This window comes from Bradyrhizobium sp. LA6.8 (assembly GCF_040547935.1).
Classification (GTDB): Bacteria; Pseudomonadota; Alphaproteobacteria; order Rhizobiales; family Xanthobacteraceae; genus Bradyrhizobium; species Bradyrhizobium barranii.
Map to the genome: position 1 here is coordinate 222,732 of NZ_JBEPQQ010000008.1, position 109,021 is coordinate 331,752.

General features: G+C 64.9%; 116 protein-coding genes (2 of these 116 only partly in view). 57 read left to right on the forward strand and 59 right to left on the reverse strand.

All coding sequences use genetic code 11. The annotated features are described in order from the left end of the window. Positions 1 to 203, forward strand: partial view of a pyrroline-5-carboxylate reductase gene (proC, locus tag ABIA90_RS32770; protein WP_354120886.1) — the 3' end only. Its footprint begins 634 nt before the window's first position; the window shows 203 of its 837 coding nt (coding positions 635-837); its start codon lies off the left edge, out of view; its stop codon occupies positions 201 to 203. 150 nt (positions 204 to 353) lie between these two features. Here the strand turns inward: proC and ABIA90_RS32775 are convergent, their stop codons facing one another. From ABIA90_RS32775 to ABIA90_RS32795, 5 genes are all read right to left on the reverse strand, one after another. Then, positions 354 to 746: a thioesterase family protein gene (locus ABIA90_RS32775; RefSeq protein WP_354120885.1), complete on the reverse strand. Its 393-nt coding sequence runs from the start codon at positions 744 to 746 to the stop codon at positions 354 to 356. Positions 747 to 922: 176 nt separating this feature from the next. Beyond that, positions 923 to 1,171, reverse strand: coding sequence for a tautomerase family protein (locus tag ABIA90_RS32780; RefSeq protein WP_071909549.1), 249 nt, complete (start codon positions 1,169 to 1,171; stop codon positions 923 to 925). 55 nt (positions 1,172 to 1,226) lie between these two features. Then, complete coding sequence (gene hisS, locus ABIA90_RS32785) at positions 1,227 to 2,771, reverse strand: histidine--tRNA ligase (protein ID WP_354120884.1); 1,545 nt, start codon at positions 2,769 to 2,771, stop codon at positions 1,227 to 1,229. Positions 2,772 to 2,855: 84 nt separating this feature from the next. After that, positions 2,856 to 3,380, reverse strand: coding sequence for a YegJ family protein (locus ABIA90_RS32790; RefSeq protein WP_354120883.1), 525 nt, complete (start codon positions 3,378 to 3,380; stop codon positions 2,856 to 2,858). 138 nt (positions 3,381 to 3,518) lie between these two features. Beyond that, positions 3,519 to 4,601, reverse strand: coding sequence for a branched-chain amino acid aminotransferase (locus tag ABIA90_RS32795; RefSeq protein WP_166103559.1), 1,083 nt, complete (start codon positions 4,599 to 4,601; stop codon positions 3,519 to 3,521). Positions 4,602 to 4,937: 336 nt separating this feature from the next. On the opposite strand from ABIA90_RS32795, the gene ABIA90_RS32800 reads away from it, so the two are divergent. From ABIA90_RS32800 to ABIA90_RS32810, 3 genes are read left to right on the forward strand one after another with little or no spacing between them, the layout of a single operon-like run. Further along, positions 4,938 to 5,480, forward strand: a complete 543-nt coding sequence (locus ABIA90_RS32800) for a MarR family winged helix-turn-helix transcriptional regulator (protein ID WP_063985573.1) — start codon at positions 4,938 to 4,940, stop codon at positions 5,478 to 5,480. Continuing rightward, on the forward strand, positions 5,477 to 6,208 hold the full coding sequence (locus ABIA90_RS32805) for a response regulator (protein WP_028169830.1): 732 nt from the start codon (positions 5,477 to 5,479) through the stop codon (positions 6,206 to 6,208). Before ABIA90_RS32800 ends, ABIA90_RS32805 begins: the two co-directional genes overlap by 4 nt. An 18-nt stretch (positions 6,209 to 6,226) precedes the next feature. Next, positions 6,227 to 7,615: an ATP-binding protein gene (locus ABIA90_RS32810; protein ID WP_028151545.1), complete on the forward strand. Its 1,389-nt coding sequence runs from the start codon at positions 6,227 to 6,229 to the stop codon at positions 7,613 to 7,615. A gap of 58 nt (positions 7,616 to 7,673) precedes the next feature. Here the strand turns inward: ABIA90_RS32810 and ABIA90_RS32815 are convergent, their stop codons facing one another. Both ABIA90_RS32815 and ABIA90_RS32820 read right to left on the reverse strand, forming a co-directional pair. Further along, positions 7,674 to 8,204, reverse strand: a complete 531-nt coding sequence (locus ABIA90_RS32815) for a DUF3617 domain-containing protein (protein WP_354120882.1) — start codon at positions 8,202 to 8,204, stop codon at positions 7,674 to 7,676. Between the two features lie 30 nt (positions 8,205 to 8,234). Continuing rightward, positions 8,235 to 8,528 carry a hypothetical protein gene (locus ABIA90_RS32820; RefSeq protein WP_166103571.1) on the reverse strand — a complete coding sequence of 98 codons (294 nt, stop codon included), beginning with the start codon at positions 8,526 to 8,528 and terminating at the stop codon, positions 8,235 to 8,237. 183 nt (positions 8,529 to 8,711) lie between these two features. Between ABIA90_RS32820 and ABIA90_RS32825 the strand changes: the two genes are divergently transcribed. From ABIA90_RS32825 to ABIA90_RS32840, 4 genes are all read left to right on the forward strand, one after another. After that, positions 8,712 to 9,173, forward strand: a complete 462-nt coding sequence (locus tag ABIA90_RS32825; RefSeq protein ID WP_063985577.1) for a hypothetical protein — start codon at positions 8,712 to 8,714, stop codon at positions 9,171 to 9,173. A gap of 122 nt (positions 9,174 to 9,295) precedes the next feature. Next, positions 9,296 to 10,018 (forward strand): ribonuclease T2 family protein, encoded by a 723-nt coding sequence (locus tag ABIA90_RS32830; protein ID WP_354120881.1) that lies wholly within the window; start codon positions 9,296 to 9,298, stop codon positions 10,016 to 10,018. A 186-nt stretch (positions 10,019 to 10,204) separates the two neighbouring features. Further along, positions 10,205 to 11,065, forward strand: a complete 861-nt coding sequence (locus ABIA90_RS32835) for a 23S rRNA (adenine(2030)-N(6))-methyltransferase RlmJ (RefSeq protein WP_085403342.1) — start codon at positions 10,205 to 10,207, stop codon at positions 11,063 to 11,065. 254 nt (positions 11,066 to 11,319) lie between these two features. Further along, positions 11,320 to 11,535 (forward strand): cold-shock protein, encoded by a 216-nt coding sequence (locus tag ABIA90_RS32840; RefSeq protein ID WP_063986700.1) that lies wholly within the window; start codon positions 11,320 to 11,322, stop codon positions 11,533 to 11,535. Positions 11,536 to 11,620: 85 nt separating this feature from the next. Here the strand turns inward: ABIA90_RS32840 and ABIA90_RS32845 are convergent, their stop codons facing one another. Then, the gene (locus ABIA90_RS32845; protein WP_014491976.1) at positions 11,621 to 12,244 is read right to left on the reverse strand and encodes an outer membrane protein; all 624 of its coding nucleotides are present in this window, start codon (positions 12,242 to 12,244) and stop codon (positions 11,621 to 11,623) included. Positions 12,245 to 12,492: 248 nt separating this feature from the next. On the opposite strand from ABIA90_RS32845, the gene uvrC reads away from it, so the two are divergent. From uvrC to ABIA90_RS32880, 7 genes are all read left to right on the forward strand, one after another. Beyond that, complete coding sequence (uvrC, locus tag ABIA90_RS32850) at positions 12,493 to 14,556, forward strand: excinuclease ABC subunit UvrC (protein WP_354120880.1); 2,064 nt, start codon at positions 12,493 to 12,495, stop codon at positions 14,554 to 14,556. Between the two features lie 96 nt (positions 14,557 to 14,652). Further along, on the forward strand, positions 14,653 to 15,270 hold the full coding sequence (gene pgsA, locus ABIA90_RS32855; protein WP_014491974.1) for a CDP-diacylglycerol--glycerol-3-phosphate 3-phosphatidyltransferase: 618 nt from the start codon (positions 14,653 to 14,655) through the stop codon (positions 15,268 to 15,270). Next, the gene (moaD, locus tag ABIA90_RS32860) at positions 15,267 to 15,518 is read left to right on the forward strand and encodes a molybdopterin converting factor subunit 1 (RefSeq protein ID WP_354120879.1); all 252 of its coding nucleotides are present in this window, start codon (positions 15,267 to 15,269) and stop codon (positions 15,516 to 15,518) included. The genes pgsA and moaD overlap by 4 nt, the downstream gene beginning before the upstream one ends. A 3-nt stretch (positions 15,519 to 15,521) precedes the next feature. Further along, positions 15,522 to 16,019, forward strand: coding sequence for a molybdenum cofactor biosynthesis protein MoaE (locus tag ABIA90_RS32865; RefSeq protein ID WP_354120878.1), 498 nt, complete (start codon positions 15,522 to 15,524; stop codon positions 16,017 to 16,019). Continuing rightward, on the forward strand, positions 16,019 to 16,978 hold the full coding sequence (gene prmB, locus ABIA90_RS32870; RefSeq protein ID WP_354120877.1) for a 50S ribosomal protein L3 N(5)-glutamine methyltransferase: 960 nt from the start codon (positions 16,019 to 16,021) through the stop codon (positions 16,976 to 16,978). The genes ABIA90_RS32865 and prmB overlap by 1 nt, the downstream gene beginning before the upstream one ends. Positions 16,979 to 17,068: 90 nt before the next feature. Continuing rightward, entirely contained in the window at positions 17,069 to 17,656 is a 588-nt protein-coding gene (locus ABIA90_RS32875) for a phage holin family protein (RefSeq protein WP_354120876.1), read from the forward strand. A 1-nt stretch (position 17,657) separates the two neighbouring features. After that, positions 17,658 to 18,788 (forward strand): YihY/virulence factor BrkB family protein, encoded by a 1,131-nt coding sequence (locus tag ABIA90_RS32880; RefSeq protein WP_354120875.1) that lies wholly within the window; start codon positions 17,658 to 17,660, stop codon positions 18,786 to 18,788. Between the two features lie 49 nt (positions 18,789 to 18,837). Here ABIA90_RS32880 and ABIA90_RS32885 read toward each other — a convergent pair whose 3' ends face one another. Further along, positions 18,838 to 19,677, reverse strand: a complete 840-nt coding sequence (locus ABIA90_RS32885) for a class I SAM-dependent methyltransferase (RefSeq protein WP_063985583.1) — start codon at positions 19,675 to 19,677, stop codon at positions 18,838 to 18,840. 120 nt (positions 19,678 to 19,797) lie between these two features. Here ABIA90_RS32885 and ABIA90_RS32890 point away from each other — a divergent pair, with 120 nt between their 5' ends. From ABIA90_RS32890 to ABIA90_RS32900, 3 genes are all read left to right on the forward strand, one after another. Next, entirely contained in the window at positions 19,798 to 21,360 is a 1,563-nt protein-coding gene (locus tag ABIA90_RS32890) for a winged helix-turn-helix domain-containing tetratricopeptide repeat protein (RefSeq protein WP_354120874.1), read from the forward strand. A gap of 230 nt (positions 21,361 to 21,590) precedes the next feature. Continuing rightward, on the forward strand, positions 21,591 to 23,066 hold the full coding sequence (locus ABIA90_RS32895; protein WP_354120873.1) for an EAL domain-containing protein: 1,476 nt from the start codon (positions 21,591 to 21,593) through the stop codon (positions 23,064 to 23,066). 15 nt (positions 23,067 to 23,081) lie between these two features. Next, positions 23,082 to 23,936 carry a TIGR01459 family HAD-type hydrolase gene (locus ABIA90_RS32900; protein WP_014491965.1) on the forward strand — a complete coding sequence of 285 codons (855 nt, stop codon included), beginning with the start codon at positions 23,082 to 23,084 and terminating at the stop codon, positions 23,934 to 23,936. Between the two features lie 209 nt (positions 23,937 to 24,145). Here the strand turns inward: ABIA90_RS32900 and ABIA90_RS32905 are convergent, their stop codons facing one another. Further along, positions 24,146 to 24,541: a response regulator gene (locus ABIA90_RS32905; RefSeq protein WP_007596883.1), complete on the reverse strand. Its 396-nt coding sequence runs from the start codon at positions 24,539 to 24,541 to the stop codon at positions 24,146 to 24,148. A gap of 230 nt (positions 24,542 to 24,771) precedes the next feature. Here ABIA90_RS32905 and ABIA90_RS32910 point away from each other — a divergent pair, with 230 nt between their 5' ends. The 7 genes from ABIA90_RS32910 (at position 24,772) to arfB (ending at position 33,793) form a co-directional block, all read left to right on the forward strand. After that, on the forward strand, positions 24,772 to 25,743 hold the full coding sequence (locus ABIA90_RS32910) for a bifunctional riboflavin kinase/FAD synthetase (protein WP_354120872.1): 972 nt from the start codon (positions 24,772 to 24,774) through the stop codon (positions 25,741 to 25,743). A gap of 218 nt (positions 25,744 to 25,961) precedes the next feature. Then, on the forward strand, positions 25,962 to 28,961 hold the full coding sequence (gene ileS, locus ABIA90_RS32915; RefSeq protein ID WP_354120871.1) for an isoleucine--tRNA ligase: 3,000 nt from the start codon (positions 25,962 to 25,964) through the stop codon (positions 28,959 to 28,961). A 9-nt stretch (positions 28,962 to 28,970) separates the two neighbouring features. Next, positions 28,971 to 29,465 carry a signal peptidase II gene (lspA, locus tag ABIA90_RS32920; protein ID WP_166103609.1) on the forward strand — a complete coding sequence of 165 codons (495 nt, stop codon included), beginning with the start codon at positions 28,971 to 28,973 and terminating at the stop codon, positions 29,463 to 29,465. 106 nt (positions 29,466 to 29,571) lie between these two features. Continuing rightward, the gene (locus tag ABIA90_RS32925; protein ID WP_063985590.1) at positions 29,572 to 30,294 is read left to right on the forward strand and encodes a hypothetical protein; all 723 of its coding nucleotides are present in this window, start codon (positions 29,572 to 29,574) and stop codon (positions 30,292 to 30,294) included. 204 nt (positions 30,295 to 30,498) lie between these two features. After that, a complete protein-coding gene (locus ABIA90_RS32930; RefSeq protein ID WP_371496566.1) occupies positions 30,499 to 31,893 on the forward strand; it encodes a M16 family metallopeptidase in 1,395 nt (464 codons plus the stop codon). Then, positions 31,890 to 33,257, forward strand: a complete 1,368-nt coding sequence (locus tag ABIA90_RS32935) for a M16 family metallopeptidase (RefSeq protein ID WP_354120870.1) — start codon at positions 31,890 to 31,892, stop codon at positions 33,255 to 33,257. The genes ABIA90_RS32930 and ABIA90_RS32935 overlap by 4 nt, the downstream gene beginning before the upstream one ends. A gap of 116 nt (positions 33,258 to 33,373) precedes the next feature. Next, on the forward strand, positions 33,374 to 33,793 hold the full coding sequence (gene arfB / locus ABIA90_RS32940; protein WP_063985592.1) for an alternative ribosome rescue aminoacyl-tRNA hydrolase ArfB: 420 nt from the start codon (positions 33,374 to 33,376) through the stop codon (positions 33,791 to 33,793). Positions 33,794 to 33,862: 69 nt separating this feature from the next. On the opposite strand, the gene ABIA90_RS32945 is transcribed toward arfB, so the two are convergent. Beyond that, entirely contained in the window at positions 33,863 to 34,276 is a 414-nt protein-coding gene (locus tag ABIA90_RS32945; RefSeq protein ID WP_354122491.1) for a hypothetical protein, read from the reverse strand. A gap of 195 nt (positions 34,277 to 34,471) precedes the next feature. On the opposite strand from ABIA90_RS32945, the gene ABIA90_RS32950 reads away from it, so the two are divergent. From ABIA90_RS32950 to ABIA90_RS32965, 4 genes are read left to right on the forward strand one after another with little or no spacing between them, the layout of a single operon-like run. After that, a complete protein-coding gene (locus ABIA90_RS32950) occupies positions 34,472 to 34,858 on the forward strand; it encodes a c-type cytochrome (protein ID WP_354120868.1) in 387 nt (128 codons plus the stop codon). After that, positions 34,859 to 35,254, forward strand: coding sequence for a VOC family protein (locus ABIA90_RS32955; protein WP_354120867.1), 396 nt, complete (start codon positions 34,859 to 34,861; stop codon positions 35,252 to 35,254). Positions 35,255 to 35,299: 45 nt separating this feature from the next. Then, positions 35,300 to 35,848 (forward strand): hypothetical protein, encoded by a 549-nt coding sequence (locus tag ABIA90_RS32960; RefSeq protein ID WP_063985596.1) that lies wholly within the window; start codon positions 35,300 to 35,302, stop codon positions 35,846 to 35,848. A gap of 29 nt (positions 35,849 to 35,877) precedes the next feature. After that, complete coding sequence (locus ABIA90_RS32965; protein WP_354120866.1) at positions 35,878 to 37,446, forward strand: GMC family oxidoreductase; 1,569 nt, start codon at positions 35,878 to 35,880, stop codon at positions 37,444 to 37,446. A gap of 229 nt (positions 37,447 to 37,675) precedes the next feature. Here ABIA90_RS32965 and ABIA90_RS32970 read toward each other — a convergent pair whose 3' ends face one another. After that, the gene (locus ABIA90_RS32970; protein ID WP_354120865.1) at positions 37,676 to 37,993 is read right to left on the reverse strand and encodes a ribbon-helix-helix domain-containing protein; all 318 of its coding nucleotides are present in this window, start codon (positions 37,991 to 37,993) and stop codon (positions 37,676 to 37,678) included. Between the two features lie 242 nt (positions 37,994 to 38,235). On the opposite strand from ABIA90_RS32970, the gene mutL reads away from it, so the two are divergent. Next, complete coding sequence (gene mutL, locus ABIA90_RS32975) at positions 38,236 to 40,047, forward strand: DNA mismatch repair endonuclease MutL (protein WP_354120864.1); 1,812 nt, start codon at positions 38,236 to 38,238, stop codon at positions 40,045 to 40,047. A 103-nt stretch (positions 40,048 to 40,150) separates the two neighbouring features. On the opposite strand, the gene rsmD is transcribed toward mutL, so the two are convergent. Both rsmD and ABIA90_RS32985 read right to left on the reverse strand, forming a co-directional pair. Further along, positions 40,151 to 40,705, reverse strand: a complete 555-nt coding sequence (gene rsmD, locus ABIA90_RS32980) for a 16S rRNA (guanine(966)-N(2))-methyltransferase RsmD (RefSeq protein WP_354120863.1) — start codon at positions 40,703 to 40,705, stop codon at positions 40,151 to 40,153. Next, positions 40,706 to 42,835: a pseudouridine synthase gene (locus tag ABIA90_RS32985; RefSeq protein WP_354120862.1), complete on the reverse strand. Its 2,130-nt coding sequence runs from the start codon at positions 42,833 to 42,835 to the stop codon at positions 40,706 to 40,708. It lies immediately after the preceding gene. A 118-nt stretch (positions 42,836 to 42,953) separates the two neighbouring features. On the opposite strand from ABIA90_RS32985, the gene ABIA90_RS32990 reads away from it, so the two are divergent. Next, positions 42,954 to 43,412 (forward strand): nucleoside deaminase, encoded by a 459-nt coding sequence (locus ABIA90_RS32990; RefSeq protein WP_354120948.1) that lies wholly within the window; start codon positions 42,954 to 42,956, stop codon positions 43,410 to 43,412. On the opposite strand, the gene ABIA90_RS32995 is transcribed toward ABIA90_RS32990, so the two are convergent. The 5 genes from ABIA90_RS32995 to ABIA90_RS33015 form a co-directional block, all read right to left on the reverse strand. Further along, on the reverse strand, positions 43,409 to 44,314 hold the full coding sequence (locus tag ABIA90_RS32995; protein ID WP_354120861.1) for an alpha/beta fold hydrolase: 906 nt from the start codon (positions 44,312 to 44,314) through the stop codon (positions 43,409 to 43,411). The two genes, ABIA90_RS32990 and ABIA90_RS32995, sit on opposite strands and share 4 nt — an antisense overlap. Before the next feature lie 216 nt (positions 44,315 to 44,530). Further along, the gene (gene purD / locus ABIA90_RS33000; RefSeq protein WP_354120860.1) at positions 44,531 to 45,814 is read right to left on the reverse strand and encodes a phosphoribosylamine--glycine ligase; all 1,284 of its coding nucleotides are present in this window, start codon (positions 45,812 to 45,814) and stop codon (positions 44,531 to 44,533) included. A gap of 309 nt (positions 45,815 to 46,123) precedes the next feature. Then, positions 46,124 to 46,423, reverse strand: a complete 300-nt coding sequence (locus ABIA90_RS33005; RefSeq protein ID WP_354120859.1) for a winged helix-turn-helix domain-containing protein — start codon at positions 46,421 to 46,423, stop codon at positions 46,124 to 46,126. Positions 46,424 to 46,426: 3 nt separating this feature from the next. Continuing rightward, positions 46,427 to 46,981 (reverse strand): hypothetical protein, encoded by a 555-nt coding sequence (locus tag ABIA90_RS33010; protein WP_354120858.1) that lies wholly within the window; start codon positions 46,979 to 46,981, stop codon positions 46,427 to 46,429. Continuing rightward, positions 46,978 to 47,988, reverse strand: coding sequence for an alpha/beta hydrolase (locus tag ABIA90_RS33015; protein WP_354120857.1), 1,011 nt, complete (start codon positions 47,986 to 47,988; stop codon positions 46,978 to 46,980). The genes ABIA90_RS33010 and ABIA90_RS33015 overlap by 4 nt, the downstream gene beginning before the upstream one ends. A 136-nt stretch (positions 47,989 to 48,124) precedes the next feature. Here ABIA90_RS33015 and xseA point away from each other — a divergent pair, with 136 nt between their 5' ends. Further along, positions 48,125 to 49,747 carry an exodeoxyribonuclease VII large subunit gene (gene xseA, locus ABIA90_RS33020; RefSeq protein ID WP_354120947.1) on the forward strand — a complete coding sequence of 541 codons (1,623 nt, stop codon included), beginning with the start codon at positions 48,125 to 48,127 and terminating at the stop codon, positions 49,745 to 49,747. A gap of 160 nt (positions 49,748 to 49,907) precedes the next feature. Here the strand turns inward: xseA and ABIA90_RS33025 are convergent, their stop codons facing one another. After that, complete coding sequence (locus tag ABIA90_RS33025) at positions 49,908 to 50,057, reverse strand: hypothetical protein (RefSeq protein ID WP_008130160.1); 150 nt, start codon at positions 50,055 to 50,057, stop codon at positions 49,908 to 49,910. A gap of 272 nt (positions 50,058 to 50,329) precedes the next feature. Continuing rightward, positions 50,330 to 51,154, reverse strand: a complete 825-nt coding sequence (locus tag ABIA90_RS33030; RefSeq protein ID WP_354120856.1) for a dienelactone hydrolase family protein — start codon at positions 51,152 to 51,154, stop codon at positions 50,330 to 50,332. A 194-nt stretch (positions 51,155 to 51,348) separates the two neighbouring features. Between ABIA90_RS33030 and ABIA90_RS33035 the strand changes: the two genes are divergently transcribed. After that, positions 51,349 to 51,576 (forward strand): DUF2093 domain-containing protein, encoded by a 228-nt coding sequence (locus ABIA90_RS33035; protein ID WP_014491939.1) that lies wholly within the window; start codon positions 51,349 to 51,351, stop codon positions 51,574 to 51,576. Positions 51,577 to 51,592: 16 nt separating this feature from the next. Here the strand turns inward: ABIA90_RS33035 and ABIA90_RS33040 are convergent, their stop codons facing one another. The 9 genes from ABIA90_RS33040 to ABIA90_RS33080 form a co-directional block, all read right to left on the reverse strand. Continuing rightward, positions 51,593 to 51,907 carry a hypothetical protein gene (locus ABIA90_RS33040; protein ID WP_354120855.1) on the reverse strand — a complete coding sequence of 105 codons (315 nt, stop codon included), beginning with the start codon at positions 51,905 to 51,907 and terminating at the stop codon, positions 51,593 to 51,595. Between the two features lie 535 nt (positions 51,908 to 52,442). Next, a complete protein-coding gene (locus tag ABIA90_RS33045; protein ID WP_166083903.1) occupies positions 52,443 to 52,613 on the reverse strand; it encodes a hypothetical protein in 171 nt (56 codons plus the stop codon). Positions 52,614 to 53,000: 387 nt separating this feature from the next. Continuing rightward, entirely contained in the window at positions 53,001 to 53,336 is a 336-nt protein-coding gene (locus tag ABIA90_RS33050; protein WP_063985608.1) for a GYD domain-containing protein, read from the reverse strand. Positions 53,337 to 53,622: 286 nt separating this feature from the next. Next, positions 53,623 to 54,639 (reverse strand): tetraacyldisaccharide 4'-kinase, encoded by a 1,017-nt coding sequence (lpxK, locus tag ABIA90_RS33055; RefSeq protein WP_354120854.1) that lies wholly within the window; start codon positions 54,637 to 54,639, stop codon positions 53,623 to 53,625. After that, entirely contained in the window at positions 54,632 to 55,966 is a 1,335-nt protein-coding gene (locus tag ABIA90_RS33060; protein WP_354120853.1) for a 3-deoxy-D-manno-octulosonic acid transferase, read from the reverse strand. The genes lpxK and ABIA90_RS33060 overlap by 8 nt, the downstream gene beginning before the upstream one ends. Further along, positions 55,929 to 56,642 (reverse strand): lysophospholipid acyltransferase family protein, encoded by a 714-nt coding sequence (locus ABIA90_RS33065; RefSeq protein WP_354120852.1) that lies wholly within the window; start codon positions 56,640 to 56,642, stop codon positions 55,929 to 55,931. Before ABIA90_RS33065 ends, ABIA90_RS33060 begins: the two co-directional genes overlap by 38 nt. After that, positions 56,639 to 56,881, reverse strand: a complete 243-nt coding sequence (locus ABIA90_RS33070) for a DUF4170 domain-containing protein (protein ID WP_014491932.1) — start codon at positions 56,879 to 56,881, stop codon at positions 56,639 to 56,641. The genes ABIA90_RS33065 and ABIA90_RS33070 overlap by 4 nt, the downstream gene beginning before the upstream one ends. Positions 56,882 to 56,941: 60 nt before the next feature. Further along, positions 56,942 to 57,760: a 3'(2'),5'-bisphosphate nucleotidase CysQ gene (locus ABIA90_RS33075; RefSeq protein WP_354120851.1), complete on the reverse strand. Its 819-nt coding sequence runs from the start codon at positions 57,758 to 57,760 to the stop codon at positions 56,942 to 56,944. Beyond that, positions 57,747 to 59,150 (reverse strand): TldD/PmbA family protein, encoded by a 1,404-nt coding sequence (locus ABIA90_RS33080; RefSeq protein ID WP_354120850.1) that lies wholly within the window; start codon positions 59,148 to 59,150, stop codon positions 57,747 to 57,749. The genes ABIA90_RS33075 and ABIA90_RS33080 overlap by 14 nt, the downstream gene beginning before the upstream one ends. A 276-nt stretch (positions 59,151 to 59,426) precedes the next feature. Between ABIA90_RS33080 and ABIA90_RS33085 the strand changes: the two genes are divergently transcribed. After that, complete coding sequence (locus ABIA90_RS33085) at positions 59,427 to 59,945, forward strand: DUF6101 family protein (RefSeq protein WP_354120849.1); 519 nt, start codon at positions 59,427 to 59,429, stop codon at positions 59,943 to 59,945. A gap of 115 nt (positions 59,946 to 60,060) precedes the next feature. On the opposite strand, the gene ubiA is transcribed toward ABIA90_RS33085, so the two are convergent. Beyond that, positions 60,061 to 60,993, reverse strand: a complete 933-nt coding sequence (gene ubiA, locus ABIA90_RS33090; protein ID WP_166083823.1) for a 4-hydroxybenzoate octaprenyltransferase — start codon at positions 60,991 to 60,993, stop codon at positions 60,061 to 60,063. Then, entirely contained in the window at positions 60,990 to 61,649 is a 660-nt protein-coding gene (locus ABIA90_RS33095; protein WP_071909512.1) for a hypothetical protein, read from the reverse strand. Before ABIA90_RS33095 ends, ubiA begins: the two co-directional genes overlap by 4 nt. Positions 61,650 to 61,860: 211 nt before the next feature. On the opposite strand from ABIA90_RS33095, the gene ABIA90_RS33100 reads away from it, so the two are divergent. Beyond that, on the forward strand, positions 61,861 to 62,625 hold the full coding sequence (locus ABIA90_RS33100) for a 16S rRNA (uracil(1498)-N(3))-methyltransferase (RefSeq protein ID WP_166083810.1): 765 nt from the start codon (positions 61,861 to 61,863) through the stop codon (positions 62,623 to 62,625). 56 nt (positions 62,626 to 62,681) lie between these two features. Here ABIA90_RS33100 and ABIA90_RS33105 read toward each other — a convergent pair whose 3' ends face one another. Both ABIA90_RS33105 and ABIA90_RS33110 read right to left on the reverse strand, forming a co-directional pair. Further along, a complete protein-coding gene (locus ABIA90_RS33105) occupies positions 62,682 to 63,692 on the reverse strand; it encodes a helix-turn-helix domain-containing protein (RefSeq protein WP_354120848.1) in 1,011 nt (336 codons plus the stop codon). A 10-nt stretch (positions 63,693 to 63,702) separates the two neighbouring features. Beyond that, a complete protein-coding gene (locus ABIA90_RS33110) occupies positions 63,703 to 64,209 on the reverse strand; it encodes a hypothetical protein (protein WP_028153075.1) in 507 nt (168 codons plus the stop codon). A 611-nt stretch (positions 64,210 to 64,820) separates the two neighbouring features. On the opposite strand from ABIA90_RS33110, the gene ABIA90_RS33115 reads away from it, so the two are divergent. The 5 genes from ABIA90_RS33115 (at position 64,821) to ABIA90_RS33135 (ending at position 69,931) form a co-directional block, all read left to right on the forward strand. After that, on the forward strand, positions 64,821 to 65,972 hold the full coding sequence (locus ABIA90_RS33115; protein ID WP_354120847.1) for an ATP phosphoribosyltransferase regulatory subunit: 1,152 nt from the start codon (positions 64,821 to 64,823) through the stop codon (positions 65,970 to 65,972). Positions 65,973 to 65,975: 3 nt separating this feature from the next. After that, positions 65,976 to 66,953, forward strand: coding sequence for an ATP phosphoribosyltransferase (gene hisG / locus ABIA90_RS33120; protein ID WP_028153072.1), 978 nt, complete (start codon positions 65,976 to 65,978; stop codon positions 66,951 to 66,953). A gap of 85 nt (positions 66,954 to 67,038) precedes the next feature. Next, positions 67,039 to 68,085: a glycosyltransferase family 2 protein gene (locus ABIA90_RS33125; RefSeq protein ID WP_063985621.1), complete on the forward strand. Its 1,047-nt coding sequence runs from the start codon at positions 67,039 to 67,041 to the stop codon at positions 68,083 to 68,085. Further along, complete coding sequence (locus tag ABIA90_RS33130; RefSeq protein WP_354120846.1) at positions 68,082 to 68,927, forward strand: ChbG/HpnK family deacetylase; 846 nt, start codon at positions 68,082 to 68,084, stop codon at positions 68,925 to 68,927. The genes ABIA90_RS33125 and ABIA90_RS33130 overlap by 4 nt, the downstream gene beginning before the upstream one ends. Positions 68,928 to 69,052: 125 nt before the next feature. Further along, positions 69,053 to 69,931, forward strand: coding sequence for a DUF2076 domain-containing protein (locus ABIA90_RS33135; protein WP_354120845.1), 879 nt, complete (start codon positions 69,053 to 69,055; stop codon positions 69,929 to 69,931). Between the two features lie 73 nt (positions 69,932 to 70,004). Here the strand turns inward: ABIA90_RS33135 and ABIA90_RS33140 are convergent, their stop codons facing one another. Further along, positions 70,005 to 70,820: a L,D-transpeptidase gene (locus ABIA90_RS33140; protein ID WP_354120844.1), complete on the reverse strand. Its 816-nt coding sequence runs from the start codon at positions 70,818 to 70,820 to the stop codon at positions 70,005 to 70,007. A 314-nt stretch (positions 70,821 to 71,134) separates the two neighbouring features. Between ABIA90_RS33140 and ABIA90_RS33145 the strand changes: the two genes are divergently transcribed. Next, complete coding sequence (locus ABIA90_RS33145; RefSeq protein ID WP_354120843.1) at positions 71,135 to 71,914, forward strand: protein phosphatase CheZ; 780 nt, start codon at positions 71,135 to 71,137, stop codon at positions 71,912 to 71,914. 189 nt (positions 71,915 to 72,103) lie between these two features. Here ABIA90_RS33145 and ABIA90_RS33150 read toward each other — a convergent pair whose 3' ends face one another. Beyond that, positions 72,104 to 72,625 carry a hypothetical protein gene (locus ABIA90_RS33150; protein WP_063985626.1) on the reverse strand — a complete coding sequence of 174 codons (522 nt, stop codon included), beginning with the start codon at positions 72,623 to 72,625 and terminating at the stop codon, positions 72,104 to 72,106. 329 nt (positions 72,626 to 72,954) lie between these two features. On the opposite strand from ABIA90_RS33150, the gene ABIA90_RS33155 reads away from it, so the two are divergent. The 3 genes from ABIA90_RS33155 to ABIA90_RS33165 all read left to right on the forward strand — a co-directional run bounded on the left by ABIA90_RS33155 (position 72,955) and on the right by ABIA90_RS33165 (position 76,346). Next, the gene (locus tag ABIA90_RS33155) at positions 72,955 to 73,251 is read left to right on the forward strand and encodes a co-chaperone GroES (protein ID WP_014491914.1); all 297 of its coding nucleotides are present in this window, start codon (positions 72,955 to 72,957) and stop codon (positions 73,249 to 73,251) included. A gap of 108 nt (positions 73,252 to 73,359) precedes the next feature. Then, positions 73,360 to 74,991 (forward strand): chaperonin GroEL, encoded by a 1,632-nt coding sequence (gene groL, locus ABIA90_RS33160; RefSeq protein ID WP_354120842.1) that lies wholly within the window; start codon positions 73,360 to 73,362, stop codon positions 74,989 to 74,991. A 143-nt stretch (positions 74,992 to 75,134) separates the two neighbouring features. Continuing rightward, on the forward strand, positions 75,135 to 76,346 hold the full coding sequence (locus ABIA90_RS33165; RefSeq protein WP_354120841.1) for a hypothetical protein: 1,212 nt from the start codon (positions 75,135 to 75,137) through the stop codon (positions 76,344 to 76,346). 135 nt (positions 76,347 to 76,481) lie between these two features. Here ABIA90_RS33165 and ABIA90_RS33170 read toward each other — a convergent pair whose 3' ends face one another. Both ABIA90_RS33170 and ABIA90_RS33175 read right to left on the reverse strand, forming a co-directional pair. After that, positions 76,482 to 76,880 carry an META domain-containing protein gene (locus ABIA90_RS33170; RefSeq protein WP_063985629.1) on the reverse strand — a complete coding sequence of 133 codons (399 nt, stop codon included), beginning with the start codon at positions 76,878 to 76,880 and terminating at the stop codon, positions 76,482 to 76,484. A 242-nt stretch (positions 76,881 to 77,122) separates the two neighbouring features. Then, entirely contained in the window at positions 77,123 to 78,787 is a 1,665-nt protein-coding gene (locus ABIA90_RS33175) for an L-lactate permease (protein WP_135214805.1), read from the reverse strand. Positions 78,788 to 79,094: 307 nt separating this feature from the next. On the opposite strand from ABIA90_RS33175, the gene ABIA90_RS33180 reads away from it, so the two are divergent. Further along, entirely contained in the window at positions 79,095 to 80,858 is a 1,764-nt protein-coding gene (locus ABIA90_RS33180; RefSeq protein WP_354120840.1) for an ABC transporter ATP-binding protein/permease, read from the forward strand. Between the two features lie 256 nt (positions 80,859 to 81,114). On the opposite strand, the gene ABIA90_RS33185 is transcribed toward ABIA90_RS33180, so the two are convergent. The 4 genes from ABIA90_RS33185 to ABIA90_RS33200 all read right to left on the reverse strand — a co-directional run bounded on the left by ABIA90_RS33185 (position 81,115) and on the right by ABIA90_RS33200 (position 85,595). After that, on the reverse strand, positions 81,115 to 82,146 hold the full coding sequence (locus ABIA90_RS33185) for a TorF family putative porin (protein WP_071909500.1): 1,032 nt from the start codon (positions 82,144 to 82,146) through the stop codon (positions 81,115 to 81,117). Between the two features lie 448 nt (positions 82,147 to 82,594). Continuing rightward, positions 82,595 to 82,969 (reverse strand): histone, encoded by a 375-nt coding sequence (locus tag ABIA90_RS33190; RefSeq protein WP_071909499.1) that lies wholly within the window; start codon positions 82,967 to 82,969, stop codon positions 82,595 to 82,597. Positions 82,970 to 83,037: 68 nt separating this feature from the next. Beyond that, positions 83,038 to 84,360: a glycolate oxidase subunit GlcF gene (gene glcF / locus ABIA90_RS33195; RefSeq protein ID WP_354120839.1), complete on the reverse strand. Its 1,323-nt coding sequence runs from the start codon at positions 84,358 to 84,360 to the stop codon at positions 83,038 to 83,040. Beyond that, positions 84,357 to 85,595 (reverse strand): FAD-binding protein, encoded by a 1,239-nt coding sequence (locus ABIA90_RS33200; RefSeq protein WP_354120838.1) that lies wholly within the window; start codon positions 85,593 to 85,595, stop codon positions 84,357 to 84,359. The genes glcF and ABIA90_RS33200 overlap by 4 nt, the downstream gene beginning before the upstream one ends. 221 nt (positions 85,596 to 85,816) lie before the next feature. On the opposite strand from ABIA90_RS33200, the gene ABIA90_RS33205 reads away from it, so the two are divergent. Then, positions 85,817 to 86,302 carry a putative quinol monooxygenase gene (locus tag ABIA90_RS33205; protein WP_354120837.1) on the forward strand — a complete coding sequence of 162 codons (486 nt, stop codon included), beginning with the start codon at positions 85,817 to 85,819 and terminating at the stop codon, positions 86,300 to 86,302. A gap of 45 nt (positions 86,303 to 86,347) precedes the next feature. On the opposite strand, the gene ABIA90_RS33210 is transcribed toward ABIA90_RS33205, so the two are convergent. Further along, on the reverse strand, positions 86,348 to 87,511 hold the full coding sequence (locus ABIA90_RS33210) for an acyltransferase family protein (protein WP_354120836.1): 1,164 nt from the start codon (positions 87,509 to 87,511) through the stop codon (positions 86,348 to 86,350). Between the two features lie 26 nt (positions 87,512 to 87,537). After that, complete coding sequence (locus tag ABIA90_RS33215; protein ID WP_071909495.1) at positions 87,538 to 89,031, reverse strand: FAD-linked oxidase C-terminal domain-containing protein; 1,494 nt, start codon at positions 89,029 to 89,031, stop codon at positions 87,538 to 87,540. 264 nt (positions 89,032 to 89,295) lie between these two features. On the opposite strand from ABIA90_RS33215, the gene cycA reads away from it, so the two are divergent. Then, positions 89,296 to 89,691 (forward strand): cytochrome c-550 CycA, encoded by a 396-nt coding sequence (gene cycA, locus ABIA90_RS33220; protein ID WP_014491900.1) that lies wholly within the window; start codon positions 89,296 to 89,298, stop codon positions 89,689 to 89,691. 118 nt (positions 89,692 to 89,809) lie between these two features. Here cycA and ABIA90_RS33225 read toward each other — a convergent pair whose 3' ends face one another. Next, positions 89,810 to 90,766: an alpha/beta fold hydrolase gene (locus tag ABIA90_RS33225; RefSeq protein WP_354120835.1), complete on the reverse strand. Its 957-nt coding sequence runs from the start codon at positions 90,764 to 90,766 to the stop codon at positions 89,810 to 89,812. 328 nt (positions 90,767 to 91,094) lie between these two features. Here ABIA90_RS33225 and ABIA90_RS33230 point away from each other — a divergent pair, with 328 nt between their 5' ends. Then, positions 91,095 to 91,277 (forward strand): hypothetical protein, encoded by a 183-nt coding sequence (locus tag ABIA90_RS33230; protein WP_063986707.1) that lies wholly within the window; start codon positions 91,095 to 91,097, stop codon positions 91,275 to 91,277. Positions 91,278 to 91,284: 7 nt separating this feature from the next. Here the strand turns inward: ABIA90_RS33230 and ABIA90_RS33235 are convergent, their stop codons facing one another. The 3 genes from ABIA90_RS33235 to ykgO form a co-directional block, all read right to left on the reverse strand. Next, positions 91,285 to 91,545: a hypothetical protein gene (locus ABIA90_RS33235; protein ID WP_354120834.1), complete on the reverse strand. Its 261-nt coding sequence runs from the start codon at positions 91,543 to 91,545 to the stop codon at positions 91,285 to 91,287. Positions 91,546 to 91,669: 124 nt separating this feature from the next. Further along, the gene (locus ABIA90_RS33240) at positions 91,670 to 92,326 is read right to left on the reverse strand and encodes a tetratricopeptide repeat protein (protein WP_094184308.1); all 657 of its coding nucleotides are present in this window, start codon (positions 92,324 to 92,326) and stop codon (positions 91,670 to 91,672) included. A gap of 106 nt (positions 92,327 to 92,432) precedes the next feature. Next, positions 92,433 to 92,558: a type B 50S ribosomal protein L36 gene (gene ykgO, locus ABIA90_RS33245; RefSeq protein WP_006611362.1), complete on the reverse strand. Its 126-nt coding sequence runs from the start codon at positions 92,556 to 92,558 to the stop codon at positions 92,433 to 92,435. A gap of 329 nt (positions 92,559 to 92,887) precedes the next feature. Between ykgO and ABIA90_RS33250 the strand changes: the two genes are divergently transcribed. Then, positions 92,888 to 93,772: an amidohydrolase family protein gene (locus ABIA90_RS33250; RefSeq protein WP_028147972.1), complete on the forward strand. Its 885-nt coding sequence runs from the start codon at positions 92,888 to 92,890 to the stop codon at positions 93,770 to 93,772. 98 nt (positions 93,773 to 93,870) lie between these two features. On the opposite strand, the gene ABIA90_RS33255 is transcribed toward ABIA90_RS33250, so the two are convergent. Genes ABIA90_RS33255 through ABIA90_RS33265 form a run of 3 tightly spaced genes read right to left on the reverse strand, consistent with a single transcriptional unit; the run spans position 93,871 to position 95,661 of the window. Continuing rightward, positions 93,871 to 94,368 carry a GlcG/HbpS family heme-binding protein gene (locus ABIA90_RS33255; RefSeq protein WP_354120833.1) on the reverse strand — a complete coding sequence of 166 codons (498 nt, stop codon included), beginning with the start codon at positions 94,366 to 94,368 and terminating at the stop codon, positions 93,871 to 93,873. Positions 94,369 to 94,405: 37 nt separating this feature from the next. After that, positions 94,406 to 95,056: a 3-keto-alpha-glucoside-1,2-lyase-like domain-containing protein gene (locus ABIA90_RS33260; RefSeq protein WP_354120832.1), complete on the reverse strand. Its 651-nt coding sequence runs from the start codon at positions 95,054 to 95,056 to the stop codon at positions 94,406 to 94,408. Between the two features lie 8 nt (positions 95,057 to 95,064). Beyond that, positions 95,065 to 95,661: a superoxide dismutase gene (locus tag ABIA90_RS33265; protein WP_028147969.1), complete on the reverse strand. Its 597-nt coding sequence runs from the start codon at positions 95,659 to 95,661 to the stop codon at positions 95,065 to 95,067. 533 nt (positions 95,662 to 96,194) lie between these two features. On the opposite strand from ABIA90_RS33265, the gene ABIA90_RS33270 reads away from it, so the two are divergent. The 3 genes from ABIA90_RS33270 (at position 96,195) to ABIA90_RS33280 (ending at position 98,480) form a co-directional block, all read left to right on the forward strand. Further along, positions 96,195 to 96,926, forward strand: a complete 732-nt coding sequence (locus ABIA90_RS33270) for a haloacid dehalogenase type II (protein ID WP_354120831.1) — start codon at positions 96,195 to 96,197, stop codon at positions 96,924 to 96,926. Positions 96,927 to 96,967: 41 nt separating this feature from the next. After that, positions 96,968 to 97,435 carry a YbaK/EbsC family protein gene (locus tag ABIA90_RS33275; RefSeq protein ID WP_014491890.1) on the forward strand — a complete coding sequence of 156 codons (468 nt, stop codon included), beginning with the start codon at positions 96,968 to 96,970 and terminating at the stop codon, positions 97,433 to 97,435. 193 nt (positions 97,436 to 97,628) lie between these two features. Beyond that, the gene (locus tag ABIA90_RS33280; RefSeq protein ID WP_354120830.1) at positions 97,629 to 98,480 is read left to right on the forward strand and encodes an adenylate/guanylate cyclase domain-containing protein; all 852 of its coding nucleotides are present in this window, start codon (positions 97,629 to 97,631) and stop codon (positions 98,478 to 98,480) included. Between the two features lie 87 nt (positions 98,481 to 98,567). Here ABIA90_RS33280 and ABIA90_RS33285 read toward each other — a convergent pair whose 3' ends face one another. Both ABIA90_RS33285 and ABIA90_RS33290 read right to left on the reverse strand, forming a co-directional pair. Beyond that, positions 98,568 to 98,921 (reverse strand): hypothetical protein, encoded by a 354-nt coding sequence (locus ABIA90_RS33285; protein WP_354120829.1) that lies wholly within the window; start codon positions 98,919 to 98,921, stop codon positions 98,568 to 98,570. Positions 98,922 to 99,016: 95 nt separating this feature from the next. Further along, positions 99,017 to 100,003 carry a tripartite tricarboxylate transporter substrate binding protein gene (locus ABIA90_RS33290; protein ID WP_354120946.1) on the reverse strand — a complete coding sequence of 329 codons (987 nt, stop codon included), beginning with the start codon at positions 100,001 to 100,003 and terminating at the stop codon, positions 99,017 to 99,019. A gap of 149 nt (positions 100,004 to 100,152) precedes the next feature. Between ABIA90_RS33290 and ABIA90_RS33295 the strand changes: the two genes are divergently transcribed. Then, entirely contained in the window at positions 100,153 to 100,410 is a 258-nt protein-coding gene (locus tag ABIA90_RS33295) for a hypothetical protein (RefSeq protein WP_354120828.1), read from the forward strand. A gap of 51 nt (positions 100,411 to 100,461) precedes the next feature. Here ABIA90_RS33295 and ABIA90_RS33300 read toward each other — a convergent pair whose 3' ends face one another. After that, entirely contained in the window at positions 100,462 to 101,397 is a 936-nt protein-coding gene (locus ABIA90_RS33300) for a LysR family transcriptional regulator (RefSeq protein WP_354120827.1), read from the reverse strand. A 117-nt stretch (positions 101,398 to 101,514) separates the two neighbouring features. Between ABIA90_RS33300 and ABIA90_RS33305 the strand changes: the two genes are divergently transcribed. The 3 genes from ABIA90_RS33305 to wrbA all read left to right on the forward strand — a co-directional run bounded on the left by ABIA90_RS33305 (position 101,515) and on the right by wrbA (position 103,779). Further along, positions 101,515 to 102,267: an SDR family NAD(P)-dependent oxidoreductase gene (locus ABIA90_RS33305; RefSeq protein ID WP_354120826.1), complete on the forward strand. Its 753-nt coding sequence runs from the start codon at positions 101,515 to 101,517 to the stop codon at positions 102,265 to 102,267. 50 nt (positions 102,268 to 102,317) lie between these two features. Next, positions 102,318 to 103,016 (forward strand): pirin family protein, encoded by a 699-nt coding sequence (locus ABIA90_RS33310; RefSeq protein ID WP_354120825.1) that lies wholly within the window; start codon positions 102,318 to 102,320, stop codon positions 103,014 to 103,016. 163 nt (positions 103,017 to 103,179) lie between these two features. Beyond that, entirely contained in the window at positions 103,180 to 103,779 is a 600-nt protein-coding gene (gene wrbA, locus ABIA90_RS33315) for an NAD(P)H:quinone oxidoreductase (RefSeq protein WP_208084459.1), read from the forward strand. Between the two features lie 279 nt (positions 103,780 to 104,058). Here wrbA and ABIA90_RS33320 read toward each other — a convergent pair whose 3' ends face one another. Together ABIA90_RS33320 and ABIA90_RS33325 are read right to left on the reverse strand one after the other, a co-directional pair. Then, positions 104,059 to 104,943, reverse strand: a complete 885-nt coding sequence (locus tag ABIA90_RS33320; protein WP_354120824.1) for a protein-L-isoaspartate O-methyltransferase family protein — start codon at positions 104,941 to 104,943, stop codon at positions 104,059 to 104,061. A 113-nt stretch (positions 104,944 to 105,056) separates the two neighbouring features. Beyond that, on the reverse strand, positions 105,057 to 105,533 hold the full coding sequence (locus ABIA90_RS33325; RefSeq protein ID WP_354120823.1) for an Lrp/AsnC family transcriptional regulator: 477 nt from the start codon (positions 105,531 to 105,533) through the stop codon (positions 105,057 to 105,059). A gap of 122 nt (positions 105,534 to 105,655) precedes the next feature. On the opposite strand from ABIA90_RS33325, the gene ABIA90_RS33330 reads away from it, so the two are divergent. After that, the gene (locus ABIA90_RS33330; RefSeq protein WP_354120822.1) at positions 105,656 to 106,195 is read left to right on the forward strand and encodes an RBBP9/YdeN family alpha/beta hydrolase; all 540 of its coding nucleotides are present in this window, start codon (positions 105,656 to 105,658) and stop codon (positions 106,193 to 106,195) included. Between the two features lie 21 nt (positions 106,196 to 106,216). Here ABIA90_RS33330 and ABIA90_RS33335 read toward each other — a convergent pair whose 3' ends face one another. The 3 genes from ABIA90_RS33335 to ABIA90_RS33345 form a co-directional block, all read right to left on the reverse strand. Next, positions 106,217 to 107,359: a GNAT family N-acetyltransferase gene (locus ABIA90_RS33335; RefSeq protein WP_354120821.1), complete on the reverse strand. Its 1,143-nt coding sequence runs from the start codon at positions 107,357 to 107,359 to the stop codon at positions 106,217 to 106,219. Positions 107,360 to 107,476: 117 nt separating this feature from the next. Beyond that, positions 107,477 to 108,829 carry an O-antigen ligase family protein gene (locus ABIA90_RS33340; RefSeq protein ID WP_354120820.1) on the reverse strand — a complete coding sequence of 451 codons (1,353 nt, stop codon included), beginning with the start codon at positions 108,827 to 108,829 and terminating at the stop codon, positions 107,477 to 107,479. Between the two features lie 50 nt (positions 108,830 to 108,879). Further along, positions 108,880 to 109,021, reverse strand: the end of a protein-coding gene (locus ABIA90_RS33345) for a glycosyltransferase (protein ID WP_354120819.1). The gene runs 926 nt beyond the window's last position; 142 of the gene's 1,068 nt are visible here — the last part of the coding sequence; the start codon falls outside the window, past its right edge — the gene reads right to left on this strand; its stop codon occupies positions 108,880 to 108,882.

Below are 109,021 nucleotides of genomic sequence, written 5' to 3' on the forward strand. Positions count from 1 at the left end.
TTGCACGCGAAACCGTCGCAGGCTCTGGTGAGCTTCTGCATCAGTCCGAGCTTCCCTCCAGCACGCTGCGCCAGAACGTCACCTCGCCCGGCGGCACCACGGCCGCGGCACTCGGCGTGCTGATGGGTGAGCCGGGCCTGCGCGATCTGATGATCCGCGCGATCGCAGCCGCGACGAAGCGGTCGAAGGAACTGGCGAAGTAGCGAGGTGTCGTAGGGTGGGCAAAGCGGCTTGTCCGCCGAAGCTCGACGAGCGAAGGCGGAAGCGTGCCCACCAACTTCGTTCGCGACCCCGAAAAGATGGTGGGCACGGCGCTTCGCGCCTTTGCCCACCCTACGCTATGGCGCTCGCCGCTACGCCCCGAGCCGCTTGTTGAACATCTCGACATTCACGAGCCCGCGCGCGTGGCGGCCTTCGCCGAGCCTGCGCGTGCCCTCGAACGCCTCGACCTCGAAGCGGATGACGCGGCGCTCGACTGCGACCACCTTCGCGGTGGTCCGCACCGTCGCGCCGACGAGAGCGGCTGCGAGGTGGCGGATGTCGACTTCGGTGCCGACGGTGACCCAGCCCGGCTGAAGCGCGGCGCGGATCGCATCGCCCGACGTCATCTCCATCTCCAGGATCATCATCGGCGTCGCATAAACAAAAGGCATGCCGGGCACGAAATGCCCGACCGTCCGCTCAGCCGGCACCACCAGCGTGCGCTCGGCGCTCATGCCGACCTTGATGAAGTCGCGTGCGTCCATGGGGGCCTCACACACGGTGTCGTCCCGGACAAGCGAAGCGCAGATCCGGGACCCATAACCACAGGATCGAGTTTGACGAAAACTCGGAGTTACCAACTCGCCCCACAACCACGCCCTGTGGTTATGGGTCCCCGCGTTCGCGGGGACGACACCTGTGTTAGTCGAACCGCCAGGCGCTACTTCTTCGCAGCCGCCGCGCGCTCCACAAAGGTCTTGCCGCCCTTCATCTTGTGACGGAGCGGGGCTTCGTTGATCTGGATGACGACGGCATCGGCATCGACGCCGAGATTCTTCACCAGGGCCTGGGTGATGTCGCGCATCATGCCGGCCTTCTGCTCGTCGGTGCGGCCTTCGGCCATGCTGACGGTAATCTCAGGCATCGTTCTCTCCCTTGCGGCCGAACACCGGCCATTGACGGTCGCCATCAAACAAGACGTGGATGCCTGGGACAAGCCCGGGCGTGACGGCCTTCCGGAATGGCTATCCCCACTTTACGTCATGGCGGCCCAGGACTTCGCGCACCTTTGCGACGAGGTCGGCTTCGCCGCACGAGAACTGCGCCGGGCGGCTCTCGCGCCACTCCTGGTTGGAGGCGATGGCGGCGGCGGCCTTGGCGCCTTCGATCAGATCCTTGATCTGCAGCTCGCCGCGCGCCTTTTCATCCGAGCCCTGGATGATCACGCAAGGTGAGTTGCGGCGGTCGGCATATTTGAGCTGGTTGCCCATGTTCTTGGGATTGCCGAGATAGAGCTCGGCACGAATGCCGGCAGTGCGCAAGGACGCCACCATCTTCTGGTAATCGGCAACGCGGTCGCGATCGAACACGGTGACGACGACGGGGCCAAATTCGGACCGCGTGTCGAGCTTGCCGAGCAGCGTCAGCGCGGCCTGAAGCCTGGACACGCCGATCGAGAACCCGGTCGCCGGCACCGGCTCACCGCGGAAGCGCGAGACGAGGCCGTCGTAACGTCCGCCGCCACCGACGGAGCCGAAGCGCACCGGGCGGCCCTTTTCATCCTTGGTCTCGAGCAGCAGTTCGACCTCGTAGACGGGGCCGGTATAGTATTCGAGGCCGCGCACGACGGAGGGATCGATGCGAATTCGATCTTCTCCGTATCCCGCAGCGGCGACAAGCTGCGCAATATCGCCTAACTCAGCGAGACCTTTACTGAAGAGACTCTCGCCTTCCATTTCAAAGAAGCGTTTCGGCAGCTCGCCTTCCAGATGATTGTGCCATGTGCCGTCTGGAAGTTGTTCGAACTTAAATTTGAACTGCAAACTTAGACGAACCGCCTCGATTTGATCGGAATCCAATCCTGCGCCCTTGGTAAAGTCGCCGCTTGGATCTTTTCTCCCGGGACCGAGTAGCTTCTCTACTTCCGCCCACTCAAACTTGTCAGCCTTGTCGATTGCCCTGAGCACAGTAAGGCGTCGGCCGGCGTTTTCGCCGCCCCCGAGCCCGATGCTCTCCATTACCCCGTCGAGCACTTTGCGGTTGTTCACTCTCACCACATACTGGCCGCGCTGGACGCCGAGCGCCTCCATCGTGTCCGCGGCCATCATGCAGATCTCGGCATCCGCCGCCGGTGTCGCCGAGCCGACCGTGTCGGCGTCGAACTGCATGAACTGGCGGAAGCGGCCGGGGCCGGGCTTCTCGTTGCGGAACACGTAGCCGACGCGGTAGCTGCGGTAGGGCAGGACCAGACCGTCGGTCCCGTAGCGCTCGCCGACGTAACGCGCGAGCGGCGCGGTCAAATCGTAGCGCAAGCTGATCCACTGCTCGTCGTCGTCCTGGAACGAGAACACGCCCTCGTTCGGACGGTCCTGGTCGGGCAGGAACTTGCCGAGCGCATCGGTGTATTCCATCGCCGGCGTTTCCACGGGCTCGAACCCGTAGAGCTCGTAGACGGCGCGGATCTTCTCGACCATCTCGCGCGTCGCCCGGATCGCGGCGGGGTCGCGATCCTCGAGCCCGCGCGGCAGGCGCGCCTTCAGTTTCTGGGGTTTTTTGGGTTTCTCGGCCATGCGCGGCGTTTACCAGCCGACGCGCGGTGCGGCAACCGAAGTTCGCTTTACCTCTCCCCGCAGGCGGGGAGAGGGGAACAGAATCTACGGCTGCTCCATCCGGGCCCTCAGCGCATCCGCATCCGCCTTTGGCAGCGACTTCAGCGTCGGCTTGATGGTCTCGCCGCCGACGATCTTGCCGTTGCGCATGAACATCCAGTCTGAAATGTCGGCTTCGCTGAACTTGACCGCGTCGCCGGCCCGTTTGCCCGGCAGATCGCGCGGCTCGTTGGCGAAGAGGCCCGAATAGGTACCGTTCGGCAGCTTCTTCACGTCACCGATCCAGATATGCTCTCCGCCCCTGCGGGTCGAAAAGCGCACCTTCAAGGCGTGCCCGGTCTCCGACGGCTTTGGCGCGTCATAGGACGCCCAGAAGGTGGGAAGCGTACCGCGGGCGCGCGCGATCGCGGTGTTCATCTCGGGATCGGTGGTGCGCACGTCGACGATCGGCGAGCGGTCTTGTGCGACGACCTCCGGAATGGGCCCGATGGTCAGGATGCCGAAAACGCTGACGCCGGTGATTGCGGCGAGAACGACCCATTTCATGGGCTGGGAGAGTTTTGTTGCCATGTTCGCGATGTCCAGGATGCTTCGATGTCTCCTGGCTTTGTCGCGTGTCGGCAGCAGCACGTTCATAGCGCAATAAGCCACAAACGTTGCGCGTTTCCCCTCTCCCTTGTGCGAGAGGGGAAACTTAATCGCCGTCGATCAAAACACCTTGCGGATCCAGTTGTGCGGATCGTTGGTGCGGCCGTACTGGATGTCGATGAGCTGCTTGCGCAGGCCCGTGGCGACGGGGCCGGCGGCGCCGCCGCTGATGTCGAAATCGCCGCTCACCGAGCGCACCTTGCCGATCGGCGAGATCACGGCAGCGGTGCCGCAGGCGAACGCTTCCTTCAGCTTGCCGCTCGCCGCATCCTTGCGCCACTGGTCGAGCGAGTACGGCTCCTCGCGCACCGTCTTGCCGGCATCCTTCGCGAGCGCGATGATGGAGTCGCGGGTGATGCCGGGCAGGATCGTGCCGAGCGGCGGCGTCGAGAGCGAGCCGTCCTCGAACACGAAGAAGACGTTCATGCCGCCGAGCTCCTCGATGTAGCGGCGCTCGACCGCGTCGAGGAAGACGACCTGATCGCAACCGTGCTGGATCGCTTCGGCCTGCGCACGCAGGCTCGCGGCATAATTGCCGCCGCACTTGACGGCGCCGGTGCCGCCGATCGCGGCACGGGTGTAGTTCTCCGAGACCCAGATCGAGACCGGCGCAGGTCCGCCCTTGAAATAGGAGCCAACCGGCGAAGCGATCACCGCGAAGATGTATTCGGACGACGGCTTGACGCCGAGGAAGGTCTCGCTCGCGATCATGAAGGGGCGCAGATAGAGGCTGCCCTCGCCGCCCGGCATCCAGGCGCGGTCGATGCGCACGACCTGCTCGACCGCCTCGATGAAGACGTCCTCGGGCAGCTGCGCCATCGCCATGCGGTCGGCGGAATCCTTGAAGCGGCGCGCATTGGCGTCGGGGCGGAACAGGTTCACACCGCCGTCGTCACGCTTGTAGGCCTTGAGGCCTTCGAAGATTTCCTGCGCGTAGTGCAGGACCGCGCCGGCCGGATCGAGCTGGAAGTTGGCGCGCGCCTCGATGCGTGCTTCGTACCAGCCGCCCTTGGCCTGGTTGTAGCGGACGATCGCCATGTGATCGGTGAAGACCCGCCCGAAGCCGGGATCCACCAGCTTGGCGACGCGGTCCTTCTCGGATGTCGGATTGGATGCGGGCTGGATGTCGAATTTCATACTCATGTCCTTGCCTCCCGCTGCCGGTAGCGGCGCTGTTCTGGCGCCCGCCTGCCCTGTTTGAGCCCGGCTGGCTTGATTAGGTTGTGGCTGGACCGCCGCCAGCCTTGTTACGGCCGGTTTCCGTGGCCAGCATGTCGCCGAGGACATGCTTTTGCGGAAGGCGGAAGTCCAGTATGTTTTGCCGAAATGCCGCTCGACAATCGCACGGTAGATCTGCTTCGGCCGTCGTCGCCTGTCCGGCTCTCTCCGGCCGCTCCTAGAACTGCCACCCGACGCGAAGCGATCTAAAATTTCGTGCGGGCTAATCGTTTTGTAACATTGAACCCAAGATACGTCAATATGCCTGACATAAATTTCGCAACTCCCTCTCAAGACGCAGCCGAGCCGCGGCCGGCCGCAGGCGATGGAGGCAATTTGCGCTGGGATATCATCGAACTGCTGTTCTTCGCCTATCGTGATTTCGTCGGCGATCCCGACCAGGAGCTGGAGGCTTTCGGCTTCGGCCGGGCCCACCACCGGGTCATGCATTTCGTCTATCGCTATCCCGGCCTCAAGGTCGCCGACCTGCTCGATGTCCTGCGCATCACAAAACAGTCGCTCGGCCGCGTGCTCAAGCAGCTCCTGGACGAGGGCTATATCGTGCAGAAGACCGGCGACAATGACCGCCGCCAGCGCCTGCTCTACGCGACGCCGAAGGGCGAGGCGCTGGTGCAGAAGCTCGCCGGACTCCAGACCACGCGGATCACCAAGGCGCTCGCCGAGCTGGCGCCGCAGGATGCCGATACCGTCAAGCGTTTCCTGCGCGCGATGATCGACCGCGACGATCCGGACAAGGTGCTGGAGACGATCTTCGCCAACGTCAATCAGGACGGAAAGGAGTGAACGTGCCGTTCGCTGCCACGCTCGCCCGCCCGCCGGTAGAACCGGCCGACGATGCGCCGCATCTGCTGCTGGTCGACGACGACCGCCGCATCCGCGATCTGTTGTCGCGCTTCCTCGCCAGCGAAGGCTATCGCGTCACCACCGCCGCAAGCGCCGGCGATGCACGCTCGAAGCTCATGGGCCTGCATTTCGATCTCCTGATCCTCGACGTCATGATGCCCGGCGAAACCGGCTTCGATCTCGCCCGCTTCATCCGGACCTCCTCCTCGGTGCCGATCGTGATGCTGACGGCGCGGCACGAGGCCGAAGCCCGCATCGAAGGCCTGCAAATCGGCGCCGACGATTACGTGGCAAAACCGTTCGAGCCGCGCGAGCTCGCGCTGCGCATCAACAACATCCTCAAGCGCGCCGCGCCGCCGCCGCAAACCGCCGCGGTGGAGAAGATCGCGTTCGGCCCTTACGTCTACCATCTCGATCGCGGCGAGCTGCGCCAGGGCGAGGAGGTCATTCACCTCACCGACCGCGAACGCGAGATGCTGCGGATTCTCTCGGAGACCCCGGGCGAGACCGTGCCGCGCAGCGCGCTCACCGGCAATGGCAGCGTCAACGAGCGCGCCGTCGACGTGCAGATCAACCGCCTCAGGCGCAAGATCGAGACCGACCCCGCCAATCCGCTGTTCCTCCAGGCGGTGCGCGGCATCGGCTACCGCCTGGTGGCCTCGCCATAAAGCAGTGAAGCGCGACCGATGAGCACGATCGATACCGGCCTGACGCTGTTGAAGAGCGCCGCCGGCCGCGTCTCTGCCGCCAATGGCTGGATGGGCAACGCGTTCAAGGGCTGGATGCCGACCGGCCTCTATGCGCGCGCGCTCCTCATCATGATCGTACCGATGGTGATCCTGCAATCGGTCGTCGCCTTCGTGTTCATGGAGCGGCACTGGAACACGGTGACGCGTCGCCTGTCGGCTGCTGTCGTGCAGGACATCGCCGCGCTGATCGACGTCTACAAGGGCTATCCGCAGGACAAGGACCGCAACGAGATCCGCCGCATCGCCCAGCAGCGCCTCGGCCTCGTCGTCGACTTCCTCCCCGCCGGCGACATGCCGCCGCCGGGGCCAAAGCCGTTCTTCTCGCTGCTCGACCAGACCCTGTCGGTGCAGCTCGGCCGCCAGATCGGACGCTCGTTCTGGATCGACACCGTCGGCCGCTCCAACCTCGTCGAGATCCGGATCCAGCTCGACGATGCCGTGATGCGCGTGTTCGCGCAGCGTAGCGCCGCCTATGCCTCGAACTCGGAGATCTTCCTGTTCTGGATGGTCGGCACCTCCTCGATCCTCCTGATCGTAGCCGTGCTGTTCCTGCGCAACCAGATCAAGCCGATCCTGCGGCTGGCAGACGCCGCCGAGAGTTTCGGCAAGGGCCGCGAGGCGCCGAACTTCAGGCCGCGCGGCGCGCGCGAGGTACGGCGCGCGGCGGTCGCCTTCCTCGAGATGAAGTCACGCATCGAGCGCACGATGGAGCAGCGCACCGCGATGCTTGCCGGCGTCAGCCACGATCTCCGCACCATCCTGACCCGCTTCAAGCTCGAGCTGGCGCTGATTGGCGACAACCCGGAGCTCGAGGGCATGCGCAAGGACGTCGACGAGATGTCGATGATGCTGGAGGACTACCTTGCGTTTGCCCGCGGCGATTCCGGCGAGCAGTCGCAGCCGACCGACATGGCGCAGGCGCTCGAGGAGCTGCGCAGCGACGCCGAGCGCCACGGCCACACCGCGACCGTCGCGTTCCACGGCCTGCCCGTGGTGACCGTGAAGCCGGCCTCGTTCAAGCGCTGCCTCGCCAACCTCGTCACCAACGCGGCGCGCTACGGCAAGAGCATCGCCATCAACGGCCAGCGCGATCACCGTTATTTGACCGTCACGGTCGAGGACGACGGCCCCGGCATTCCCGCGCACTTGCGCGAAGAGGTGTTCAAGCCGTTCCTGCGGCTCGACAACGCCCGCAACCAGGACGAAGGCGGCACCGGCCTGGGGCTCGCCATCGCCCGCGACATCGCGCGCTCGCATGGCGGCGACATCACCCTCGGCGACAGCCCGATGGGGGGATTAAGGGCGAGTGTGAGGATACCGGTGTAGTCGTTCTTCACCTCGCCCCGCTTGCGGGGAGAGGGAGCGCACCGGTTTCGCGGTGAACCTACTTCGGCAGCAGCGCCTTCAACTTGTCCATGTCGCGCACGTTCATCTTGAATCCGCCGGGCATCACGATGTCGCCGGGCTTCTGGTCGGGCTTGCAGGCCCCGAGCCACTTGGCTTCGAGCTGCATCGTGGTGTCGCGGCCTGCTGCGCCGGCGGCGCCGCCTTGCGCGTGCGACGAGGTCTTCACCGTATAGGCCGAGTTGAAATCGCCGGTGATCTCGGCATGCGAGGTCGTGCTGATGCCGGCGACGTTGCACTCGGAATCGCTGACATAGCCGGTCGCGGTCTTCTTGATGTCCTGCTTGGCGCAGATCTGCTTGGCCATCGGGGAGACGTTGTTGTTCATCTCCTTGTCGACGGTCTCGTCGGTGCAGTGCTGCATGGTCATCTCGGGCATGGGCGTGCCGGTCCTGACCATCTTCATTTCCCAGAGACCGGCCTTGCGCACCGGCAGATCGTCGGCGCTGGCGCTGCCTGCCGACACCACAAGACAAAGGGCCGAGCCGAGCAAAGCGAGCTTGCGCGCCATGTGGGAAGCTCCCGACGTTCCGAAAGCGCCTCAGTACAGCGTGCGGATCGGCTGTTGGGCCGCGCCATAGGGCACCCAACGGCAGGAGAACGAGATATAGCCGCCCTCAAAGGCCTGCACCGCGAGGAATTTCACGACCTTGCCGTAGCGCGCGCAGTGATCGACCGCGACCTGCCGCGCATCCGCCTGGGTCGCCATCGAATAAGCGATGATGCCGCCGGTGTCGTTGCCCTTGAACGGAGGCACCGGAAGCATATCGGCGCGTGCCGACTGGCTGGCCATCATCCCCAGGGCAAGAAGGCCCGCAGCCGCAATGATTCGCATTCCCGTCACTCCAGTTGGTTGGCGCCAGTTTACGGTGCCGGGATGTCCATGAAAAGAACTGATGCCCCGCCGGCTGCGAGGTTAGGGTCAACTCTTGGCCAAGTGTTGCCGCGCTGCACTTGACCTGCCCCGGCCTTCGCGGCACCGTCCATCCTTCGCAAGACCCAGCTGTCCGGATTGCCCATGCGCGCCCTCCCCCTGAAATCGCTCCGCTTTGCCACCTTGCTTGGCCTCATGTTCGGAGCGCTGTCGCTCGGTGAGGCCAGGGCCGCCAATCCGCTGGAGCTGAACTTCTGGCTGAACGGGCCGCGCTATGACGGCGCCGTCGTCGATTGCGAGAGGGCGCTGCCGACCATCGCCACCCAGTTCTGGGAGAAGGAAAGCTCGTTCTGGAATTCCTCGTTGAAGATCACTGGCTTCGCCGCCGTTCACGAGATCGCGTTCCGGCCCTGGCAGTCCGACAACATTCCGCGCCGCTATTGCACCGGCGACGCCATGCTCAATGACGGCAAGGTGCGCAAGGTGCATTTCTCGATCATCGAGGATGGCGGCTTCTCCGGCTACGGCAATGGTGTGGAATGGTGCGTGGTCGGGCTCGACCGCAACTGGGCCTACAATCCGTCCTGCCGCGCCGCCAGGCCCTGAGCCTCGATCGAAAGGCCTGAATCGGACTGATCAGGCGCCTGACGGGCCGGCCCGAACTTTGTTCTTGAAATGTTCTTGTTGCCTGCTAGGCTGATTGCACAGTCTAGTTGAGGGGCGTCGCCATGTTTCATTTTAGATTGCGTTCGTTCACCCGTCTCGTGATCTCACTGACCCTCCCCCTGGTTCTGGCCGCCGGGCTGGTCGCGCTGCCGGGCGGCGCGAAGGCCCAGGACAAACGGCAGAACGCGCCCGGCGAATTCGACTTCTATGTGCTGTCGCTGTCATGGTCGCCCTCGTTCTGCGAGGAGGCGTCCGAGCGCAACCGCGGCGGCGGCGGCGGTGGTCGCTCGCAGATGCAGTGCAGCGGGCGGCCCTACGCGTTCGTGGTGCACGGGCTGTGGCCGCAATATGAGAATGGTTTCCCTGAATATTGCCAGCGGCCGTCGCCACGCCTGAACCGCAGCATCGTCTCTTCGATGCTCGATTTGATGCCGGCGCCGGGGCTGATCTTCAACGAGTGGGACAAGCACGGCACCTGCTCCGGGCTCGACAGCCGCAATTATTTCGAGACGATCCGAAAGGCGCGCGCCGCGATCAAGATCCCGGCGGAATATCTCGAACTGTCGCAGGCCAAGACCGTGGCGCCGGGCGAGGTGGAGGAAGCCTTCATCAAGGCCAATGCGGGCCTGAGCAACGCGGCCATCTCGGTCACCTGCAATCGGACCCGGCTCTCCGAGGTCCGCATCTGCCTCAGCAAGGACCTGCAATTCCGGGCCTGCGAGGAGATCGAGCGCCGCGCCTGCCGCCGCGACCAGGTGACGATGCCGCCGATCAGGGGTGGGTAGTCCAAGTGCGCGTGCCCCGGACGCAGCGCCGTTTCGGCGGTGCGCTGCAGAATCGGGGTCCATGCTGCATGGGAATCCAGCCCCCCGAGTCCTCGGCCCTGGCCCGCAACGCTAAGAGCAGCAGCGCGTCCGGGACAGACGCGCATGCCGCTTTGCTCAAGCCGTGACGTAGCGTAGTCCTGTCTCATGAACTACCGTCACGCCTTCCACGCCGGAAACTTCGCCGATGTCATCAAGCACATCGTGCTCGCGCGCATCATTACCTACCTTCAGGACAAGCCGGGCGCATTCCGTGTCATCGACACCCATGCCGGCGCCGGCCTCTATGATCTCGAAAGCGACGAGGCGCGCCGCAGCGGCGAATGGCTGACCGGCATCGCGCGGCTGATGCAGGCGCGCCTGTCGAACGACGCCGTGGCGCTGGCCAAGCCCTATCTCGACATCGTTCGTGCCTACAATCCGAAGGGCGAACTCAAGGCCTATCCGGGTTCGCCGCTGATCACGCGCGGCCTGCTGCGGCCGCAGGACCGCCTCGTTGCCTGCGAGCTCGAGCCGAAGGCGCGCAAGGCGCTGATCGGTGTGCTGCGCCGCGACGAACAGGCGCGCGTGGTCGATCTCGACGGCTGGGTCGCGCTGCCGGCCTTCGTGCCACCGAAGGAACGGCGCGGGCTCGTGCTGATCGACCCGCCGTTCGAGGCGAAAGACGAGTTCGAAAAGCTCGGCGACGCCTTCTCGGCGGCTTTCGTGAAATGGCCGACCGGTATCTATGTAATCTGGTATCCGGCCAAGAGCCGGCGCGCCACCGACACGCTGGTGCAATCAGTGGCGCGGCTCGCAGCCGCAGCAAAACCACCAGGAAAATGTCTGCGTCTCGAATTCAGTGTCGCGCCGCAGCTTGATGGCGCCGCCCTCACCTCCGCCGGATTGTTGATCGTCAATCCGCCGTACACGCTGCATGGCGAGCTCAAGACGATCCTGCCCGAGCTGGAGATACCGCTCGGACAGGGCGGAGCTGCCAGATTCCGATTAGAGGTGCCGAGACCGTAACACCCCGGCATTCTTGGGAAAAAGATGCAGGAGCGGTAGTCAATCTGCAGAGAACCGTATTATGCTGTTTCCGTGACTGGCTTTACGTTCCGCTTCCGCGAATGGTTGCGGCGGAGTGAAGGCCTAAGAAAGATCCGATCGGACCGAAAGAAAGGTCCGCCCAAGGATGGCCAGCTCCCGGGCTTCGTAAGGCCCGGTCATGTCGTGACGTGAGTCTGCGTCGCGACGGAGGAGCAATGAGGGGGAGTTTCCCGATGGCCATGACGGGAACGGTCAAGTTTTTTAACGGCGAGCGCGGCTACGGTTTCATCAAGCCCGACGACGGCGGGCGCGACGTCTTCGTGCACATTACTGCTGTGGAGCGGGCGGGACTGAAAGATCTCGCCGAAGGACAGCGCATTACTTTTGAAGTCGAGCCGGACAAGAAGGGGAAGGGACCAAAGGCAGTCAATTTGGTCATCGTCTCCTAGAGCGTTTTCGAGCGAACACCTGGCGAAAAAAATCCCGGCCGCGAGCGGCCGGGAGGCTGTTGTCCGGTATTTTCTTCTTCAACTATCAGAAGTGATAGTTCACGCCTGCGCGCACAACGCTGGCGCTATAGCCGTTTGACACGCCGGTAATTGCGAACTGGCTCGTCGACAGATCGATGTAGAGATATTCGAGCTTGGCGCTCCAGTTCGGCGCGAAGCCGACTTCCGCGCCGGCACCGATGGTCCAGCCTGCGGTGGTGTGCGACTCCGTCCAACCGAATGTCTGCGCGCGCAGCTCGCCGAAGGCGAGGCCGGCGGTGCCGTAGAACAGCACGTTGCTGAACGCATAGCCGGCGCGGCCGCGCAGCGTGCCGAACCAGGGGTTGGAGAACTTCCACGGCGCGAAGGTGTCATCAGCGCCCGCGGCCTGGATGTCGCCCTCGACGCCGAACACCCATGGACCATTCTGAAAATTGTAGCCGGCCTGCACACCGCCGACGAAACCGGAGGGCTTGACGGGCGAATTACTCACCGAGCCCCACTCATAGCCGAGATTGGCACCGAGATACGGACCGGCCCAGCTATAGGCGTTGAGCGGCTGATTGACGGTGTACGGCGCACCCTGCCCGTAATTGAGATCGGCGGCCTCTGCCGAAGCTGTCCAGCCGGCTGCAACCAACACGGCTGCGCCTACAACGAACCCCCTCATCGGTACTCTCCAACGCAACGGCCGCCCCCGCGATGCCTGCGCCGCCGCGCAAGGCAAAATCGCATGGTTACGGAACCTCCTCTTTTTCGCGTAAGATTTATCGAGAGTTTTAAGTTAAAGGCCTGTTAAGCCGGGTTACCACGCTCTTAACAGGCTTAAGCAAGTGTTACCCGGAACCGCGCCGCCATCCTGTGTGTGCCGCAAGGCTGGAACTTCAAATCGGCACCCCCAGCGCTTAAATTCGCATCATGGCTCACGATTCCACCGACAATCCGGACGACGCACGCGCGCGCAAATCTCCGCGCGGCACGACGGCCGACGCCCCGCCGGAGAGCCTGGCGCCGCCGGACCTCGATCCCGCCACCACCGCTGGCGAGGACGAGGACGACGCGCTGCTGCCTGACATCCTGGAGGAGAGCGGCGCGGTCGGCGAAGAGCCGCTGGCGACCGGCCATGAGGCGATCGAGCGCGCGGTCCGCCTCGCGCCCACCTCGCCGGGCGTCTATCGCATGCTCAGCGCCAATGCCGACGTGCTCTATGTCGGCAAGGCCAAGAACGTCAAAAAGCGCCTGTCGAACTATGCGCGCCAGAGCGCGCCGCAACCGGCGCGCATCCTGCGCATGATCGCGGCCACGGTGACCGTGGAGATCGTCTCGACCAACACCGAGACCGAAGCGCTGCTGCTGGAAGCCAATCTCATCAAGCAGCTCCGGCCGCGCTTCAACGTGCAGCTGCGCGACGACAAGTCGTTTCCCTACATCCTGATCACCGGCGACCATTGGGCGCCGCAGATCCTCAAGCATCGTGGTGCGCAGTCGCGGCCCGGCCGCTATTTCGGCCCGTTCGCTTCCGCCGGCGCGGTCAACCGCACCATCACCGCCTTGCAGCGCGCGTTCCTGATCCGCTCCTGCACCGATTCCTTCTTCGAGAGCCGCTCGCGGCCCTGCCTGCTCTACCAGATCCGCCGCTGCGCCGGCCCCTGTACCCGCGAGATCGATTTCCCCGGCTATACGACGCTGGTGCGCGAGGCGACCGACTTCCTCTCCGGCAAGAGCCAAGCGGTGAAGCAGGAGCTTGCCGGCGAGATGGAGAAGGCCTCCGGCGAGCTCGAATTCGAGACCGCGGCACTCTACCGCGACCGCCTCGCCGCGCTATCGGCGATCCAGTCGCAGCAGGGCATCAATCCGCGCACGGTGGAAGAAGCCGACGTGTTCGCCATCCACCAGGAGGGCGGATTCTCCTGCGTCGAAGTGTTCTTCTTCCGCACCGGACAGAACTGGGGCAACCGCGCCTATTTCCCGCGCGCGGAGAAGACCTATACGCCGGAGGAAGTGCTGGGGTCCTTCCTCGCCCAGTTCTACGACGACAAGCCGCCGCCGAAGAACATCCTGCTCTCGCACGAGATCGAGGAGAGCGAGCTGCTCGCCAATGCGCTGTCGATCAAGGCCGGCCACAAGATCGAGGTCACGGCGCCCAAGCGCGGCGAGAAGAAGGAGCTGGTCGCCCACGCGCTGACCAATGCGCGCGAGGCGCTCGGCCGCAAGCTCGCGGACACCGCGACGCAGAGCCGGCTGCTCGACGCCATGGCGACGACGCTGAGCCTGCCGCATTCACCCAAGCGCATCGAGGTCTACGACAACAGCCACATCCAGGGCACCAATGCGGTCGGCGCCATGATCGTCGCCGGCCCCGATGGTTTCGTGAAGAACCAGTACCGCAAGTTCAACATCAAGTCGGAAGGGCTCACGCCGGGCGACGATTACGGCATGATGCGCGAGGTGCTGGAACGCCGCTTCAAGCGCCTGATCAATCCGCCCGAGGACGCCGCCGGCAAGGCCAAGGACGACGACTTCCCGCAATGGCCCGACCTCGTGATCATTGACGGCGGTCGCGGCCAGCTCAACGCCGTCCGGGAGATCTTTACGAATCTCGGCCTGACCCAGGTGTCGCTGATGTCGGTCGCCAAGGGACCGGACCGGGATGCCGGCCGCGAAACCCTGTTCATGCCGGAGCGCGAGGCAATCAAGCTGGAGCCGCGCGATCCCGTGCTTTATTTCATCCAGCGCCTGCGCGACGAGGCCCACCGCTTCGTCATCGGCTCGCACCGCAAGCTGCGCAAGAAGGACATCCGCGAGGCCGGTTTGCAGGAGATTCCGGGCATCGGCCCGTCACGCAAACGTGCCTTGCTGCACCATTTCGGAACCCTGAAGGAGATCGAGCGGGCCTCGATCGCCGATCTCGGCAAGGTTCCGGGGGTGAGCGCCGAGAGCGCTCGCAGGATTTTCGACTATTTCCATCCCCAGCCGGGGTGAACTAAGGGGGCCGCGGTCATATGGTCGTCGCATGCTGCACCTCATTTGGGGAGCGGGACGGTTGACCTTCAGGCACGAGCGGTATTGGTAGGACGGATGAACATCGCCACGACACGAGGGACGACCAGCCGCGCGATGTCCCTCCCGAACATCCTGACCTATGGCCGGATCGCCGCGATCCCGGTCGTGGTCGGGTGCATTTATGCGCAGTCGATTCTGGATCAGCCGCTGTGGCTGCGCTGGGTCGCGGTCGCCATCTTCATCGCGGCAGCAGTGACCGATTACCTCGACGGCTATTACGCGCGGATCTGGAATCAGCAATCGGCGTTCGGCCGGATGCTCGATCCGATCGCCGACAAGCTGCTGGTCGCCTCCTGCCTGCTGATGCTGGCCGCCGACGGCATCATCCATGGCTGGTCGCTGTGGGCCGCCATCGTGATCCTGTGCCGCGAGATCCTGGTCTCGGGCCTGCGCGAATATCTCGCGGCGTTGCGGGTGAGCGTTCCCGTGACCAAGCTTGCGAAGTGGAAGACGACCGTTCAGCTCATCGCCATCGGCTTCCTGCTCGCGGGCCCGGCCGGCGATGAGGTGGTGCCCGTGGTCTCGATGATCGGGCTTGCGCTGCTCTGGGCGTCGGCGATCCTCACCATATACACCGGCTACGACTATTTCCGCGCCGGTATCCATCACCTCATCAAGGAGGATGAGGCATGAAGGTGAAGTACTTCGCCTGGGTGCGCGAGCGCGTCGGCAAGGCCGAGGAGACCATCGAGCCGCCGGCGACCGTGCGCACCGTCGAGGAGCTGATCGCCTGGCTGTCCGGCCAGAGCGAGGCCTATGCCTACGCCTTCGAGAGGCCGAAGGTGATCCGCACCGCGATCGATCATGCCCACGTCAAATCGGACGCCGCGATCGCGGGCGCCCGCGAGATCGCGTTTTTCCCGCCGATGACCGGCGGCTAGGCCATGACCTCCCCCGTAAGCACCGCCCCCGTCAGCCCCTGCCCCGTCACCATCCGCATCCAGCAGGACGATTTCGACATCGCGCGCGAGATCGCGATCTTGACCGGGAGCCGCACCGACATCGGTGCGGTCGTGAGCTTTTCCGGCATCTGCCGCGGCGACGAGGACAGCGCGAAGATCGCCGCCCTCACGCTCGAACATTATCCCGGCATGGCGGAAGAAGAGATCAAGCGCCATGCCGACGAAGCTACATCGCGCTGGCCGCTGAACGGCGTCACCATCATTCATCGCGTCGGGCGGTTCATGCCGGGGCGGAATATCGTGCTGGTGCTCACGGCCTCGCAGCACCGCCAGGCAGCGTTCCAGGCGGCCGAGTTCCTGATGGATTATCTCAAGACCAGCGCGCCGTTCTGGAAGAAGGAAGAGAGCGCCACCGGCACCGGCTGGGTCGAAGCCCACGCCCGTGACGACGAGGCCGCCGCACGCTGGACCCGATCCTGATGGCAAGAGCATCCAAGAAGACCACGCGCGGCCGCGCGGCACCGAAACTCGCGAAGGTCGGCCGCGGCGAGCTGCTCACGCTGATCGATTTCGTCCGCTACGCCGTGAGCCGCTTCACCGAGGCGAAGCTCGCCTTTGCCCATGGCACGACCGATCCGGTCGCGGAAGCAGCCTTCCTGGTCTGCGAAGCCCTGCATCTGCATCCCGACCAGTTCGAGATCTTTGCCCATGCCTGCGTCACGTCGGCGGAAGGCAAGACCATCGTCGACCTCATCCATCAGCGCGTCACCACGCGCAAACCGACCGCCTATCTCGTCAACAAGATCTACATGCGCGGCCTGCCCTTCTATGTCGACGAGCGCGTCATCGTTCCGCGCTCCTTCATCGGCGAGCTGCTGGAGTCGCATTTCGGCGGCGACGGCGAGGCGGGCTCGCTGATCGACGACCCCACGGCCGTCGAACGCGTGCTCGATCTCTGCACGGGCTCTGGATGTCTCGCCATCCTTGCCGCGCATCATTTCCCGAATGCCACCGTTGATGCCGTCGACATCTCCAAGGGCGCGCTCGAAGTCGCCACACGAAATGTCGGCGAATTCAGGCTCGATGACCGGATCAGCCTGCATCGCGGCGACCTGTTCGCCCCGCTCGGTGACAACAGATACGACCTCATCATCACCAACCCGCCTTACGTCGATGCGGAAGGCATGGCCGCCCTGCCGCCGGAGTGCCGCGCCGAGCCGAAGCTGGCCTTTGACGGCGGCCCCGACGGTCTCGACGTGGTGCGCCGGATCCTGCGCGATGCGCCCGATCACCTGACGCCGGATGGCGGCTTGATCTGCGAGATCGGCCGCGGCCGCGAACTGGTCGACGAGGCCTTTCCGGAACTGCCGCTGCTCTGGCTCGACACCGAGGAGTCCGAGGGCGAGGTGTTCTGGATCGCGGCCGCCGATCTCGGCTGATCCGTCCCGGCACCCGCGCTCCGCGCGGAACAAGTCAAATTCCGCCACGTTCATCCCCCGACGAATTTTTCGTTCTCGGAGGATGTCCGCATGCTCGCGCCATCGGGCGAATTGCTGCGCGCCGGCATAGCGCTCAAGATCAATCATCTCAAGCGCGCCGCGCGATCGTACTTGCGCGACCGTACCAATCAGGCCACGGGCCGCGCGACGTCCTATGCGGTCGCGGCAGGACTGTTCGCAATGGCCGGGCTGTTCCTGATCGCCACCCTCTTTGTCGGCCTGATGGCCCTTTATCGTTGGGTCGCAATCACCCACGGACAATTCTGGGGCTTTGGTGCCGTCGCGGCCGTGCTCCTGGTGCTGGCCGTATCCTGCGCCGGCGTGGCTCAGGCCCAAATGAAGCGTCGGGACAAGCCGATCGTGCCGCTTGCCAGCCGGATGCGCGTTGCGATCGCCACCCCGCGGATCCCGCGCGGAACGGTCAAGCAGGCGGTGAAAGAGGTCGCAACGACGATTCCGCTGGTGCCGCGCGCACCGGGCGAACGTGGCCGTGGCGGCAACGCCCTGTCGGCCCGGACCAACCGGCCCGTGCAGTTGGGTCTGATGCTCGCAGCCGTCGGGCTGCTGGGCTTCACGGCCGCACGGCGGCGCCGGCACGGCCACGGCTTGGACGCTTGAAATGCGCGCGCGGCACACCGAGCACCTCGACAGTTGGTTGCTGGTGGCCGCCACGGCCGTCTTCGTGCTGTCTGCGGAACGCTACTTTCAGGAGTCCGGCCCCATCCGGTCGGGCCCTCCGCAAGACCATCGCAACAATGAAGCAAGTTCGCCGGAAACGAGCCCGGCCGGCGCAGCGATGCAGCCCGGCCACGGCCGGCGCGCGAAAAGCCCTTTCGCGATCCCGTGGGCGGGCTGGAAAGACATCTTCTGGCGCACCTATCAGCGCATCGACGGCGATCGCCTGCTCGCAACTGCGGGCGGCGTCGTCTTCTTCGGGCTGCTCGCGATCTTTCCCGCCGTGACCGCGCTGGTCTCGTCCTACGGCCTGTTCGCCGATCCCTCGACGATCAGTTCCAACCTGCATTCGCTCGCGATGATGCTGCCCGAGGGCGCGTTCCAGATCGTCGAGGACCAGGTCGCGCGCGTGGTGTCCAACGGCAATACCGCCCTGGGTGTCACCTTCCTGTTTGGCCTCTTGCTCGCGATCTGGAGCGCCAATGCGGGCGTCAAAGCCATCTTCGATGCCCTCAACGTCGCCTATGAGGAGCGCGAAAAGCGCAGCTTCGTCCGGCTGAACACGGTGTCGTTGGCTTTCACCGTCGGCGGCATCGCGGCGCTGCTGCTGATGGTGGGCACCGTGGTCGCCTTCCCGCTCGCGCTCAACCATCTCGGCATCGCGCCGGAAAGCAGGCTGATCGTCGCTCTCGCGCGATGGCCGGTGCTGTTCGTCATCCTGCTGGCCGCGCTTGCCGTCCTCTACCGCTTCGCACCGAGCCGCGACGCGCCACGCTGGCAATGGCTGAGCCTCGGCGCGGTGACGGCCGCCATCCTCTGGATCGCCGGCTCGGCACTCCTGTCCTGGTATCTCTCGGAATTCGCCAATTACAACGCGACCTACGGCTCGCTCGGCGCGGCGATCGGCTTGATGATGTGGATGTGGATGTCGGCGATCGTCATCATGTTCGGGGCCGAGCTGAACTCGGAGATCGAGCGGCAGACCCTTCGGGATACGACCACCGGACCGCCCAAGCCGCTCGGCACCCGCGAGGCCGTCTCGGCCGACACGGTCGGCGCCGCCGCGCCATGCTGATTGCCGGCGGTCAGGCCGAGGCTGGGCCTGACCGGATCACGACAGCAATTCAGCGCTTGCTGATCACGACCTCCAGATACTCGCTATGCACCACCACCGTACCGTCGTCGGCACGGTTGAATTCGCCGAGCAGCGCCATGAGATCGCGCCGCAGCGCGGCCTGGCCGGTCTCCTCCAGCGCCACGAACGCTTTCAGCATCGGCCCGTAATAGGATTTGAAAACCTCGAGCCAGTGCTCCGGCGAGCGATAGCGGAAGGCGAACATGCGCGGCTCGGCGGCGATCTCGGAGGCTTGGCTGCCGAACATCTCCTCAAGCCGTGCCGGCGTGCCCCACAAGGCCGGCGACTTCACGCCCGCTGGCGGCGGCAAATGCCTGCCGATGGTCTTGAAGAGCTGACCGATGAAGCCTTGGGGCGTCCAGTTGGCGAGGCCGATCTTGCCGCCGGACTTGCAGACCCGCGCGAGCTCGGACGCCGCCTTGTCCTGATCCGGCGTGAACATGACGCCGAAGGTCGAGAGCACGACGTCGTAGCTGGCATCCGCAAACGGCAGCGCTTCGGCATCAGCTTCACGGAATTCGACCATCAGATGCTCCGCCGCGGCCCGTTCGCGTCCCCGCTTGAGCAACGCGGGAACATAATCGGTCGATGTGACGTCGCACCAGCGCCGCGCGGCGGCCAGCGTCGCATTGCCGTTGCCGGCGGCGACATCAAGCACCTTGCTGCCGGCGCGCAAGTCGAGCGCCTCGCAGAGTTGCTCGCCGACGATCTGCAAGGTGGTGCCGACAATGGCATAGTCGCCGGATGACCAGGCGCTGTGCTGGCGCTGCTTGACGGCGGCAAGATCTGGTTGGGCGAGGGCCGGCTTGAGCGCGGCGGATGTCGACATGGCAATTCTCCTGCGGTTGAAGACGCCGGGACGATAGGGCGCATGCGGCTCGCTGGCCTTGAGAGTGGCGTTATTTTACGCTGAGAACACCTTGATTTCCCCGCGCGAGCCGAGGGCGGCGTGACATTTCATTTCGAGGATTTCGTGCTCGACCCCGCGCGCCGCGAATTGCGGCGGGCGGAGACGCTCGTCGCGCTCGAGCCCCAGGTGTTCGATCTCCTGCTTTACCTGGTCCGCAACCGCGAGCGCGTGGTGACGCGGGACAATCTGCTCGACGCGATCTGGAACGGCCGCGTCGTCTCGGAATCGACGCTGACCAGCCGGATCAACGCGGCGCGGCGCGCGGTCAATGACAATGGCGAAGATCAGCGGCTGATCCGCACAGTCGCGCGCAAGGGCGTGCGGTTCGTCGGCGCAGTGACCGAACGCTCCGCCGCAGCCTCATCGTCGGCGCCGGGCAAGCCGCCCGACCCAACACCGACGGAATTGCCGCTGCCCGATCGTCCCGCAATTGCCGTCCTGCCCTTCACCAACATGAGCGGCGAGGCCGAGCAGGATTATTTCTCCGACGGCATCAGCGAGGACATCATCACCGCGCTGTCGAAGCTGCGCTGGTTCTTCGTGATCGCGCGCAACTCCTCCTTCATCTACAAGGGCCGCACGGTTCACCTGCGGCAGGTCGCCGAGGAGCTCGGCGTGCGCTATGTCGTCGAGGGCAGCGTCCGCAAGGAAGGCGATCGCGTCCGCATCACCGCGCAGCTCAACGATGTCGCCACCGGCAGCCATCTCTGGGCCGAACGCTACGACCGCGAGCTCGCCGACGTCTTCGCCGTACAGGACGAGATCACCGAACGCATCGTCGCCGCGATCGAGCCGCAGCTCTATGCCGCGGAGAATTTTCGCGCCGAGCGCAAGCCGCCCGACAGCCTGGACGCCTGGGACCTTCTGATGCGCGCCCTCTCCCATTACTGGCGCGTAACGCGGCAGGACCACGTCGCGGCGCGAGCCCTGCTCGAAAAGGCCATCGCGCTCGACCCGAACTACGGCAAGGCGCTCGGGCTGCTCGGCACCAGCTACATGTTCACGGCGCATATGGGCTGGATGGAGATGGCCGCGGCGCTGCCGGTGGCCGAGCGCGCGGCACGGGCCGCGATCCGCGCCGACGACCAGGATGCCTGGGCGCATAATGCGCTCGGCCATGTCGATCTGTTCGCACGCCGGTTCGAGGATTCGCTTGCCGAATTCGAGACCGCGCTGCGGCTCAATCCGAACTTTGCGCTGGCGCAGGGCTACTATGGCCTGACGCTCAGCTATTGCGGCCGCTGGCGGGATGCCGACGAGGCCGCGCGGCGGGCGATCCGCCTCAGCCCGCGCGACCCCTATGCACCCGTCTATTTCGGCATCGCCGCCTTTGCCCGCTTCCTCGGCAGGGACTATGCGGAAGCGATCCGGCTCGCACAGGAGGCCCTGCGCCAGCGCAGTGACTTCGTCGGCGGGCACCGGGTGCTGACCGCGGCCGCGGCGATGGCCGGGCAAACCGAGACCGCCCGCGCGGCGCTGAAGGAACTCCAGCGTGCCCAGCCCAACGTCTCGCTCGCCTGGATCGCCGAGTTCATGCCGATCAAGCTCGCCGCCGACCGCGAGCACTACCTCGAAGGCTTTCGCCGGGCCGGCCTGACCTAGACTGTCTGGGCATGATCTCCGCGACAAACGCGTTCCGCGTTTGTCGCGAGGGAAAACCGTTGCACACTTTCCGGATCATGCTCCGGCGCCGCGAACAGGCCGCTATCCCCTCGAATCAACAATGATGTTAAGGTCGCCTTGCTTAGGGGAGCATGAGGCGTGACGGGTTCGCACACTGACCCGTGTTTTCCCGGATGAGGCAGTCAGCTCTTTGAGGCGTAACGCGCGGCATGATTCGCATTTCGACGATCTTCATCGCCATCTGCATGGTTCTGGTCGCGGCCTCGCTCGGGCTTGTCCTCTACTCGGTCGCCGGCATCAGCGGAACCGAATCCGCCATCGTGGCGCTGACCGCGCTGACCTTCCTGATCCTCTACAACGCGGTCTCGATGCGGCTGCGCGACCGCAGTGACGTCGGCGGCCAGATCGCCGACCTCTCGCGCGGCACCGCCGACCTCGCCCGCCAGGTCGCCGAGTTCGGCCGCCGGCTCGCGGCGATGGAGGGGCGCATCGCCTCGGCCAATTCGACCAACTCCGACCGCATCCAGTCAGTGGTCGGCGAGATCAACGAGCTCGGTGGGCTGGTCAGGCAGCTCGCCGCCACCGTGTCAGCCCATGAAGACCTCTTGGCCGGGGCCGCGCCGACCCCCGCCCCCGCTCCGGTCGCCCGGCCAGAGCCGGAGGCGCCGCTCGACCTGATTGCGGCCTTCGAGGAGCGGCCGGCCGCCCCTCCGCCGCTGCCCGCACCGCCGCCGCGGCCAACACCGGCGATCCAGACCCACACCGCCGTTCCGGTTCAGACGGCCAATGGCCGCAACCCGACCCAGTTACTGGCGACACTGCGCAACGCCATCGACGAGAACCGCATCGACATCTTCCTCCAGCCGATGGTGACGCTGCCGCAGCGCAAGGTGCGGTTTTACGAAGCCGTGACGCGCCTGCGCGACGAGCGCGACCAGCTGATCGCCGCCGAGGAATTCATCAGCATCGCCGAAGCCTCGGGTCTGATCGGACGCATCGACAACATGGTGATGCTGCGCTGCGTGCAGGTGCTGCGGCGCCTGATGGTGCGCAACAAGGATGTCGGCGTGTTCTGCAACGTCGCGGCCTCCACGCTCGGCAATTCCACCACCTTCGCGCAGTGCCTCGACTTCCTCGAAGCCAACCGGGCGCTGGCGCCATCGCTGGTGCTGGAGTTCAAGCAGTCGACCTTCCGCAATCTCGGTCCGGCCGAGACCGAGAATCTCGCGGCACTCGCCCAGCGCGGTTTCCGCTTCTCGATCGACCATGTCACAGACCTCAGGATCGAGCCGCGCGAGCTCGCCGATCGCGGCGTGCGCTTCATCAAGGTGCCGGCGTCCCTCCTGCTCGACCCCAGGCAGGCCTCGACCTCGGACATCCATCCTTCCGACCTCTCCGACCTGCTCGGCCGCTTCGGCATCGACCTGATCGCCGAACGGATCGAGGGCGAGCGCGCAGTGGTCGATTTGCTCGACTTTGACGTGCGGTTCGGTCAGGGGTTCCTGTTCGCGCCGCCCCGGCCATTGCGGCCTGAAGGGGCATCTGCTACCGGCGGGGCCTCGCCGAACCCGGCGCAGGAAATTCAGGGATCCAATGGCTCCGCTTCTCCCAGCCCAGGCGCCACGTCTTCAGCGCCTCCAGCCCAACGTATCACCGGCAACGCGGCGCTCGCGCGCCGGATCTGATCGGCCGCACGCATCATGACCACGCTGCATTTCGCCGAAAGCCTGCGCGAGCTCGTGGGCGGCGTTGACGTTGTGCTCAGCGACATCTGGGGCGTGGTTCACAATGGCCTGGAATCGTTCCCCGAAGCCTGCGAGGCGCTGCATACCTATCGCAGCCGCGGCGGTACGGTGATCCTGATCACCAATGCCCCGCGCCCGGCCGACTCCGTCCAACGGCAATTGCGCAAGCTCGGCGTCGCGGACGAGACCTATGACGCGATCGTCTCGTCGGGCGATCTGACGCGGCTCTATGTCGCCGAGCATCCCGGCCGCAAGATGTTCTGGCTCGGACCCGAGCGCGACAACTCGATCTATCGCGGCCTCGATGCGACGACCGCGCCGCTGGAAGAAGCCGACTACATCGTCTGCACTGGCCTCTATGACGACGAGACCGAGACGGCGGAAGACTATCGCGGCATGATGCTGAAGGCGCGCGAGCGCAAGCTGACGCTGGTCTGTGCCAACCCCGATATCGTGGTGGAGCGCGGCGACCGGCTGATCTATTGCGCCGGCGCGATCGCGGAACTCTATCGCGAACTCGGCGGCGAGGTGATCTTCTACGGCAAGCCGCATCGCCCGATCTACGAGCGCGCGATGATGCTCGCCGGCGAACGCCAGGGTCACATGATCGACCGGAAAAAGGTGCTTGCGATCGGCGATTCCGTCCGCACCGACCTCACCGGCGCGCGCGAATTCGGCATCGACTGCCTGTTCGTCACCCGCGGCATCCATGCCGAGGAGTTCGAGGGCCTCGACCAGCTCGACCCGAAATCGGTGATGGAGTTGTTCGGCCACCCGCCCAAGGCGCTGATGCGCGAATTGAAGTGGTGATGGCTGCGGCTTGAACCGACGCCGGCTTAGACGAATTGCTAAGCCCCAATCGTCGTCATGGCCCGGCTAAGCCGGCCGAAGGACGGCGTCGCTTCCGCGCGCCTATGCGCCGACCATCCACGCCTTTGGCATCCACAAACACGGATGCCCGGGACAAGCCCGGGCACGACGTTCCAAAATGGAAGATTATTGTCCGGCGAAGAGCGCGCTTACGCGCTCGCCATGTCCGGGAAGACCGCTTCGATCTTGGTCTTCAGCGTCGCCGCGTTGAACGGCTTGACGATGTAGTTGTTCACGCCGGCCTTCTTGGCCGCGATCACGTTCTCGGTCTTCGATTCCGCAGTGATCATGATGAAAGGCGTGGTGGCGAGGTTCGGATCCGCGCGCACTTCGCGCAGCAGGTCGTAACCCGTCATCGGCTCCATGTTCCAATCGGAAATCACGAGCCCGTACTTCTTGCCACGCATCTTGTTCAGCGCCGCCGAACCGTCGCTTGCATCATCGATATTCTCGAAGCCAAGCTGCTTCAGGAGATTCCTGATGATACGGATCATGGTGCTGTAGTCATCAACCACCAGAACCGACATCGACAAATCAACCGCCATCTCGACTCCCCCAACGCAAACCCAGGAAATATTACGATCGGACCCGCCGGGGCCGGAGCCCCGCTGTTCCACAATTCAAGGACTAGCACCAAGGCGTTAAACAGCGCGTTAACTGGGGACGCCTCCGAAGGACTGAAATCATGTTCATGCGGTCGCCTCCCCTGCCGCTTGACTTCGTCCGGCCGGTCAAGCCACGGTCCGCAGGTCCTGCCGCTTCGAGAATTCCCCTGATGGTCCCGCATTTTACCGTTATCCGCGACACAACGCCGGATTCCGCGATTTTGAGGGGCGCCGTGGTCGCCATGGGCAATTTCGACGGCGTTCATCTTGGTCATCGCGCGGTGATCGCAGCGGCCCTGGAAATGGGCCGGGTGCATGGCCGCCCTGCGCTGGCATTGACCTTCGAGCCGCATCCGCGCCGGTTTTTCAGCCCGAACACCCCGCAATTCCGCCTGACGGACGAGCCGGCCAAGCTGCGGCTTTTGGCCGGCACCGGGCTCGCCGGCGCCGTGGTCATGACCTTTGACAAGGCCAGGGCCGGGACCAGCGCGCAAGACTTCATTCACCATGACCTGATCGGGCGCCTCGGCGTCAGCGGCATCGCGGTCGGCTACGACTTTCATTTCGGCAAGGGTCGCGTCGGCTCGCCGAGCCTCCTGGTGAACGAGGCGCCCCGACTCGGCATCGAGGTTGACGTGCAGGCCCATGTCGACATCGACGAGCGGCCGGTCTCCTCCAGCGCCATCCGGATCGCGCTCGCCGAGGGCCTCATTGACGAGGCCACCACCATGCTGGGCGCGCCCTGGTTCATCACCGGCGAGGTGATCCACGGCGAGAAGCGCGGCCGCGACCTCGGCTATCCCACCGCCAACATCCGCCTCGATGCCAATTGCGGCCTCAAGCACGGCATCTATGCGGTGCGGGTCGGCAGCGGCGCCGAGCGGCTGGACGGGGTGGCAAGCTTCGGCCGCCGTCCGACCTTTGATAATGGCGCGCCGCTGCTGGAAATCTTCCTGTTCGACTTCAAGGGCGACCTCTACGGACAAGCGCTCGACTGCGCCTTCGTCGGCTTCATCCGCGAGGAGCTGAAATTCGACAGCCTGGAGGCCCTGATCCGCCAGATGGACGACGATTCCGCCCGCGCCCGCGCCGTGCTGGCCGCCGCCCCGGACGCGTTTCCGCGGCTTGGCGTGATCGATTGAGGCCCAAATCCGGCCCGCCGTACCTTTTGCGCTTCTACCTTTTGCGCTTCCCTTGGCCCCCTGCTATGGAGAGCCCATGTTTGCGCGGTGCATCATAGGGATTAGCGGCCCGGCTTCCGCCTGAGCCTGAAGGCTCGGCGCAAGACCGGGATTTCGTCGTTTCACCCCGCGATTCCAGTCGCTATCCGTTTCCGCGCCCTTCCGAGCCAGTCAGCCCCATGTCCGAAAAGCCGCAAAAGTCCGACGCCAAAGACTATTCCAAGACCCTTTATTTGCCGCAGACGGATTTCCCGATGCGCGCCGGCCTGCCGCAGCGCGAGCCGGAACTGCTGAAGTATTGGAACGACATCGGCCTCTACGACAAGCTGCGCCGGGAAGCCCAGGGCCGCGCCAAATTCGTGCTGCATGACGGCCCGCCTTACGCCAACGGCAACATCCATATCGGGCACGCGCTGAACAAGATCCTCAAAGACGTCGTGACCAAGAGCCAGCAGATGCTCGGCTTCGACTCCAATTACGTGCCGGGCTGGGACTGCCACGGCCTGCCGATCGAATGGAAGATCGAGGAGGAGAACTATCGCAAGAAGGGCAAGCAGAAGCCCGATTTCCGCGACTCCGCCGCGATGGTGGCGTTCCGCAAGGAATGCCGCGCCTATGCGACGCACTGGATCAACGTGCAGCGCGAGGAGTTCAAGCGGCTCGGCATCATCGGCGACTGGGATCATCCCTATCAGACGATGAGCTATCCGGCCGAAGCGCAGATCGCCCGAGAGCTGATGAAGTTCGCGGCCAACGGCACGCTCTATCGCGGCTCCAAGCCGGTGATGTGGAGCGTGGTCGAGAAGACCGCGCTTGCGGAAGCCGAGGTCGAGTACGAGGACTACACCTCCGACATGGTGTGGGTGAAGTTTCCCGTCACGTCACCGGCGCATGGCGCACTCGCCAGTGCCTCCGTCGTGATCTGGACCACCACGCCCTGGACGCTGCCGGGCAACCGCGCGATCTCGTTCTCGCCGAAAATCGCCTACGGCCTCTATAAGGTGACGGATGCGCCCGCCGACAACTGGGCCAAGACCGGCGATCTCCTGATCCTGGCCGATGCGCTCGCCGCAGAAGTGTTCAAGCAGGCGCGCGTCACCTCCTATGAGAAGGTGCGCGACATTCCCGGCGACACGCTGGATGCCGTGGAATGCGCCCATCCCCTGCGCGGGTTCGACGGCGGTTACGAGTTCATCGTGCCGCTGCTCGCCGGCGAGCATGTCACCGACGACACCGGCACTGGCTTCGTGCACACCGCGCCGAGCCACGGCCGCGAGGACTTCGACGTCTGGACGGCCAACACCCGCGAGCTCGATGCGCGCGGCATCCCGACCGCGATCCCCTACACCGTCGACGAGAACGGCGCTTACACCGCGCAGGCCCCCGGCTTCACCGGCAAGCGCGTGCTCAACGACAAGGGCGAGAAGGGCGATGCCAACGAGGCCGTGATCAAGGCGCTGATCGAGGGCGGCAAGCTGCTCGCCCGCGGCCGCCTCAAGCATCAATATCCGCACTCCTGGCGCTCGAAGAAGCCGGTGATCTTCCGCAACACGCCGCAATGGTTCATCGCGATGGACAAGGACATCAGCGATGACGGCCATGCGAAGAAGGGCGACACGCTGCGCGCCCGCGCGCTGCACGCGATCTCGGTCACGCAATGGGTGCCGCCGTCGGGCGAGAACCGCATCAACGGCATGATCGCCAATCGCCCGGACTGGGTGATCTCGCGCCAGCGCGCCTGGGGCGTGCCGATCGCCGTGTTCGTGCGCGAGAAGAGCGACGGCTCGGCAGAGATCTTGCAGGACGAGATCGTCAACCAGCGCATCGCCGAGGCCTTCATGGAGGAAGGCGCCGACGCCTGGTACATGGACGGCGCCCGCGAACGCTTCCTCGGGTCCCGCGCGAGCGAGGACTGGAAGAAGGTCGACGACATCTGCGACGTCTGGTTCGATTCAGGCTCCACGCACGCCTTCGTGCTCGAGGATCGCCAGAACTTCCCGCAGCTCGGCAACATCGTCCGCAAGATCGACGGCGGCAACGACACCGTGATGTATCTGGAAGGCAGCGACCAGCATCGCGGCTGGTTTCATTCCTCGCTGCTGGAAAGCGCAGGCACGCGGGGCCGCGCGCCCTACGACGTCGTGCTCACCCACGGCTTCACGCTCGACGAGAACGGCCGCAAGATGTCGAAGTCGCTCGGCAACACCGTCGAGCCGCAGAAGGTGATCAAGGATTCGGGCGCGGACATCCTGCGCCTGTGGGTCTGCGCCACCGACTATGCCGATGACCAGCGCATCGGCCCGGAGATCCTGAAGAACACCATCGAGACCTATCGCAAGCTGCGCAACTCGATCCGCTGGATGCTCGGTACGCTGCATCACTTCAAGGCGAGCGAGAAGGTCGCCTATGCCGAGATGCCCGAGCTCGAGCGGCTGATGCTGCACGAACTGGCCGGCCATGCCGAAACCGTTCGCAAGGCCTATGCCGCCTTCGACTACAAGACCGTCGTCGCGAGCCTCGCAGCCTTCATGAACTCCGAGCTGTCGGCGTTCTACTTCGATATCCGCAAGGACACGCTCTATTGCGACCCGCCGTCCTCGGCGGCGCGCAAGGCCGCGCTCACCACGATCGACCTGGTGTGCGATGCCCTCCTGAAATGGCTCGCGCCGATCCTGAGCTTCACGACCGAGGAAGCCTGGCGCATGTTCCGGCCGAACGCGGAGCCTTCCGTCCATCTGACCCTGTTTCCCGAAGGCATCGAGACGCTCCGCGACGACAAGCTCGCCGCGAAGTGGGAGACGATCCGCAACGTCCGCCGCGTCGTCACCGGCGCGCTGGAGCTCGAACGCGCCGCCAAGAACATCGGCTCGTCGCTCGAGGCCTCACCGGTGATCTATGTCGCCGATCGCGACATGCTGGCGACGCTGTTCGACACCGATCTCGCCGAGGTCTGCATCACCTCGAACTACGAGGTGCGTGAGGGCGAGGCGCCTGCGGGCGCGTTCCGTCTCGATGCGGTGCCCGGCGTCGCGGTCGTCGTCGAGAAGGCGGTCGGCACCAAATGCGCCCGCTCCTGGAAGATCTCGCCCATGGTCGGTGAAGACCCTGAATACCCCGACGTCACCCCGCGCGACGCCCAGGCGCTGCGCGAATGGAAGGCGCTCGGGGTGGGGATCTGATCCCCGGCCATGACCCCGCTTCGCGCCGGCATCCTCGCGGCCGTGGTCACGCTGGTGGCCGACCAGGCCTCAAAGCTGTGGCTCCTGAACGTGTTCGACCTCGCCCGCCGTGGCGTGGTGAAGGTGATGCCGTTCTTCGACCTGGTGCTGGCCTGGAACATCGGCATCAGCTTCGGCTGGCTCCAGAACGACGGCCAGTCGGCGCAGATCGCGCTGATGGCGGTCAAGGTCGTCGCCGTGGTCGCCCTGGCGATCTGGATGGCCCGCTCGCACACGCTGCTCGCCACGGTCGCACTCGGGCTGATCATCGGCGGCGCGATCGGCAACGGCATCGACCGCTTCGCCTACGGCGCGGTGGTCGATTTCGCCCTGTTCCACATCGAGATCGGCGGAAATACCTATAATTGGTATGTGTTTAACCTCGCGGACGTGGCCATCGTTGTCGGGGTGGCGGCGCTATTGTATGATTCCTTCCTGGGGGTACCCGCCGCAAAAGCGCCCTGATCCCGGCCGATACGGACCGGCAGGTGGAACCCTGCTTTTTGCGAGGATTGGCCGCGTGCGAGCGGCAAAGTGCAGCAATCTGCCACAATATGGAACAGGTACAGTGATGCGCAGCTCCGAGACCAGCGGTTCGATGGTTCGAGACCCCAAAGCGGGGTTCTGGCGGGCGTTGAAATTGTCCGCTGTCGCGCTCGGCATCGGCCTCGTCATGACGGCAGGCCCGGTCCGTGCCGGTGACGACGACGATGATGATGACGGGATGACCTTCGAAGAGAAGATCATCGACAATCTGATGTCCGGCATCGGTGCCAAGAGCATGGAAAAGCCCGGCATCGAATACCGCGAGCGCTCGCCGCTCGTCGTGCCGCCCAAGCTCGACCTGCCGCCTCCGGCAACCCAGGCCAAGAATGCTCCGAACTGGCCGAAGGACCCCGAAGAGAAGCGCCGCAAGGAAGCCATCGCAGCGCGCAAGAAGGCGACCAAGGCGACGGAGAACTGGCAGGCGGCCCAACCGCTGACGCCCGCCGAGATGAAGGCCGGCGAGGTCGCCGCAGCCCCCCGCACCAGCAACGATCCGATCCAGCCGGGCACCAACGGCAACCCGTCGCTCAGCCCCACCGAGCTCGGTTACGCCGGTGGTCTCTGGAACATGATGAAGGGCGGCAACAGCTCCGAAGAGAAGAAATTCACCAGCGAGCCGCCGCGCTCGTCGCTGGTCGAGCCGCCGCCGGGCTACCAGACGCCCTCGCCGAACTACGCCTATGGCGCCGGGCCGGACAAGTCGCGCCGGACCTATTTCGACATCATGTCGGGCAAGGAAAAGGAATAATAGCGCTCCTGCCCCACCGCGACATCCTGACAGGCGCATCCTGGCACCGGCGGCTTACGCACGCCGGACGCAGTCTGCATATTGCTTATCAGTAACTTGCCAGCGCGTTGAGTTCTCTGCTTCGTGACGCGAAGCCTCAGCCGCACGGTGTAGCATGCCGTGCCTCCGAGCCGGACATCCGGGTTCGGCCTTTTCATAAGGATTATGATGTCCTCTTACCGATCGGCCGCCTGCCTCCTTGCCGCGCTGCTTTCGACGAGTGTCCTCTCAGCCAGCGCCGCCCTCGCCCAGACCACGGTGACATCGGCCCCGCCCGCCAGCTTCACGCTCGCCAACGGCATGCAGGTCGTGGTGATCCCGGACCATCGCACACCCGTGGTCACGGAGATGATCTGGTACAAGGTCGGCTCGGCCGACGAGACGCCGGGCAAATCCGGGCTCGCGCACTTCCTCGAACATCTGATGTTCAAGGGCACCTCGAAGCATCCGGTCGGCGAATTCTCGCAGACCGTGCTCCGCGTCGGCGGCAACGAGAACGCCTCGACCTCGGTCGACTACACCAACTACTACCAGCGCGTGCCGAAAGAGCAGCTGCCGACCATGATGGAGTTCGAGGCCGATCGCATGACCGGCCTGATCCTCAAGGACGAGAACGTGCTGCCCGAGCGCGACGTCGTGCTCGAAGAGTACAACATGCGGGTCGCCAACAATCCGGACGCGCGGCTCAACGAGCAGATCATGGCCGCGCTCTATCTCAATCATCCCTACGGCCGGCCGGTGATCGGCTGGCACCAGGAGATCGAGAAGCTCGACCGCGAGGATGCGCTCGCCTTCTACCGCCGCTTCTACGCGCCGAACAACGCGATCCTCGTGATCGCCGGCGACGTGGAAGCCGCCGACATCCGCCCGCTGGTCGAGCGGAATTTCGGCTCCATTCCGGCCCAGCCCGCGATCCCGGAGCGCCGCATCCGTCCGCAGGAGCCGGAGCCGGCGGCGCCGCGCACGGTCACGCTGGCCGACCCGCGCGTCGAGCAGCCGAGCCTGCGCCGCTATTATCTCGTACCGTCGGCGACGACCGCCGCCGCAGGTGAAAGCGCCGCCCTCGACGTGCTGGCGCAGCTGATGGGCAGCGGCAGCAATTCCTATCTCTACCGCGCGCTCGTGGTCGACAAGCCGCTCGCGGTGTCCGCCAGCGCCAGCTATTCGAGCATCTCGCTCGACCCGACCCAGTTCGCGATCTCGGCCTCGCCGAAACCGGGCGTCAGCTTTGCCGATGTCGAGCAAGTGGTCGACGGCGTCATCGCCGACATCGCACAGAACCCGATCCGCGCCGAGGACCTCGAGCGGGTCAAGACCCAGCTCATTGCGGAAGCGATCTACGCCCAGGACAACCAGGCGGTGCTGGCGCGCTGGTATGGCGGCGCGCTGACCACGGGCCTCTCGATCGAGGACATCAGGAGCTGGCCCGACCGCATTCGCGCGGTCACCGCCGAGCAGGTTCGCACCGTCGCGCAGAAATGGCTCGAGAAGAAGCGATCGGTGACGGGCTATCTGATCAAGGACACCAGTGCCGCCAAGCGCGAGGAGAAGCGTTCGTGACCTATCCTTTCATTCGACGCGTTGCATTCTCGCTTGCCACCGGCGCGGCACTCGCGCTGGCTACGGTCTCGCCGTCACAGGCGGCTGCAAAGATCCAGCACCTGACTTCGCCGGGCGGCATCGAAGCCTGGTTCGTACAGGATGCGACCGTGCCGCTGATCGCCATGGAATATTCCTTTGCCGGCGGCTCGGCGCAGGATCCCAAGGACAAATCCGGCGTCGCCAATCTGGTCGGCGACCTCCTCGACGAGGGCTCCGGCGATCTCGACTCCAAGACCTTCCATGAGCGGCTCGACCGCCGCGCTATCGAGCTCTCCTTCAGCGCCACCCGCGATACGTTCCGCGGCAGCCTGCGGATGCTGCGCGACAACAAGGACGAAGCCTTCGACCTGCTCAGGAGCGCGCTGACCTCGCCGCATTTCGACACCGCCGACGTCGAGCGCATTCGCTCACAGGTGATCTCGGGCCTGCGCCGCGAGACCACCAATCCGTCGTCGCTGGCGAGCCGCAAGTTCCTGGAGGTCGCGTTCGGCGACCATCCCTATGGCCGGCAGACCAATGGCACGCTGGACAGCGTGCCGACCATCACGGTCGCCGACATGAAGGATTATGTCGGCCGCGTGATTGCGAAGGACGGGCTGAAGATCGCGGTGGTCGGCGACGTCGATCCGGCTACCCTCGGCAAGCTGCTCGACCACACTTTTGGTAGCCTGCCCGCAAAAGCCAATCTCACGCCGGTCGCCGACGTCGAGGCGGCAAAACCGCCGCAGCGCGCCTTCGTGCCGCTCGACGTGCCGCAGACCGTCATCACCTTCGGCGGCCCCGGCGTGAAGCGCAACGATCCGAACTTCATGGCCGCCTATGTCGTCAACCACATCCTGGGCGGCGGCGGATTGTCCTCCCGGCTCTATCGCGAGGTGCGCGAGAAGCGCGGGCTGGCTTATTCCGTGTTCGAATCGCTGCTCTGGATGGAGCATTCGGCGGTCTTCATCGGCAACACCGGCACCCGCGCCGACCGGGCCGGCGACACCATCGACGCCATCGACAAGGAAGTGCGCCGCATCGCCGAGGAGGGCCCGACGCAGAAGGAGCTCGACGAAGCCAAGTCCTACCTCAAGGGCTCGCAGATGCTGGCGCTGGACACCTCCTCGAAGCTCGCGCAGGCGCTGCTGCAATACCAGCAGGACAAGCTGCCGATCGACTATATCGAGAAGCGCAACGCCATCGTCGATGCGGTGACACTGGACGACGCCAAGGCCGCCGCCAAGCGCCTCTGGGGCCAGGGCCTCCTGACCGTCGTCGTCGGCCGCGCCCCACAGGCGGCCGCGCAACCGGCCGCGGCACCGGCGACGAAGTCGAACTGACGTCCCCTGACGTTTCCTGAAATGGCCGGGCTCGCCCGGCCATTTGCGTTTCCAGGATGCGCCATTGCCGAACGTGGACGTCCGCGATATGTCCGGACATCACGAATGGTGCCAGCATGCTGCGGATATCCCGCGATCTCGTCATCGACGAGGACGATATCGAGATCGGCTTCGTCCGCGCCTCCGGCCCGGGCGGGCAGAACGTCAACAAGGTCTCGACCTCGGCCCAGCTGCGCTTCGACACGCGCAAGCTGACCTTGCCGGAGGATGCGGTGATCCGGCTCGCCCGCATCGCCGGCCAGCGCATGACCAAGGACGGCGTGATCGTGATCCACGCCCAGCGCTTCCGCACCCAGGAGCGTAACCGTCAGGACGCCATCGACCGGCTCACCGAGATCCTGACCGAAGCGATGATACGGCCAAAGCCGCGCCGCGCGACACGGCCGACCTTTGGCTCCAAGCAGCGCCGGCTCGACGGCAAGAAGCGCCGCAGCGACATCAAGGCAGGGCGCGGCGGCGGCCGCTTCGACGACTAGCAAAGCAGACCCAGTCAAAAAAACTCCGGCCGCAGGGCGACCGGAGTCTGCTTGCTTCACCCGGCGGGACTAGTAACGCTTGGCCGGGGCTGCACCGCCCGTCGTGGAATCGTCGGCGGTTCCCTTATGCGCAGCGCTACCGGTGGTGCCGACCGTGCCCCTGGTGCCTTTGGTCGACTTCATGCCCGTCTTCTCGCCCGCCGCGCCCGGCTGAGCATTCATCTCCTCATCCCCGCTGCCCATTGTGCTGCCCTGCATCGATTTGCCTTGCACGGCGCCGCCCGTCTTGGCGGGTGGCGCGCCTTGCGCGAGAACCGGCGTCGCAATGAGAGCCGACAGAGCGCATGCGATCATCGAGGTCTTCACCAACTTCATCCATTTCTCCTGGATTTTTCCGCGACGAATGGCTCGGCTGCATCCTGCGCCGCTCACCTGCACCGGGTCATTGCATCGCGTAGAGAGTTCAAGCGGCGCGGTCGTCATGCAATGCGCATGGTGTGGTGATCGTTTAGGGATTTGACGGCGGTTTCGCGGAATTGTGCTCCGCATATAAGGCATTGCGGAACACACGCGGCCACCAGTGTCTCCGCGCGCATCGAAACAGCCCGCTACTACCACCGCATCTTTGACGCCGCCTAGAGTTTGCGCACGTTGATGTGGATGGGCGGATTCTTGGCGATGCGCGCAGTCGTGCTTGGATTGTGCACCGCGATGGTGCTGGTGACGCGGGTTGCCGATGCGCAAATGCCCCTGCCGGCCGCCAAGCCGCCGGATGGCGCGACGCTGTTCAAGCAGCAATGCGCGGTGTGCCACACGACGAGCCTGTCAGAACCGGCGCGGCAAGGCCCCCCGCTGGTGAAGGTCGTCGGCCGTCCCGCCGGCAAGACCGAAGGCTTTAAATACTCGGAGGCGCTGTCGAAAGCGGACTTCGCCTGGGACGAGACCAAGCTCGACGCCTGGCTGAGCAATCCGCAAGCCGTCATTCCCGGCGTGACCATGGTCTACCGGCAGGCGAAGCCGGAGACGCGCGCCGCCATCATCGCTTTTCTCAAGGAGCAGAACTGAATGGCAAAGCCCGTTCATTCCATGATCCGCGTGCTCGACGAGGCCCGCTCGCTCGACTTCTACAAGCGCGCCTTCGGCCTGGAGGTCGCCGACCACCTGAAATTTTCCGACTTTGCCCTGATCTACCTGCGTCATCCCTCCTCACCTTTCGAGGTCGAGCTGACGGTGAATTTCGATCGCAAGGAGCCGTACCAGCTCGGCGACGGCTACGGACATATCGCCGTGGTGGTCGAGGATCTCGATACCGAACATGCCCGCTTCGAGCGCGAGAAGCTCGCACCGGGACCGCTGCGCGACTTCAAGCACGACGGCAAGACGCTGGCGCGCTTCTTCTTCGTCAGCGATCCCGATGGCTACAAGATCGAGGTGATCCAGCGAGGGGGTCGTTTCGGCTGATCAAAATCACAAAAATCCAAATCACAAAATCTACGGAGGAATGCCATGAGAGAAGTCGATCGTCGAAGCAAGCACAGCCGCCGCGTCTTTCTCAAGGGAGCGGCGACCGCCGTTCCGGTCGTCGCTGTCGCGACCAGCGTCGCCGTCAGCATCGAGGATGCCTGGGCGGATGATGCCAGCACGCTCTCGCCCGCAACGATGAAGACGCTGCTGAAGGTCGCGCGCGACATCTATCCGCACGACGTCCTCGGCGACAGCTACTACATCACCGCGATCAAGCCGTGGGACGGCAAGGCGGCCAAGGACCCCGCCGTCAAGTCTCTGATCAGCGACGGCATCACGCGGCTCGATCAGAACGCGCGGGATCGCCACAAGGTGGCTTACGCCGAAGTGCCATGGGAAGCCGACCGCGTGGTGCTGCTGACGGAGATCGAGCAGAGCGACTTCTTCCAGAAGGTGCGCGGCGACCTCGTCGTGTCGCTCTACAACCAGAAAGAGGTCTGGCCGCGGTTCGGCTACGAAGGCTCCTCCGCCGAGCACGGCGGCTACATCAACCGCGGCTTTGCCGACATCGACTGGCTGCCGAAGGCTTAAGGCTCACCCAACGGTTCAGGAGAACGCATATGGCAAAATTCGATCTGAACGACTCCAGCGTTGTGGTGATCGTCGGCTCCGGTGCCGGCGGCGGCACGCTGGGCAACGAGCTCGCGCAGAAGGGCGTCAAGGTGGTCATCCTTGAAGCCGGCCCACGCATCGAGAACCAGGATTTCGTCAACGACGAGTGGGAGAGCTTTTCCCAGCTCGCCTGGACCGATGCCCGCACCACGTCGGGGACATGGCGCGTCGCCAAGGATTTTTCGGGCCTTCCCGCCTGGATCGTCAAGGCGGTCGGCGGCTCGACCACGCATTGGGCCGGCGCGTCGCTGCGCTTCGACGAGCATGAGTTCAAGGTGAAGAGCACCTACGGCGGCCTGCCCGGCGCGAACCTGCTGGACTGGCCGGTGACGCTCGCCGAGATCGAGCCATGGTACGCCAAGGCCGAGAACAAGATGGGCGTGACCCGCACCAACGGCATTCCCGGACTTCCCGGCAACAATAATTTCAAGGTGCTGGAGGCCGGTGCGAAGAAGCTCGGCTACAAGACCGTGCATACCGGCAATATGGCCATCAACAGCCAGCCGCGTGACGGCCGCGGCGCCTGCCAGCAGATCGGCTTCTGCTTCCAGGGCTGCAAATCCGGCGCGAAATGGTCGACGCTCTACACCGAGATCCCCAAGGGCGAGGCGACCGGCAATCTCGAAGTCCGGCCCAGCAGCATGGCGGTCAAGATCGAGCATGACGCCGGCGGCAAGGTGACCGGCGTGGTCTATGCCGACGAGAGTGGCGCGATGCAGCGCCAGAAGGCGCGCGTCGTCGCGGTGGCCGGCAACTCGATTGAAAGCCCGCGGTTGCTGTTGAACAGTGCCTCGACCATGTTCCCCGATGGCCTCGGCAATTCATCGGGCCAGGTCGGGCGCAACTACATGCGGCACATGACCGGCAGCGTCTACGCCGTGTTCGAGAAGTCGGTGCACATGTATCGCGGCACCACTATGGCCGGCATTATCCGTGATGAATCCGCCAACAATCCGAAGCGCGGCTTCGTCGGCGGCTACGAGATGGAGACGCTGTCGATCGGCCTGCCGTTCATGGCGGCGTTCCTCAACCCCGGCGCCTGGGGCCGTCCGTTCACCGCGGCGCTCGACGGTTATCCCAGGATGGCCGGCATGTGGCTGGTCGGCGAGGACATGCCGCAGGAGACCAACCGCATCACGCTCGACCCAAGCGTGAAGGACAAGTTCGGCCAGCCGGTAGCAAGCGTGCATTTCGACGACCATCCCAACGATCTCGCGATGCGGGCACATGCCTACAAGCAGGGTGCTGCGGTCTATGACGCCGTCGGCGCCACGGTGACCTATCCGACGCCACCCTATCCGAGCACGCACAATCTCGGCACCAACAGGATGAGCGAGAAGCCGCGCGACGGCGTGGTCAACAAGTTCGGGCAGAGCCACGACGTCAAGAACCTGTTCGTCTCGGATGGCAGTCAGTTCACCAGCGGGGCGGCGTGCAATCCGACGCTGACCATCGTCGCGCTCGCGATCCGGCAGGCTGATTACATCGCCGGCGCGATGCAGAAAAAGGAGATCTGACGTCGGGCGTTATCCCGTCTGATTGGAAGAACGTGGCAGGCATTTCGCTTGCGGCCATCCTTCGAGACGCCCGCCTACGGCGGGCCCTCAGGATGGGGCCGTGTTGCGCGGCGAGATATCAGACCCTCATGGCGAGGAGCCCGCCGAGGCGGGCGTCTCGAACCATGCAGGCCGAGAACGTTTCGCATGACGGCATTGAGAATGCGGATGCGGGCTGCCACGGCAACGGCTACTCGGCCGCATCAAGGATCGGCGCGACGGTCGCCTTGAAATCCTGCACCGGCACCATGCTCCGGGAGCGGTAGATCAGGCAGGAGCAGCGCAGCAGCGAGGCGAAATTATTGACCTCGCCGTGATGGTCGAGCACCTCGTTGTAGAGCGTGGTCAGGAACTTGCCGACGCTCATGTTCTCCTTGGCCGCGATCTCCTCCAGCGTGTCCCAGAACGCCATTTCCAGCCGGATCGAGGTGCAGTGCCCGCCGATCCGCAACGAGCGGGTCTGGGATTCGTAGTTGCGTTGGGGCTGGTGCGCGAAGAAATTGCACATGGCGTCCTCCCGTCCTGTTGCCATTTTTTCACGATGCTACACCGCTGCCCGTGCCCCCACAATCAGGACGGCAGGCAGGGCGACCGCTCCGTCCCGGTTGCGCAATTTTCTCGAACGTCCAATCCCTTCAATGTGATAGGCATCCCTCTTCCCCAGGCCGCCACACGGCTGTTGCCCAACACATGCTTTTGACGCAACACGGCCTAGAATAGCGCCGTCAGCGAATCCATATCGAAAGCCCCATGCCCGTCCGCCAACTGCCAGAGCAAGTCGTCAACCGCATCGCCGCCGGCGAGGTGGTCGAACGTCCGGCAAGCGTGGTCAAGGAACTGGTCGAGAACGCCATCGATGCCGGTGCGAGCCGGATCGACGTCTTCACCGATGGCGGCGGGCGGCGGCGGATCGGGATCACCGACGACGGCGGCGGCATGACCGCGAAGGACCTCGCGCTCGCGGTCGAACGCCATGCCACCTCCAAGCTCGACGACGAGGATTTGCTCCAGATCCGCACGCTCGGGTTCCGCGGCGAGGCGCTGCCTTCGATCGGCTCCGTCGCGCGTCTTTCCATCACCACGCGGCACGCCAGCGAGCCACATGCCTGGGCGCTGTCAGTCGAGGGTGGCGAGAAATCCGAGATCATGCCGGCGGCGCTGGCGCATGGCACGCGCGTCGAGGTCAACGACCTCTTCTATGCAACGCCCGCGCGGCTGAAATTCCTGAAGACTGACCGCACCGAGGCGGAGGCGATCCGCGAGGTGGTCAGGCGCCTCGCCATGGCGCGGCCCGACGTCGCCTTCACGCTCGCGGGCGAAGAGCGCGCGCCGGTGACCTGGACCGCCGCGCTGCCCGGCGCCGCCGGACGGCTGACGCGGCTCGGCGATATCCTCGGTGCAGAATTCCGCAGCCACGCCATCGAGGTCCATGCCGAACGCGAGGGCGTCGTGGTCGCCGGCTATGCCGCGGCGCCAGCGCTGACCAAGGCTAACGCGCTCGGGCAATATCTCTTCGTCAACGGCCGTCCCGTGCGCGACAAGCTGATCCTCGGCGCCGTGCGCGGGGCCTATGCCGACTATCTGCCGCGCGACCGCCATCCGGTGCTGGCGTTGTTCGTCACGCTCGATCCGCGCGAGGTCGATGCCAACGTGCATCCGGCCAAGACCGAGGTGCGCTTCCGCAATGCCGGCCTCGTGCGCGCGCTGATCGTGCACGGATTGAAGGATGCGCTCGCGCGGGAGGGCCGGCGCACGGCCGCCAACAGCGGCGAGAGCGCGTTGTCCTCGTTCCGGCCGGCGTTCACGCCGCGGCCTGCGAGCTGGGACTGGCGCGCCTCGCCATCCGCCCCGGTCGCGCCGATGCCGTCGTTCGACGGATCGGCTGCGCCCGTCTTCGCCGAGCGCGCACAGGCGGCATTCGATGTCGGCGCGCCCAGTGCGGACGTACGGATCGAGACCCAACCCGTCAGCGACCTCGTCGACCGCCCGCTCGGCGCGGCGCGCACCCAGATCCACGAGACCTACATCGTCTCGCAGACCCGCGACGGCCTGATCATCGTCGACCAGCATGCCGCGCACGAGCGCATCGTCTACGAGCGGCTGAAGGCCTCGCTCGCCGCCAACGGCGTGCAGCGGCAGATCCTCCTGATCCCCGAGATCGTCGAGATGGACGAGGCGACGGTGGAGCGCCTGCTCGAGCGCAGCGAGGAGCTTGCGTCGTTTGGGCTGGCGATCGAATCCTTCGGCCCCGGCGCGGTCGCGGTGCGCGAGACGCCGTCGCTGCTCGGCAAGACCAATGCGGGCGGGCTCTTGCGCGATCTCTCCGAGCACATGGCCGAGTGGGACGAGGCGCTGCCGCTGGAGCGCCGGCTGATGCACGTCGCCGCGACCATGGCCTGCCACGGCTCGGTCCGCGCCGGCCGCCGGCTGCGGCCCGAGGAGATGAACGCCCTGCTCCGCGAGATGGAGGACACCCCGAACTCCGGCCAGTGCAATCACGGCCGACCGACTTATGTCGAGCTGAAGCTGAGCGATGTGGACAAGCTGTTCGGGCGGAGATGATCTTCGTAGGGTGGGCAAAGCGAAGCGTGCCCACCACCTACCGCGATCGCAGAAAGTTGGTGGGCACGGCGTGCTACGCTTTGCCCACCCTACGGCAGCGAGACTACGGCCTCTTCAGAAACACGAACTCCGTGTCATCGTAAGCCCGCCGCTCCAATTCCTCGTAGCCTTCCGGCGTCACGAACTGCGCCGCCTTCGCCTCTTCGACCACGAGCAGCGCACCCGGTGTGAGCCAGCCACCGTCGCGCAAGCTCGCGAGCGCCTTCTCCGCAAATCCTTGGCCATAGGGCGGATCGAGGAACACCAGTGAGAACGGCTCGACAGGGTGCGCGGGGCCGAGATCGGTCGCATCGCGGCGATAGACCTTGGTGACGCCGCCGAGGCCGAGCGTCTCGACATTGTTGCGCAGCAGCGCGCGCGCTTCCGCGCCGTTGTCGACGAACAGTGTGAACTTCGCTCCACGTGACGACGCTTCGATGCCGAGCGCGCCGGTGCCGGCGAAGAGATCTAGCACGCGCGCGTCCTCGATCGGATCGTCATAGGCGTGCACGAGGATGTTGAACACGGACTCGCGCAACCGGTCCGCCGTGGGGCGGATGTCGCGCGAGGACGGTGAGGCGAGATTGCGCCCCTTCAAACGACCGCCGACGACGCGCAATCAGTCCTCCCGCGGCGTCAGATCGCGCTTGCCGTGATAGCCGCGCTTGGGGCGGCGCGGCGGGCCGTAGCCGTTGGCCTCGGACTCGTTGCGCTCGCGCGCTTCCTCGCTGCCGGTGCGCTGCACCAGCACACGGCGGCCCTTGCGATCGTTGATCACATCACGCTTGCTGGCAGGCTTCTTCTCGCGCGGCGCTTCGCCGTCGGGTGAAGAAGATTTCTTCGGCACGTCGAACTGCGCGCCCGACTTCTCGATCACCTTGTCGCCGAGCTGATCACGCAGCACGCGCGACTTGATCTCCTCGACCTGGCCTTCGGGGACCTCGCCGAGCTGGAACGGCCCATAGGACACGCGGATCAGCCGGTTCACCTCGAGCCCGAGATGGGCGCAGACGTTGCGCACCTCGCGGTTCTTGCCTTCGCGGATCGCGAACACCAGCCAGACATTGGCACCCTGGTCGCGCTCCAGCGTCGCGTCGATCGGGCCGTATTTGACGCCTTCGACCTCGATGCCTTCCTTCAATTCGTCGAGCTGCGCCTGGGTGACGTCGCCATGGGCGCGGACGCGGTAGCGGCGCAGCCAGCCGGTGTCCGGCAATTCGAGCGTACGCGCGAGCCCGCCGTCGTTGGTGAGCAGCAGCAGGCCTTCGGTGTTGAAGTCGAGCCGGCCGATCGAGATCAGCCGCGGCAGGCCTTCGGGCAGATTGTCAAACACGGTCGGACGGCCCTCGGGGTCGTCATGCGTCGTCATCAGCCCGCGCGGCTTGTGGTAGAGGAACAGCCGCGTACGCTCACGCTCCGGCAACGGCTTGCCGTCGACAGTGACGACGTCGTTCGAGGTGATGTCGAGCGCCGGCGAATTGATGACGCGGCCGTTGACGGCGACGCGGCCCTGCGTGACCATCTCCTCGGCGTCGCGGCGCGAGGCGAGGCCCGCACGCGACAGCACTTTTGCGATACGCTCGCCGGCCTTCTTCGGCTTCGGTGCTTCGTCACGGCGCGGACGGCCCTCGAAATCCCGATCACGGTCACGATAGGCGCCGCGACCACCGAAGGCGGGGCGCTTCTCGAAGATCCTGCTCTCATCCTCGTTTTCACGGCGCGGACGGTCGCCGAAGCGGCCTTCGTTGCGCGGATGCTCGTGCCAATCGGAGCGGCCCTCGGAGCGCTCGCGCGGACGATTGAATTTGGGACGATCGCCGCGTTCGCCATCGCCATCACGACGAGGCCGATCGAATTTCGGACGGTCGTCGCGCGGGCGATCAAATTTGGGCCGATCGAACTTGGGCCGCTCGCGGAACGGACGATCGCCGGACGCGCGATCGTCGCGCGAACGCGAGAAACGCGGACGGTCATCGCCGCCACCTTGCCGATCCTCGCGCTTCTGCCAGGGCTTGTCTTCGCTGCGGTCGCGGCCGCCGAAATCCTTGCGCGGACCCTTGCTGAAGTCCTTGCGCGGCGGACGATCGCCACGCGGACCCGCGTCGCGCTTCTGCCACGGCTTTGAATCGCTGCGCTCGCCACGATCGCGCGGGCGGTCGCCGAAATCACGCGGGCGATCGCTGCGGTCCGGCGCACCACGCGAAAACTTCCGCTCGCCGTCGAACTTGCGTTCCGGGCGGTCGCCACGCGGCGCGTAGGGCCGCTTGTCGCCGAATTTCTTGTCACCGAACCGGCCGGCGGGACGGGAATCGTCGCGATCCCGGCTGCGCGGCGGACGGTCGTCTCGGCCATAGGACGGGCGATCACCGCGCGGCTTGAACGGCCGCTTCTCGCCATCGCGCGCGCCGCGATCGGAGAACGGGCGGTCGCCGCGCGGCTTGAAGCTGCGCTCGCCGCGCTCCTCACCGCCGCGGTCGTCGCGCTTGAATTTCGGACGGTCGCTGAAATCGCGGCGCGGGGCATCGCCCTCCTCGCGGCGGCGGAACGGACGATCCCCGCGGTCGGCGCGAGGCGGACGGCTGTCGCGGTCGCCACGGGGCGGGCGGGCGTCGCCCCTGCCCTCAGGGCCGCGCTTGGCGAATTTCTTCTCAGGGCCACGCGGCTTGCCGGACCGGCCCTTGGGCGGGCCTCCCCTTGCCGGGCCTCGCCGGCCGCGGGAATCGTTGTCTTTGTCGCTGTCGCGAGGCATGAATAATCTCACTTAGGGGTGGCCAAAAAGCAGTGTGCGCGCTCGCTTCGAGCCGCATGCTCAGGCAAATCCGGTATTCACTCTTGCTGAAGGCGGAGCTACTAGCAGGTTTCTGACGATGATACGAGGCTTGAAAGCCCCCTCTTTCATGGATTTGGCGCTCAAAACGGCCGAAAATGCCGGAAAGGCGGGCGAAGTTCCGATCGGATGCGTCGTGGTCCGCAATTACGAGGTCATCGCCACCGCGGCGAACCGGACGCTGACCGATTACGACCCGACCGCCCATGCCGAGATCATTGCGCTGCGCGAGGCCGCCAAAAAGATCGGCAGCGAGCGCCTGGTCGACTGCGACCTCTACGTGACGCTGGAGCCCTGCACCATGTGTGCGGGCGCGATCTCCTTTGCAAGGGTCAGGCGACTCTATTACGGCGCCGCCGATCCCAAGGGCGGCGCGGTCGAGTCCGGCGTGCGGTTCTTCGCTTCCCCCACCTGCCATCATGCGCCGGATGTCTATTCCGGGGTCGGCGAGAGCGAGTCGGCGCGGCTGCTCAAGGACTTCTTTCGGGAGCGGCGCTAAGGCGCCGAGAAAAACTCGCGCAGCGCCTTCGCGGTGACGTCCGGGTTCTCCTCGGTGAGGAAATGGCCGGAGTCCACCGGCATGCCGTCGACGTTGGTCGCCCATTGCTTCCAGGTGTCGAGCGGCGTCGCGGCGGCCTGGGCGATACCCGCGCCACCCCACAGGGCCAGCATCGGCACGGTGATCTTCTTGCCGGCTTCGAAATCGGCCTTGTCGAGGTCGTAATCGAAATAGGCGCCGGCGCGGTAGTCCTCGCACATCGCATGCACGCGGGCGGGATCGCGGAACGGGGCGATGTAATGTTCGAGTGCACGCTCGTCGATGGCGTCCAGCGTCTTCGACTTGGTCTGGCTCGCCATCTTGAAGCGCAGGAAGAACTCGCCATTGCCTGAAATCAGCGTCTCCGGCAGTGGCGCGGGCTGGGCGAGGAAGGTCCAGTGATAGATCTTCAGCGCGTAGGCGCGGTTCATCCGCTCCCAGTAATTATAGGTCGGCAGGATATCGAGCACGGCGAGGCGCGACAGCCGGCCGGGATGGTCGAGCGCCAGCCGATACGACACCCGGCCGCCGCGGTCGTGGCCGGCCAGCGCGAAGTGGACGTGGCCGAGTTGCTCCATCGCCTCGACCATGGTCTTGGCCATCGCGCGCTTGCTGTAGGGGATGTGCTGCGCATCGCTCTCGGGCATGTCGGACCAGCCATAGCCCGGCAGATCGGCGATGATCAGCGTGAACTTGTCGGCGAGCTGCGGCGCCACGCGGTGCCACATCACGTTGGTCTCTGAGAAGCCGTGCAGCAACAGCAGCGGCGGCCCCTTGCCGCCGACGCGGGCGAAGATGCGGCCGAGGGAGGTGTTGATCCACTCGGAGCCAAAGCCCGGATAGAGGTCGGCGAGATCGGACATCTTCGGCATCCTTATCTGGTCAGTCCCGTCTGGTCAGTCCTGGGCCGCCTCGAACAAAAATGTCGAAAACAACCCCATGCACAGTAGCACGGTGGTCACCTGTGAGGGTTGCTAACCCCAACAGGCGATTGCGCAATTTTGGAATGCCGATGTGGCGGAGCGGAGGCACGCGGCAATCGTGATGCCCGCACGCGCGTATTGCGGAAAAAAAGCCTGTCAGGCCCGGGCCTTCTCGGCTTCCACCGCCTGCCAGCCGATGTCGCGGCGGCAGAAGCCTTCCGGCCAGTTGATGCGGTCGACGGCCTGATAGGCACGCGCCTGCGCCTCGGTCACGGTCTTGCCGAGCGCGCACACGTTGAGCACGCGGCCGCCATTGGCGAGGATCGCGCCGTCCTTCTCAACCGTGCCCGCATGGAAGATCTCGGCGGTCTCGACCTCTGAGGCGTCATCGAGCCCTTCGATGCGCGTGCCCTTCTGATAGTCGCCGGGATAGCCCTTCGCCGCCATCACCACCGTGAGCGCGGAGTCCGGATACCAGCGCAGGTCGAAATGCTTCAACTCCCCGTCGCAGGCGGCGATGAACGCCGGCACGATGTCGGACATCATGCGCAGCATCAGCACCTGGCACTCGGGATCGCCGAAGCGCACGTTGAACTCGAACAGTTTTGGGCCCTGCGTCGTCAGCATAATCCCGGCGTAAAGGATGCCGCGGAACGGCGTGCCGCGCTGCTTCATGCCGGCGACCGTCGGCAGAATGATCTTTGCCATGATCGCATCGTGGATCGCGGGCGTGACCAGCGGCGTCGGCGAATAGGCGCCCATGCCGCCGGTGTTCGGGCCGACGTCGTGGTCGAACACGCGCTTGTGGTCCTGCGCGGAAGCGAGAGGGATGGCGGTCTCGCCGTCGCACAGCGCGAAGAAGCTGATCTCGCGGCCCGGCAGGAATTCCTCGATCACGACCTCGGCGCCGGCTTCGCCAAAGGCGCCCTCGAACATCATGGCGATGGCGTCCTCGGCCTCGCGCACGGTCTTGGCGACCACGACGCCCTTGCCGGCGGCAAGTCCGTCGGCCTTGACCACGATCGGCGCACCCTGGCTCTGGACATAGGCACGCGCATCATTGGCGTTGGTGAAGCGCTTGTAGGCGCCGGTCGGAATGCCGAATTCGGTGCACAGCGCCTTGGTGAACCCCTTGGAGCTTTCGAGCTGTGCCGCCACCCCGCTCGGCCCGAACGCCTTGATGCCGGCGGCGGTGAGATCGTCGACGATGCCGGCGGCCAGCGGCGTCTCCGGGCCGACCACCACGAGCTCGACCGCATTCGTCTTGCAGAAGTCGATCACCGCGGCATGGTCGGCGACATCGAGCGCCACGCATTCCGCCTCCCGCGCGATGCCGGCATTGCCGGGCGCGCACCAGAATTTGGTCACCAGGGGGGAGGCTGCGATTTTCCATGCGAGGGCATGTTCGCGGCCGCCGGAACCAAGCAGGAGAATGTGCATCGAGGGCTCAGAATGAGGGGTTTTGCTTGAGGGCGGAGGTCGCACGAATCGCGGCGGGTCTCAAGGGGAAACGCCCCGAACTCCCCGTCATTCCGGGGCGCGGCGAAGCCCGCTTTCCTTCTCCCCTTGCGGGAGAAGGTGGCGCGAAGCGCCGGATGAGGGGTATCTATCCACACGCAAAAAAGCTCGTGGAGGCAGACCCCTCACCCGAGTGAGCCTGCGTCCACCGGCGGAGATGCCCTCTCCCGCAAGGGGAGAGGGCACAACAATCTGCACCGCGTCAGCGACGCCCGAGAACGACAATCGCCGCTAAACCTGCCTCCCCGCAATGATCTCCTGCAACGTCGCCACATGCCGCGCGAAGGCGCCGCGGCCGGTCGCGGTCGCGGTCACCGTGGTCTGCGGCTTCTTGCCGACAAAGGCCTTTTCCACCGAGACGTATCCGGCCTTGGCCAGGGTCTCGATATGCGCGCCGAGATTGCCGTCGGTGGCGCCGGTGAGCTTCTTCAGCCTCGAAAATTCCAGACCTGCGGTCGCAGGCAGCGCGTTGAGCGCCGCCATGATCTTCAGCCGCAGCGGCTGGTGGATGATGTCGTCGAGCTCGGCCATGCGCTAGATCCGCCGCATCCAGAGTCCGCCGAGGATCAGCCCACCGCCATTGACGAACGCCATCCAGAGCGGGAACGCCTCCCCGATGTAGAAGAAACCAATCAGTGTCAGCGCAGCGATGCCAAGACCGATCGCGACGAAGGCGTAGCCGAACCAGAGACCCGCCAGCGTATAGAACAGCATGAAGTAGAGCGGCCAGAACGCGCCGAGCTGGCGTGGACCGAAATGGCCGACGACGTTGGTGCAGAGATAGCCGAAGGCGAAGAACAGCACGAAGACCAGAACGAGCCTGACATCGAAGGCGGCACCATGCGGACGGAGCGGTGGATTGAGCAACCGGATTCCGACCAGACCGCCGACGCCCAGAATGTCCACGGCAACCCAGGCGTGGACCGCGTAGACCGGCCAGAGCCAGGTCACGAGATTGCCTGCGAACACGAGGACTCCCCACCAGACCGCTGCGAGGCTTGCGAGCTCGTAGAGCTGCGATTGCTTCACGCGCTGGACGATGTCGTCGATGTCGGCCAGCGCCGCGGAGGCCTCCTCGCTGTCGATCATGACTGCCCTGCCCCGCGCGTTGCCACGTCCTCAGCGATCGCATTGACCGCCTTCGGATTGGTGACCATGCCCATGTGATTGACGCCGTCGATCATCTTGACGTCGACCGACGGCTTCACCGCCTGCACGGTCTCGGCATATTTGTCCGAGATCATCATCTCGTCGTCGGCGCCGCCGAAAATCGTCATCGGGTGTGTCACCCCGGGCAGATCGAGGCGATAGCCGCGTGTCGCAAAGTTGCGCATCAGGCGGTCGGAATAGGTGGAGGTGAGGTACTTGGCCGAATTCGCCGGCACGGCGAAGGCGAGCACTGGAAGCTGCGAACAACAGTCGATGCCGAGCTTGCGCAGCGCCGCCAGCCCGAAGTAGCGCGGAAGGTCAGCATTGGCCCAACCGCCGGCGTGCGGCTTGTTGGTCGGCGCGTCGTAGCCGAGATAGGGCGCGATCAGGACAGTGCGGACGAACAGGTCCTGCATGATCGGCGTCGCGGCAACACGCAGCGAGAAGCCGGCGCCGGCGGAATGACCGATCAAGGTCAGTGGCAAATCGGGCGCGCTCTTGCGGACATGGGCGACGAAGTCGACCAGATCGTCCTCGAGCTGGCCGACATAGCCGATATCACCGCGCGTGCCGGAGGCGCCGTGGCCGCGCGTATCGAGTGCCCAGGTCTCGACGCCGTGCGCGGCGAATGCTGCCGTCAGGGCATGGTTCACGGTACCGGAGGAACCGGACGATCCATGGATGAAGATGGCGCCGCGGTCGGTGGCCGTCCCCTTCGGCGCGTAGTGCCGGAAGCCAAGCCAGGTACCGTCGCGGGCCTGGAACCGCTCCAGCGGCGGGAGGGTGGACCAGTCGATCCCCTTGGCCGAGTCCGAGACCGAGCGCATCTCGGCAGGCCGCTCCAGCGGCGTCGCGATCAGGGCGGTAAGCAGCAGCGCAGCTGCGCCAACCGCGCACAGTCCCCATTTCAACAGGCTTAGAGAACCCCGCAGCAACCGCATCGCCATCGCAAACTCCCTCGAACTGATCGTTGATAGAGGACTCTATAATACAGAGTACTCTCCATATCAATCCCAGGATTGGCGCCGCGCGGCGAAAATCCTTAACGTCGGGTCTGACCCCAAAATGCCGAATCGTTTGCCGATGCCGCCTGCGGAACCACTGCTCAACGCCCCCGAATTCACCGTCTCCGAGCTCTCGCAGTCCCTGAAGCGGACGGTCGAGGACGCCTTTGGCCATGTCCGGGTCCGCGGCGAGATCTCAGGCTTCCGTGGCGCCCACTCCTCCGGCCACTGCTATTTCGCGCTCAAGGACGAGAGCGCCAAGATCGAGGCGGTGATCTGGAAGGGCGTGCACGGGCGGATGCGCTTCAAGCCCCAGGAGGGGCTCGAGGTCATCGCCACCGGCAAGCTCACGACCTATCCGGGCTCCTCCAAGTACCAGATCGTGATCGAGGCGCTGGAGCCGGCCGGCATCGGCGCGCTGATGGCGCTGATGGAGGAGCGCAAGAAGAAGCTCGCCGCCGAGGGCCTGTTCGACGAGGCGCGCAAGCAGTTGCTGCCCTGGCTGCCGGAAGTGATCGGCGTGGTGACCTCGCCGACCGGCGCCGTCATCCGCGACATCCTGCATCGGCTGGAGGACCGCTTTCCCCGCCACGTGCTGGTGTGGCCGGTCAAGGTGCAGGGTGAAGGCTCGGCCGAGCAGGTCGCAGCCGCAATCCGCGGCTTCAACGCGCTGCCCGAGGGCGGCGAGATTCCGCGGCCCGACGTGCTGATCGTGGCACGCGGCGGCGGCTCGCTGGAGGATCTCTGGTCGTTCAACGAGGAGATCGTGGTGCGGGCGGCGGCCGAGAGCATGATCCCGCTGATCTCGGCGGTCGGGCACGAGACCGACATCACGCTGATCGACTTCGTCGCTGACAAGCGCGCGCCGACGCCGACGGCAGCGGCCGAGATGGCGGTGCCGGTGCGCAGCGATCTCTTCGTCGAGGTCGCCGATCTCGCGCGGCGCACCCGCGCCTATTGGCAACGCGCCCATGAGAGCCGCCGAAGCGAGCTGCGCGCCGCCGCGCGCGCGCTGCCCGCGGCAGGCGATCTGCTCGCGATCCCGCGGCAACGGCTGGATTCGGCGGGCGCGTCGCTACCCCGCGGCCTCAAGGCCAACACGCACGCGCATTTCCGCCGGTTTACCGCGGCGAGCGCAAAGCTGACGCTGCGGGTGCTGCACGGGCAGATTTCGCAGGCCGATCACCGCCTCACCGTGTGCGGCGAGCGGCTCGGCCTGTCCGCACGCTCGCTACTGCGGCAACGACGCGACCGTTTCGCCGGGCTGGAGGTGCGCTTGCGCGCCTCGAAACTTTCGAATGCGCAGGCGCAGCGCAACGCAATTGCCCGCCAGCGCGAGCGCACGCATCGTCTGGCCGAGCGCGCCAACCGCGCGCTTGTCACGCTGTTGCAGCGGCTGGATGCCCGCATCGAGAACAGCGGCAAGCTGCTCTCGGCCTTGTCGTATCGCGGCGTGCTCGCGCGCGGCTTTGCTCTGGTACGGGACGAGGCCGGCCATCCCTTGCATTCGGCCGACGCGATTGGTCCCGGCGCACGCCTCGAGATCGAGTTTGCGGACGGCCGTGTCGGCGCGACGGCGGATGCGGATCGCCCGGCGCCGACGGCAAAGCGTGCGCCGGCGCAAGCAAAGCCGGCCGCGCAGGACGCCAAGCCCGCGCCGAAGCGCGTGGCCAAGCCGGTGGATCAGGGCAATTTGTTTTGAGACGCGACAGCGTTGCCCCGCCCCCGCTGTCATTCCCCGCGAAAGCGGGGAATCCAGTACGCCGCAGCTTCTCGGCTCAATCACTAACGTCTCGGAGTACTGGATCGCCCGGTCAAGCCGGGCGATGACAGCAAGGGTGTGGAAACAGCTCGTAGCCCGCCTACCGGCAGGACAATCCCGCGTCGATCGTGGTCCAGAAGCCGCAATGTTCCGGCGCGATCATCGGCGCGCCGGCGTGGGCTTCGAACAGGAAGATCGCGACGGTGAAGACGATCAGTGCGGATGAGAACAGGACGAAGCGGTTGCGCATGAGGACTGCGTTTAATCGACAACGTGGTCGAACTAAGGCGCCGTCACCTGCTGAAACCGCCGCGACACGCGATACGTAGATTCACGGTCGGCCATACTCCGTGCAGGGCGGTGGTCGATGCGGGGCTGTCCGCCTAACGTTGTTCCTCGGGCGGCCCCGCTTGCGAATCCGTAGCCCGGATGGAGCGCAGCGTAATCCGGGGTTCGTGCCGCGTCTCGAGATTCCCGGATTGCGCTGCGCTCCATCCGGGCTACGAAGCTACGAGATCGCCCTCACCGCGCCAGCCACTCCGCGACTTCCCGCTGCGACTCTGCGCGCGCCTCTGCGTCCGTGCCGAGATGGCCGTACTCGGGCGCGGCGGCGTCGGTGGTGCCGGCAGCGGCGTGCAGCGGCGTATTGGCGCGGTCGAAATCGTGATAGGCGCCGGGATAGACCACGATGCGCGTGAGCGCGCTGCGGCCGCGGGCGCCGTCGACCATCTGGCGGCAGGCCGGCGGTGACGAGACGTCGTCATTGGCGCCGATCAGCACCAGGGTCGGCACCCGAGCGCTCCAGCCAAGGCCGGCGGAGATCCGGCAATCCGGATAGAACGCGATCGCCGCGCGAAAATCCGGCCCGGCTTCGCGCGCGGCGCTCTGCGGACGCACGGCCCAGAGCAGTGCGCTGGCGCCGTTGGCCCAGCCGATCAGGCTGACGCGGTCGCGCGCGACCCAACTCTGCTTCATCAGCCAGGCGCGCGAGGCCGCGATGTCGGCGACGCGCTCGCGACGTGCCTTGATGTGCATCTCCTTGACGCGGCATTGCGGCCCGAGCTCGCGCGAGCCGTAGCTGTCGGGCAGCAGCACGGCGTTGCCGGCCTTCAGCAATTGCAGCGCCCAGTCGCGATAGCGCGGCAGCACCGATTCTGAATGATTGCCAAGGCCGCCGCAGCCGTGCAGCGCGATCACGGTCGGAAACGGCCCCTCGCCTTCGGGCTTGTAGAGCTGCCCATGCAGGATTCCGGACGACAGCGGAATGTCGACCTGCTGCGGCGCCGGCGCGGCGTGCGCGGCCGACATCAGCAGCATCAGGAACAGGGCGGTCAGTCGAAGGCGCATCGGATTCTGCCGTGGAAGATGCCGGAACCGGCCATCCCTCGCGCGAAGCACTATCATGCGGAAACGGCGGCAAAACATCACAAACCGGTGGGTTTACCGGGCGGACAAGCCACCCTATCTATGCTAAATCCCGTACAACACATCGTGCCCTCCAGGGTTTTCCGCGGAGAGGCCTTCCACGGAGACTTTCGACCGTGCTGAACAAGTTCGGCCCCTCGGGCCATGGCGAAGCGCAGGTGCAATATCTCGACGGCGATTTCCGCGTGATCTCGCCGGGGACCTTCGTGCGTTGCGCGATCACCGACACGCGGATTCCGCTCGACGAATTGAAGTACTGGAGCGTGGACCTGCAAGAGGCCTACGCCACGCCGGCCGCCGTGCTGCAGCGGCATTTCCCCGGCGCGCTGAAGCCGCAGCCGTGAGGCCGCGCCTGCGCTTCTATTGCTGTTCAGCGGCATCTCCGCCCACGCAGGTCTTGATGAAGATCTTCCTGGGCTCGCCGACGACCTTCTGATCGATCGCCTGCTTGAGGCAATCGACCCGCGCCTGCGCCATGCAGAGCTGCATCTGGTCGCGCTTGTCCTGGCCCTTCAGGCTTTGCGTCGTCGCAAGACAGGTGACGCGCTTGGTCGCGGGGACTGGCACCGTGCCGGTTGGCGCAGCGGGCGCCGTCGGCGGCGGCGTCTGCGCAAACACGGGCGCAATGATCAGACACACAAGACTGGCAGCGACGGCTGCGGATGGCAGTTTCATCGGATTCTCCTGATCGTCTGGAACCGATAGGCGTCTTGCGATGAATGTTGCCTGAATGGCGGGCTGCTGCGGGGTGAGTAAAGCGTAGCTGTCCTGCCAGCGTAGCACGAGCGGGACAGATTTTCGCGCAGCATGAGGATGGAGACGATGTTCGCGCGCACCTGCACTGCGCGCCTCGCCGCCGAAGTGATCTCCGTCGTGCCGATCCGCGTTGCATCGAATCGCGCTTGCACTCCGTAGTAAGTCACTTCGCGCTGTGGTTGGATTTTTCGTTGCGGTTCGGCGCCCTCAGGTTGTTTGACGAAGTCTTGGTGAAACAGAGCGCTGCTAGACTGCGTGTTAGGTAATTAGCCCTGCTCTTTTATCGCGCAGACAATCAAGTCAACCAAACGGCCATTGAGCTTTGGAATTGGCGCAGTCTGTGAACGGGCTCATATCGAAGAGCCATCTGGCGGGCTACCATCACCTCGAAAATTCGCGGTGGAATATTTTTTAGATCGAAAGTCAAAGGATGGGGGTGATCATGCCCACCATACTAGACATGCTCTATCGTGAATATTGCCGCGCCCGCCTCGCTGAAATGCGGAAACAGCTTCTGATCATAGCTCAACGCTCTGAAGCTACCGAAGCGCATCATCATCTTGCGGATCAGGGTGACGATGAGAGGACGGACGCACAACGCAAGACCGGTCGCGGCGTGCCGCATTGAAGCGGCCACGAGACCGGCGAACTCTCCCGCGTAGCAGTGACCAAGCAATTGGCGGCAGTTTGGGAGCAAGCGATGAATACACCCGAATGCTATACTGTCATGGTGGCCTGCGTCTCGTGCCTGACCATCATCGGAATGATGGCTGTTGGAGCCTGGTGAGGGGACTGACCGCTGAGCCGGGATTGCACGCCCTTAACGGGTCCACTGGCAAGCACGTTCAGTCGGACCTGTGGCGCCGGACACAGCACGCGCCCTCCCGCATCGTCCGCCGATGGACGCCGGAAGGCCTTCGCCTCGCCTCAGCGCGCAGACCTGCTTTTTGCTGTGAGGTAAGCGTTGCCGCCGCCTGATACGATTGCGGCGGCATCGCTTGAGATCCGGATGTCAGCCTCCGGGCGGACTATACGAAGAGCGCAGCTTCGCCGCGTTCTGGCGGACCTGCTTGATCTCGTCCTGCGTGAACAGCCGGGTCAGTTTCACGTTCTGCAGGGTGCCCACCGTGACCGTCAGACCGGAGATGGCCGGAGCCGTGCTCGGATCAGGCACATCGAAAATCACCAAAACGCCCGGACCGTCGGCAGCAACGCTGTACATCGAAATCAGCTTGCCGCCGGCCGCTTCAATGAGTTTTGTCGCCGCCTCCTGGCGATTGATCGTGGGGTTTTCCAAAATGGCGTTGAGAGCGCGTGGTGTATATTGTCCAGTGAGGCAAAAATGCATGGCATGTTCTCCTCTGAGCTTTTGGCAATAACTCTCCGGCCGTTCCGAACTGATCGTAACGGTCTCGCATCTGAAATGATGATGGTACGTTGCCCGCCGTGGGCATAAACGCCGCCGATGATTGCCGGGAGTTCGGCACGTCCCGGTGACGGCTCTCATGCAAGGCTACATCAACTCCCGAACGTGCGGAAGACAATTCATCCGCCGCGACATGTCGCATATCGCAAGGCGCGCGGTGTTGGGCTACGGCGGAGCGCTTTGCCCACGCCAGGAAATCATCAAGACATCATCGCCTGCCGAACCGCCGCTCGCGCGCCTTGTAGAGATGATCGCTGATCAATTGCCGGAGCGCTGCCGGATCATCGAATTCGAGCTGCACCGCGAACGGCACGATGCCGTCGGGGACGCCTTCGCGGCCGCGCAGGCGCGCTAGATCCTTTTCCGTCGTCACCAACGTGAGTTGCTCGCGCTGCGCCTCCGCTGCGAGCGCCGCGATCTCGTTCTGCGAAAACATGTGGTGATCGGCGAAGGGGCGCGTGCGCGCGACCTCGACGCCGCAGGCGCGCAAGCTGCGGAAGAAACGCGCGGGATCGCCGATGCCGGCGAACGCAAAGACTCGTTTGCCGAGGAGTTGCGCGACCGAGGCCGCATCCGGCTTCAGGCGCGCGCGCAGCTCCGGCTTGTTGCGCTTCGCAAGCTCCGCCGCGACATCGTTGGCGGCATGGCCATTGCCGATCAGCACCAGCGCATCGGTGCGCGCGAGCTGCGCCTTCAGCGGCGCGCGCAAGGGACCGGCCGGAAACACCTTGCCGTTGCCGAGGCCGCGCTCGCTGTCGATCACGATCAGGGAGGCGTCCTTCAGCAGGCGCGGGTTCTGGAAACCGTCGTCCATCAGGATCACGGTCGCGCCCCGCGACTTCGCGAGCGCGACGCCTTCGAGACGGTCGTGCGCGACCACGACAGGGACGTCACGCACCATCATCAACGGCTCGTCGCCGATGTCGGAAGCGGTGTGGCGCTCGCGGTCGACCATGACCGGACCCTTGAGGCGCCCGCCATAACCGCGGCTGAGCACCACCGGCGTCTCGCCGAGCTCGCGCAACAGCTTCGTCAATGCGAGCACGGTCGGCGTCTTGCCGGCGCCGCCGACATGGTAGTTGCCGACGCAGATCACGGGGATGCCGGCATCAAAGCCCTGGCGCAACATGCGCCGTTCGGTGATCGCGCCATAGAGCAAGCCCAACGGCCGTAACGCATGAGACTTGAAGGAACGCGGCCGGTACCAGAAGGCCGGCTCACGCATTGGCGGCCCCCATCTCGATGGTGAGCTGCAGGAGATAGGGCTCGAGCGCCGTCATGGTGCGATTGAGCGCACCGCCGAGCTCCTCGACCACGCCTGCGCCTGCGCGCTGCATCCCGTCGCGCACCGTGGGATCGGCCAGCAACTGGCCGAGCTGCTTGACCAGCGCCTCCTGCGTGTCGGCCTGGCGCGCGCCGCCGCTGCTATCAAGCGCCTCGTAGACATCGGCGAAGTTGAAGACGTGCGGACCATGGACGATCGCGGCGCCGAGCTTGATCGCCTCGATCGGATTCTGGCCGCCATGGCGGATCAGCGATCCGCCCATGAACACGACCGGCGAGAGGCGGTAGAACAGGCCGAGCTCGCCCATGGTGTCGGCGACATAGACGTCGGTCCCGGCCGTCGGCAATTCCTCGCGCGAGCGCAACGCCGGCTTCAGGCCCGACGCCGTGATCAAGCCCGCGATCGAGGCACCGCGATCCGGATGCCGTGGCACGATCACGGTCAGAAGCTGCGGGAAGAAACCGACGAGGCTGCGATGCGCCGCGACCAGCATCTCGTCCTCGCCCGGATGGGTCGAGGCCGCGACGATGATCGGGCGGCCGCGCGTCATCGCCATCAGCCGCTCGAGCTTGGCGGGATCGGCCGGCGGCGCGGCCACGTCGAGCTTGAGATTTCCCGTGGTGACCACGTCGCGGCCGCCGAGCGCGGAGAAGCGCTCCGCATCGGTCTTCGATTGCGCCAGGCAGATGTCGAACCGCGACAGCAGCGCCGAGATGGTGCCGTACATCCGCCGCCAGCGCGGGAAGGAGCGCGGCGACATCCGCCCGTTGATCAGCACCATCGGCAGGCGGCGCGCGGCGCCCGCCAGGATCAGGTTCGGCCACAAATCGGATTCGATGAACAGCGCCAGCGACGGCTTCCAGTGATCGAGGAAGCGCGCGACATAGCGCGGGGAATCATACGGCACGTATTGATGGATGACGTCGGGCGGAAAGCGCTTTGCGACGACCGCGGCGGAGGTGACAGTGCCCGAGGTGAGCAGGATGCGCAGATTGAGGTCGCGCAGGCGCTCGATCAGCGCGGCTGCGGCGAGCACCTCGCCGACGCTGGCGCCGTGAATCCAGACCAGGGGGCCGTGCGGACGCACGTCCCGGGACAGGCCTCGCCGCTCGCCGACGCGGGCGGGATCCTCCTTGCCCTGCTTCAGCCGCCGCTTGATCAGCGCCGGCGCAAGCGGCACCAGGCCCGAGGCCAGGCGCCGGTACATCCGCAGCGTTATCGGCAGCGAATTAGCCATCTTGGGGCCCCGGACGGCCGAGTTGCGCATAGGCGCGGCGGGTCGCCTCGTTCAAGGTCTCTTCCAGCTCCAGCCGCAGCGCTTCCATGGTGGCGGCGTCGGCATCCGGCGGCACGTGGATTTCCTTGATCCCGACCAATGCGCCCCGCCCGAACGGCAGGTTGATGGTGGTGCGGTCCCAGTTCTTGAGCCGGATGAAGCGGCTGGTCGCCATCGCGAAAGGCATGATCGGCCGCCCCGATTCCCGTGCCAGCATGATGATGCCGAGTCCGGCCACGCGCGAACGCTTGGGGACATCGGCGGTCAGCGCGACATTACAACCGTCCTGGAGCGTGTGCACCATTTCCCTGAACGCCCCCACCCCGCCCTTGCGGTGGAAGGCGCCGCCGTGGTCACCGGAACCACGGATCAGGCCGATGCCGAGCCGCTCGACGGCGATCGCGTTGAACTCGCCGTCGCGATGCCGCGAGATCAGGACCTTGGCCCGGTAGGACTCCTTGGTCTTGATGAAAGGCGTGAGGAAATGCTGACCGTGCCAGAAGGCGAAGATCGCGGGGATCTGCGGCTCGACGATGTCATAGACGTCAGGCGGATCGAACGTGAACTCGTTGGTCCGCCAGACCAGACGCAGATATTCGGCCGCCAGAACCCCGACGGCACGCTGAAGCCAGCTGCTTCGCAGCGTATTGCGAAGCAGTTTTTTCAACGTGCCGGTTCTTGATTCGGGTCGAGCAGCCGATGGAGATGGACGATGAAATAGCGCATCTGCGCGTTGTCGACCGTGCTCTGCGCCTTGGCGCGCCAGGCGACGTGGGCGGACGCATAGTTCGGATAGAGGCCGACGATCTCGACGTCGTCGAGGTTCTTGAAGGTGTTGTGCTCGAGATCGAGCAGTTCGCCGCCGATGACGAGATGCAGCAATTGTTGCGGGGCACTATCTGGCATGGGTTCTGTTCCTAACGGGCTGCCCGGCAAAGCAGTGTTCGAGAAGCACGGCGGACGCACTCAGGGCAAGGGCCGATTTCGAAAATGCGCGACGATGCCCGCATGACGATCGCGACCCGCTGCCACCAGCACCCCGTGCGTGACTTCCCGGCGGTTATAGAGGATGGGATCTCCGGAGAGGTTGCTCATCCTACCATCCGCTTCCTGCACGATCAAATCGGCCGCCGCAAGGTCCCAATCATGGCTGTTGCCCCCGGCAAAAGCCGCATCCAGCACGCCATCGGCAACCCGGCACAGGCGCAGCGCGAGCGAACCGATTCGCGGATGCAGCTTGATGTCGCCGCCGGCCGTATTGAGCCGCTCGACCATCGGCTTCGGGCCGGCGACGCGGGAGAAGTCGAGCGCGGATCCGGACGCCGCCCGCACGGCTTTGCCGTTGAGCGTCGTGCCCTGCCCGCGGGCCGCGAAGAAGAACTCGTCGGTCGCGGGCGCGAACACCGCAGCCAGCACCGGTGAGGCGTCCTCGACCAGCGCGACGCTGACGCACCATTCGTCGTGGCCGCCGAGATAATTGCGGGTACCGTCGATGGGATCGACCACCCAGGTCCGCCGCCGCGACAGCCGCACCTCGTCGTCGGCGCTCTCCTCGGACAGCCAGCCATAATCGGGCGTCGCCGAGCGCAGGCGCGCTTCGAGCAAATCGTTGACGGCAATGTCGGCTTCCGACACCGGCGAGGACGCGCCCTTGGTCCACGTCCTCAATTCGGTGCGGAACATCGATTGCGCGAGGCTGCCTGCCTCCCGCACCGCGTCCTGCAGCAGCGCCGCGTCGCGTGTCAGGATGGTTTCGTCCGTTGCATGCGCGTCAGCGTCCGCCAAGCGTCAAACCCTCGATGCGCACCGTCGGCGCATTGATGCCGAAGCGGAACTCGAGATTGTTCGCCGGCTGCATCGACTTGAAGATCTCGAACAGATGGCCCGCGATCGTCACCTCGCTGACGGGATAGGTCAGCTCGCCATTCTCGATCCAGAAACCGGAGGCGCCCCGGCTGTAATCGCCGGTGACGCCGTTGACGCCGGAGCCGATCAGGTCGGTGACGTAGAAGCCCTGCTTGATGTCGGCGATCAGCTCGGCCGGCGTCGGCGTGCCCGGTTCGAGATGCAGATTGTACGGCCCCGGCGACGGCGAGGACGAGACGCCGCGATGGGCGTGGCCGGTGGTGGTGAGGCCGAGCTCGCGCGCGGTCGCGCAGTCGAGCAGCCAGGTCGTCAGCACGCCCTCGTCGACCAGCGCGATCTTCTTCACCGCGACGCCTTCGGCATCGAAGGTCTGCGAGCGCAGGCCGCGCTTGCGCAGGGGATCGTCGATGATGCGGATGTTCTTGGCGAACAGCTGCTGGCCGAGCTTGTCCTTCAGGAAGCTGGTCTTGCGGGCGATCGAGGCGCCGTTGATGGCACCGACAACATGGCCGACCAGCGAGCCCGCAACGCGCGGATCGAACACGACCGGCACCTTGCAGGTCTCGACCTTGCGCGGATTGGAACGCGCCACGGTGCGCTCGCCGGCGGAACGGCCGACGACTTCCGGCGACAGGAGATCGGCGCCGTGCGGCGCCGAGGTGAAGTCGTAATCACGCTCCATGCCGGTGCCTTCGCCCGATATCGCGGTCGCCGAAATGCCCTGGCTGGAACGCAAATAAGAACCATGGAAGCCGGTGCTGGTGACGAGCACCATGCCGCCCATGCCGGCGGAGGCGGAGGCGCCGCCGGACTTGGTCACGCCCTTCACGGCGAGCGCGGCGGCCTCGGCTTCGAGCGCGCGGCGCTCGAGCTCGGAAGTCGCGGGCACGTCGGGATCGAGCAGATCGAGATCGGGGAAGTCGCGCGCGAGCAGCGCGGGATCGGCCAGGCCGACATATTTGTCGTCGGGCGCGACGCGCGCCATCGCAACCGCGCGCTCGGCAAGCTTGGTCACGGCATCGCCGCTGACGTCGTTGGTCGAGACCACCGCCTGGCGCTGGCCGACCAGCACGCGCAGGCCGACATCGTCACCCTCGGAGCGTTCCGATTCCTCGACGCGTCCGTCACGCACCTCGACGCCCTGCGAGACGCCGCGCACGGCGACCGCATCGGCCGCATCCGCACCGGCGCGCTTGGCCGCCTCGACCAGCCGCTGCGCGAGATCGGAGAGCGCGGTCTGATCGAACAGGTCGCGATTGGCTTTGGACGAATCCTGGGGCGAAAGCGTCGAGCTTGGTGAAGGGTTCACAAACGAAATCCTGTTGCGGCGGGAGGTTTCGGGGCGATACCGGCCCTGAACACCAGATGTGCCCAATTGGTACGGACTTCAAGCGTTTTCAGCCCGCAAAAAGCTCAGATTCGCAAGTCCGGCGCAACGTCTCGTCAATCATGCGTGCCAAGGTCTTGTCAATCATGAGCGGCGGTGACGCTGGATTAACCAGCCTTTTTAAGTGGTTTCGGAACGGCGCGCGCTAAGGTCCTCGCATCGACCGGGAACATAATCCCGGCGGGGAGAACTAAAGCCGTGAGGCGTCAAACAGCAACAAGCGGGATCGCTCCCGCCGGGTCGGGCCGCAGCTTGCGGCTCGACCCTCTTTCCCTTCCGGTCCGCTTCGATGCGCACGATCCGCGCGCCGACGGATACACCAGGCAGATCGAGCTTCATCGCGAGCGTGTCGTGCTGCGCCGTGCCGTCCGCGGCATGCAGATGGCGATCAACGTCCGCGTCAGCGACTTCACCGGCGTTGCGTTGCGCGGCAATGACGAGGCGCAGACCCTCGTCCTCGTGCATCGCGATCCCTCGCTGTCCGTTCCGCTGCTGGTCAGCACCGATGGCGACGAGCTCGCCGAGGCCTGGGCGATCTGGAGCGAGCTGTTCGCGCTCCCGCAGCTCGACGAAGGCGTCCGCAAGCCCACGCCGCGCCGTCGCCGCGCCAATGCGATCCGCGCCCGCCGTCCGAAATTCCTGATGCGCCGGCGCACCGCCATGACGCGCGAGCTGTCGGTTCATCAGGGCGAACGCGAGATCATCGCAAGGAATTGAACGGCACGCACAGTGCCGTAGGGTGGGCAAAGCGAAAGCGTGCCCACCTTTTTTTGATCTCAATCTCGGGAAGATGGTGGGCACGGCGCAAGAGCGCCTTTGCCCACCCTACGGGCTACGCCGCCCGCATCACCGCGTCGACCAGCAATCCCGCAAACAGCAGGAAGCCCGCATATTTGTTCGAGAAGAACAGGCGCTTGCAGAGCAAGGGGTCGCTGATATCCAGCCGCACGATCTGCGACGCCAGATGCACCGCGAACGCCGCAAGCCCGAGCCAGGCCGGCCAGCGCGCATCGCCTGAGGCCAGCGCGACGCCGATCAGCATCACCGCAAGCCCGTAGAACAGGATCAGTGCCTGGTGCGTGTGCGCGCCGAACAGCCGCGCGGTGGACTTGATGCCGATCAGCGCGTCGTCCTCGGCGTCCTGGTGCGCATAGATCGTGTCATAGCCGATCACCCACGAAATCGATCCGGCATAGAGCACCAGCGCGGTCAATTCGATGCGGCCGAAGGTGACGGCAAATCCCATCAGCGCGCCCCAGGAGAAGGCGAGGCCGAGCACGATCTGCGGCCACCAGGTGATGCGCTTCATGAAGGGATAGATCGCGACGATCAAAAGCGAGGCGATGCCGGTCAGGACCGCGAAGCGGTTGAATTGCAGCAGCACCACGAGACCGGTCAGCGCCTGCGCGACCATGAAGGCCAGCGCCTGCCTGGTCGTCACCTGGCCCGACGGCAACGGCCGCGAGCGGGTGCGCTCGACCTTGTCGTCGAGGTCGCGGTCGGTGATGTCGTTCCAGGTGCAGCCTGCTCCGCGCATGACGAAGGCGCCGATGAAGAACAGCACGATGGTGAGCGGCAGGCCGCGGACATCATGCGCCATGCCGGCGGCGAGCGCCGCCGACCACCAGCACGGCATCAACAGGAGCCAGGAGCCGATCGGACGATCAAAGCGCGACAGGCGCAAATAAGGCCGCGCCCATTGCGGCGCGAGCGTATCGACCCAGTTGCCGGTGGAATCGGCAACGCGGGCGGATGTATCACTCATCGGGTGAGGACGTTGCCGTTGAGCGTGTCGAAGGTGCTGCCACCCTTCTTGCCGGCATTGGCCTCAGGCGCCGAGCCAGAACCCAGCACCTCGCTCAGCGACGGACCGGCCGGACCGCGCGGCTGGTTCTGCATCTGCTGCGCGACGTTGCAGACCTTCGTCGCCATGGCCTCGGTGTTCTTGTGGCCGTCCTTCATCTGCGCGCTGACCTGCGCCGGAATCCCGCACTTCGAGGCGTTGGCCTCGATGTACTTGATCATCTTGGTCTCAGCCTGGCTGAAATTGCGGATCAGCTTGCAGGCTTCTTCCGGCGCGGCGTGACGATCGCTCGCGGCCTTGATCAGCTTGCCGCGCTTCTCGGCTTCCTCGCGCAGCGGCATGAAGGTTTTCATGCAGTCCTCGCCGGGACCGCCTTGCGTCGGCGGGGCGGCGCTGAAGGCACCTGCGCCACCGACGGGCGCGGCGCCGTTCACGGGAAACGATCCTTGGGGCGCTGCACCGACCGAAGCGCTCGGCGCCGAGCCGTTCACGGGCGGAAACGCGGAACTGGTTGGGGCCTGGCCAGGCAGCGGCGCAGGGAAGCCCTGCGCGTGGGCACCCGCGGCGCCCAAGGTGACCATGGCGGCAGTGATCGGAACCATCAAACGACGGATCATCAAGGCAGTCTCTCCGGCAGGAGCTTACGGGGTCCGGCGTCTTCCCAATTGAAGCGCAACCAGCGTGCTCGCGATTTTACGATTCCCGCCGGCCCTTAACAACCCGTCGAATAGGGCAAGAGCGCGGCGCGCCGACGCACCGATTTGGCAATATTTACCCCCGAAATGGCGGCTTTCGGTTAATAACGGCGGCGAATTGGACCTTTGAACGATGCCCTCCCACGATTTTCGTGCCCCCCGCCTGTTTGTCGACGTCCCCCTTGCCCAGGACGCCAGGGTTCCGCTCGACCGCGACCAGAGCAATTACCTCGGCAATGTGCTGCGGCTTGCCGCCGGGGCCGAGGTTTTGGCGTTCAACGGCCGCGACGGCGAGTGGCAGGCCGCGATCGAAGGCCGCAAGCGGCCGGACGGCCTCGTCATCCTCCAGCAGGCCCGGCCCCAGGACCGGCTGGCCGACCTCACTTACGTCTTCGCGCCGCTCAAGCATGCCCGGCTCGACTACATGGTCCAGAAGGCCATCGAGATGGGCGCCGCCGCGCTTCAGCCGGTCCTGACCCGCTTCACCCAGGCCTCCCGGGTCAACACCGAGCGAATGCGGGCCAATGTGGTCGAGGCCGCCGAGCAATGCGGCATCCTCAGCATCGCCACGGTGGCCGAGCCAGTACCGCTGGACCGGTATCTCAGCCAGCGCCCTGCCGACCGGCTGCTCATCTTCTGCGACGAGGCGGCGGAGGTCCAAAACCCCATTCAGAGCCTGCAAGACGCGCGCGAAGCCGGACATGACCAAGGCAGCGTTGGCATCGACGTGCTGATCGGCCCCGAAGGCGGCTTTGCCGAGGAGGAGCGCGCCCTGCTGCTGCGGCAGCCGAAAATCCTGCGGCTGGCGCTGGGACCCCGGATCATGCGGGCCGACACGGCCGCGGTGGCGGCGCTGGCGCTGGTGCAGGCAGTGCTGGGCGATTGGGACGGCACCTAACCTAACCAAGCGAACCTAACGTCGATTCGCGCGCGGCGGCTCTACAGGTTCGCGCTTTAGATGACCTCTCGCTTAGACCGATGCAGGGTCTGGGACGGCAGCTCTCCGAAAGCCGCCCTGTAGCTCGCTGCGAACTCGCTCAGATGCCAGAAGCCATGGCCGATTGCGCAGGCCTTCACACTGCGACGAGCCGGGCCGGTGCGCAGCTGCTTTCGTACCGACCAGAGGCGCAAGACCCGGCTGTAGCGATGAGGGCTCATGCCGCAGATGGCCTGCGTCGCACTCTGGAGGGTCCGAACGGACACGCCCACCCGCTCTGCCAGTTCGGTCGTCTTGTGCCAGATCGCGAGATCGTGGCGGATCAATCGTTCCATCTCTGCGACGATCCGCTGATAGCTGTCCGTCGTGGAGTGCATGGGCCCGCGCTTCACGTTGGACCGAATGGCAGCATCCATTGCGGCGAACAGGGATTGTTCGACCGCCGTTCGCGACGTCGGCTCGTTCAGGAAGTCTGGATCATGTGCCGCGGTTTCAAGCGTCGTGGAAATCGAGCCATGCAGGGAGGCAAGTACGTCCGATGCCGGACTCAGCAAATGATAGCCGTCATCCAGCTGAGACCAGGGCTCGCGCTCGGGCGGGCTGAAATAGGCGACAGCCCACAAACGCCCCGCCGGCTCATAGACCAGGCAATCGGATCTCCCCTTGAGAACGAGTATGGAGCTGCCAATTGATTGCCCGTTGATGCGGGTGGAGGTCACATGGTCCATCGGCACCGCCACCGCGATGGCGTGCGCCAGATCATAACCGCGGATGATTCGCGGGAAGGTCTTCACCAGAGACAGCGTCAGGACCGGCAGGCTGAGCTGGGCACGCTTGATTGCAGTCGCCCCCGCCGACAGCGGCATGCTGGACGCGCCGGCATATCTCTCACTCTCTCCGAAATGATCGATGTCGTACGATCGGAGCTCAAGAGCCGCGGATGGCTTGAGGCCCTGAAACGACAGCAAGCCGTCTAATGCTGTTCTTTGCGTTCCATCGCGAGCAGTATCGAGAAGGCTTTGATCCATATCCTGCCGCTTACTTCGCCTTCCTTGTCGATGCAGCGCCCTTGGGGGCACGCAGATCATCCGGCCCGTTGATGCCGGCGCGCTTGAGATCGCGAAGCAGTTTTGTGAGCAGCAGCATATTAGTCTTCTGCAGTTCGTGATTGTTTCCAAACCTGAATGCGTTCTGCTCGGTCACGATGAGCCCGGCCTTGGTTTCGGCGAGAATCTTTCGTCTCTTAAGTCCCGTCACGCGACGGCGAACCGTCTCGAGCGGCAGGCTGAGGAAGCGAGAGAGCGCCGCGCGGGACACCCCTTGCTTGATCGCATCCGGCTCGACCGCGTGAATGCTGGAGAATCTCTCGTCCAGCGACGGATCGTTCATCACATTGATCACGTTTGCGTTGAGAATCGCATGAACGATCAATAGGTCCAGCGGATCGAATTCGTCGTAGTGCCGGAACAGCTCGCTGATCGAAAACAGCATATAGGCCAGCGTGTGTCGCGAGACCGTCCGGATAACATCTGATGCATTGCGCATGAATCGAAACCAATATTCACATTGTAAACGAAGGCAGCAGCAAACGGATCATCCGCCATACCCAATATGAGTATGCGACGACTTGCCTGTCCTCCTCAATTTCTCAATGTGACGTTGAGCTTGCGGTTGCCGCATTGAGTCGCATGCGCGGACAAGAATCAGCGACGGGCAATGAGGCTGTCGCGCAGGACGACATGGCCATGGACGACGATGTTGCATCGGACAGGCGGCGACGCGAGGAGCTCGGGCTCATCAAGGCATTTCTCGGCATAAGGGACCCGCGCAGGAGGCAGAGAATTCTCGAGCTTGCCGAGGAGCTCGCAGATCACGCCGCATCCGAAACCCGCAGGGCTTGCCTTCGCCTCGACCGATGCATCGCTTGGCGATGCGCCCAGAGATCTCCCTGGCCAGACTGAGTGAAAACCAAGCCCCTCCCGCCCTAGGTATTAAAATACCTAAAATACTATCTGACAGATCGCTGCGTCCCGCCTCCAAAGCCGTTAAGCGATTGATCCTTTGGAGGTCGAAACCGCTTTCGGGCCATGCTAAGGCCTGCGCCAATTCGCCTCCCCTCGCCCTGCCCGGTTCCACCGGGACGATGGACCCCTGTTATGACCGCGACTGCCACCTCAAATGCTGCCGGCTCCGCCGCCTGGGCGGATACGCTGCTCTTGTCGTTCGCGCAGGCCGGCTATGTCAGGGCCGAGCCCGCGATCCTGCAACCGGCCGAGCCGTTCCTGGACCTCTCCGGCGAGGACATCCGCAAGAGCCTGTACCTGACGACGGACCTGTCCGGCGAGGAGCTTTGCCTGCGCCCGGACCTGACCATTCCCGTCGCCCGCGACTACCTCACCTCGAACCGCGCCGGCCAGCCGGCCGGGTTCAGCTATCTGGGCCCGGTGTTTCGCTACCGCAGCGGCCAGGCCAGCGAATTTCTGCAGGCCGGCATCGAATCGTTCGGCCGCCAGGACCGCGCCGCGGCCGACGCCGAGATGCTGGCGCTGGCGCTGGAAGCGACCGCAGCCTTCGGTGTCCGCGATGTCGAGATTCGCACCGGCGACGTGGCGCTGTTCAACGCCCTGCTCGATGCGCTCGACCTCTATCCGGTCTGGCGCCGCCGCCTGGTCAAGGATTTCAACCGCAAGATCAGCCTGGAAAAAGACCTGGAGAAGCTGGCGGCCGCGACCACCGCGACCCGCAGCGAATATGAGGGTGTGCTGGCCGCGCTCGCCGGCTCCGACCGCAAGGCGGCGCTCGCCTTCGTCACCGATCTGATGTCGATCGCCGGCACCACCAATGTCGGGGGCCGCACCACGGCCGAGATCGCCGACCGTTTCCTCGAGCAGTCGACGCTGAAGGGCGGCGCGCTGCCGCGCGAGGCGATCGCCGCGCTCAAGCGCTTCCTGTCGATCGCGGGCAATCCCGACGATGCCGTCGCCGAGCTCCGCGCGCTCACCACGGACGCGAAGCTCGACCTCAGCGCTGCCGTCGACCAGTTCGAAAGCCGGGTCGGCTTCATGGCCGCGCGCGGCATCGACGTGAAGCAAACGCGCTTTTCGACCGCGTTCGGACGCGGCCTCGACTATTACACCGGCTTCGAATTCGAGCTGCATCACAGGGGCAACGGCGCCGAGCCGCTGGTCGCCGGCGGCCGCTATGACGGGCTGATGACCCAGCTCGGATCGGCCGAGCCGATCCCCGCGGTCGGCTTCTCGGTCTGGGTCGACGCGCTGACCCGGATCGGCCGCAAGGTGGGAGCTTAAGTCATGAGCGCGCCATTCGTCCTGGCCGTTCCCTCCAAGGGCCGCCTGCAGGAAAACACCGAGGCGTTCTTCGCCCGCGCCGGGCTCAAGCTGTCGAAGGCCGGCGGCGCGCGCGACTATCGCGGCACGCTCGCGGGTCTCGACAATGTCGAGGTCGCCTATCTCTCGGCGAGCGAGATCGCATCGCAATTGTCGCGCGGCTTTGCGCATCTCGGCGTCACCGGCGAAGACCTGGTGCGCGAGAACATCGCGGATGCCGACAAGCGCGTGTCCCTGATCGACGGGCTCGGCTTCGGCTATGCCGATGTCGTCGTCGCGGTGCCGCAGGCGTGGATCGACGTCCGCACCATGGCCGACCTCGACGACGTCACCACCGGCTTCCGCGAGCAGCATCACATGCGGATGCGGGTCGCGACCAAGTTCATCAACCTCACCCGCACCTTCTTCCAGAGCCACGGCATCACCGACTACCGCATCGTCGAAAGCGCGGGCGCGACCGAAGGCGCGCCGGCGGCCGGCAGCGCCGAGCTGATCGTCGACATCACCACGACCGGCGCGACGCTCGCTGCCAACGGCTTGCGGGTGCTCGACGACGGCGTAATCCTGCGCAGCCAGGCCAATCTGGTCGCCTCTAGGGATGCCGACTGGTCGCCGCAGGCGCGGGAGACCGCGCGCGTCATCCTCGATCACATCGCAGCAAGGGCGCGGGCCAACAAATACCGCGAGGTCCGCACCCGCTTCCAGCAATGCGACGCGGCCCTGCTCGGCGAAGCCCACGAGCGCTTCGGCGTCGAAGCCCCGTTCGGCGGGCCGACCTCGTCGGGCATGCTGACGCTGCACTGTCCGCCGGGTCAGCTCTATGCGCTGGCGAGCTTCCTGCGCGAGCATGGCGCCGAGACCGTCTCGGTGGTTTCGCTCGACTATGTGTTCGACCGGGAGAACCCGCTGTTCGCCAAGCTCGAGGCATTCCTGCGGCAGTGAGCCTCAGGTTCGTTCAGCGTAGCGACAGCAAACGGCAGCTACCATATGCTGTTGAGAACCATGGACGCCTCTGGAACCTTGATCAATGACGCTGGGCTCTGACGTTTCCGGCATGACGACCACCGCGGCCAGTGCCGCCGCGAAGGGGCTGTCGATTGTCGTCCCCGTCTACAACGAGGCGGCGGGCCTCGCCGCCCTGCACCAGCGCATCTGCGATCTCGCCAAGACCTTGCAGCAGCGCTATCGCTTGCGTTGCGAGGTCGTCTATGTCGACGACGGCAGCGCGGACGCGACGCTCTCGATCGCCCGGTCGCTGCCGGCCGACGCGGTCGACGTTCAGGTGGTGTCGCTGTCGCGCAATTTCGGCAAGGAAGCCGCGCTGATGGCCGGCCTCGACCATGCCCGGCTCGGCGCCGTGATGTTCATGGACGGCGACGGCCAGCATCCGCCGGCCCTGGTCGAGCAGCTGGTGCGGCACTGGATCGAGGACGGCTATGACGTCGTCTATACCGCCAAGGCGCATCGCGACAACGAGCCCTTCCTGCGCCGCGTCGCCGTGCGCGGGTTCTATTCGCTGATCAATTGGGGCGCGCGCCAGAAGATCCCCGAAGACGCCGGCGACTTCCGCCTGCTGTCGCCGCGCGCGGTCGCAGCGCTCAGGCAGCTGCCGGAGCGCAACCGCTTCTTCAAAGGCCTCGCGAGCTGGATCGGCTTCCGCCAGATCCGCGTCGATTACGAGCCCGCGCCGCGCACCCATGGTGTGACGACCTTCAGCGCCGCGCGCCTGCTCGGCCTTTCGATCGAAGGGGTGACCTCGTTCTCGGTGGCACCGCTGCGCTTCGCCAGCCTGCTCGGCGTGATCCTCGCCGGCGGCGCCTTCCTGTTCGGCCTCTCGATCCTCTGGGAGGTCTGGACCACGGGCAAGCAGGTGCCCGGCTATCCCTCGCTCGTGATCGGCCTGATGACCATCGGCGGCGTGCAGCTCATCATGATCGGCATCGTCGGCGAATATATCGGCAAGATCCTGTCCGAGCTGAAGGCGCGCCCGATCTACTTCGTCGCCGAGCACAGCGAAAAGCATTTTGAGACCGGGAAGGCCGACGACGCCTCGAAGAGGACGGCCGCCGAATGAGCGCGGCCGCGGGCCTGCGGCGGATCTGGCTCTGCGCCGACGATTACGGCATCAGCCCGGGCGTCAATCGGGCCATCCGCGACCTGATCGAACGCGGGCGTCTCAATGCCACCTCGGTGATGATGGTGGGACCGGCGATCGAGCGCGGCGAGATCGAGGCGCTCCAGACGGCGGCGAAAGCGAGCCCGCGCTGCGCGATCGGCTTGCACGTGACATTGTCGGCGCCGTTCCGGCCGCTCACCATGCATTTCCGACCGCTGGACGGCGACATGTTCATGCCGTTCCCGAAGCTGCTGCGCGCCGGCCTTGCGCGCCGGCTCGACCGCGAATTCTTTCGCAATGAGGTCAAGGCGCAGCTGGCGGCGTTCGCGGAAGCATTCGGGCGCGCGCCCGACTTCGTCGACGGCCACCAGCATGTGCAGCTCTATCCGCAGGTGCGTGACGGCTTTGTCGATGCGGTCAGCGAAGCCGCGCCGAAAGCCTGGGTCCGCCAGGGCGGGCGCGACCTGCCGCTCGTGCAGCGGCTGGCCTCACCAAAAGCCATGGTGCTCGATATCCTGAGCGCGCAATTCCGCCGCCGCGCCGCCAGCGCCGGCCTCAGCTTCAATCCCGGCTTTGCCGGCGCCTATGATTTTACGCGCGAGGCCGATTTCGGCGCGCTGATGCGGCAGTTTCTGGAAGGCCTCCCCGATGGCGGCCTCGTGATGTGCCACCCCGGCTTCGTCGACGATGTCCTCACCGGCCTCGATCCGATGACCGACGTCCGGGAACGCGAGCACGCTTATCTCTCAGGCGATGGGTTTGCGCGCCTGCTGGCCGACAGCGGCGTCACGCTGGGGTGAAACCGGCGGAAAGCAAGCCGCCGGGCAGCTTGTCGCATACCGAAATTTAATCCGGCCGGCACTGTTGGGGCCACAATGGAACCCTACATCTGCCTCGCGCTTGGTTTGAGCGAGGGAGACTGATCATGACGCCGCAGGAACGCCAGCTCGTCGACGAGCTTTTCGACCGGCTTTCGAAACTGGAAAATGCACCGCGCGATCCCGACGCGATCGCCGCGATCTCCGATGGCCTGCGCAAGGCCCCCGGCGCCGTCTACGCGCTGGTGCAGACCACGCTGTTGCAGGACGAAGCGCTGAAGCGCGCCCATAACCGCATCCAGGAGCTGGAAGCGGCCCATGCGCCTGAGCAGGCGCAGTCCGGCGGCTTCCTCGACACCATGCGCGACTCGCTGTTCGGCGGAGGCCCCTCGCGCGGCTCGGTTCCGAACGTGCCGCCGCGTGACTCGCGGCCGGTCTGGAACACCGGTCAGGCGATGCCGCAGGCGCAGCCCGGTTACGGCGCGCCGCCTCCTTATGGACAGGCCTATGGCCAAGGCCCAGGTCAAGCTCCAGGTCAAGCTCCGGGTCAGGGCTATGGCGCTCCGCCGATGGGCGGTGGCGGCGGCTCGTTCCTCGGCACGGCGGCGGCGGCCGCGGCCGGCGTCGTCGGCGGCTCGCTGCTGCTCTCCAGCATCCGCGGCATGATGGGCGGATCGCACCAGCAGGCCTTCGGCGACACCAACGCCTTGAGCGGTGACCGCAGCGCTGGTGGAAGTCCCTGGGGCGGTAGCGACCAGTCCGGCGGCTCGCTCGCGCGCGATGCCGGTCTCAACGACATCGGCTCCAACCGCGACCGCGACGACGGTTCCCGCCAGGGCTTCACCGACCAGGCCTCGAACGACCGGGACAACAACAACAACGATCAGAACTACGACGACAACGACCACGACAACGGCAATATGGACGTAGCCGACGACGACAGCGATTTCGGCGGCGGAGACGATGGCGGCAGCGACTACGCGTGAGGCTGCCCGATCAGCGCGACAAACAAAAACGGCCGCCCGGAAGGCGGCCGTTTTCATGTCGAACGTCAGGCGCTCACATCACCACGACCTTGGTGCCGACATTGACGCGGCCATAGAGGTCGATGACGTCCTCGTTGCGCATGCGGATGCAGCCTGAGGAGACGTTGGTGCCGATGGTCCAGGGCTCGTTGGAGCCGTGGATGCGGTAGAGCGTCGAGCCCAGATACATCGCGCGCGCGCCGAGCGGGTTTTCCGGGCCGCCTTCCATGTGCCGCGGCAGGTCGGGCCGGCGCGCGATCATTTCCGCCGGCGGCGTCCAGTCCGGCCATTCGCGCTTGGCCGTGATCGACTTCACACCGGACCAGGTGAAGCCGGGACGGCCGACGCCGATGCCGTAGCGCATCGCCCGGCCGTTGCCCTCGACCAGATAGAGGAACTTGTTCGGCGTATCGACCACGATGGTGCCGGCAGTTTCCTTGCCGCTATAGTCGACGGATTGCTTCTCGAATCTCGGATCGAACGGACGCTGGCGCGGATCGACCGCCTCCTGCTGGAGACCTGCGCCTTGCTGATATCCACCCTGCATCTGCGGCTCGCCCATCGGCGGCAGGCGGCGCTGGTCGTAATAGCCGGGCTGCTGCTGATAGACCGGCTGCTGCGGCGCGTAGGCCGGGCCGCGGCCGGGACCGTCACCGAACAGGAACTCGATGAAGCCGCCGCCCATATTCGCATTTGAGGCGACGCGCACCGGCGCCGACGGCACCTGCGGCTGGTAGAGCACCGCGGGCGGATCGTTCGGCACACTATTGTCGAAGGCGCTGGCGCTGTTCGCGCCGGCAATGAAGGTGCAAGCGCTGCCAAGCAGCGCGACAGACATTTTCTTGAACATCGACGTACTCTGTACTGTTTCGTCTAGATCACATGCGTCGTGCAGAGCCGATGGCTGACCGGCGACCGCGACGTGGTCAATAAAGAGCAAAAGCCGTTTTGTTTGGTAAACGTATCAGCCGTTTCGATTCACCACGTCGCGAGCGAGGGTGCAATTTGGCGATCAGCGTTTATTTTCAATGAACGCCGCAGGCCCATGGTTAATCGCTTCTTTTCGCGCCGTCGCGTGCGGCCGCGCAACAGTTCCCGCTGTGAACCTCGTGTTAAATTGCTTCTGCCTACAAAGACGCGTGAGTGAGGTGGGGGGAGTTCCTGATGGCTATTCACCGCAAACGTTTTCGTGTCGAGGAGGCTATTGTCGGCGAGATGCCCAGCCCCGAAATGATTGAGGAGGCTGCGCCGATGCATAGCGAGATCATGGCGGAGCTGCGTGCGATCCGCGCACAGATGGCGAAGGGCACCGTGCCCTTGTCCGGCAGCGCGGCCATGGCGGCGATCGACGCCTCCACCGCCCACGAGCTCTCTGAAGCTCGTACCATGCTCGACACCTACCGGGCGCAGATCGAGCAGTGCGAGAAGCTGAAGGTCGAGCTCGACCTCATCCACGACGCCATCGATCGCACCAAGCGCGAGATCGCGACGCTGCACGGCAAGAGCTTCGACGGCGGCGAGATGGCCAAGGTCAATGGCGAGCTCGGCGCGGTCGTCGGCGGCACCGAGCAGGCGACCCAGCAGATCCTCGAAGCCGCCGAATCGATCGACCAGGCGGCCAGCGCGATGTCCAAGGTGCAATCGGCCGACCAGCAGAAGCGGCTCGCCGACGACATCCAGGAACGCGTCATCTCGATCTTCGAAGCCTGCAACTTCCAGGACCTGACCGGCCAGCGCATCAGCAAGGTCATGACCACGATGAAGTTCATCGAGCAGCACATCAATGCGATGATGGAGATCTGGGGCGGCGTCGACGCGATCAAGGCCCATGTGCCCGCGCCGGCCGACACCCGCAGCGACGACGAAAAGCTCCTCAACGGCCCCAAGCTCGCCGGCGACGTCGGCCACGCCTCGCAGGACGACATCGACGCGCTGTTCGACTGATCGGGCGCGGCACTACTGAAAAACAAAACGCCGGCGAGAGCCGGCGTTTTTTGTTTGTGGAGCATCCCCTCCACTGTCATCGCCCGGCCTTGACCGGGCGATCCGGTATTCCAGAGACGGCGGTGATTGAGCCGAGAGGCCGCGGCGTACTGGATGCCCCGGTCAAGCCGGGGCATGACGAAGGAAAGACTACGCCCTTGGCGCGCAGCGGACGTAGACCATGTTGCCGTAACGGGTGGCGGCGTCCTTGTCGATGAAGCGGGTGATCAGGACGCGGCCGTCGAAGGAGACGATCTCGCGGTCCTGCTCGCCGGGGGTGGGACCCGCCGGGCCGATGTAGTTCTTGCCGCTGGGCGAGCCCTTCAGCCGCAGCTCCTGCGGCGTCGCCTGGTCGGCGAGATGCATGATCACGCCGCCGGAGGAACCGGCGGTGATCACGTAGGGATTCTTGCACTGCGCCCGGGCCGCGGCCTCGGTGCGGGCGCGGTCGGCCGGGTTCTGGAACGAGGCGAGACCCCAGCGGCCGACGATCTCGTCGGCGCGGATGCTCGCCGGCATTTCCGGGCCGGTGCCGGGCTCGGCCTCGGGCGGCGGCGAAGACGACGAGAACGACGGCAGGCTCATACCGCCGCCGCAGGCGCCAAGCAGCAGCGCCAGGCAAGAGGCGGCCGCCAGATTGGCAACCGTGCGTGCGTGAGCTGACCTGATCATGACATTCCCCCGAGCAAACCGTCCCCCAAATGAGACCCCGACCGCATCCCTCCTGCAGCCAAGCGCAAAACCGCTGTCGGAGCAATGACGTCCTTTATACGCCAGCGCGACCAATAAGTTTCTCTAGACACGATCCTATATCCGCCTCACCAATCGCTTAACCACCCTTGCTTGACAGGATCGCGGCCAAGCCATATTTCCGGGCGCACTATTAGCACTCGGAAAGCCCGATTGCTAAGCGCGCCGTTCGATCCTCGGCAAGAGGGTGGACGGACGCCGCCCCTACCCACTTCCATTCCTTCCGAAGCGAGCCTCCAAAGGGAAACGTCATGGCTAAATCCAAATTTCGTCCGCTGCATGACCGTGTCGTGGTCAAACGTATCGACGCCGAGGAAAAGACCAAGGGCGGCATCATCATTCCGGACACCGCCAAGGAAAAGCCGTCCCAGGGCGAGGTCGTCGCCGTCGGCCCCGGCGGCCGCGACGAGGCCGGCAAGCTGATCCCGATCGACCTCAAGGTCGGCGACCGCGTGCTGTTCGGCAAGTGGTCGGGCACCGAGGTCAAGATCGACAACGAAGAGCTCCTGATCATGAAGGAGTCGGACATCATGGGCGTCATGGCCTAAGGCCGTCAGCCTGAACAGCCGCTGAATGTCATGCCCGGATCGCGCGATCCGGGCATTCGGTCATTCCGCAAGCGGCAAACACATCACGAAACACGAGGGATTGAAGAAATGGCTGCCAAAGACGTCAAGTTTTCCGGAGACGCGCGCGATCGCATGCTGCGCGGCGTCGACATTCTCGCCAACGCCGTCAAGGTGACGCTCGGTCCGAAGGGCCGCAACGTCGTCATCGAGAAGAGCTTCGGCGCGCCCCGCATCACCAAGGACGGCGTCACCGTCGCCAAGGAGATCGAGCTCGAGGACAAGTTCGAGAACATGGGCGCCCAGATGCTGCGTGAGGTCGCCTCCAAGACCAACGACCTCGCCGGCGACGGCACCACCACCGCGACCGTGCTGGCCCAGGCCATCGTGCGCGAAGGCGCCAAGGCGGTTGCCGCCGGCATGAACCCGATGGACCTCAAGCGCGGCATCGACATCGCGGTTGCAGCGGTGATCAAGGACATTGAAAAGCGCGCCAAGCCGGTCGCCGCCTCCTCCGAGGTCGCCCAGGTCGGCACCATCTCGGCCAACGGCGATGCCGCCATCGGCAAGATGATCGCCCAGGCGATGCAGAAGGTCGGCAACGAGGGCGTCATCACCGTCGAGGAGAACAAGTCGCTCGACACCGAGGTCGACATCGTCGAGGGCATGAAGTTCGACCGCGGCTATCTGTCGCCCTACTTCGTCACCAACGCCGAGAAGATGACCGCCGAGCTCGAGGACGCCTACATCCTCCTGCACGAGAAGAAGCTGTCCGGCCTTCAGGCCATGCTGCCGGTGCTGGAAGCCGTGGTGCAGTCGGGCAAACCGCTCGTCATCATCGCCGAGGACGTCGAGGGCGAGGCGCTGGCCACCCTGGTCGTCAACCGCCTCCGTGGCGGCCTGAAGGTCGCCGCCGTCAAGGCGCCGGGCTTCGGCGACCGCCGCAAGGCCATGCTCGAGGACCTCGCGATCCTCACCGGCGGCCAGCTCATCTCCGAGGACCTCGGCATGAAGCTCGAGAACGTCACGGTGAAGATGCTCGGTCGTGCCGGCAAGGTCGTGATCGACAAGGAGAACACCACGATCGTCAAGGGCGCCGGCAAGAAGCCGGAGATCGAGGCCCGCGTCGGCCAGATCAAGGCCCAGATCGAGGAGACCACCTCGGACTACGACCGTGAGAAGCTCCAGGAGCGCCTCGCCAAGCTCGCCGGCGGCGTCGCGGTGATCCGCGTCGGCGGCGCGACCGAGATCGAGGTCAAGGAGAAGAAGGACCGCGTCGAGGACGCGCTCAACGCCACCCGCGCCGCGGTGCAGGAAGGCATCGTCCCCGGCGGCGGCGTCGCGCTGCTGCGCGCCAAGAAGGCGGTGGGCCGTCTCACCAACGCCAATGCCGACGTCCAGGCCGGCATCAACATCGTGCTGAAGGCGCTGGAAGCCCCGATCCGCCAGATCTCCGAGAACGCGGGCGTGGAAGGCTCGATCGTCGTCGGCAAGATCCTGGAGAACAAGTCCGAGACCTTCGGCTTCGACGCCCAGAACGAGGACTATGTCGACATGGTCGAGAAGGGCATCATCGATCCCGCCAAGGTGGTCCGCACCGCGCTGCAGGACGCCTCGTCCGTGGCCGGCCTGCTGGTGACCACCGAGGCCATGGTCGCCGAAACGCCGAAGAAGGAAGCTCCGGCCGCCATGCCGGGCGGCGGCGGCATGGGCGGCTTCTAAGCCTCCGTTCCGTTACAATGTTGCGAAGGCCGCCTCCGGGCGGCCTTCTTTTTTGCCGACCCTGCCCCTTCTGCTTTCCAATTCAACCGGCGGCCAAAACCCACTACGGTGGCGCGCCGATTCGATTGCGCGAGGATTCATCGATGCGTGCGCTTCTGGTTTGTTCGACAGCCCTTTTGGCGGCCCTGCTTGCCGTCTCGCCCGATGTCACATCGGCCCAGATGAAGCTGTCGCCGAAGGCCACGGCGCCGGGCGGGACGGAGACCCGCTATTTCACCTCGATCGACGGCCTGATGGACGGCAATGCCGACGTGATCCTGAAGGAGACGCGGCAGGGCAAGACGGTGACGGCGGCCGTGCTCGACGTCTGCTATCCCGTCGCAAAAAATTCCGACCGCAAGGACCGCTTCGTCGTCAATCTCCAGGTCGCGGGCCAGAACCTGACGGGCACGACGCAGAGCCTCGGCGAGAAGGCGCCCGTCACCGTCAAGCTGCTGCGCAAACAGTCCGGCGACACGTTCGAGTTCCGCGGCCAGATCGCGATCGGCCAGGCCGTGACCGAGGTCACCTCACCCGACAATTCCGATCTCAGCGAGAAGGAATTTCAGGACAACCAGACTTCCGACGACGGCATCACGCCGCAGCCGAAGGATTTCACCGACGTCTCTCCGGAAGCGATCGCGGTCAAGGTCAAGCTGGATGCGGCGACCGAGTTCCTGAAGAGCCTGAAGGGCCAGGACGTCGAGGTGACGCTGGCGAGCCTGACCGTCGGCTGCGACGCGCTGCGTGCCGGCGAGCAGACCATCAACATGTCGGTCGATCCGGAACGCGCCGGCGCGCTGCTGGCGAAGTTCAAGGCGATGCCCGGCGTCACCGCGGCGGGCTGGACCGCGGGCATGACCGAGATGGACCGCACCATCCGCTTTCCCGCGGCCGATTGGCGCGACGGCGACAAGATCAGCCGTGACAAGCTCGCCTCAGCCGTCGCCGGCGTGCTGAGCCGGACGCTTGCGGCAAAGCAGGTCTCGCACAGCTTCAACCCGGCCACCGGCAAGCTCAAGCTCGTCTTCAAGCGACCGAACCAGGATTTTCCGGCACTCGAGCTCACCGACACGATCGAGGTTGCAGGCCTCATCTCGCCCGACAAGCCGGGCACGACCGACAAACTGATGCTTTGGATCGGCAGCCCCTCGACCACGACCGCCGATGAGAGCAGCGGCGCCAAGCTCAATCTCTCGGATGACGCTTCGGCCGACGAGGAAGGCGATCAGCCCGACGACAACGGCTCAGTCGAGGCCCTCGCGAAAGAGCTGAAAGGCCAGCGCTGGGACGCCGACAAGTCGGTGTGGAAGTAGGCGCAGACACCCACTCTCGCCGTCATCGCCCGGCTTGACCGGGCGATCCAGTACTCCGAGACAGTTGTGGTTGAATCGAGAGGCCGCGGCGTACTGGGTGCCCCGGTCAAGCCGGGGCACGACAGCGATCGCGCCTCAATTCCCCGTCGTGCGAAAGCGCAGCGGCTTGGGACCGATCAGTGTCAGTACGTCGCCCTGACGCTTCCAGGTCTCGACGCTGCTGAGCGACGCGACGAGTTCGTCGTCGGCCTGCGCCCTGGCCGGCGGACAGGAACGGTCCTGGATCTGGCCGGGGACGAAGATCACCGTGTTGCCGGCGACCGAGAACTGGCCCTTGCCACCCTTGCACCAGAGCTCCAGCACGACTTCGCCATTGTCGCCGATCTCGATGTTCGGAATCCGCTTCGAGCCCGGCTGCGGCAGGGCCTCCAGCGTCATCTCGGTACCGAACGGAAAACCGTCCTCGGCACGCGCGAGCGTGGACATCGCGAGCATTGCAACCGCCAAACACGCCATCTGCTTGAGCGAAACCATGAGACCTCTCGACCGACCTGATTTGCGGCACGTTCTATAAGACGGCGGCCCCGTTGAGAAGGTTCGCGGAGGCTAAAGCGCGATGAGATTGGGACGAATCGTCATCGTGCTTCAGGTTGTTGTTTGAGCATGATCTTTTCGGAAGACCGCTTCGCACTTTTCCGGATCGTGCTTTAGATGCAAAAATCCCCGCAAGGCGGCGAAGCCCTGCGGGGATTTGCGTTGAAGCGAGGCGTGGCCTGCTACTTCAGCACCATCGCCGTGAACGGCCAGACATAGGCCTGCAACGTCACGAACAGGCCGACCAGGGAGGCCAGCACGATCGAGTGCCAGAACACGAAGCGCAGGATCGTGCCCTCATGGCCGTACCAGTTGGTGGCAGTGGAGGCGACGACGATCGATTGCGCGTCGATCATCTTGCCCATCACGCCGCCGGACGAGTTGGCCGCGGCCATCAGGATCGGCGACAGGCCGAGTTGCTCGGACGTGATCTTCTGGAGGTTTCCGAACAGCACGTTGGAGGCGGTGTCCGACCCCGTCAGCGCCACCCCGAGCCAACCGAGCAGCGTGCCGAAGAAGGGATAGAGCACGCCGGTTGCAGCAAAGGCGAGGCCGAGCGTTGCGTCGACGCCGGAGAGCCGCGTCAGCGTGCCGATTGCGAGCATCGCCGAGATCGTGATCAGCGAGATCGCGCAGAGCCGGATGGTGCGGCCGTATTGGATCAGCAGCCTGCCGGGACCGACACCCATCAGGAAGCCGGAGATGATCGCGGCAATCAACATGCCCGTGCCGGTGAAGGACAGGTAGGTGAAGCCGAACACCGCGCTCTCTTTGGTCGGCCCTGGCGCGACCGGCGGCATCTTGTTGATCATCTGATGCAACTCGGGAACGGGATAGTTCCAGGTGAAGATCGAGTTCGCCCAGGTCTTGAAGCCGCCGTTGCCCCAGACCAGCATCACGATGCAGACGATGATCCATGGCAGCAGCGCGCTGAAGAGCTCGCTCTGCGTCAGCGGCGTCTTGTCGAGCGGCTTGGCCGCGGCCATGGTGGAGGCCGATTCATCGTTCCCGCGCAGCGCCGGCGACAACCAGAGCTGCCTGGGTTGCCACACCTTCAGGAACAGGATCAGCGCGCCCATCGAGATCAGCGACGCCCCGATGTCGACGATCCAGGGATTGATGAAGTTCGAGATCACGAATTGCGGGACCGCGAACGACACGCCGGTGACGAGGATCGCCGGCCAGACGTCCTTCATGCCCTTCCAACCCGCAAACGCCCACACCACCCAGAACGGCACGATCAGAGAGAAGATCGGCAACTGCCGTCCGACCATCGCGCCGAGGATGTAGGGATCAAGCCCGGTGACCGAGGCAAGACCCTGGATCGGCGTGCCCAGCGCGCCAAAAGCGACCGGCGCGGTATTGGCGATCAGCGACAGGCCGGAGGCCGCGAGCGGCGAGAAGCCGAGCCCGATCAGCACGGCGCCCGTGATGGCGACCGGCGTGCCGAAGCCCGAGGCTCCCTCGAAGAACGCGCCGAAGGAGAACGCGATCAGCAGCAATTGCAGCCGCCGGTCCTCGGTGACGCCGCCGACCGCGCGCTTGAGCAGCTCGAAGCGCCCGGTGGTCACCGTCACCTGGTAGAGGAAGATGACGTTGAGAACGATCCAGCCGATCGGGAAGAAGCCGGTCACGATGCCGAGGATCGAGGCGCGGATCGACATGTTCGCCGGCATGGTGAACACGAAGATCGTGATCAGGTTGGCCACGATCACGGCGATGATTGCAGCAATATGGGCCTGGACGCGACCGCTCGCGATCAGGATCAGCAGCGTGACGACGGGTATTGCCGCCGCGATCGTCGACAGCACCGGGCTGTGCAGCGGGTCATAGACTTGATTCCACATGGTCTTCCTCCCCCACGCCTGTTGCGGCAGGCGGCCCGCGTGGACAGCCGAACCTGCTTGACGCTGGAAGCGATAACCCCCGAGCTGGACGCGAATTCCTCGCGAGTACGGCGGTTCCCGTCCGCTCACAAGCCCGCGAAGTCCCGGAGGCCCCCACCCCGCGCCGTTGTACCCATGCTAGGGTTGCAAGCTGCGACAAGCCAACGCAAATTGCTGAACTTGCGACTTTAGTCTAAGCGCTTTCTGCCGTTGCCACAGCCATTTGGCCTATGGGCGTTGTGCACATCCCCTCAGGAGACAGAGCTCTGTGAAGAACATCAGCGCCACGCTCGCGATCGTCTGGCGAATCGCCGCCCCCTATTTCCGATCGGAGGACAAGTGGGTCGGTCGCGGCCTGCTCGCCGCCGTGATCGCGATCGAGCTGGCGCTGGTCGCGATCGACGTGCTGGTGAACCAGTGGCAGAACCGGTTCTACAGCGCGCTCCAGAACAGCGACTGGGACGCCTTCGTCACGCAGATATGGATCTTCATCGGCCTCGCCTTCACGGCGATCGCGCTGGCGGTCTACAAGCTGTACCTGAACCAGTGGCTCCAGATCCGCTGGCGGCAGTGGCTCACCCAACACTATCTCCGCGAATGGCTCGACGGCTCGACGCATTACCGCATGCAGCTCAAGGGCGATGCGGCCGACAACCCGGACCAGCGCATCACCGACGACGTCAAGAACTTCGTCGAGCAGACCCTGACGATCGGACTGGGCCTGCTGTCGGCGATCGTGACGCTGTTCTCCTTCGTGATCATCCTCTGGGGCCTGTCCAACGCCGCGCCGCTGCACCTGTTCGGCACCGATCTCATGATCCCCGGCTACCTGTGCTGGGGCGCGCTGATCTACGCGGTCTTCGGCACCGCGTTGACGCACTGGATCGGCGCCCCGCTGGTCAATCTCAATTTCGAGCAGCAGCGCTATGAGGCCGACTTCCGCTTCAACCTCGTCCGCGTCCGCGAGAATTCCGAGCAGATCGCGCTGCTCAAGGGCGAGGGTGCCGAACGCGGCGGTCTCTTCCGTCGCTTCGGCTTCGTGATCGGCAACTGGTACGCCATCATGAGCCGGACCAAGCGCCTCACCGCGTTCACGGCGAGCTATCAGCAGGCTGCCGTGATCTTTCCCTACGTGCTGGTGGCGCCAGCCTTCTTCGCCAAGAAGATCCAGCTCGGCGACATGATGCAGACGGCATCGGCCTTCTCGAGCGTCCAGGGTGCGCTGTCGTTCTTCGTGGTGGCCTACCGGGCGCTGGCGGAATGGCGCGCGATCGTCGCCCGTCTCGACGGCTTCGAGATGTCGGTGGCCTCGGCCGCACACCCGCCGACGCATGAGCCGACCATCGGCCTTGCACCATCCGGCAGCACGACGGCGATCGCGCTCAAGCAGCTGCTCGTGAAGCTACCGAACGGTGCGCCTCTGGTCGCAGCCGATGCCTTCACGATCCAACCGGCGGAGCGGGTCTTGGTGACCGGGCCGTCGGGCTCCGGCAAGTCGACGCTTTTCCGGGCCATCGCCGGCGTCTGGCCGTTCGGCACCGGCACCATCGCCATACCCGGGAAATCGAAGCTGATGATGCTACCGCAGCGCCCCTACTTCCCGATCGGCCCGCTAGGCGACGCGGTCATCTACCCGGCAGAACATGGCGCCGTCGCACCCGAGAAAATCCGGGACGCACTCATTGCGGTCGGCATGCCGAAGCTGGCCGAGCGACTCGACGAGGACGGTCATTGGAACAGGACGCTCTCGCTCGGCGAGCAGCAGCGCCTGGGGCTCGCGCGCGCCCTGCTGCACGTGCCGGATTATCTGTTCCTCGACGAGGCCACGGCGTCGCTGGACGAACCATCGGAAGCCCGGCTGTACCGGCTGCTGGCGGAGAAGTTGCCGCAGGCCACCATCGTCTCGATCGGCCACCGCTCGACCCTCGACGCCTTCCACACCCGCAAGGTGGCGTTGGTGAAGGACGGCGAGATCCACGTTCTCGGCAAGGACGGCGAACCGGCCCAGGCGGAGCCGACCGCGGCGAGCTGAGGCGGCACAACCAAGCCTGAGGCCAACCTCGATAGGACCTTCGTTGCAGCCAGCCTTCGAGACGCCCGCCTCCGGCGGGCTCCTCACGATGAGGTCTGTCCTCGCGGCAAGATCCTGGACCCTCATGGTGAGGAGCGCCGCCTTGCGGCGCGTCTCGAACCATGCAGGCCGAGCGCTCTCACAGACGACCCCAAGCCCAAAGCAAAAGGGCGGCAGATTGCTCTGCCGCCCTCGTTAGGTCGTCTCGGGAAGAAACTTACTTCAGGTTGGTCATCGCCGTCAGGTCGACCGAGAGCTTGGCGACGCCGGCCGCGCTGCACCAGTTGGAGCCGAACGCCGTGGCCGCGTTCGCGCCGCCATTGATGGGCGTCACGAAACCGGGGCTGGAGTTGGTGGCCGAGAAGTCGCTGGTGAAGGCGTTGCAGTTACCCTTCGAGAGGTCGGTGTCGTAGTAGCGCAGATCGAGCGTGAACACCTTGTAGGTGAAGCCCACGCCGACGTTCCAGGTGTTGTAGCTCGGCTCCTTGATGCCGTTGGAATACAGCGGGTCGCCGGCAATGCCGTAGAAGATGTCGGACGTGCCGAGCCACTGACGGCCGAATTCACCCGACACATACATGCCGACGCCGCTGGCACCGAACGTGGTGCTCGGCGCGGTCCACTTGGCGGTGATCGAGGCGTAGTTACCCCAGGCACCGAGGTTCAGGAAGTTCGGCGAATAGTACTCGTTGAAACCAACGACCCACTGATCGTTGATGTTGAGATTCAGCTTGGCGTAGACTTCGTAGAAGCTTGCGTCCTTCTTGGCGAAGTTGCCGTTGATCGGAAGGCCGATCGCGCCCTGCGAATTGTCGAGGCCGGTGCCGCAATTGCCCTGGGCAAGGGTGCCCTGCGAACCGAAGCAGCTTCCGCCCGGATAGAGGTAGCCCCAGATACCGAAGTCGAAGGCGAACATGCCAAAGGTCGGGCGGATACCGCCGTAGATGTCGACTTCAGCCGCGGCGCGGTTCGGGAACGAGATGCTCTCCGCGGACGCACCGACGTAGAGCTGGAGGTCCTTGTTGACGTTGTAGCGCGGCTCGAAATAGGCCGCGACCGACGGATTGTGGTTCGACTGAGTGACGCCGCGGAAGATGTAATCGCTCATGATGCCGGCGCCGAAGGCGACATCCCAGGGGTCAAAGGCGGGCGGCGGCGGGGCCTTCAGAGCCTTGACCGGCATGTCTGCCGCGAAAGCCGAACCCGTCACCATTGCCAGCGCCGTTGCCAACAAAGCCACTTTTTTCATTTCGATCCCCATCACCAGTTCTACCCAGTCGGTTTCCCGGAAGCCCCCCGGGCGTACGACGTGTCTGCAAAATTTCGTTACCGCGACAATCTGGATGGGAGGATGCGAACCGTGAAGCAAAAATCACGAGCATCTGCCGACTTTTTAGGCGTTCTGACGATTCTACAGAAGGTTGTCCGCCTGTGTTGCTTCTCGATCACATTATTTTCATTCCAAAGTGCACAGAGCCGCCCGGATTAATACGGGAGCCGCCGGTGCAGTGGTGCCTGTGCCACGAATCGGACTGACGCGAGAAACGACAACCGCCGAGACCATTGTGCCGATGCAGAAAGGCCGCAGCGTCACCGCCGCGGCCTTCCTGTTGTCGGTCGTTGTCGTCGGGATGGACCCAGCCTTGGCCCTCACCTTGGACCTGACTTGGACCCTAACCGTGGGGGCCCCTCGGGGCCTAACCCTGCCCTTCGGCCGGCGTCGGCTCCGCAGAAGACGAAGGCATCGCCCAGCTTGTCTCGGCGGCGGGCTCCGGAGCCGGAGCCGCCACCGGCGCTGAGGGCTTCGGCGCAGGAGCTGCCTTCGCCTTCTTCGGTGCCGCTTTCTTTGCGGCCTTCTTCGGTGCAGCCGGCTTGGCAGCCTTCTTGGCCGACTTCTTCGCAGCCTTCTTGGCGGCCTTCTTCGGGGCGGCCTTCCTGGCAGATTTCTTCGCAGACTTCTTGGCAGACTTTTTCGCGGACTTCTTAGCTGCCCTCTTCGCGGTCTTCTTCGCCGCTACAGCCTTCTTGGCCTTTTTGGCCTTCTTGCTTTTTTTCTTCTTCGCTTTCGCCATCGTGGTCCTCCTGTTGCCGCCGAACAATGGTCGATCGGGCGTCTTCAGCCGTCACCTCCGGACGAAGGCTAGCTCGACGCATTCAATGCCGGCCGCGACCCGCCCGTAGCCCAATCGAGAAGCTCAATCGTGTGTACGACCGGAACTGACGTGCCACTGGCAATCTGCACCATGCAGCCGATATTGCCCGCGGCAATCATGTCCGGCTTGACGCTTGCGATGTTGGCGACCTTGCGGTCGCGCAACCGGCCCGCAAGCTCGGGCTGGAGAATGTTGTAGGTCCCCGCCGAGCCGCAACACAAATGGCTCTCCGGCACATCTTTCACCACGAATCCATTCTTGGAAAGCAATTCTTTCGGAAGGCCCGTGATTTTCTGCCCGTGCTGCAACGAACACGCGGAGTGATAGGCGACGACGATGTTGTCCTGTCGCGTAGTGGTCGCGAGCTCGAGGCCGGCGACGAATTCGGTGATGTCCTTGGCGAGCGTGGACACCTGCGCTGCATCGGCGGCGAACGCCGTGTCCTCGCGCAGGAGATAGCCGTAGTCCTTGATCACCGTGCCGCAGCCGGAGGCCGTCACCAGGATGGCGTCGAGCCCCTCGCCGGCCGCTTCCTTTCGCCACGCCGCGATGTTGGCGCGGGCCCGCGCCAATGCATCCTGGTCGTTGCCCAGATGATGGGTCAGCGCGCCGCAGCACTGCTCGTCCCGGACCAGGACAACCTCGATGCCGTGGCGGGTGAGGAGGCTGATGGCGGCCTGGTTGATGCGCGGCGCCAGCACCTGCTGGGCACAGCCCTGCAGCAGCGCGACCCGGCCGCGCTTCTTGCCGAGTGCCGCGAACACGCTGCCGGGGAGCGGGCCCGGCGACGGCAGACGGTTCGGCGCCAGCGCCAGCATCGCCTTGAGGCGCTGGATCAGGCCGGGCGTCGCCGACGGCCGCGGCGTCGGCAGGAATACGGCAAGCGGACTGGCGAGGCGCGCCAGCCACATGCTGGTGCGGAAGAGCTGCGGATTCGGCAGGACAAAGGCCAGCACCTGGCGCAACAGCCGCTCGGTCAGCGGCCGCTGATAGCGCTGTTCGATCCGGACCCGGGCCTGGTCGACGAGGTGCATGTAGTTCACCCCTGAGGGGCAGGTCGTCATGCAGGACAGACACGACAGGCAGCGGTCGATATGCTTGACCACCTCGGCCGTCGGGGCCTGGTCCTTCTCCAGCATCTCCTTGATCAGGTAGATGCGGCCGCGCGGGCTATCGAGCTCGTCGCCTAGCAGTACATAGGTCGGGCAGGTTGCAGTGCAGAAGCCGCAATGGACGCAGGCGCGCAGGATCTTGTCGGCTTCCGCGATGTCGGGGTCGGCGAGCTGCGCCAGTGAGAATTCGGTCTTCATGCCGCAGCGCCCCGCGTCAGCCGCCCCCGGTTGAGAATGGTTTTCGGATCGAAACTGGCGCGGACCCGATCGCTCAGCGCGGCGACGCCGGGCGCCTGCGGATGGAATACGTCCACACCGCGCCTGACGTCCTCGGCCGCCCGGATCAGCGTGGCGTGCCCGCCGACCGCATCCGCGCGCTGGCGTACGGCCGGGGCATGCGCATCGGCCTTCGGCGGCAGTGCGGCCCAGATCAGGCCGCCGCCCCAATCGTAGATGATGTCGCCGCCGGTCTCGCGCGCCAGCTGGGCCCCGAGCGCCGCGCCGGAAGCCGGCGGACAAACGATCCGCCACACCGGCCAGGCCCCAACTGCACCGCCAGCCGCGAACGGCAGGACGTCGCGGATCGTGGCCCACAATGCGGCGGACGCCACATCCTCGACCAGCGTCGCGGTTCCGAACGGCGCCAGCAATTCGCGCAGCGAGCCGGCGCGGTGCGCGGCGGACGCCGTGATGCCCTCGAGCCGCAGCACGGTCAGCGCTTCGCCCTGGCTGGCGATGTCGCCCAGCCCGTCGGTCTTCGCCCGGAAGGCCGATTTCGGCAGATGCGCGGCGGCGGAGACGTCGAAGGGCGAGCCGAGCGCCGCGGTCATCGCCTTGTTGGCGGCGGCATCGTCGAGCCCGCGCAGCAGCAGCGTCCGCTCCGCTTCGGGCTTCGGCATCACCTTGAGCGTCACCTCGGTCATCACCGACAGCGTGCCCCAGGACCCCGCCAGCAGCTTGCAGAGGTCGTAGCCGGTGACGTTCTTCACCACCTTGCCACCGGTCTTGAAGCTGTCGCCGAAACCGGAGACGGCGTGCGCCCCGAGCAGGTGATCGCGCGCCCCGCCCGCCTTGATCCGCCGCGGACCGGCGAGACCGGCCGCGATCATACCGCCGATGGTACCCAACGCGGGCGTGCCGAGCAGCGGCGCCGTATTCATCGGCTCGAAGGCGAATTGCTGGTTCTTGGCATCGATCAGCGACAGCACGTCGGCCAGCGGGGCGCCGGCCTGGAGCGTGACGATCAGCTCGTTGGGTTCGTAGGAGGTGACGGCATTCAGCGCGGAGAGGTCGAGCACGGCGTTGGTCGCCATTGTGTGGCCAATGCTGCGCTTGCTGCCATGACCGATGATCTCGAGCGGCTGCTCGTTGGCAATCGCCGCGCGCACCACCTCTTCGACGTCTTTGGCGTCTCTGACCCTGAGCGTATCCACGGGAAAAGGCGGTAGCGAAATTCGCCGCCAAAATCAAATGCGGCGTGACGCCGGCGATCAGCGCCGGTGCAGTCGGGGATCCTGCACGGGCGACCACAACGCTTCGATCATGATCGAAGCGTTCACGACATCGACACTTCGATCAGCGGCGAACCAAAGCCGGCAGCCCCTCGCTACAAGCTTGCGCCGATCGCGATCGAGGCCAACCGATGGAGACAAGCATGCGATCGACACATCAGCGGCTGGTGCCGCGCGTCCACGAAGCGTTCAGCCGCAGGTCGGTGATCCGGGCCTTCGGTGCCGTCCTGGCGATCTATCTCTCGCCATGGGCGGCGGCGTCATCTCAAGCCCAGCAGCAAGGAGCAAGGACCATGAACCACTATGCCACGCAGAAATCCCTCAGCGACGCCGTCGACGGCGGCGGCCTGCTCGTCGTCGCACAATGGGAGGCCAAGCCCGGCGAGGCCGAAAAGGTCGCCGCGATCCTCGACCGCTTCCTGCCGGAGGCGCAGCGCGAGGACGGCGTCAAGTTGTTCCTGATCTCGCGCGCCAGGGACAATCCGGCCCAGTTCCTGTTCTACGAGCTGTTCCGCGACGAGGCGGCTTTCAAGGCGCATCAGGAGAGCGCACATTTCAAGACCTGGATCGCCGGCGAAGCCCTGCCGCTGCTGGCGAAGCGCGAACGGGCTCAATACGCACTCATGTAAACACCGGCTCGTATGCCGCGGTTCGATCTGGACCGCGGCATACGACTATATGATCGCGCGCAGCGGCGATCTGCGTAGGATCAGCGCCGAGACGGCCAAGCTGCCGATCGCGGCCAACATGGTCAGCAGGAGCGCCTTCGTGAGTGCGAAGAGCGGCAGTGTGTGCAGAAGCAGGGCAAAGCCGACCAGGATCGGCGGATGGATCAGGTAGACGCCGAAGGCGTTGTCCGAGAGCCATTTGGCGACCGGCCCTTGCGCGTCGAAATAGCGGCGGTAGACGGCCAGCATCAAGAGACCCATGCCGACGCAGACCAGCGCCTCCCACAGGCACTTCCCGGCACTGACGACGTTGAAGCCGCCTGCATAGAGCGCTGTGTCCCCCTGCAGGCCTCCCCCGAACAGCACGAGCGCTGCAAACAGCGGCACAGAGAGCGACAGCGCGAGCAGTCCCCAGCGGATACAGGAGCGCTCGGCAAGCCCAAGCATCCAATTGCCGCGATAGCCGACGGCGCCGGCTGCGAACATGAGAGCGTATTGCGGGAGATCGCCGGGGTGAACGTTGAGCACGGAGGTATCGGCGTGGATGGCGATGCGAACGGCGAAGGTGAGTGCCGCCATGGCCGCAACGAACAGAACAATCCCCGTGCCGCACAGCGCAACCTCGGGCTCCCGCCATCCGGTCTGGCGGATCAGGCCATAGAGGAGCGAGACCAGCAGCAGCACCACGCAAAACCACATCGGTCCCGTCTCGGAAAGCCATTCGCCGTCCATCAGATGGGTCAGCCATTGATGGCCGAAACCGCCCTTGCCCCAAGTCCATGACAGAAAATACTGCGTCAGTGGGCCGATCACCAACATGTAGAGCAAAGTCGGCAAGCCGAGCCTGATCAGCCGATCACGCGCAAATTTCGAAAGTCCTTTCCGATCGAAGGCGCCGACGGCGAAATAGCCGGCGATGAAGAATAGCGCGGCCATGAAGAAGGCCTGGAGAAAGCTCTGATAGATGCCGAAGAAGAGGGCCGTGCCGAAGCCGGTCTCCCGCCGGTCGACATAGTACCAATTGCCGAACGGACTGTAGGTGTCGGCTGCGTGCATGCTCAGCACGAGAATGATCATCGACCAGCGGATGTTGTCGATGAACAGCAGGCGCGACTTCGCCAGCCGCCTGCCCGGCGCTTCTTTCGTCACACTGATCCGAACGTCCGCCATGTCGCCGCCATGCCGGGTATCGACCGTCAGAACCGCGGAATGTCCGGAAACGCCACCTTCCCGGCATGCACATGCATGCGGCCGAGCTCGGCGCAGCGGTGCAGGGTCGGAAACACCTTTCCGGGGTTGAGCAGGCCCTGCGCGTCAAAGGCACATTTCAGCCGCTGCTGCTGGTTGAGGTCGATCTCGGTGAACATCTCCGGCATCAGGTCGCGCTTCTCGATGCCGACGCCGTGCTCGCCGGTGAGCACGCCACCGAACTCGACGCAGGCGCGCAGGATGTCGGCGCCGAAGGCCTCGGCGCGCTCGATCTCGCCGGGCTTGTTGGCATCGTAGAGGATCAGCGGATGCAGATTGCCGTCGCCGGCATGGAACACGTTGGCGCAGCCGAGCTGGTATTTTTCCGAGAGCTCGCGGATGCGGGCGAGCGCCTTCGGCAGCGCGCCGCGGGGAATCGTGCCGTCCATGCAGAGATAATCGGGCGAGATGCGGCCGACGGCCGGAAACGCGGCTTTGCGGCCGGCCCAGAACAAATTGCGCTCGGCCTCGGAGGTCGAGATCTGGCAGGTCGTCGAGCCGCAAGCATTCGCAATGGTCTCGACGCGCGTGATCAGCTCGTCGACCTCGATCTTGGGACCGTCGAGCTCGATGATGAGCAGCGCTTCGACGTCGAGCGGATAGCCGGCATGAACGAAGGCCTCGGCGGCGTGGATCGCCGGCTTGTCCATCATCTCCATGCCGCCCGGGATGATGCCGGCGCCGATGATGCGCGCCACGCATTCGCCGGCCGCCTCGACCTGCGCGAAGCCGACCATCAGGGCCCGCGCCGTTTCCGGCTTTTGCAGGATGCGCACCGTGATCTCGGTGATGACCCCGAGCAGACCTTCCGAGCCGGTGATGACGCCCATCAGGTCGTAGCCGGTGTGCTCCGCCGACTTGCCGCCGATGCGCAGGATCTCGCCGCTCATCAGGACAATCTCGCAACCGAGCACGTTGTTGGTGGTCATGCCGTATTTCAGGCAGTGCACGCCGCCGGAATTCTCCGCGACATTGCCGCCGATCGAGCATGCGATCTGCGAGGACGGATCGGGGGCGTAGTAGAAGCCGGCATGCGCGACCGCCTGGCTGATGGCGAGATTGGTGACGCCGGGCTCGGTGACGACGACGCGGTTGTCGAAATCGATCTCGCGGATCCGCTTGAACTTGCCGAGGCCGAGCAGCACGCCATCTTCCAGCGGCAGCGCGCCCCCGGACAGCGACGTGCCGGAGCCGCGCGGAACCACCTTGATCCCCTGCCCGGCACAATATTTCAGGACGAGCGAGACCTGCTCGGTCGTATCGGGCAGCACCACGACCATCGGCGGTTGCCGATAGGCCGTCAGCCCGTCGGATTCGTAGGCCCGCATCTCGGAGGCGCTGTCGATCACGCCCTCGCCGGGCACGATTGCGCGCAATGCAGCCACGATCTCAGCGCGGCGCGCCAGCACGGTCTGGTCGCTCGCGGGCATCATGATGGCCATAACATATCCTTCCGACTCGTAGCCCACGATCAAATTATCGCGGCAAATCAACCACGTCCGCGCCTGTTTGGGTAGGCCATCCGAAAGTCGGAGCGGCCATCTTCGGCGAGTTCGCTCTGGGACAAGTAGGGCAGCATGAAACCTGTCATGGTTTCGCGGCTTGTCCAAGCCGGGCGGGCCTGCCAAAACCGGCGGGTCCGTCGTTTGCCGACCAGGCAAGACCGACCAGCCTAGACCCACCAGGGAAGAGACGAAGAGCACCCGATGACAAAACTGACTTTTGGCGCACTGATGATCCTCACCGTGACTGCCACCGCACCCGCCGCGATGGCGCAGGATGTTGCGGCCGGCAAATCGTCGTTCAACAAATGCCTGGCCTGCCACGCCATCGGCGAAGGCGCCAAGAACAAGGTCGGCCCCGAGCTCAACGGCCTCAACGGCCGCAAGTCAGGCACCGCGCCGGACTACAATTATTCGGATGCGAACAAGAATTCCGGCATCACCTGGGATGAAGCCACGTTCAAGGAATACATCAAGGACCCCAAGGCCAAGATCCCCGGCACCAAGATGGCGTTCGCGGGCATCAAGAACGAGAACGAGATCAACAATCTCTGGGCCTTCGTCGCGCAGTTCGACAAGGACGGGAAAATCAAGCAGTAAGCGCGTGAACGGCGGCCGCCCGAGCTTCGGTTCTGATTGAGTCAGAACCGAAGCTCGGGCTCCTTGTTTTGACGCGTCTTCTTCACGCGAACCGGTATCCACTTCGCTCGAAAACGCCTTAATCGGCGGCCGCCTGCGCAGGGACGATTTTCCCGATCATCGTCTCGATTTCCGTCTTCACCAGATCCGGCACAGCGTTCTGCACCATGTGGCCGAGATCGGGCAGCACGATCAGCTTTGCACCCGGCACCATCGCGGCGAAGGGACGCGCGTGGATGTCGGTCTTCACCGTCTTGTCGGGCTCGCCAGCGATGATCGTGACCGGCGCCCTGATCTCGCCGTAACGCGCAGCCTGCGCCGTCACCGCTTCCTTCAGCGTCACCAAATCATAGGCATTGGCGATGAACTCGCGCGGGCGCAGCAATAGCGGCGTCGCGGAGTCCTGCACGAAGCCGTCCGGCATGATTTGCGGCAGGAAGACGCTGCGCGCGCCGGCCTCGGCAACGAAATACCCCATCGGCAGCGTGATGGTGTAGGCGAGCAGCGGGCCGATCACGGGCGTTGCGACGATCTCGTTGTAGCGGCCGACGCCGCCGCGCCAGGGGTGGGTCACCGGCGCCAGCATGACGAGGCCGGCGACGCGGCCGGGATGATCGAGCGCGATCCGCGCGCCGAGCGCGCCGCTCCAGGAATGCACGACGAAGACCGCGCGATCGATCCCGAGCTTACGAAGCGCCTCGTCGATCATCCGGGCCTGGATCTGCGGCGTCGAATCCTGCCGCCGCATCCGCGTGCTCCAGCCGTGACCGGGACGGTCGATCAAAATGACGCGATGGTCTTTGGCCAGGAGGTCGCCGAGCGGACGCCGCATCGCTTCGAGATTGGAGCTCGCGCCGTGCAGCATCACGATCGGCACGCCTGAACCTCGCGGACCGATATCGACGACGTGAAGCACAGCGCCGTCGACCTCGACCATCCGGCCCTGAGGCGGAAAGGCGCGCTGCACCGCAAGGACGCCGGCCTGCGTGGCCAGCGCCAGCAGAACCAGCGCGGTCACGACTGACATCACGATCATGGGGAGAATCCGGGCGATCCAGGGCACCTGGCAGTTACGAGACTAGCGGGCGGCAGTTTCGCTCCGTGAGACCCCGCGCTCCACTTGAAATGCCGGGGCTGTGGATATGTGCATAATTCGAGCAGAAAAAACCGTAGTAAAATCAATGGCATTCCCCACAGCGCGCAAGCCTCGGGCCAGCTTCATGCAGTCGTCATCGCGGCTTCCATATAATCGCCACGGTCGGTTCCGCCATCTAGGCGCGGGTGGGCGCCGATCCTCCTCGCAAACTCCAAGGGGATGCGGGAAGGCCGGCAGGATGTGTCCTGATTTGAACCGGAGAATGTCGATGAGCTTCAGATCCAAAGACACTGCGATCGACGAGATCGTGGCGAGCTGCAACGGTGACCTGCGCGGTGCAGTGCGGGCACTGCTTCTGATCAACGAGCATCTCGAGACGGAGCTTGCAAAGGCTTACGCCGCGGCCGCCGATCACGGCCTTGTCGAGCGCGCCGGTAGCGTCCTGCACTAAGTGCAGGCTAGTTCGTTCCGTCCTCGTCCTTTTCCTCGTCGGGTGTGACCGCAGGGCAGGCGCGGATCGTCGAACGGGCAAGCTTAGCATCGGCCCTGGATTTGTAGGGACCGTCGCCGAACCAGATGTCGCCGATGATCACGGGATTGCTGGTTACGATGTTGCATTTGCCCGTGGCGCGATTGCCGACCACCCAGAACAAGCCGTCGGCGAGGCTCATCGAGCCCGACGCGAGCAGCAATACACCTGCAAAGATCAAACGCTTCATGGCCGTGCTCCTGCCATGCAGGTAGGCCTGCGCGCGCTTCAACAATACCCCTGAGAACGCCGCACGTGTGATCGTGGTTAATCCGCGCACGCTGCAATCACTCGGGAAATGATCAACTTGTCCGCTAGATGTCGCGGCCTTCGACCTTCTCGGTCAGCGCCTTGACCTGCTCGGGGATCTTCTCGAGGTGCGGATTGACGGCCAGCGCCTTGCGGTAGGCCTCGAGCGCACGTTTCTCGTCACCGACCTCCTGCATGATCATGCCGAGGCCTGCGAGTGCGCCGAAATGGCGAGGCTCCCGGATCAGCACCTCGCGGATGTCGGCAAGCGAGCGGCCGTAGTCATTCTGCATGTAATAGAGCGTGGCGCGCCGGTTCCAGGCCTCGATGTAGTCGGGCCTGAGCTTGATGACCGAATCCAGCAGCTTGATCGCGATGTCGATCTTCTGCGCGTCGACCGCAGTCTTGGCCCGCGCCATCAACAGCGATGCGGTGTCGCTCGGGGTCTGGATCCAGATCGCCCAGATCCGTGCCTCCACATGCTTGGCGCTGGCCTCGTCCGGCGCGGCCTTCAGCGCGCCGAACAGGAAATCGAGATTCTTGCTGCGGTCGACCTTCGGCAGCTTGGCCGGCGCCTCCGGCAGCTTCTTCTGTTCCTTGCCGGGAGGGGCAGGTAGCTCTTTCTGCGCCAGGGCTGGCGTAAGGCCAGTGGCGCCCAGCACAAGGGCCAGACACAGGGTGCGCGCGAAAGGGAAGCTCACTGCCAGGAATCTCACTGCCATGCGCAAAGTCTAAACGCGCAAAGCCGCCCTTGCAAAGCAAAGGCGGCGTCAAACTCGTGTGAGCCGTGGTCTTGCGGGGCGCGCGGAGGCGACCGCGAGGGCAATATCAGCCCTGGCGAGCCTTGAAGCGGCGCTGCACCTTATTGATCACATAGACCCGGCCCTTGCGGCGGACCAGGCGGTTGGCGCGATGGCGACCGCGCAGCGACTTCAACGAGTTACGGACCTTCATGGCAGTATCCTGAACGTTCGAAAGGCCGTGTTCGGCACTACCGTTTCGGCACGCGCGAATGTGGCAAAATGAGATCTTTCCCGCTGGCGGACCGACCGCCCGGGACGGGGCGGTTCTTAAGGCATGGGAGGACCGGATGTCAATGTTAACTGCCCGGTTCCGGACCAGCAAATTCTGGAAAACAACCCCATGCAAAGTAGAAAGCAAGTAGAAACGGCCGGATCGGCCCGATCTACGCATTTGTCGACTTGGGGCTTCGCTTCGACGACGTGCCTTGCCAAATTCGTTATATCATATAATCAATTCGTCAACCCGTCGGGAGGAAACCAATGCCGAAGCTGAAGCTGCCCAACATCGACGATGTCGTCGCCATCGACATCCACACCCACGCCGAGGAGCCCTGCGGCACCCATCCCGACGACGGCTATGACGATTTCCAGGCGCAGATGGCGGACTACTTCAAGTCGCCGCACAAGCATCCGCCGACCGTGCCGGAGACCGCGGCCTACTACCGCTCCAAGAACATCGCCGCGGTGATCTTTCCGGTCGATGCCGAGCGCGAGACCGGCTTCCGCCGCTACAAAAATGAGGAGATGCTGGAGATCGCCTCCGACCATCTCGACGTCCTCATTCCCTTCGTCTCGATCGACCCGCACAAGGGCAAGCTCGGTGTGCGCGAGGCGCGCAAGCTGATCGAGGAATACGGCGTGCGCGGCTTCAAATTCCATCCGACCATGCAGGGCTTCTACGCCAACGACCGCATGGCCTATCCGCTCTACGAAGAGATCAACAATGGCGGCGCGATCGCGCTATTCCACACCGGCCAGACCGGCGTCGGCTCGGGCATGCCCGGCGGGATGGGCATGCGGCTGAAATATTCGAACCCGATGTACATGGACGACGTCGCGGCAGATTTCCCCGACCTCAAGATCATCCTCGCCCACCCCTCCTTCCCCTGGCAGGAGGAAGCGCTCTCGGTCGCGACTCACAAGCCGAACGTCTACATCGACCTCTCGGGCTGGTCGCCAAAGTATTTCCCGCCGATCCTGGTGCGCTACATCAACTCGATCCTTCAGGACAAGATGCTGTTCGGCTCGGACTGGCCGGTGATCACGCCGGACCGCTGGCTGTCGGACTTCGCCAAGATCGAGATCCGCGACGAGATCCGACCGAAGGTGCTGAAGGCCAACGCGCGCAGGCTGCTGGGGATATAGCCGCGTACTCATCGCCACGGCGCATTGAGGGCTTCGACCGGTTGCCGAAGCCCTCACGCTCAGGCGCTCAAGGCCTCGCTGAGGCGGGCAAGGCGGCCCTAAAACTCCAGCTTGTCGCGTATGGCGTCGATTCCGGCCCTGGCGCAGGCTTCGTCAGCATCACCGCCGGGCGCCCCAGACACACCGACGGCTCCGACCAGCGAACCGCCCGCTTCGACAATCAATCCGCCACCTATAATGACCGTGCCGGGGAGATTGCGGATACCGGCCTGCATCATGCCAGGTTGGCTGACGGCATTCAGTTCGGTGGTGCTGGTACGGAATGTTGCTGCGGTCCACGCCTTGCCCGAGGCCGTTGAAACGGTGTGAGCACCTGCGAACCTGTCACGAAGGATCACCTGTGTCCCCCCGAAGCGATCGACGACCGCGACGGCGACCTGGTACCCACGTGATCGGCAATCGCCAAGCGATGCCCGGGCCAGATCAAGCGCCAGCTCGGGACTCAGGGATTTATAGGTCGCGAGCGGCTCCTGCGCCATTGCCGGGTGCGCGAGCATCAACAGGACGGTGGCCGCAAGCTGGGTTCGAGCGAGCATGGTTTCTCCGACGTGAGCGGTCGACGCCGACTTTAACCTAGTTCAGCGCACCGTATGTCAGGTCGTCGAATACGGTGACACTGTCGGCCTTGGTCCACAAGCCGATCATGCCGGCGTCCCTGATCGATTCATCCTCGACCTCGAACATCGGCTTGCCGTTATACGTTACCTTGAATCGCTTTCCCGCGAATTCGCAACGTAGGGAATGCCATTGACCTGATGGCACCGATACCTTGACGCCATAGCCGCCTTTCCGGCCGACGATATCGAGCGCGCTGCGAACACCCTTGATCGTCTTGTAGAGCACAACATTGTCTTCAAGCGCGTTGGCCCGCACGACATAGTAATTGTCGGCATCCTTTGCGCGCCAGACAATACCGGCCGCACGATCCTCGGAGCCTGCGATCGCCTTGAACTTGACCTCGACAAACCCGTCCAGGATGCTGGTACCGTTCCTGAGCGCCACTGGAAACGTTGCCTGACCGGATTGTTTCAGGACGTTCGGCTTGCTTGGCGCCGTCGACTCCACCTCGACCGTCCATTTGGGCTGGCCACGACCCGTCATCGTCAGAGTCCAGCCTTCGGGCGCTGCGCCGGTTGCTGCGTTGTCAAAATTTACAGTTTCTGCCATCGCGTTTCCTCCCACCAACAATAGGAACAACGCCGCCCCCAAGAGCGCTACGCTCATTTTTTGCACTAAGCTTCCCGCCTGTATTGATCGTACAGTGTTGCAGCGTTGTCCCACTTGATCGCTTCCATGTAGATGTCGACGTACTTCGCGGCCGCCGCGCCATAATCCATGTGATAGGCGTGCTCATACATGTCGAGCACCAGCACGGGGCGTCCGCCGGCCAGCGTCGTCGTGTGGTCGGCGGCCCACTGATTGACCAGCCGCTTGTCGCGCGGTGAGTAGGAAAGAATCACCCAGCCGGAGCCGCCGCCTTCGGCCTTGCCCATGGCGGAGAACTCCGCGCGCCACCGCTCCATGCTGCCGAAGTCGCGCGCGATCGCGTCGGCAAGTGGTGTGCTCGGCTTGCCGGCACCGCCGAGCCCGTCGAAATAGATTTCGTGGAGGATCATCGAGTTTGACGCGACGAGTTCCTCGCGCTTCAGGCCGTTGATGACGAAGTTCGGAGCTTTCGCGAAGTCGAGCTCGGCGAGTTGCGTTCCGATCGCGTTGAGTCGCTTTACGGCACCGACATAGTTGTTCTCGTAGTGGCTGACGAGCACCTTCTCCGAGATGCCGGCAATGGATTTCGGATCGAACGGCATCGGCTTGGGCTGGTATGTCATTGGCCTGGCTCCTGTTGGCTGATTGGCTTGCGCAAGGGCTTGCGTCCCCGCGAGTATTGCGGTCGATGCCGCGGCGGCCCCCACGCCCCTGATGAAGTCTCGGCGGTCGGTATTCGTCGTCATGGAGTCCTCCACTTCATCGTCGTCCCCGACTTGCCCCGTGTGCTCGCTAGCTCTTGGTGCTCGCCGTCTTGTCGAGTGCGCAAATAGACCGCGCGGCCCTTGTCGATACGGACATCGACGAGGGTCGGCGCGCTGGCGGCACCAATTGACGGGACAATTTCTCTGATGAGATCGAGATGAAAGAAGACATGCGGCGTCCTTGGTGACCAGGACGCGATACTTGGGCATGTCGCCTCGCGGGGAGATCGCAAATCCCCGTACCCCGAATTAAACGCCTGCCGGCGGCAGTGTCAATCTGCTGCGCGAGGTCGACGGGGTGACGATTGTTTGAAGAAGGTTCCGACCTTGTCGAGTACCGGGCCGTTTCGGTATTGTCCGTGCGCCACCGCAAAGTCCCAAAGGAGCGAGCCATGAGCATCAAGGCCGTCGTCTTCGACGCTTACGGAACGCTGTACGACATCCAGTCGGTCGCAGAGATCACCGAGGATGCTTTTCCGGGCTATGGCGAGATCATCACGCAGGTCTGGCGGATCAAGCAGCTCGAATACACCTGGTTGCGCTCGCTGATGCGGCGCTACCAGGATTTTGCCGCCGTCACGCGCGACTCGCTCGCCTATACGCTGCGCCTGCTCGGGCTCGCCTACGAAGGCGAAGCGTTCGAGCGGGTGATCGAGAAATACCTGGATCTCGATCTCTACCCCGATGCAGCCGCCGCGCTTGCCGCGCTGAAGCCGCGAAAGCTCGCCATCCTCTCGAATGGCAGTCCGGACATGCTGAATGCGCTCGTGCGCAATTCCGGGCTCGACCGTCTGCTCGATGCCACCATCAGCGTGGATGCGAAGAAGGTCTTCAAGCCATCTCCAGAGGCCTACACGCTGATCGGCGAGACGTTCGGCACCAGGCCGGATGAGGTTCTGTTCGTCTCGTCCAATCCCTGGGATGTCGCCGGCGCGAAGTCGTTCGGGCTGAACGTCGCCTGGATCGAACGCGTGACGCCCGAGGCGATGGCGCTGGCTTGCGTCGAGAACGAACTCGTGGCACCGCTGACGATGTATAAGGCGATCCGGACCCAGATGGACGAGCTTGGGTTCGCGCCGGATCATCGTGTCCGCGCGCTCTCGGAACTGCCAACGGTCGCCTAAGCATCGCCGCCCGCCCATGAGTCTGGAATGAGCTGTTTGGAATGAGCCTTCAATCCGTTCGCGCCTTCTTCGCCGAGAAAGCCCCCGACATCTCCGTCATCGAATCCCCGATCAGCTCGGCCACGGTGCCGCTGGCCGCCGAAGCCTATGGCGTCGAGCCCGGCCGGATCGCCAAGACCCTGTCGTTGCGCATCGGCGAGCGTGTGATCCTGATCGTTGCCGCCGGCACCTCGCGCATGGACAACAAGAAGGTCAAGGCTGCGTTCGGCGGCAAGCCGAAGATGCTGGGGCTGGAGGAGGTTGCCGAGATCACCGGCCACGAGGTCGGCGGCGTCTGCCCGTTCGGACTGAAGTCACCGCTGCCGATTTATTGCGATGTGTCGCTGAAGGCGTTCGACGTGGTGGTGCCGGCCGCAGGCTCGACCCACAGCGCCGTGCGCATCACGCCCGAGCGGATGGCGGAGCTCACCGCGGCCGAATGGGTCGACGTCTGCGAGCACAGGCCTTAAGGCGGCTCCGGCCTGTCCTCGTGAACCACGGCGCGGAGGGCGACCTCACGCCAGACCGGTTTTGGCACCTGGCTGGCTGCATTCGTTGCACGAGTATGACGGTTTCGGGACTGGACGACCGGTCGTTGAGCCGCGATGGGGCCAGATGCGATGCCTGATGCAATTGCCGGTCAGGGAGGCTACCATATGGACCATGACCGACGACAAGGTGAAACGACGATTGACCACCGTCCTGTGCGCTGACGTGCAGGGCTATTCTCGCCTCATGGAGGCAGACGAGACCGGAACGTTGGAGACGCTGCGCCGCTACCGCACTGCCTTTGCGGGACTGGTGGAGCGTCATGACGGCCGGATCGTGAATACCTGGGGCGATGCTGTGATCGCCGAGTTCGCCAGCGTCGTCGAGGCCGTGCAATGTGCGGTCGAAATTCAGCAGGAAATTTCCAACCAGGATTCGGACCCACCTCACGCGAACCCGATGCGGTTTCGCATCGGCATTAACCTCGGCGATGTGATGGTGGACGGGTCCGACATCTATGGCGACGGGGTCAATATCGCGTCGCGGCTGCAAGAGCTCGCCGAACCCGGCGGCGTTGTGATCTCAAGCTCCGTCTACGATCAGGTGCACAACAAATTGTCCGTTGGCTTCGACTGTCTCGGCCAGCGACCAATGAAGAACGTTGCTCCCATGACCAGCTATCGCGTGGCCATGAGCGGCCAAAGCGCTGGGCGACGGAGCTTCCCGGTTGACGAAAGCCTCCCTCCCCAGGGGGGGGCTGTTGCACATTCGGAAACTGGCGCGCGATGGATTGACAGCAGGCACGAGCCATCCACCTGGATGGGCTTCGTCTCGGATTGGCTGGCGAAGCTGCCCCGCCCGGTTGCAGTGGCCCTCACGGTTTCGGGCTTTCTGATTCTGATCAACGTTTTCACCGGCATGCACAAGATCTGGTTCCATTGGCCGGTCGCAGCATTGCTCTTCGGTGCCCTCTTGCGGACAGCACTCCGGCAGCGACCCGAGCCGAACAGCAAGCGGGATCGCTAAACGAGTCGGGAGTGAGGCGGTCGCGTCAGGTCATGACTTGAGCATGACCTTTTCGGAAAATCGCATCACACTTTTCCGGATCATGCTCTAGTCGTTGTCATCATCATAGGGACGTGGTGGCGCGGCGACAGGCGGCGGCGCATTGTTGTAGCGCGGCGGCGGCACAGCCCGGCCGCGCGGGACCGGCTGCTGCGGCTGGGCCTGGTTGTTCGACTGGAACACCGCCCGGCATGCGCTCGAAAGCTGCGGCGTGTTCTGCTGCAGGCAGGTCACAATGCGGTTCGTGTCCGGAATCTGGTCGCTGCAAAGGCGCCAGACATCCGGCGTACACGCCATCTGCTGTTCCATTGTGCCGCGATAGTCCTGGGCTGATGCCGCGCCCTGCGCGACGATGCCGCTGACTGCAAGCGCCAGACCCAGCGCAATCCGCTCTGTTCGCATATCCCGATCCTTCTCGATTCCCTTGATTTGTCTTCAATCAATGAGACGCGGTCAGGTTCTGAACCAACAAAAAAATGTGAAAATGCGGCGGGAACCTATTCCACCTTGCCGATCTTCTTCACCGCCGCGATCAGCCGCGCGCTGTCCGTCGCCACGAATTGCGAGAATGCCGGCGCGTCCTGATAGGCGGCCAGACTGCCCGAGGCCTCGAAGTTCCTGAGCACATCCGGACTCGTCATCACCTTCGCCATCGCTTCGCGCAGGCGGCTCGCGACCGGCGCAGGAAGAGCACTCTGTGCAAAGAGCCCGGCCCAGATGTACATCTCGACGTCCTTGTAGCCGAGCTCCTGGAAGGTCGGAACGTCGGGGAAGCTCGAGATGCGCTGTGCGCCGCAATTGCCGAGCACGCGCAGCTTGCCGTCGTCGACCTGCGGCTTCAGCGTGCCGGGCGCGGCTGCTATCGCCTGCACGGTGCCGCTGAGCAGCGCGGTCAGCGCCGGGCCCGCGCCGCGGAACGGAACATGCAGCAATTTGATATCGGCGCTGCTCGCGAACATCTCCATCGCGACATGCAGCGTCCCGTAAGGACCGGACGAGCCGTAAGTGATCTGGCCCGGCCGCTTCTTCGCATCCTCGACAAAATCCTGCGCCGTCTTCCACGGCGCCGAGGCCGGCACCGCGAGCAGCGTGGGATCGGCGAGGACGCGCGCGATCGGCATGAACTGCGAGACTTCGTAGGCAACGGGTCGGTCGAACAGACGGTCGGCCTCGGGAAGCACCGCGAGCGAGGACAGCGTCATCAGCAGCGTGTAGCCGTCGGGCTCTGCGCGCGCCGCCGCGGCATTGCCGACCGATCCGCCGGCGCCACCGGCGCGGTTGTCGACGATGACGGGCTTGCCGAGGATCCGCTCCAGCGCCATCGCGACCGGACGCGCGGCAAGATCGGCCTGACCGCCCGCCGGAAACGGCACGATCATGGTGATGTTGCGCACCGGATAGGCTTGCGCGAAGGCCTTGTCAGGTAAAGCAGCCCGCAACAACGGCAATGCCGCAGCCGCGCGCAAGAGATCGCGTCGATCCATCATAGTCCCCTCGCCCCCGATTTTCTTTGTTTCGCTGGCAGCCTAACGCGCCGAGCGGCCAGAACAAGGCGTTTACGAAGTATTGACCATGTTCGGCCCGGCCCGGAACGCTTCCCTGAACCCGCTGTTGCCCTCCCAGGGAGTGGGTGATGCGAAATCTTGCGACCATCGACGTCGCCCTGGACGAGATGCTGGTGAATCTCGCAGCAATCGTCTTGCGGCTTTCAAAGCCCGAATTGACGCGAACGCCGGAAGCGCGGCGCGCCCTGGCGCGATCGGTCCATCAATACACCGCCTGCGCGGCACGCTCGAACGACCCGCGCGTTCACGAATTGAAGACGCAGTTGGAGGGAACGCTGAAGCCAGCCTTGCGCATCGTCGCAATCAACGGCGTGAAGGTGTCGTAGTCAGGCTCCGTCATTGCGAGACACAATGACGAATTGTTGAGGCCGCTCGCTTTACGACGTCTTTGCTTTCGAGCGCGGCCGCCGCTTGCAGGTGCCCGGCAGCTTCGCCGCGAGAAAATCGCCGAGCGCTTCCACGCGTGCGGGGCGCGGGCCGCCGGGTGGCGTCACCAGATGCACGGCGCCTTCGGCCTGCTTCCAGTCTTTCAGGATCACCTCGACCTCGCCGGACGAAATCGCCTCGCCGACGATGAACTCGGGCAGCTCGGCGATGCCGAGGCCGGCGATCAGCGCCGGCATCACCGCTTCACCGTTGTTGACGCGAAGCTGTCCGCCCGGACGGACGCTCGCCTGCTCGCCTGCCGAATTGGTGTAGTTCCAGACATTGGGCGTCGAGAGATAGGCGTAGCTGAAGCATTTGTGTTCGGCGAGATGCATCGGATGCGTCGGCCGGCCATGTTTCTTGAGGTAGGACGGCGCGGCCACCGTGAAGCGCGGCATGGTGAAGAGCCGGCGTGCGATCAGCGAGGAGTCCGGCAATCGCGCGATCCGCACCGCCATATCAAAACCTTCGCCGATCAGATCGATGGTCGCATCGCTTAAGTGCAGATCGACCGAGACTTCGGGATAGGTCTCGAAGAACTCCGGCAGCAGCGGCGCCACCGCCTTGATCCCGAACGTCATGGGCACGGCGAGCCGGACCAGGCCGCGCGGCGCCACCGATTGCGCCAGCGCCTCGTTCTCGGCGGCCTCGCCGTCGACCAGGAGGCGTGTCGCGCGCTCGGCGAGCTTGTGCCCGGCATCGGTCAGCGCCAGCCGCCGCGAGGTGCGGTTGAACAGCCGGGCACCGAGCCGCTCCTCCAGCCGCGTGACCGCCTTGGACACCGTCGCCTTGGACATCGCGAGCTCGCTCGCAGCCCCTGCAAACGACCGTAATTCCACGACTTTTGCGAAAATCGCGAGCGCCTCGAAATCGGGGAGTTTTGCCATGTGCGCCGGTCCAATTGGGGTATTTCAGGAAACAATGCGTTTCGACAGTTTCTATTTCTATACCACAGACGGAGGCTTATCCAAGAGTCATCAGACATTCAGGAATGGAGAAATCCAATGACCAAGAAGCTCTCAGGCAAGGTTGCCCTCGTCACCGGCGGCTCGCGCGGCATCGGCGCGGCCTCGGCCCGCGCTCTCGCCGATGAAGGCGCGGATGTCGCCATCAGCTATGTCGCCTCGCCCGAAAAGGCCGAGGCGGTCGTCACCGAGCTGAAGGCCCGCGGCGTCAATGCCCGCGCTTTCAGGGCAGACCAAGCCTCGGCCAAGGACGTGACGCAGCTCGTCAACGACGTCGCGAAGGAATTCGGCCATCTCGACATCCTCGTCAACAATGCCGGCGTTGCCGCCGGCGGCGCGATCGACGATGCGAAGGCTGACACGGCCGCGCTTGAACGGCAGGATTCCATCAACGTACACGGCGTGATCGCGGCGATCCGCGCTGCCTCGCAATTGATGGGCGAAGGCGGCCGCATCGTCACCGTCGGCTCCATGCTTGCCGACCGCGCCTCGTTCCCGGGGCTTGCCGACTACGTCGCCACCAAGGCAGCCGTCGTCGGCTACACCAAGGGCGCGGCACGCGACCTCGGCCCGCGCGGCATCACCGTGAACGTGGTGCAGCCCGGCTCGATCGACACCGACATGAACCCGAAGGACGGCGGCGAGTTCGCCGAGACGCAGCGCAAGCAGCACGCGCTGCAGCGCTTCGGCCGCCCCGAGGAAGTCGCCGCCGGCGTCGTGTTCCTCGCAAGCCCGGAAGCCTCCTTCGTCACCGGCACGGTGCTCAACGTCGACGGCGGGTTCGGCGCCTGATCCAGGCGCCACCCGTTCAACCCAAAGGATCACACAAAGGAATTACGCAGATGATCGAACTCAGACCGTTCGCAAAGCTCGGCGGCGCCGATCACGGCTGGCTCAAGGCCAAGCACCATTTCTCCTTCGCGAGTCACTACGATCCAAACAACATGGGTCACGGCGCCTTGCGGGTGTGGAACGACGACGAGATCGCGCCGAACACCGGCTTTCCCGCCCATCCTCACGCCAACATGGAAATCATCACCTATGTGCGCGAGGGCGCGATCACCCATCAGGACAGCCTCGGCAACGAGGGCCGCACCGAAGCGGGCGACGTGCAGGTGATGAGCGCCGGCAGCGGTGTTCGCCACTCCGAATACAATCTGGAGCCGACCAAGACCCGGATCTTCCAGATCTGGATCGAACCGACCGCGCGTGGCGGCCAGCCGACCTGGGGCTCGAAGCCGTTTCCGAAAGCAGACCGCTCCGGCAAGCTCGTCACCATCGCCAGCGGCGACGAGAACGACAAGGACGCCCTGCCGATCCGCGCCGATGCGCGGGTGCTGGCAACCACACTGAAGGCCGGCGAAACGGCTGAGTATTCAGCTCAGAAGTCACGCCACCTTTATCTCGTGCCGGCGGCAGGCGCGGTCGAAATCAACGGCGTGCGCGTCAATGCCCGCGACGGCGCCGCGATCCGCGACGAGGACAGGCTGAAGATCACGGCTCTGGAAGATTCCGAGCTCGTGCTCGTCGACGCGGCTTAAGCGCTATCCGTCATGGCCGGGCTTGTCCCGGCCATCCACGCCCCCCCATGGGCGCACAAGAACGTGGATGCCCGGGACATCTAGCGCGAAGACGCGCTTCGCGCTTCTGCCCGGGCATGACGTCCCCCACAAACAGTCAACATCGATCCCAACGGAGACCACCATGACCAAAGTTCTCGTCCTCTATTATTCCGCCTATGGCCACATCGAAGCGATGGCCAACGCTGTTGCCGAAGGCGCGCGCGAGGCCGGCGCCACCGTCGACATCAAGCGCGTGCCCGAGCTGGTGCCGGCCGAAGTCGCCAAGGCGTCCTATTACAAGGTCGATCAGGCAGCACCCGTCGCCAAGATTGAGGACCTCGTCAATTACGACGCAATCATCGTCGGCACCGGCACCCGTTTCGGCCGCATGGCCTCGCAGATGGCGAACTTTTTGGACCAGGCTGGTGGACTCTGGGCCAAGGGCGCTCTGCACGGCAAGGTCGGCGGCGCCTTCACCGCGAGCGCGACCCAGCATGGCGGCCAGGAGACGACGCTGTTCTCGATCATCACCAATTTGCTGCATTTCGGCATGGTCGTGGTCGGTCTGAACTATGGCTTTGCCGGCCAGATGAAGCTCGACGAGGTCACCGGCGGCGCCCCCTACGGCGCCACCACGATCACCGGCGGCGACGGCAGCCGCCAGCCCAGCGCCAACGAGCTCGCCGGCGCGCGCTATCAGGGTCGCCAGATCGCGGAGACCGCCAAGAAACTTCATGGCTGAGCTTCATGGCTGAGCGCGGTTAGGCTTTACGCACGAACGACTGCATGGCTGATGCGACTCGGGCGGCGTTCACATTCGGGAACGCCGCCCCATCTACGTGGTCGGGATATTTGACCAAAAGCGATACGAATGGCTTTCGAACTCTTGTTGATCGCGCAGATGATCCGCAGGCCTGCGCAAGCACTGGCGCGGCGCTGGTATTGCCGCAGCCTGTTCCGCGCCTCACGCGGCCGGCTGCATTGTGCCGGGTGCGCGAAATCGTAAGGCGTGAGCGATCCGTCACGCCTGCGTGAGGTCGGCGTGGGGCTTGATTGAAACCGTCGGAACGGGTGCCGCAGCCGTCGAAAGCCACCAGCCCTCACCGGCAAACCAGCACGTCTCGTCCGGAGCGCCGCCTCTGCGCAGCGACTGCACGCTCTCCCATCCTTTCGCGAACGCCTCGGCCAATCGCCGGCCGGCATCCGCGTCCTGCAGTCCCGCGCAGCCGATGAACTGGGCTCGACTCAGGAATTTCGCCGGCCAGACCGCGCCCTCGTCCGGGCGCGTGATCATCAACATGCCACCAAGCATACCCTCCGGCGCCAGCGGAAACACCAGCCGGCCGCCGGGCCGCAGCGCATCGAGCCATTGCGTGGCCGGCTGCGCCGCGCCCGCACAGACATAGATCACATCCGCGCCCGGTAAATCGGACGCGATGCCCGAGCGATCTTCCAGCTCGACATGCGGGATGTCCTGCAGATTTCCGCGCGCGAGTGCCGCCAGGCGTTCGTCGATCTCGTAGGCATGGACACGGCCCGAAGGTCCCGTGAGCTCGGCGAGAATGGCCGTGTAGTAGCCGCTGCCGGCACCGATCTGGATCACCGTCTCGCCTTCCCTCACACCGCAGCCGCTGAGCCAATAGGCGTGCGCGCCGGGCATCCCGATATTGAGGCCGCGCGCCGGATCCAACGCCAGAAGCGTGTTCTGATAGAGGAAGGCGGGATCATCGTCGGGCGTCACGACGTAGGGATGGCCACCGACGGAGATCGACCACGGTCCGGGTCCAGCGAAGGGTTCGCGCCTGACCGTGCGAAAGGCCTGCTCGATACGGGGATCTGTCGTCTTGGCCGCAGCGCAGATCAACTGCGCATAGAATGCGCGATATTTCGCCGAACGATCTTCCATGTCGCCTCCGGAAAGCGGAAGTGACGATAGCACAACGCGCGCGATCATCGAAGCTCGGCGCAATCGAAGGCTTTGTGACAGCCCGGTGACGTGTCGATCGAGCGGGCCACGCCTCAACCGCGTTCGGTCTTCTTCCTGATGAGGTCTTTACCGATCGGTCGCGCCGGCTCGCTCCGCAGCACGAGCGAGGTCGTCACAGCGCCGAAGCCGGCGATACGATCCACGATCGTCTCCAGATCTTCCGGCGCCGGAACCAGCACCTTGAGCACGAAGCAATCATCGCCGGTCACGCGATGGACTTCGACGATGTGCGGAATCTCGCTGAACCGTTTGAGGCAGGTCTTGATGTGCTCATGCGAGGTGCGCAGGCGGACCAGCGCCATCAGGCTGAGCCCTAGCGCGCGCGGATTGATGCGGGCGCCGTAGCCTTCGATAATCCCGGCTTCCTCGAGCCGCTTCACGCGCTCGGAGATGGCCGGCTGAGACAGCCCGACGGAACGGCCGAGCTCCGACAGCGGCACGCGCGCATTGGCCTGCAATGCCTCCAGGATCTTCAAATCCTTGGTGTCAATGCTTCCGAAGCGATCCAACACAATTCTCCATTCCACCTTGAGATCATCGGCAGATGATCTCCTTCGCCGATGACTTGCCATGTGACGCAGCACCAAGACCGGCCACACTGCACGTGCATCTCAGATATCACGGGACGATCATGCACGACATCATCACCTTGCCCGGCCTCGGCGGCTCCGCAGAGACTCATTGGCAGACACTCTGGGAGCGCAACGATACACGTTTCACGCGGTTTCAGCCGGCAAGCTGGGACCGGCCGGAGCTCGCCGATTGGGAGCAATCCCTGAAGCAGGCGGTCGGGCGCTGCGCGAAGCCGCCGGTGCTGGTCGCCCACAGCCTCGCTTGCCTGCTGGTGGCGCACTGGGCCACGCGCTTCCCATCCACGATCGCGGGTGCTTTTCTGGTGGCGGTGCCCGATCCCGATGGCGCCAATTTTCCCGCGCAGGCGGCTGCGTTCAAGCCGGTGCCGGACCGCACGCTGCGCTTTCCCTCGCTCATCATCGCCAGCACCGACGATCCCTATGGCAGTCTCGATAAGACGCAGCAGCGGGCGCGTGCCTGGAAGTCCGGTCTGATCGTGCTGGGCGCCCTTGGCCACATCAATGCGTCGAGCGGGCTCGGCGACTGGCCGCAGGGTCGCGCGCTGCTGGACGCCTTCAGTGCCGGCCTTTCGAGATGACGCGGGTACGGACGGCCTCCGTCACCGCATCTTGCGTATCGCCCGGCTGGCGAAGGCGGCGAGCCTGGGATAGCGACGCAGGTTCTGCGCGGCATGGTCGCGCCATGCATAGGGAGCGCCGCGCCAGGACAGCGCGATGCTGACATCGGTCAACGCGACCTTCTCGGCGCCGAAGCGGCGCTTGTAGTCCTGGTTGCCGATGCTGAGATCGAAACGGCGCACGCCCTCTGCATGCAGCGTCGCCATGGTACGCTCGGTGACGAGCAGCCCCGGCGAGCAGTTCGACCATGAATCGCCGGCGTTGCTGATGCGCAGGAGGAAATAGCTCGCACCAAACCTGACACCGAACGTGGTGGCGACGACGGCCTCGTCGCAGACCAGCGCCGAGATGACGGCATAGCCTTCCGCGACACCCTGACGGGCGATCTCGCGATAGAATCGGGCATGAGCGTCGTCGTTGAGGACGAAGCGCGAGCCGAGCTTTCGCATGCGGGCCTGCTGCTGGACATCCATCACGTCCAGCAGCTCGCGCGCACGCGCGACATCCGTGGCGATCTCGAGCCGCGCGCCGGCATGACGGCTGAAGACCCGCCAGCAGCGCGGCATCTGCATGCGCTTGATCGAGGCCCGGTAGGCTTCATAGTCGTCGCCCATCAGCACGAGATTGCCGTTGAGCGAGCAGGATCCGATCCGTCCGAGCGACACCAGCGGGTTCGGCTTGCCGCCGACATGGGCCGGCATCTTCTTCAGCCGTAGCAGATCGAAGCGGTCGGGCAAGGCGCGCAACGCGTCGACCAGCGCTTTGCCGATCGCATCGGTCGCCGCCGCGTCCAACGTGGCATCGAGCGCCAGGATCGGCGCGTTGTTGTCGGAGACGCCGAGATCGGCGAATTCGACGATGCGGATGCCGCGCCTGATGTGGCTGATCATCGGCACCACCGCAATGTCCTTGCCGGTCGCGGCATCGGAGATCAATGCGATCAGCGGTGCAGAGTCGTGAAACGCCTCGTACCATGCGCTGAGCCAGTAACCATGCTGGAATGCGGTGCGATGCCCCGCGCTCAGGCGCGATGCGGCCTGCCGCCAGTCACGCACGAAATCGACAGCGATTCCCGACGTGCTGGACACAAGACCATCTGATTGCTCGACGCTGAGAAACGTCATCCGCGGGACATGCGATTACTGAATGTTTCCAGATAGATTATGTTTGTCGCAGACCACAAGTGACGTAACGGCTTATCGTTAAGCCAACATCACTATCGCTCCGGCTGCGACAAGCTGTCAGCGCTCCGGTTCCGTCTGTTCGACGCACTGGAACCTGGCGAGGAAATGCAGGCCAGCCACTGCAAGCGCAAACATGAACCAGATCGGATTCTGCCGTTCGAGCAGGAAGGTCTCGGTGGCCCCGTAATACAAGCCGAACAGCCATACGGTGAGGAACAGTTTTGCCAGCGCGCGGCTACGGTTGTGAGCCTGGGCCGACTGGAAATTGCCGAGCGGTGCAAGCACGAAGACGAGGATCACGAGCAATAGCCCCGGCAAGCCGATGGTGACCGCGAGGTCGAGATAGCTGTTGTGGCTGTGCGCAGCGGACGTCGCCCATTCGGCCCCCTGAGCGGTCTGCCGCGCGGTCACGTCGTCCCAGAACGCCGCATAGCCGTGACCGATGATCGGCTTCTCGGCGACGGCCGCGAGCGCGAATTCCCAGATGGCGGAACGGCCGGTGAAGGTGGGATCGAGGGGAAGCAGCCGCGTCAGCGCCCCGAGCGCCGGGCTCAAGACGCTGCCGACCGTCAGCAGGTTCATCACGATCAGCGGCACGAAGCAGATGAGCCGCTTCAGCCACAGGCTTGGCGTGACATAGACCAGCGAGGCGAGCGCGTAGATCGCAAGGCACAGCACCGTCGACGTCTTGCCGCCGGTGAAGATCAGGAAGATGCCGGCAAGCGCGGCGATCGCCGGCCCCATGACGAACGACCCGACGCCGCAGAGATAAATGCCGACATAGACCAGGATGGTCATCACTGGCGAGGCGATGTTCTTGTGGCCGAAGCTGCCGCGCCAGTCGCCGGCAAGCTGCGGCTCGGTGAGATCGAGCGCGGTGTGCATCGAATATTGCGGCGCGAGGAAGACACCGAGATAGCACAGCACCAGCAGAACGAGCGCGGCGCCGCCAAGACACAGGTTGAAAGTCCGCTGTGTCGGCGGCAGCAATAGCAACAGCACGGCGAGCGACGTCACGCTGACCGCCAGCACGAAGCGCTGGATCGAAACGCCGCGGCTCTCGGAGAAGACGGTGTTGATCAACAGCCAGCCGACCAGGCAAAGATGCAGCGGCGTCACCAGGCTCTTCAGAGCTGGCGCATCGGTGGCGGCGACGAACAGCATCGCGATCGCAGCCAGCAGCCCCCAGGAGATATAGGTGAGCGCCATGCGCCCGCCGACGACCGTGGTCACATCCTCGTTGCGAAGGTCAGGAAACGGATCGAGCGTGATCAGCACCAGCAGTAGCGCCGCAACCGCGACGAGGCAGCGCGCCGCCTGCGCGGCATTCAGCCCCGCGAGCCCATCGTGCAGGACGCGGCCCAGCGTTCGGGTCTCCACGTCGGTCATGTCAGCGGCGCTGCGATCCATGCTTCGATCCATGGCTCAAGGCAGGTGGTGAAGCCGGGGAAGCTTTGGGTCTAGCCCATCCTTGTTAAGCATCCGTCAACCAATAGGCCCGCGGCCTGCGTTGCCGCCTGCGGGCGCACGATGCTGCGCGCGATCTCGTAATATTGCAGCGCGCGCTGCTCCAGCGTGAGATTGTCGAGCACGAAGCCGCGC

Bases quoted from the DNA above. Each gene is read 5' to 3' on its own strand.
- ABIA90_RS32775 (WP_354120885.1), bottom strand. From the start codon at position 746: ATGGACGCACGCGACTTCATCAAGGTCGGCATGAGCGCCGAGCGCACG.
- ABIA90_RS32780 (WP_071909549.1), bottom strand. From the start codon at position 1,171: ATGGCGACCGTCAATGGCCGGTGTTCGGCCGCAAGGGAGAGAACGATG.
- hisS (WP_354120884.1), bottom strand. From the start codon at position 2,771: ATGGCCGAGAAACCCAAAAAACCCCAGAAACTGAAGGCGCGCCTGCCG.
- ABIA90_RS32790 (WP_354120883.1), bottom strand. From the start codon at position 3,380: ATGGCAACAAAACTCTCCCAGCCCATGAAATGGGTCGTTCTCGCCGCA.
- ABIA90_RS32795 (WP_166103559.1), bottom strand. From the start codon at position 4,601: ATGAGTATGAAATTCGACATCCAGCCCGCATCCAATCCGACATCCGAG.
- ABIA90_RS32800 (WP_063985573.1), top strand. From the start codon at position 4,938: ATGCCTGACATAAATTTCGCAACTCCCTCTCAAGACGCAGCCGAGCCG.
- ABIA90_RS32810 (WP_028151545.1), top strand. From the start codon at position 6,227: ATGAGCACGATCGATACCGGCCTGACGCTGTTGAAGAGCGCCGCCGGC.
- ABIA90_RS32815 (WP_354120882.1), bottom strand. From the start codon at position 8,204: ATGGCGCGCAAGCTCGCTTTGCTCGGCTCGGCCCTTTGTCTTGTGGTG.
- ABIA90_RS32820 (WP_166103571.1), bottom strand. From the start codon at position 8,528: ATGCGAATCATTGCGGCTGCGGGCCTTCTTGCCCTGGGGATGATGGCC.
- ABIA90_RS32825 (WP_063985577.1), top strand. From the start codon at position 8,712: ATGCGCGCCCTCCCCCTGAAATCGCTCCGCTTTGCCACCTTGCTTGGC.
- ABIA90_RS32830 (WP_354120881.1), top strand. From the start codon at position 9,296: ATGTTTCATTTTAGATTGCGTTCGTTCACCCGTCTCGTGATCTCACTG.
- ABIA90_RS32835 (WP_085403342.1), top strand. From the start codon at position 10,205: ATGAACTACCGTCACGCCTTCCACGCCGGAAACTTCGCCGATGTCATC.
- ABIA90_RS32840 (WP_063986700.1), top strand. From the start codon at position 11,320: ATGGCCATGACGGGAACGGTCAAGTTTTTTAACGGCGAGCGCGGCTAC.
- ABIA90_RS32845 (WP_014491976.1), bottom strand. From the start codon at position 12,244: ATGAGGGGGTTCGTTGTAGGCGCAGCCGTGTTGGTTGCAGCCGGCTGG.
- uvrC (WP_354120880.1), top strand. From the start codon at position 12,493: ATGGCTCACGATTCCACCGACAATCCGGACGACGCACGCGCGCGCAAA.
- pgsA (WP_014491974.1), top strand. From the start codon at position 14,653: ATGAACATCGCCACGACACGAGGGACGACCAGCCGCGCGATGTCCCTC.
- moaD (WP_354120879.1), top strand. From the start codon at position 15,267: ATGAAGGTGAAGTACTTCGCCTGGGTGCGCGAGCGCGTCGGCAAGGCC.
- ABIA90_RS32865 (WP_354120878.1), top strand. From the start codon at position 15,522: ATGACCTCCCCCGTAAGCACCGCCCCCGTCAGCCCCTGCCCCGTCACC.
- prmB (WP_354120877.1), top strand. From the start codon at position 16,019: ATGGCAAGAGCATCCAAGAAGACCACGCGCGGCCGCGCGGCACCGAAA.
- ABIA90_RS32875 (WP_354120876.1), top strand. From the start codon at position 17,069: ATGCTCGCGCCATCGGGCGAATTGCTGCGCGCCGGCATAGCGCTCAAG.
- ABIA90_RS32880 (WP_354120875.1), top strand. From the start codon at position 17,658: ATGCGCGCGCGGCACACCGAGCACCTCGACAGTTGGTTGCTGGTGGCC.
- ABIA90_RS32885 (WP_063985583.1), bottom strand. From the start codon at position 19,677: ATGTCGACATCCGCCGCGCTCAAGCCGGCCCTCGCCCAACCAGATCTT.
- ABIA90_RS32895 (WP_354120873.1), top strand. From the start codon at position 21,591: ATGATTCGCATTTCGACGATCTTCATCGCCATCTGCATGGTTCTGGTC.
- ABIA90_RS32900 (WP_014491965.1), top strand. From the start codon at position 23,082: ATGACCACGCTGCATTTCGCCGAAAGCCTGCGCGAGCTCGTGGGCGGC.
- ABIA90_RS32905 (WP_007596883.1), bottom strand. From the start codon at position 24,541: ATGGCGGTTGATTTGTCGATGTCGGTTCTGGTGGTTGATGACTACAGC.
- ABIA90_RS32910 (WP_354120872.1), top strand. From the start codon at position 24,772: ATGGTCCCGCATTTTACCGTTATCCGCGACACAACGCCGGATTCCGCG.
- ileS (WP_354120871.1), top strand. From the start codon at position 25,962: ATGTCCGAAAAGCCGCAAAAGTCCGACGCCAAAGACTATTCCAAGACC.
- lspA (WP_166103609.1), top strand. From the start codon at position 28,971: ATGACCCCGCTTCGCGCCGGCATCCTCGCGGCCGTGGTCACGCTGGTG.
- ABIA90_RS32925 (WP_063985590.1), top strand. From the start codon at position 29,572: ATGCGCAGCTCCGAGACCAGCGGTTCGATGGTTCGAGACCCCAAAGCG.
- ABIA90_RS32930 (WP_371496566.1), top strand. From the start codon at position 30,499: ATGATGTCCTCTTACCGATCGGCCGCCTGCCTCCTTGCCGCGCTGCTT.
- arfB (WP_063985592.1), top strand. From the start codon at position 33,374: ATGCTGCGGATATCCCGCGATCTCGTCATCGACGAGGACGATATCGAG.
- ABIA90_RS32945 (WP_354122491.1), bottom strand. From the start codon at position 34,276: ATGACGACCGCGCCGCTTGAACTCTCTACGCGATGCAATGACCCGGTG.
- ABIA90_RS32950 (WP_354120868.1), top strand. From the start codon at position 34,472: ATGCGCGCAGTCGTGCTTGGATTGTGCACCGCGATGGTGCTGGTGACG.
- ABIA90_RS32955 (WP_354120867.1), top strand. From the start codon at position 34,859: ATGGCAAAGCCCGTTCATTCCATGATCCGCGTGCTCGACGAGGCCCGC.
- ABIA90_RS32960 (WP_063985596.1), top strand. From the start codon at position 35,300: ATGAGAGAAGTCGATCGTCGAAGCAAGCACAGCCGCCGCGTCTTTCTC.
- ABIA90_RS32965 (WP_354120866.1), top strand. From the start codon at position 35,878: ATGGCAAAATTCGATCTGAACGACTCCAGCGTTGTGGTGATCGTCGGC.
- ABIA90_RS32970 (WP_354120865.1), bottom strand. From the start codon at position 37,993: ATGTGCAATTTCTTCGCGCACCAGCCCCAACGCAACTACGAATCCCAG.
- mutL (WP_354120864.1), top strand. From the start codon at position 38,236: ATGCCCGTCCGCCAACTGCCAGAGCAAGTCGTCAACCGCATCGCCGCC.
- ABIA90_RS32985 (WP_354120862.1), bottom strand. From the start codon at position 42,835: ATGCCTCGCGACAGCGACAAAGACAACGATTCCCGCGGCCGGCGAGGC.
- ABIA90_RS32990 (WP_354120948.1), top strand. From the start codon at position 42,954: ATGATACGAGGCTTGAAAGCCCCCTCTTTCATGGATTTGGCGCTCAAA.
- ABIA90_RS32995 (WP_354120861.1), bottom strand. From the start codon at position 44,314: ATGTCCGATCTCGCCGACCTCTATCCGGGCTTTGGCTCCGAGTGGATC.
- purD (WP_354120860.1), bottom strand. From the start codon at position 45,814: ATGCACATTCTCCTGCTTGGTTCCGGCGGCCGCGAACATGCCCTCGCA.
- ABIA90_RS33005 (WP_354120859.1), bottom strand. From the start codon at position 46,423: ATGGCCGAGCTCGACGACATCATCCACCAGCCGCTGCGGCTGAAGATC.
- ABIA90_RS33010 (WP_354120858.1), bottom strand. From the start codon at position 46,981: ATGATCGACAGCGAGGAGGCCTCCGCGGCGCTGGCCGACATCGACGAC.
- ABIA90_RS33015 (WP_354120857.1), bottom strand. From the start codon at position 47,988: ATGGCGATGCGGTTGCTGCGGGGTTCTCTAAGCCTGTTGAAATGGGGA.
- xseA (WP_354120947.1), top strand. From the start codon at position 48,125: ATGCCGCCTGCGGAACCACTGCTCAACGCCCCCGAATTCACCGTCTCC.
- ABIA90_RS33025 (WP_008130160.1), bottom strand. From the start codon at position 50,057: ATGCGCAACCGCTTCGTCCTGTTCTCATCCGCACTGATCGTCTTCACC.
- ABIA90_RS33030 (WP_354120856.1), bottom strand. From the start codon at position 51,154: ATGCGCCTTCGACTGACCGCCCTGTTCCTGATGCTGCTGATGTCGGCC.
- ABIA90_RS33040 (WP_354120855.1), bottom strand. From the start codon at position 51,907: ATGAAACTGCCATCCGCAGCCGTCGCTGCCAGTCTTGTGTGTCTGATC.
- ABIA90_RS33045 (WP_166083903.1), bottom strand. From the start codon at position 52,613: ATGCGGCACGCCGCGACCGGTCTTGCGTTGTGCGTCCGTCCTCTCATC.
- ABIA90_RS33050 (WP_063985608.1), bottom strand. From the start codon at position 53,336: ATGCATTTTTGCCTCACTGGACAATATACACCACGCGCTCTCAACGCC.
- lpxK (WP_354120854.1), bottom strand. From the start codon at position 54,639: ATGCGTGAGCCGGCCTTCTGGTACCGGCCGCGTTCCTTCAAGTCTCAT.
- ABIA90_RS33060 (WP_354120853.1), bottom strand. From the start codon at position 55,966: ATGCGCAACTCGGCCGTCCGGGGCCCCAAGATGGCTAATTCGCTGCCG.
- ABIA90_RS33070 (WP_014491932.1), bottom strand. From the start codon at position 56,881: ATGCCAGATAGTGCCCCGCAACAATTGCTGCATCTCGTCATCGGCGGC.
- ubiA (WP_166083823.1), bottom strand. From the start codon at position 60,993: ATGAGTGATACATCCGCCCGCGTTGCCGATTCCACCGGCAACTGGGTC.
- ABIA90_RS33095 (WP_071909512.1), bottom strand. From the start codon at position 61,649: ATGATCCGTCGTTTGATGGTTCCGATCACTGCCGCCATGGTCACCTTG.
- ABIA90_RS33100 (WP_166083810.1), top strand. From the start codon at position 61,861: ATGCCCTCCCACGATTTTCGTGCCCCCCGCCTGTTTGTCGACGTCCCC.
- ABIA90_RS33105 (WP_354120848.1), bottom strand. From the start codon at position 63,692: ATGGATCAAAGCCTTCTCGATACTGCTCGCGATGGAACGCAAAGAACA.
- ABIA90_RS33110 (WP_028153075.1), bottom strand. From the start codon at position 64,209: ATGCGCAATGCATCAGATGTTATCCGGACGGTCTCGCGACACACGCTG.
- ABIA90_RS33115 (WP_354120847.1), top strand. From the start codon at position 64,821: ATGACCGCGACTGCCACCTCAAATGCTGCCGGCTCCGCCGCCTGGGCG.
- hisG (WP_028153072.1), top strand. From the start codon at position 65,976: ATGAGCGCGCCATTCGTCCTGGCCGTTCCCTCCAAGGGCCGCCTGCAG.
- ABIA90_RS33125 (WP_063985621.1), top strand. From the start codon at position 67,039: ATGACGCTGGGCTCTGACGTTTCCGGCATGACGACCACCGCGGCCAGT.
- ABIA90_RS33130 (WP_354120846.1), top strand. From the start codon at position 68,082: ATGAGCGCGGCCGCGGGCCTGCGGCGGATCTGGCTCTGCGCCGACGAT.
- ABIA90_RS33135 (WP_354120845.1), top strand. From the start codon at position 69,053: ATGACGCCGCAGGAACGCCAGCTCGTCGACGAGCTTTTCGACCGGCTT.
- ABIA90_RS33140 (WP_354120844.1), bottom strand. From the start codon at position 70,820: ATGTTCAAGAAAATGTCTGTCGCGCTGCTTGGCAGCGCTTGCACCTTC.
- ABIA90_RS33145 (WP_354120843.1), top strand. From the start codon at position 71,135: ATGGCTATTCACCGCAAACGTTTTCGTGTCGAGGAGGCTATTGTCGGC.
- ABIA90_RS33150 (WP_063985626.1), bottom strand. From the start codon at position 72,625: ATGATCAGGTCAGCTCACGCACGCACGGTTGCCAATCTGGCGGCCGCC.
- ABIA90_RS33155 (WP_014491914.1), top strand. From the start codon at position 72,955: ATGGCTAAATCCAAATTTCGTCCGCTGCATGACCGTGTCGTGGTCAAA.
- groL (WP_354120842.1), top strand. From the start codon at position 73,360: ATGGCTGCCAAAGACGTCAAGTTTTCCGGAGACGCGCGCGATCGCATG.
- ABIA90_RS33165 (WP_354120841.1), top strand. From the start codon at position 75,135: ATGCGTGCGCTTCTGGTTTGTTCGACAGCCCTTTTGGCGGCCCTGCTT.
- ABIA90_RS33170 (WP_063985629.1), bottom strand. From the start codon at position 76,880: ATGGTTTCGCTCAAGCAGATGGCGTGTTTGGCGGTTGCAATGCTCGCG.
- ABIA90_RS33175 (WP_135214805.1), bottom strand. From the start codon at position 78,787: ATGTGGAATCAAGTCTATGACCCGCTGCACAGCCCGGTGCTGTCGACG.
- ABIA90_RS33185 (WP_071909500.1), bottom strand. From the start codon at position 82,146: ATGAAAAAAGTGGCTTTGTTGGCAACGGCGCTGGCAATGGTGACGGGT.
- ABIA90_RS33190 (WP_071909499.1), bottom strand. From the start codon at position 82,969: ATGGCGAAAGCGAAGAAGAAAAAAAGCAAGAAGGCCAAAAAGGCCAAG.
- glcF (WP_354120839.1), bottom strand. From the start codon at position 84,360: ATGAAGACCGAATTCTCACTGGCGCAGCTCGCCGACCCCGACATCGCG.
- ABIA90_RS33205 (WP_354120837.1), top strand. From the start codon at position 85,817: ATGCGATCGACACATCAGCGGCTGGTGCCGCGCGTCCACGAAGCGTTC.
- ABIA90_RS33210 (WP_354120836.1), bottom strand. From the start codon at position 87,511: ATGGCGGACGTTCGGATCAGTGTGACGAAAGAAGCGCCGGGCAGGCGG.
- ABIA90_RS33215 (WP_071909495.1), bottom strand. From the start codon at position 89,031: ATGGCCATCATGATGCCCGCGAGCGACCAGACCGTGCTGGCGCGCCGC.
- cycA (WP_014491900.1), top strand. From the start codon at position 89,296: ATGACAAAACTGACTTTTGGCGCACTGATGATCCTCACCGTGACTGCC.
- ABIA90_RS33225 (WP_354120835.1), bottom strand. From the start codon at position 90,766: ATGATCGTGATGTCAGTCGTGACCGCGCTGGTTCTGCTGGCGCTGGCC.
- ABIA90_RS33230 (WP_063986707.1), top strand. From the start codon at position 91,095: ATGAGCTTCAGATCCAAAGACACTGCGATCGACGAGATCGTGGCGAGC.
- ABIA90_RS33235 (WP_354120834.1), bottom strand. From the start codon at position 91,545: ATGAAGCGTTTGATCTTTGCAGGTGTATTGCTGCTCGCGTCGGGCTCG.
- ABIA90_RS33240 (WP_094184308.1), bottom strand. From the start codon at position 92,326: ATGGCAGTGAGATTCCTGGCAGTGAGCTTCCCTTTCGCGCGCACCCTG.
- ykgO (WP_006611362.1), bottom strand. From the start codon at position 92,558: ATGAAGGTCCGTAACTCGTTGAAGTCGCTGCGCGGTCGCCATCGCGCC.
- ABIA90_RS33250 (WP_028147972.1), top strand. From the start codon at position 92,888: ATGCCGAAGCTGAAGCTGCCCAACATCGACGATGTCGTCGCCATCGAC.
- ABIA90_RS33255 (WP_354120833.1), bottom strand. From the start codon at position 94,368: ATGCTCGCTCGAACCCAGCTTGCGGCCACCGTCCTGTTGATGCTCGCG.
- ABIA90_RS33260 (WP_354120832.1), bottom strand. From the start codon at position 95,056: ATGAGCGTAGCGCTCTTGGGGGCGGCGTTGTTCCTATTGTTGGTGGGA.
- ABIA90_RS33265 (WP_028147969.1), bottom strand. From the start codon at position 95,661: ATGACATACCAGCCCAAGCCGATGCCGTTCGATCCGAAATCCATTGCC.
- ABIA90_RS33270 (WP_354120831.1), top strand. From the start codon at position 96,195: ATGAGCATCAAGGCCGTCGTCTTCGACGCTTACGGAACGCTGTACGAC.
- ABIA90_RS33275 (WP_014491890.1), top strand. From the start codon at position 96,968: ATGAGCCTTCAATCCGTTCGCGCCTTCTTCGCCGAGAAAGCCCCCGAC.
- ABIA90_RS33280 (WP_354120830.1), top strand. From the start codon at position 97,629: ATGACCGACGACAAGGTGAAACGACGATTGACCACCGTCCTGTGCGCT.
- ABIA90_RS33285 (WP_354120829.1), bottom strand. From the start codon at position 98,921: ATGCGAACAGAGCGGATTGCGCTGGGTCTGGCGCTTGCAGTCAGCGGC.
- ABIA90_RS33290 (WP_354120946.1), bottom strand. From the start codon at position 100,003: ATGGATCGACGCGATCTCTTGCGCGCGGCTGCGGCATTGCCGTTGTTG.
- ABIA90_RS33295 (WP_354120828.1), top strand. From the start codon at position 100,153: ATGCGAAATCTTGCGACCATCGACGTCGCCCTGGACGAGATGCTGGTG.
- ABIA90_RS33300 (WP_354120827.1), bottom strand. From the start codon at position 101,397: ATGGCAAAACTCCCCGATTTCGAGGCGCTCGCGATTTTCGCAAAAGTC.
- ABIA90_RS33305 (WP_354120826.1), top strand. From the start codon at position 101,515: ATGACCAAGAAGCTCTCAGGCAAGGTTGCCCTCGTCACCGGCGGCTCG.
- ABIA90_RS33310 (WP_354120825.1), top strand. From the start codon at position 102,318: ATGATCGAACTCAGACCGTTCGCAAAGCTCGGCGGCGCCGATCACGGC.
- wrbA (WP_208084459.1), top strand. From the start codon at position 103,180: ATGACCAAAGTTCTCGTCCTCTATTATTCCGCCTATGGCCACATCGAA.
- ABIA90_RS33320 (WP_354120824.1), bottom strand. From the start codon at position 104,943: ATGGAAGATCGTTCGGCGAAATATCGCGCATTCTATGCGCAGTTGATC.
- ABIA90_RS33330 (WP_354120822.1), top strand. From the start codon at position 105,656: ATGCACGACATCATCACCTTGCCCGGCCTCGGCGGCTCCGCAGAGACT.
- ABIA90_RS33335 (WP_354120821.1), bottom strand. From the start codon at position 107,359: ATGACGTTTCTCAGCGTCGAGCAATCAGATGGTCTTGTGTCCAGCACG.
- ABIA90_RS33340 (WP_354120820.1), bottom strand. From the start codon at position 108,829: ATGGATCGCAGCGCCGCTGACATGACCGACGTGGAGACCCGAACGCTG.